Below are 111236 nucleotides of genomic sequence, written 5' to 3'. Positions count from 1 at the left end.
GAACTTTTTCCACCCCCACTCTTGACAAAGAGCCAAAAAAAACTTAAAAAATAATATAAAAACCATATTTATTTAACAAAATTTCACTTATGTAAAACAGTTTTTCATAAATATGGTTTTTATTTTTTATTTCTAGATAGTCTCTTTTTTATTGTAATTTTTTTTTACTAAATCTCAACTAACAAACTTTGGAATCCTTCTAAATTTAACTTTTTCTCATCTTTTCCGATTTTATCAAAATTATTAATTAAAATTTTTCCAAGTATAATTTCTTTTTCTCCAAGAACTTTTGCAATATCATTTAATTCAACTTCCTGTTTCAACTCAGAAAAATTACTGATACAGAGAAGTTTCTGATTTTCATATTTTCTTACATAGGCAATTATTTTTTCATTTTCAAGTGGAACAGGAATAAAGTCTCCATAAATCAGGCAGTCTGAATATTTTCCATTTTGTCTCAAATCAATCATTTTTTTGTAGTGTGAAAAAATTGAATCTTTGTCATTTATTTGGTCTGCTACATTTGTTGTGGCTTGGCTTCCTGTTAATTTTATCCATGATTTTGAGTTTTCATCTTTTAAAAAACCAGCGTTTTTGCTGTTGTCCCATTGCATAGGTGTTCTTGAATTGTCACGGCTTCGTTTATTTACAAAATATAATGCTTCTTCAGATGAAAATCCTTCTCCTAATGCCCGTTGATATTGGTCTTTACTCGCAATATCATCAAATTCAGAAATATCATTTCTCACAAAATTATCCATCCCAATTTCTTGACCTTGATAAATAAATGGTGTTCCTCGCAAGAAGAAAAATACATTTGCTAACAATTTTGCATTTGTTTCATTCGCTTTTTCACCAAAAAATTTATTCAAACTTCTTGGCAAATCGTGATTTTCAAAGAATGGTGCTCCCCATCCATATTTTTGCTGAGTCAGTTGACTTTCAAAAATAGCATCCCTAAGCTCTATTGTTGGAATATCTCTCAATGAATAATAAAATCCGCCTTTTGTCATATCTAAATCCGTATAGCTAAAATCAAAAATCATTGTAAAAAATCCATCATCTCCAATGAAATCATTGTATCTTTCATACTCAAGCATTGGAGTTTCCGCAACAGTCATCGCATTATATTTTTTGAAAGTTTCTTTTGCCAATTCGCTTAAAAACTCTTCAATTCCAGGCTGATTCAAAGTATATTCCACATTGTATGCCCTTCCATCCGCTCCATCAACTGGCAAATCCAAATATCTTGCATCTTTTTTTATCGAATTAATCGCATCAACTCTAAATCCAGCAATTCCCTTTTCAAGCCAATAATTTACCATTTTGTAAAGCTCTTTCCTAACTTCAGGATTTTCCCAATTTAAGTCAGGCTGTTTTTTTGTAAATAAATGCAAATAGTACATTTCATTTCCATTTTCATCAGCTTCCCCTTCAACTTTTTCCCAAGCAGAACCTCCAAAATGTGATCTCCAGTTTGTTGGTGGCAATCCATTTTTACCTCTTTTGAAAATATAGTAATTTCTGTACTTGCTTTCAGGATTTTTCAATGCTTCCAAAAACCACTCGTGCTCATCAGAAGTATGATTAATTACCAAATCTAAAATTACTTTTATCCCTCTTTTTTCGGCCTCTGCAATCAATTTTTCCAAATCTTCCTTTGTCCCGAATTCAGGATTCACATCATAATAATCTGAAATATCATATCCGTTGTCATCCATTGGTGACTTAAATATTGGACAAACCCAGATAAGAGTTATCCCAAGTTCCTTAAGATAATCCAGTTTCGCTGTAATTCCATTTAAATCTCCAATTCCGTCATTGTTGCTGTCATAAAAACTTCTTGGATATATCTGATATCCAACCTCTTTTTGCCACCATTTTTTATCTAATTTTTTTGTATCCATTTTTTCTCCTTAAAAAGTATATTACTAATATTTAAAAGAGATTATCCCTCAAGTCAGTAGTAATTTAAAAATAAATCTTTTTAACTTTTAAGATAATCTCAGAAAATAAATATGTTTTTTAATTTTGATTATTCTAATTTATAAACTATTTCAGCACTGGCCAGAAGTCCTTATTAGCTTCAATTAAATCATCCAATATTGCTTTTGCAACAGATGCACTTGGCACAGTTCTTGACAATGTGATTGCCTGCCATAATTTTTGGTATGACCCTTCAATCCATGCTTCTACTGTTAATTTTTCAACAGAAACTTGTTGTTCCATTAATCCTTTTTGGAATTGAGGAATTTTCCCCTGAACTATTTTTTCAGGTCCATTTGAACCTACTAAACAAGGTACTTCTACCATTGCAGTTGGATCAAAGTTTGACAATGCTCCGTCATTTTCTACGATTAATAGCATTCTTTCCTTTGTATTATAAGCGATTGCTCTTGCTAAATCAACTATATATGATGCATGGTCATCTACGTGAAGTTTGCTGTCTTTTGCAGTTCCTTTTTCTGCAATTGCTTTACATTCACCAAATACAAACTTTTCTCTTCCTTCCATTACTTCATTTGCTCTTGTGTGGTTAGGGTTTGAATGCTCTACCACATAATCAGGGAATAAGTAGTATTTTAAGTATGTGTTCGGTAATGTTGTAGGATCAATTGCAAATACATCTTTTGCTTTTGTAAATGTATCATTCCAGCTTGCTTCTGTATTTTCCCCTTCAATTGGTACATTATATCCAACTTTTGCAACTTTTTCCTTTAATGCAGGCATCAAGTCGTTTCCTTCTTTATCTCTTATATCTGTCCACCATCCAAAGTGATTCAATCCGAAGTATCTTATAACCATGTCTTTTCTTGATTCAAGTCCAAGCATTTCAGCCATTCTCAATTCAATTCCAATTGGCATGTCACAAATATTTAATATTTTAGAATTTGGACGTAATCTTCTAGTTGCTTCCGCCACAATTGCTGCAGGGTTTGAATAGTTTAACATCCACGCATTTGGTGAATATTTTTCCATATAATCAACTAACTCAATAACTCCACCAATTGAACGCATTCCATATGCAATTCCTCCAGGTCCACAAGTTTCCTGTCCTAATACTCCATGTTTTAAAGGTATTTTCTCATCTTTCTCACGCATTGCATATTTCCCAACTCTTATATGTGCCATAACAAAGTCAACATCTGTAAATGCTGTTTCAGGATCAGTAGTATATACGAAATTAATATCCGGTGCCTTCTCCTTTATTATTATATCACATGCTTTTGCAATGATTTCCTGTCTTTCTGCATCATTGTCATAAAATTTAATTTGTCTGATTGGAAATTTGTCCAAGTTATCCAATAACATCAGAACAATCCCCGGAGTAAATGTACTTCCCCCACCAGCTACTACAATTGAAAATTTTTTCATAAATACTCATCTCCCATTCGTTTTTATTATTAAATATGTTTGTTTTTTACTGTATGTCTATTTATATCATATTTTTTTATAAATTGCAATAGGTTTATATAAATCTTTTTTTATTTTTTTATTTTTTATATAATTCTTCTACTATTTATGTTGTTATTTTATATATTTTATAGTATAATATATTATCATTAAATGAAAGGTATATATAAAAATGAATAAATATGAAAAAGTCTATAACGATATAAAAGAAAAAATTATGAATAATACAATAAAAACAGGTGAATTTCTAAAAAAGGAAGATGATCTGGCAAAAGACTATAATTTTTCCAAACTTACTGTGAGGAAGGCTTTAGCCATGCTGGAGGCTGAAGGATACATACAGAAAATAAAAGGTAAGAAATCTATTGTTATGGAAAAAAGAAATCTGGAAAATCTTCCACTGACTACAATTCAGACTAAACAGGAAATAAATAAAATGCAGAATATCAATATTAAGACTAATCTGATAAGCTTGTATATTGTTCAGGGCATAGAAAAACTGATGAAAAAATTTAATGTTTCTGAAGATGCTGATTTTTATAAGGTTGTTCGTATAAATTCTCTAGATGATGAAGTTTTAAGTTATTCCACTTCTTTCTTTGATAGAAAAATTGTGCCTTTTCTAAATGAAGAAATCCCCAAAAACTCTATATATGAATATTTGGAAAATGATTTGAATTTAAAGATTGCCTATTCGCGAAGAGATATAAAATTTAGAAAAATCACTCCCGAAGAACAGGAATATTTCAAATTAAAAGGGATTAATATGGTTGTTGTTATTGAAACTCATGCTTATCTTTCAAACGGTGCATTATTTCAATATGAAAGTATTGTTCACCACCCTGAAAAATTCACTTTTACAGCGATTGCCAAAAGATAATTTTATTTTAAATAATAATAAGAAAAAGGGCTGTCTCAAATTTTAAAATATGAATTCCATATTTCAATTTTTTTGAGACAGCCCTACCATACTTTATTAAAATTATTTTTTATTTATCCCTATAATGAGAGCCACATTGAACAATTTTTATAATTCCATCTTCAATTTTATAAACAATCCTGTTTCCAGCGTCTATTCTTCTGCTCCAATATCCACTTAAATCATGTTTCAGAGCTTCTGGTTTCCCAATTCCTGTATATCCATTTCTATCAATATCTTTTATGAGTTCCAGTATTCAAATTCTTCCCATGCTTCATCAGTCCATGATTTAATCATAATCAACCTCATGAACAGTTCCACCTGTTTTTTCCATTTGTTCAATAGATTTTTTTAATCTTTCAATATTTTTTTGACTATAAAAAGGATCTGAATCTAGTTCAAACGGTATTTTTCTTTCACGAGTAAATTTTTTTGCAAAAATATTAAAGGCTGTCCCTATTGAAATTCCTATATCCTCACAAATTTTTTCCATTTCTTGCTTTGTTTCTTTATCTATTCTAAAATTAACAACAACTTTTCCCATATAACATCAATTCCTTTCATTTGATATAATTATTATATCATTTAAAGCTATTTTGTCAATATTTTTTTAACAATAAAGAATAACTACCTCTTTCACTATCCCTACACATATTATAAATTCTAAATATAAAAAGAAAGAACTTTCATAAGCTCTATATCACTTCTGAAAATTCTTTCTTATTTTTTGTCCTATTTAACTAAGTTTTCAATTCTTTCTCTTACTTGTGGCACTGTCAATCCTATAATTACTTGAACTGCTTTACCTTTTCTAACTACTCCGTGTGCTCCACCTGCTTTAAATGCAGCGTCTTTTGCTAATTTAGATTCATCTTTTACACTTACTCTTAATCTTGTTGCACAGTTATTTAATTCTTCGATATTATCTTTTCCACCTAATGCTTCAAGAATTATTATTGCCTGATCCATATACTGGTCATCTGAAGAACCTGAAGCTGCTGCTCCACCTTCACCATGTTTAGCTTTATAATCAGCTTTTGTGTAAAGTTTCATTTCTTCATCTTCATCTTCCCTACCTGGAGTTTTCAGATTCATTTTTTGAATTAAGAATCTAAATACGAAGAAGTATATTACTGTAAATATTAATCCTATTATTATTTGAGTAATTACTGTTCCAGAGTGATTTTTAAACATTGGTATCCAGTTTAAGAATAGGAAGTCAAGAAGTCCTCCACCCATATTTCCAACTACTCCAAAAGCATACATTGTCGCTGCCATTGTTGCCGCTAAGAAAGCGTGAACTGCAAACAATACTGGAGCTATAAATAAGAATGTAAATTCTAATGGTTCAGTTATTCCTGAAACTACTGCTGTAAATACTATTGGTATTAATAATGCTGCTACTACTTTCTTTTTCTCAGGTTTTGCAGTAGAGTACATAGCAAGTGCTATTCCTGCTGCACCAAATATTTTTGAGTTTCCATGTAATGCGAATCCTCCACCTGGGAATAAAGTTTTTAATGGTTCTGTACTTTGAGCAAATTCTTTTATGTGTTCAACCCAGTAAACTTGAATTCCGTTAGGAACTACTGCCGGACCAAATACAAATGGTGTGTAAACAAAGTGGTGTAATCCTGTAGGTATTAATATTCTTTCCAAGAATGTATAAACCCATACTCCTAATACTCCTGAAGCCTTCATAAATCCTTGCATTGCACCAATTCCCATTTGAACTTTAGGCCAGATTAATACTGTTAAAAATGCACAAGGAATCATAACTATAAATCCTATAATATATACAAATACTGAACCTTGAAATACTCCTAAGAAATCAGGTAATTTCTTGTCAAAGTATTTATTATGTATATATACTACCAATGCTGCGATTAGAATACCACCAAATAAACTTGTATCTATTGTTGGAACTCCGGCTATTGCAGAATAACCTGTTACACCGTCTGCTATTTGTTTAGCTGCATCTATTCCATAGAATACTTTTAATATCGCAGATACAAAATAGTTAAATGTCATATATAATGCAAATGTTTCTAAACATGCTCTTGCATTTGTCTTTGTTGCCAAACTTATTGGTAATCCTATTGCAAATAATAAAGGCATTTGTCTAAATACTGTCCAACCACCTTCTGCAACTACATACCAGAATTTATACCACATTGTCCCTTCTTCAGCAATTTTCCCCACAACTTGTGTATTAGTGAATACTGATGCAAGTCCTACTACTATCCCCGTAAATGCAAATAATAGAACTGGTGCCATCATTGCTCCACCAAAACGTTGGATTTTTTTCATCATTTTTACTACCTCCTAAAATTTTTATATATGATTTTTTCATATTTTAAATATACCACATTTTTTTAATTTGTCAATACATTTACGTAAATCTTTTTTAACTTTTTATTTCATTTTCGTATTTCAATTTAAAATGCCTTATATTCTTACAAATCCAGAATAACTTCCAGCCCATAATGGTCTGACACAACTGGATGATTTTCTCCATTGAATATTACTTTGCTGCTTTTAACTTTTATTTCCTTGTTACTTAAAATATAGTCTATACGTTTTTCTTCCTTGCTTTTACTCCATCCATCAATGTTTCCTCCTACTGTAATTCCACTATCTTTTTCTTCCGCCATAGTATATGTGTCATACAGTCCCTGAGAAAGAATCATTTTGTAATCTTCAGGACTATTTATTGCATCAGTATTGAAATCTCCCATTAGTATCTTTAAATTATCAGTTTGACTTCTTTTCAGTATTGTCTGGATATTATCTGCCATTTTTTCTTCCTGATTTGTAGGAAGATTCATATGGCAAGTGTAAAATTCTACTTTCTGCCCCTTATATTCAATTGTTGCACTGTTAATTCTTCTCGATGTAATTGTATTTACGCTTTGAGCCCTAGTACAATAAAATTCATCTACATCTAAAAGCTTATGTTTTGTTATAATTGCAAGACCTTCATCATATTTACCGTAGCCAATATGCGAATTACTCCAATGATAATAATAGGTTCTGTCAGTATATTTACTGATTTTTTCCAGAAGTACCCAACCATAGTTATCCTGACGGATTGCCCTAAAAACTACAGGACTGTTCATAGACTGATTTACTTCCTGCATAGCTACTACATCATAGTCATTTTCTGCAATTACTTTTGCCAGTATTTCCATCTTTTCATCCTGATTTTCCTCTATCCAGGCATGAACATTGATAGTCAACAGTTTCATATCTTTACCTTTCCTTTCTTTTAAATTTTATAATAACTTTATTTTGTAACCACGTTGTTTTTTTCTCTTATTTTTAGAGAGAAACAGGACTGTTCCGGATAATTCTCCGAAACAGCACTAAATATTATAAATTTTAATTATTTTTTATCTTCTGTTTTCCATATTTCATTTTCATATTGACTTATTGTTCTGTCTGAAGAGAAGAATCCTGCTTTAGCTATGTTATTTATGACCTTTTTATACCAAAGATCCTTATTTTCATAGTCAGACAACATTTTTTCCTTAACTTCATAATATTCATTAAAGTCAATAAGTGTCATGAACCAGTCTTTATTTATAAGTTCATTATGCAGTCTTTCCAGTCTTTCACTGTTTCCTACTTTAACAAGTTCTTCTGAAGTAATAAAATCAACTACTTCTTTAATTCCTTCCTGTTTATAGTAGTCTTTTGAAACGTATCCTTCTTTTTCATATAATTCTATGATTTCATCACTATGTTTTCCAAAAATATAGATATTTTCATTACCTACAAGTTCACAGATTTCAACATTTGCTCCATCCATTGTTCCTAAAGTTAATGCACCATTCAACATAAATTTCATGTTTCCTGTTCCACTCGCTTCCTTTGATGCAAGGGAAATCTGTTCTGAAATATCTGTTGCAGGAATTATTTTTTCAGCCAGTCCTACATTATAGTTTTCAACCAGATATACATTCAGATACTTGTTTACTTCAGGATCATTGTTTATAATTTCTGACAGACAAAGTATCAGATGAATTATATCCTGAGCGATTATATATGCTGGAGCGGCTTTCCCTCCAAAAAGTACAGTTATTTTTCTTTCAGGAAGTTTTCCACTTTTTATATCAAGATATTTTTTTATTACATATAAAGCATTCATCTGCTGACGCTTATATTCGTGGAATCTTTTTATCTGCGTGTCTATTATGCTATTTTCATCTATTACAATACCTTGTGTATGCTGTAGATATTCCTTCAACTTCAGTTTGTTTTCCTTTTTTATATTTTCCAGTTTTCTGTATACTTCCTTATCATCAGAAAATTTTAAAAGCTCTTCCAGTTTTTCAGCATCTGTAAGATAACCTGTTCCTATTAATTCCTTTATATAATCTGCAAGGTCTTCATTACAGCTTTCAAGCCATCTTCTGAAGGTAATTCCGTTTGTCTTGTTGTTAAACTTTTCCGGATAAATTTCATAAAAATCCTTAAGTTCACTGTTTTTCAAAATTTCAGTATGTAGATAAGCTACCCCATTTACACTTGATGAAAAATGTATGTCCATATTTGCCATGTGGACTCTATCTTCTTTGTCTATAATTTGTACGTTATCATTATTATATTTTATTTTTACAATTTTATCAAGTTTTTTTATTATATCAACTATATCAGGTACAACTTCCTCAAGGTATTCTAATGGCCATTTCTCAAGTGCTTCCGCTAATATTGTGTGGTTTGTATATCCTGTCATTGATGTAACAATTTTTACAGATTCCTCAAAAGAAATTTTATATTCTTCTGTCATAATTCTAATTAATTCCGGAATTACCATACTCGGATGAGTATCATTTATCTGAACAAAAGCATAATCAGCAAGGTCATGAATATTACTTCCCTTTTCTAAAGCTTCAGTAATAATAAGTCTTGCAGCATTTGAAACCATAAAATATTGTTGATAAATACGTAAAAGTTCTCCTTTTTTTGTACTGTCATCAGGATATAGGAATAATGTAAGGTTTTTTTCTATAACTTCCTCATCAAAAGTTATTCCTTCTTCTATTAAATTGTAATCAACACTTTCAATATCAAACAAATTCAGATAATTTTTTGTGTCCTTTTCATATCCAAGTATATCAATTCTTTTTAGTTTTGAATTTAAAGTGAAGTTTTTAAATTTTATCTTATATCCTATATTTGTATCCCTTAGCCAGCTTTCATCTTCTATCCAGTAATTTGGCTCAGCTTTCTGCTCATTTTTTTTAAAAACCTGTTTAAAAAGACCGCAATGGTAGTTTAATCCTATACCTTCCCCATTTATTCCCAAAGTAGATATTGAATCTACAAAACATGAAGCCAGTCTCCCAAGTCCACCATTTCCTAGTGATGGTTCTGTCTCCAATTCTTCAATATCACTTAGTTTTTTTCCCGCTTTTTTTAGTTCTTCCCTTATTTCCTTGTATATTCCAAGATTAATAAGATTATTTGACAATAGCTTTCCTATAAGAAATTCTGCTGATATATAATATATCTTTTTCTTTGATTTATTTTCTGATTTTTTTTCAGCTTCTTCTTTTACATATTCTAAAAGCTTGTAATAAATCTCCTGATTTGTCATTTCTTTAAGTTCTTTGCTATCCCCACGTTTTAAAAATTCTATAAAATTACTCTTCATTGTCTTATTTTTAATTCCTTTCATAGTAAATTTTCGTGTCTATTATAATCTTTATTTTTTAATTTGTCAATACATTTACGTAAATGTTCATGTTTTATAACAATTTCTCCGAAAATGTCCACTTTCGTCTGTTGACTTTTTGGGAAAAATGGGCTATATTTAAAATATAAACTAATTTAGGAGGAAATGTATATGTTTGAAAGAAGCTCAGGTATTTTATTCCATCCGACTTCCCTTCCAGGAAAATACGGTATTGGAACTTTAGGAAAAGAAGCTTATGCTTTTATTGATTTCCTAAAAAAATCTAGACAGAAATTATGGCAAATATTCCCTTTAGGACCTACAGGATATGGAGATTCTCCATACCAGTCATTTTCATCTTTTGCTGGGAATCCTTATCTTATTGACTTTGATTTACTTATTGAAGCTCATTTACTTTCAGAAGAAGACCTTAGAGATGTATTTTTTGGAGATAACGAAGAATACATAGATTACGGGGCAATATATAATCAGAAATATCCTTTATTAAGAAGGGTATATGAAAACTTTAAATCTTCTGATAATCACGAAATGAGAGAAAATCTTGAACATTTTAAAAGAGAAAATGCTTCATGGTTAAATGACTACAGCCTTTATATTTCATTGAAAAACCATTTTAACGGACTTCCTTGGAATGAATGGGCACACGATATAAAAAACAGGGAACACGGAGCAATGGAACATTATAGAAATGAACTTGCAGATGATATTGAATATCATAATTTCATACAGTTCCTATTCTTTAAACAATGGGGAGATGTAAAAAGATACGCAAATGAAAATGGTATAAAAATAATAGGAGATATACCGATATTTGTTGCTGCAGATAGTTCTGATGCATGGGCAAATCCGGAAATATTCCTATTTGATGAAGAAAGAAAACCCGTTAAAGTGGCTGGTGTTCCGCCTGATTATTTCAGTGCAACAGGACAATTATGGGGAAATCCTCTTTATAACTGGCAAAAACTTAAAGAAACTAACTACAGCTGGTGGGTAGAAAGGGTAAGAGCAAACCTTTCAACTTGTGATATAATAAGAATAGACCACTTCAGAGGATTTGAAGCATACTGGGCAGTTCCTTACGGTGATGACACTGCTATAAACGGACAATGGGAACCAGGTCCAGGAATCGACTTATTTAATGCTATTAAATCTCAATTAGGTGAATTACCTATTATTGCTGAGGATTTAGGACTTATGACTCAAGGAGTTATTGATTTGAGAGAAGCTACTGGATTCCCAGGAATGAAAATTTTAGGATTTGCATTCGATTCAGGTGAAGAAAATGACTATCTTCCACATACATATACAAAAAACTGTGTTGTCTATACAGGAACTCATGATAACGATACATTGATAGGATGGTTCCAGAAGGCAAAAGAAGAAGATAGACAGTTTGCAAGAGATTATCTGAATTCAAGATCAGATGATAAAATTCACTGGGATGCAATAAGAGGAGCATGGAGCTCAGTTGCCAGCATGGCAATATCTCCAGTTCAAGATTTCCTAGGTCTTGGAAGTGAAGCTAGAATAAATACTCCTGGAGTTGCTGCAGGCAATTGGCAATGGCGTTTAAGACATGGAGTTCTTACAGATGAACTGGCTGAAAGAATTGCAAAATTAACTAGAGTGTACTCAAGATAACTTTTAAGTAAATAAGGAAACAGAAGAATATGAGCAAATACAAAGATGTATACAACGATATAAAAGATAAAATAAAGGACGGTTCCTTAAAACCGGGAGAATTTCTAGCCAGTGAATCTGAACTGGCAAATGAATACTCCTATTCAAAAGACACTATAAGAAAAGCTCTTTCTATTTTGGAACTTGAAGGATATATTCAAAAATTAAAAGGGAAAAATTCCCTCATACTTGAAAGAGGATACCTGAAAAATGTATCCCTTTCTTCAATTCAGACTTCACAGGAACTGAGTAAAGCTGAAAATCTCGATATAAAAACAAATCTAGTCAGTCTTTATATAATTCAGGATAATAAAAAGCTGATGGATATTTTTCACGCAACTAAAGACAATGATTTTTATAAAGTTGTCCGTACACGTTCTCTTGACGGAGAAAAGCTCGAATATGATGTTTCGTATTTTGACAGGAGAATCGTTCCTTTCTTAAGTAAGGAAATTTCTCAGAAATCTATTTATGAGTATCTGGAAAATAAACTTAATCTGAAAATTTCGCATTCGAGAAGGGAAATAAAATTCAGGTATGCAACTCCTGAAGAAAAAAAGTATATGGATTTGAAAAAATATGAAATGGTTGTTGTTATTGAAACATATGCATTTCTATCAAATGGAAGTCTTTTTGAATATGGTACTATTTCCTACCGTCCGGATAAATTTACATTTTCAATAGTTGCAAAAAGATAAAAAATAATGTAAAAAACTATATTTTGTGAATTATTTAAAATTTTACAATGTAAAACTGGAAATAAATTTAGGAAAAGTCATCTGTCTGAGCCTTTAGGCAAGTTTTTGACTTTTCCTTAATAAATGACTGTTTTATATGAGTAAGATTTTAGTAAATGAAAAAATATAGTTTTTTCATATATTATATTTAATTTTTACTATTTTTATCCTATTTTCCACTTAACATTTCATCAATAGCTTTTGCAGCCTTCTTACCTGCACCCATTGCAAGAATCACTGTTGCAGCTCCAGTTACAGCATCTCCTCCTGCATAGATTCCTTCCTTGTTTGTAGCTCCTGTTTCTTCATCAGTTACAATTCCTTTCCATCTGTTTAGTTCCAGTCCTGGAATTGCCTGACTTATCAATGGATTTGGAGATGTCCCGATTGAAATAATTACTGTATCTGATTCTATTTCAAATTCTGAATCAGGAACTTCCACAGGTCTTCTTCTTCCTTTTTCGTCAGGTTCTCCCAGCTCCATTCTTATACATCTTATTTTTTTTACCCATCCATGTTCATCTGGAATAATTTCCACAGGATTTGTCAGGAATGAAAACTTAACTCCTTCTTCCTTGGCATGTTCTATTTCTTCCAGCCTTGCCGGAGCTTCATCCTCAGTTCTTCTATAAACTACTGTAACTTCTGCACCTAATCTTATTGCAGTTCTCGCCGCATCCATAGCAACGTTTCCTGCTCCAACTATAACAGCATTTTTGCCTACTGTTACAGGCGTTTTATATTCATCGCTGTGAGCCTTCATAAGATTATTTCGTGTCAGAAGTTCATTTGCAGAAAATACTCCATTGGATCCTTCACCTTTTATATGCATAAAATTAGGAAGTCCTGCACCTGATGCTATGTAAACCGCTTCGTATCCCTGCTTTTCAACCAGTTCATCCACTGACAATGTTTTTCCAATTATTACATTTGTTTCTATTTTTACTCCTAAATCTTTTATAGCCTGTATTTCAGGTTCAACAACTTCTTTTTTTGGAAGCCTGAATTCAGGTATACCGTATACTAGAACCCCTCCAGCCTCGTGCAATGCTTCAAAAATTGTCACATCATAACCTAATTTTGCCAAATCTCCTGCACATGCTATTCCTGAAGGTCCACTTCCTATGACAGCAACTTTTTTATTTTTCTTCTCAACATTGTGAAGAGCCATTTTAATTCCCTTTTCCCTAGCATAGTCAGCAACAAATCTTTCCAGTCTCCCTATTGCAACAGGCTCATTTTTGAATCCTACTATACAGCTTCCTTCACACTGACTTTCCTGTGGACAGACTCTCCCACAAATTGCAGGAAGTGAGCTCGTTTCCCATATAGTTTCTGCAGCTTGTTTAAATTCCCCATTTTTAACCTGCATTATAAACTGAGGAATATTGATATTTACAGGACATTGCGGCACGCAAAGGGGCTTTTTGCAGTTAAGACATCTCATTGCTTCCACCATTGCCATTTCTTCTGTATATCCTTTACTTACTTCCTCAAAATTATGTATTCTCACTTCAGCAGGCTGTAATCTATCCGGAACTTTTTTCTTCCTGTCAAGGACTATCTCCTGCTTTTCTTCTCCTTCTTTTTCTCCATTACCGCTCTTTCCAAGACAATAAATTTCTGTTCCCAGTTCTACTCTTTTATCCTGCTCACATTCTGTAATATTTAAAAGTTTTTTTCCTTCAACAGTTTTATACAGTTTCTGTCTTTTCAATGCTTCATCAAAATCTATTTCATGTGCTTCAAATTCAGGTCCGTCTACACATGCAAATTTCACACTGTTTCCAACTGTAATTCTACATGCTCCGCACATTCCTGTACCGTCAACCATAATAGGATTTAAACTGACAATTGTTTTAATATTATATTTTTTAGTAAGCTCTGAAACTGATTTCATCATGATAAGAGGCCCTATTGCAATTACTTCATCATACTTTTTTCCTTCATTTTCAATAAGACGTACCATTTCATCTGTTACAAATCCTTTATTTCCATAGCTTCCATCATCTGTCACAACAAAGACATTATTAGCCACTTTTTTCATATCTTCTTCGTATATTATCATTTCTTTTGTTTTTGCCCCCATTATCACATCGGCATCTATTCCCCGTGAATGAAGATACTTAACCTGCGGATAAACAGGTGCAGCCCCCAATCCTCCTGCTACAAATAGGATTTTCTTCCCTTTAAGTTCTTCATCTGTCTGATTAATCAGATCTGACGCCTGTCCAAGAGGACCTACAAAATCATTGAACTTTTCTCCAACATTGTAACTGCAGGCATCTTCAGTTGAATGACCTATTGCTTGTATTACAACTGTAACAAGCCCGTTTTCACTGTCATAATCTGCTATTGTTAATGGAATTCTCTCCCCTTTTTCATCAGTTTTCAGTATAATAAACTGACCAGGATTTGAATTTTCGGCAACCCATGGTGAATACACCCTAAACATATAAATAGCTGGTGCCAGTAATTTTTTTTCTACAATTTCAAATAAATTTCTTCCCATAGCCTTTGACATTTATCTCTCCAATCCCCATTATATAGTAATTTTTTATTTTTTTATAGTATCATTTTTTCGATATTTTGTTAAGCAAAGTATTTTTTTAATTGAAATAATATATTATTTTCTATTTTTAAGTTGTAAATAATTCTATAAAACAGTATAATTAAATATAGGAAATTTTAAAATAAACATATTGATAAAATAATCCAAATTTTAGGAGCGGATTCGCTATGGACTTACAGGGGAGCATTGTAAAAATAAATCAGGTTTCAGAAAAACAGCTTAAGGAAATGTATTCTTTAATGGCTAAATTTTATAATAATATTACTAAAAAGAATTTTACTAAGGATTTTTTAGATAAGGATTTTTGTATAATTCTTAAAGATGAAAAGGACAAAATAAAGGGATTTTCCACTCAAAAAATATTGAAATTAAATTATGAAGGGAAAGATATACATGGGGTATTTTCCGGAGATACAGTCATTCATAAGGAAAATTGGGGAAGTTTTTCCTTGTTCCAGGTCTTTGCAAAATTTTTCTTTACATATGGGGAACAGTATGAGAATTTTTACTGGTTTCTTATTGTAAAGGGACATAAAACTTACAAAATTTTACCTACCTTTCTTAAAAAATTCTATCCAAATTTCAAGGAAGATACACCACCTGAAATGAAATCCCTGATGGATTTTTTTGGCCATACAAAATATCCTGGAGAATATAATCCAATTGAAGGGATTATTGAATATAATAAATTGACTGACTCACTTAAGGAAGGAATTGCTGATATTTCAAATAAGGAACTCAGAGATAATCATGTGAAGTTTTTTCTCAAAAAAAATCCCCACTATGAAAGTGGAAATGACCTTGTCTGCATTGCTTCATTAAAGAAGGAAAATTTGCGGGAAAGGGCTAAAAGACTTTTGTTGTGATATAAAAAAACAGCTTTTATTTAAATTATTCTTCAGTTCTTTTTGTTGTTGAACTGAATTTTTTTAAATAATTATAGCTGTTCTTTTATATATTATATTATCCGATTTTTAAGAACATTGTTGCAAATTTAAAATAAATAATAAGTGTCACAGCATCTGAAATTGTTGTTATTAAAGGAGTTGCCATAACGGCAGGATCCGTTTTCAGAATTTTTGCTCCAAGTGGAAGCAATGCACCCACTATTTTTGAAACTATTACTGTAAATATTAATGTTACTGATACTGTAAGAGCTATCATAATATCTATTTTTTCAAACCACATCAGTCTAAAGAAATTGAGGAGTGATAAAACTAATGCCACCATTAACGAAATCGAAAATTCTTTCTTCAAAACTCTAAAGGCATCCTTTGGAGATATTTCACCTAAAGCAAGTGAACGTATTACAACTGTTGATGATTGTGAGCCAACATTTCCTCCGGTGGACATCAGCATCGGTACAAATGCAGTAAGTATAATTGACTGTGCTAAAACCTTTTCATATCCCTGAATTATATTTCCTGATATTGTATCAGAAATCATAAGTACGGCAAGCCATCCTATTCTCTGTTTGGCTACTGTAAATACATTAGTTTTCAGGTAAGGTTCCTCTACAGTTGCAGTAATTCCCGCCATTTTGTGGAAATCTTCCGTAGCTTCCTGTTCCACTACGTGCATTACATCATCTGCTGTTATTATTCCCAGAATTCTATTTTCATTATCAGTAACAGGAAGAACTATCAGGTCATATTTTTTAAATACTGCTACTACTTCTTCCTGATGGTCATTCGTATTCACACTTGCAAAGCTACTCTCCATAACATCTTCTATCAGAGTATCATCTTTTTTACCAATTAATTCCTTAAGGGAAATAACCCCTTCAAGCTTTCCTTCTTCATTTGTAACATAGCAGGTATATATATTTTCCTTATCCTTACCTGTCTTTCTTATACAATCTATCGCTTCTGCCACCTTCATGCCCTTTTCCAGATCAACATACTCTGTTGTCATTATGCTTCCTGCCGAGTATTCAGGATATTTCAGAAGCTGATTTATAAGATGTCTATCTTTTGCATCAGTATTTTTTAGTATTTTTTTCACCACATCTGCAGGCATCTCTTCAATTATATCTACTATATCATCAAAATAAAGTTCGTCAAATATATTTTTTGTTTCAATATCTGTTGATGCATAAATTATCATTTCCTGATGTTCAGAATCCAAATACGGAAATACGACAGCCGCTTTATCTTTTTTCAGGAGTCTGAATATCATTATTACCACTTCCGGAATCTCAAAATCATTTATTATTTCAGAAATTTCAACTCCGTTCAGTTCATTTAACTGTTTTCTTATTTCAAAATATTTTTTTTCTTTTACCAGAGCTTCAATTATTTCTCTCATTTCTTCCATCAGTTCCCTCCTTTACTTAATCATACCGCTTAAGAATATAGTGGCAAATTTAAAATAAATCGAAAGTGTCAGTGCATCCAGTATTGTTGTTATTAATGGCCCCGCCATAATTGCAGGATCCATTTTGAATGTTTTGGCAACAATTGGCAAAAAAGCCCCTATTACTTTAGAAATAATAACTACCAGTATAAGCGTTCCAGAAACAACCAGTGCGACATCAAGACTTGTTTTCGTTAATGTTATAAGTCTCAGATAGTTAATAGCCGCCAGAACTACTGCCACTATAAAGGAAGTCAAAAATTCTTTCTTTAATATTTTAAATATATCTTTTATTTCCACATCTCCTAATGACAAGGCACGAATTACTGTTGTTGAAGACTGTGCTCCGGCATTTCCCCCTGTATCCATAAGCATTGGAATAAATGAAGCAAGTACTACCACCGACTGAAGTACATCTTCATAACTTTTTATAATTCTTCCGGTAAAGGTTGCAGAAATCATAAGAACTACAAGCCACATTATTCTCTGTCTCGCCATTGTAAACGCACTTGTCTTCAAGTAAGTTTCTTCTACTGGAGATATCCCTGCCATTCTATGAAAATCTTCTGTATCTTCCTGCTCAATTACATCAATAATATCATCTATTGTTATAATCCCAAGAAGCCTGTTTTCAATATCCACCACCGGTAGAATAATCAAGTCATATTTTTTGATTATATCAGCAACTACTTCCTGGTCATCATTGGCATGGGCACTTACAAAGTTACGGTTCATAATACTTTCAATAGTTACGTCATCATCACTTGTAATCAGTTCTTTAAGCGAAACAACTCCTTCAAGCTTTCTGTCTTCACTTATTACATAACATGTGTATATATTTTCTTTTTCTTCAACAGTATCCCTTATTTCTTTAATTGCCTGAGATACCTTCATATTTTTCTTTAAATCCACATACTCAGTTGTCATTATACTTCCTGCTGAATTTTCAGGATAATTTAAAAACTGATTTATTAGATATCTGTCTTCGGAATTTGTATTCTTTAATATTTTCTTTACCAGATTTGAAGGCATTTCTTCTATAATGTCAATCATGTCATCAAAATAAAGATTTCTAAAAAGAACTTCAGTCTCCCGGTCAGTCACGGCATTAATAATAATTTCCTGCTGTTCCGGTTCCAGATATGAAAATACATCTGCACTCTGATCTTTAGACAATAACCTGAAAATTATTATTAATTCCGATTTATCAAATTGGTTCAGCAAATCTGAAATTTCCACATTGTTAAGATTTCTAAATTCTTCTCTGATTTCAGAAAACTTTTTTTCATTTATTAGAGCCTGTATCTTTTCTTTCATTACCTTCTCCTTTCCTTCTTATCTTTTTATTTTAATACGCTTATTTTTCCCAAAGTTATTATACTATATTTGAAAGCATTTATCTATTTTTTTCTTATTTTATTTGAAATAAATATTTATTCTATCTATTTTTTTATTTCTTCAGATTTTTTTCAAGAACAGAATAAAGCTGATCCAGACGCCATTGTTCCTCATAATCCATCTCCGGATTCTCAAAATAATATTTTTCAATAACCGGTAAAAATATTTCTGCAATTTCTTTACTGTTCATCCATAAATTCATCTGTTCATTAAATTCAGAATTGGAAGAAAAGGCATAAGAATAGTAAGTGTAACCTTCAGTATAGGAATACATCATTTCTTCAAAATGCCACAACGCATTTATATCTTCACTTGCTTTTTTCCACATTTCAATATCAAACAGATGCTCTGTTTTCATTCCTCCCAGATTAAACATAGTCATATAAACTGAAAAATTTTCTATTCTTTCTGTTTTAGGCTCAGTTTTAAGCACTTCAAGCATAAACTCCTTCGAAAATCTGTACATGAAATCAAGTTCCTCATTATTCCAGATTTTCTTCTCAAAGTGGCATTTATCAAGAATAAGTGAAGTGTCCAACCTTATTTCTGCATGTTTTACTAGAAACTCAAGTATTTTGGGAAGAAAATGTTTTATCTCAAGTCCTGTTTCATCTAGATTTACAGCATCCAGATACTCCCACATTAACTCCCTTGATAATTCTCTGACCGGTGTCTTTATGAGTTTTTCTACATTTTCTTCACTTACGCAGCAAGGTGTACATACTGTCAGTTTTCCATTTAAATCATGAGTAAAAATTTTATATGCTTCTTCCAGCATTTTTTTCATATTTTCACTTATCAATTTATCATCAAGTTCACCATTTATTGCCATCATAATTTCTTCAGACGGTCTAGTTTTTATCTTAAATTTTTTCATCAGAATTTTTCTCCTGTTAGAAATATATTTATTATAACATATTTTAGGCATTTGTCTTATTATTTTTAAGATTTTTTTCAACATAATTCCTAACATATGTTTATTTTTCTAATTTTTATACATTACATTTTATGCTATTGACAAAATAAAAAGTCGTTATATACTTAGATTGAAAAATATTTTTCTTATCTTTTTCAATAACGCTATGAATAATTATAGGCATTTCAAATTCCGTTTTTAATTTTTTATATAAATAGAAGGTTGAATCATGGAACAAGCAAAAAAGAAAGGCTTCAAAATGCCTTCTTCGTATACAGTTTTGTTTATTCTTATCATTATTCTTGCAATTCTGACTTGGATTATTCCTGCTGGAGAATATGAAAAAAATGAAGCAGGACAGCTAGTGGCAGGAACTTATAAAACTGTACAGTCAAATCCCCAAGGGATATATGACATTTTTATGGCTCCCGTATACGGACTGATTGGTAATAAACTTACTACCGGTTCAATAGGTGTAGCATTTTTTATCCTTATAATAGGAGGTTTTCTAGGCGTAATTACTGAAACAGGAGCTCTAGATATCGGAATTGCTTCTGTCATCAAGAAAAATAAAGGAAAAGAAAAAAGACTTATTCCCCTATTAATGATTCTGTTTGCCATTGGAGGAACTACTTATGGAATGGCAGAAGAAACTATAGCTTTTTATCCTCTTCTTATCCCAATCATGATAGGAGTCGGCTTTGATACAATCACTGCAGTTGCTGTAATTTTAGTAGGTTCACAAATTGGATGTCTTGCGTCTACTGTAAATCCCTTTGCTACAGGAGTCGCATCAGATACTGCCGGTATCAGTATAGCTGATGGTATAGTATGGAGGCTTGTATTTCTGGTGGTAATGGTTGCAATTTCTATTTTCTATGTGTACAGCTATGCCACTAAAATAGAAAAAAATCCTGAAAAGTCATTTGTCTATTCTCAAAGAAAAGAAAATCTTGAACTCTTTAAAATACCAGAAAGCTCTGAGGCAATGACTAAGAAACAGCTTTATATATTATGGATTTTCATTTTAACATTCTTTATAATGATACTCAGCCTAATTCCATGGGGTGATTTCGGTATAAAAATATTTGAACAGTTTAATGATGCTTTACTTGGATTACCGGTTATTGGAGGACTTTTTAGACATGCAGCTCCTTTTGGAACATGGTATTTCTCAGAAATCACAATGCTTTTCTTTGTTTCTTCAGTATTAATAGGTGTTGTTTATGGTATGTCTGAAGATAAGTTCCTGGAAGTATTTTTAAAAGGAGCGGCTGATTTAATAGGCGTTGCCTTAATATGTGCCGTATCACGTGGTATTCAGGTTATTATGAATGACGGACTTATAACTGCAACTATTCTTCACTGGGGTGAAATAGGACTTAAGGGACTTTCTCCTCAACTGTTTATAACTCTTACATATTTATTCTACCTACCTATGTCTTTCTTAATTCCAGGTACATCAAGTCTTGCCGGAGCAACAATGGGACTTTTAGGCCCTATGGCAGAATTTGTTCACGTAAGATCTCATCTTGTTATTACTGCATTTCAGGCTGCTTCTGGAGTATTAAATTTATTTACTCCGACATCTGGTGTAGTAATGGGAGCTCTAGCTATTGCACGTATAGACATTATTGTATGGATTAAATTCCTTGCAAAGCTCATTTTAATTGTTATTTTAATGAGTATTGTAATTCTTGTAATTGCAACTTTCTTTTATTAGATAAATCCTCTAAAATAGAAAAAAACTATATTTATGAGTGAAATTTCCGTTCATAAATATAGTTTTTTCATTAAATTTTATTTTTTTGAGAATATGTTTTAAAATAATTTATAATTAAATAATAAACTGGTAATTACAATACCAAATATTATCACTATATATAATATGTTATTTTTTAAAAAGATGACCATATTTTTCCTATCTTCATTATTTAATTTAAAAGCTAAAAATACATCCTGATAATTTTTCCTTTTCAGCCCAATTATAAAGAAAATTAGACATAATACAAATAATGATATGAAAATTATCCCTAAAAGAGGAAATATTTCCTTTGGCCCCTTTAATACAAATACAATTTTAGACATATTGGCAACTATATTCAACAATATATGCAATAAAATAGAATATTTTATAGAATATTTATATGAAACATACGCTAATACAATACCTATAAAAAATGCTGGAATAATCATGTATATATTGTAATGAGATATTCCAAAAAATAATGAACTTACAATTATTGCTGTTTGAATTCCATATTTTTTCAAATATGTCATCAGAACACCACGAAATACAATTTCTTCCAAAACAGGTGCTATACATATTGCATAAATTATATCTGTATATATAGGTCTCTGCACTATAAATTTCTGTCCCTCAATATTGATTGCCGATGATATAAGATTCAAAAAAATATTTATCCCATAACTTAATGCAAAATATGTAACGATATCTGTTATATTCAATTTTTTATTTACTTTAAAGTATTTCTTTTCTTTATTAGTTTTAATGAAATAATAAAGAATTGGAACACAAAATAATAACTTATCCATTCTGAAAAAATACATTGTTTTTAATATACTGTTATCTGTTCCTGTTATTTCTTTTTGAATAAATATTTTAAATATAAGATAAGAAAAATATATTATACACAAAATTAAAGGAACATCTTTTTTAGTGTTATCTTTTATTAATGATTTCTGCATTTCAAATTTCCCCTTGCCTTATTTTGAAAAATGGAGCATCAACAAAGTAATCTCAGCTCCATTTCATTTCTATTATTTTGCTTCTATTATTATTAATTCCTTGTTACTTTTATTCAGAACTTCTCTTCCATCTTTTTTAACTACTACATCATCTTCAATTCTTACTCCACCCCATCCGTCAAAATAAAGTCCAGGTTCTGAAGTAACAACCATATTTTCCTTCAATTCTATTTGAGTAACTGAAGATAAGTATGGTAATTCATGGATTTCAAGCCCTATTCCATGTCCAAGACCATGTCCAAATTCTTTTCCGTAACCTTTTTCAGTCAGGAAGTTTCTTACAATTTTATCAACTTCATCAGACATTACACCTTCTTTTATTGAATTTACTCCTAAAATCTGAGCTTCAAGTACAAGGTTATATATTTCTTTATGTTTTTCAGTAATGTTGTTTCCATAGTAAACTGTTCTTGTCATATCTGATACATATCCGTTGTAGTATGCTCCAAAATCCATTGTAATAAATTCTTCCTTCTGAATTTTTTTATCAGAAGCAACTCCATGAGGCATTGCAGATCTCACTCCACTTGCCAGAATAGTTTCAAATGATCTGTCTTCAGCTCCTAATTTTCTTTGGATATATTCCATGTATCCAGCTATTTCCTTTTCAGATACACCTTCTTTTATTATTTTCAATGCTTCACTAAATGCAACGTCACTTATTTCAATAGCTTTTTTTATAAATCCAATTTCTTCGTCAGATTTTATCATTCTTACATATGTTATTTTATCTCCTATTGGAACCAGTTCTGCTTTAAATTGTTCCTTCAAAGTCTGATACAGTGAAAATGTTACATTATGATCTTCAAATCCGATTTTTTTCAATCCAAGTTTTTCAGCATGCTCACCTACAAATTTTAATGAACCTCTTGAAACTTCCACAAATTCAAATCCCATTTTAGTAACTTGAGCTTCCCCCTGACTTCTATATCTGAAATCAGAATAGAAAAAGTTTCCTTTTCTTGTAGCAAGTCCTACTCCTGTAGTCCCTGTAAATCCTGCAAAATATCTCAGATTATATAAATCTGTAATAAATATTGCATCCAAATTCAATTCATCTAACAATTTTGTTAATTTTTCAGTTCTTTTTTCCATTTTTCCACCACGTATGATTTCTCATACTCTCCTTTCATCTGTGTTTTTATATTAATATAATAATTGTATCAATTATTTTATATTAAATATCTCTGTTGGATTTATATTTTCTTCTTTTTATTATACTCCTTATTTTAATATTTTACAACGTTGAATTTACTTATTTTTGACAAGAAAAATTCTAATAAGGCTGCTCGTATTTTAAGTTATAATCCCTTATAATACTCCATAACAAATTCTGCACACCTTACACCATCTACTGCTGCAGACATTATCCCACCTGCATATCCTGCCCCTTCACCGCATGGAATAAGTCCTTCAATATTTGAAAAACACTTTTCATTTCTAGGAATTTTTACAGGTGAAGAACTCCTGCTTTCCACTGCAGACAGTACGGCATCATAACTTGCAAATCCCTTTATTTTTCTGTCCATTAGCTGAATCCCTTCCTTCAATGATTCGTTTATATATTCCGGAAAGCATTCATTCAGGTTGGCAAATCTGTATCCTTTTGCATAGCTTGGAGTTACTTTTCCAAGTTTTTCAGATTTTACATTTTTCACAAAATCTCCAAACAGCTGAACCGGAGCCTTATAATCACTTCCACCTAATTCAAAGGCCTTTTCCTCCAGTTTTCTCTGAAACTCAACTCCTGCAAGAACTCCACCTTCTCCAAAGTCCTCCGGATATACATTTACTAAAATAGCGGAATTGGCATTCTCAAGATTTCTCCCTGAATAACTCATTCCATTTACAACAAGTCTTCCTTCTTCACTCGCCGCAGGAACAACAACTCCTCCCGGACACATACAGAATGTATAGACTCCTCTTCCATTTTTTGACTTTGCATTGAGCTTATATTCAGCGGCAGGAAGTCTATCAGCAAATTTCCCATACTGTGAACGGTTTATCATCGACTGTTTATGCTCTATCCTTACACCTACTGAAAAAGTTTTTCTTTCCATTTTTACATTTTTATCATTTAGCATATAAAAAGTATCTCTTGAACTATGACCTATTGCAAGTACAATAACATCCGTATCTATTTCATATGTTTCTTTTTCCCTGTCAGAATCAAAATCAGATACAATTTCCACTATTGCCTTTGAAATCTTATTATTTTCGTATTCCATCGAAACAAGTTTATTCTGGAATCTATATTCTCCACCAAGACTTTCAATTTTTTTTCTTATATTTTTCATTATTCCGATTAACTTATCAGTTCCCACATGAGGCTTTGACATATAGGCTATTCTTTTTTCAGCTCCCGCCAGTATAAGTTCTGAATATATTTTCTGCATACGGAAATTATTTGTATTTGTTGTCAGTTTACCGTCAGAAAAAGTTCCCGCTCCACCTTCTCCAAACTGCACATTGGAATATTTATTAAATTTTCCATCCTTAAAAAAATTATATACATCCTTCTGTCTCTCATCCACATTTTTTCCCTGTTCAAGAATAATAGGCTTCAATCCTGCTTCAGCAAGTACAAGCGCCGCAAACAGTCCTGAAGGCCCACTTCCCACTATTACTGGACGTTTTCTGTTTCCAAGTTCCATTTTTTCAACAGTGTACTCTGCTTTTTCTATTTCCCTTACATTAGGAATATCTCTATATTTTTCTTCATCATCCAGTTGAATATCCACTGCATAAACGTATATTATGTTGTTTTTATTTCTGGCATCTATTGCCTGCCCTGTTATCTCAAAGCTTTTCAACTGTTCTTCATTTATACCCAGCATTTTCATTACTGATTTTTTCAAATCATTCTCATTATGCTTTATTGGCATTTTTATATTATTTATTCTTAACATATTTCCCTCTTGATTCTTAATTTATTTTGCCGCATTTTCTCCGGCAATATACCCTGAAGCCCATGCCCACTGCAAGTTAAATCCTCCACATTCTCCATAAACATCCAGCACTTCACCGGAAAAGTACAGCCCTTTTACGATTTTCGACTCCAGAGTTTCTGTATTTACTTCATCAAGTGAAACTCCACCCGCTGTTACCTGTGCATTTTTAAATCCTGTTGTTTCCAGTATTTTTACCCTATATTTCTTTAACACTGTACAGAGCTTCCTTATATCACTGTCATTCAGATCTTTTACAGGTTTTGAAAGTTTTTCAATTCCTGATACTTTTGAAAGAAACTGACCTAATTTCTTATTTATCATTCCATTGAAATAATTTTCCATTGTCAGATGCGATAATATTCTTTTTCTTTCTTTCAGCATTTCATACAATTCATTATAGTCAAATTTTTCCATAAAATCAATTTCAAATTCAACATTCTTATATAAAGGCATGACAAATGAAATATTAAACACTACATTTCCTGAAATACCATAGTCAGTAAAAAGAAGTTCCCCGTCATATGTACATATTTTTTTATTATCTCCATAAGCTGTAACTGCTGCATCTGTTTTTATTCCCTGAAGCCCCTTCACCTGATGCTTTTCCGTTTTCAGCTGCACAATAGACGGACTGAGTTTTGTCACACTATGTCCCAATTCCTTTGCCAGTTCAAATCCTGAACCATTTGAACCAAGTTCCGGATATGACTGCCCTCCTGCCGCAAGAATAACTCTCCCCGCTTCAATCTTTTTTTTATCTTCTGAATAAATCTTAAATTTAAATCCGTCCTTTTCAATCTTTCTTACATAAAATTCCGTTTCAATTTTTATACCAAGCTTTTCAGCTTCAAATCTTAACGCATCCACCACTGAAGATGCCTGTCCGCTTAATGGATAAACTTTTCCCCTGTTCTCCTCATTACATACAATTCCCAATCCATTAAAAAAATCCATCGTATTCTGCGGAGTAAATTTATTAAGTATATTTTCCACAGAAAAAATATTTTTCCCAAAATAATTGGATATATTAGCATTCACATTTGTTATATTACATCTTCCATTTCCTGTAATCAGGACTTTTTTAAGAATTCTGTCCTTTCTTTCCAGTATTATTACTTCTTTTCCTGATTTTTTTGCAGTAATTGCCGCCATAAGTCCTGATGCTCCTCCGCCTATGACTGCTATTTCAGTTTTCATATATTCTCCTTAAGTTATATCAATTTGTTATCTAAAATTTTTTTAGTTCTTTTTTCACTGTTTTTCCACACCAATTATATAATGAAATTTATTTAAAAGCAAATGTAAATCTATTGTTTAAATGATATTAGTTTAATTTTTCAATTTGATTTAAAATTGTTTTTCCGATTTGGATTTCCTGATTTTTATCATAAAATAAAAAACGAGCCGTGTGCTCGTTTCTTGTATGAAAGAAGTCTAAATGTAGAGATGGGGCGTCTCTCTTAGACAACATAGTTATACCATATTCCTATTTTAATGTCAAGCATTTTTTCAAAAAAAAATGTTTTTTTTAAATTTTTTTTCAAAATTTTCTTTGACTCTCCCCGTGGTTAATATTTCTTTATTTTTACACCTTTTCTTTATATTATTCTATAATATGTATCCAATATAGTTTTGGTATTTTTTTACTTCATTATTCTACTTAATTTCAAACAACCATTTTTTAGAAAGTTCATGTTCTCCAGAAATTATTTTTTCAAATTCTGATTTCAGTAATTTATAATATTTTCCAGGTAATGCCTTCGCTGAATAATCAAGCTGTCCTATTGGTCTTCCATCCAGTGATTCTGCATAAACTATTTTCATTGCAGTTCCTGTTACAAGTAACTCATCAGCTGTAAATACCATTGATCTGTCAATTTTTCCCCTTTGGATATCATATCCGTTATATTCAAGAATTTCCAGCATTGATCTTACAGTAATTCCTTCAAGTGCCGCCGAACCTGTATCAGGTATAATTATTTTATCCCTGTAAATTAAAATCAGATTGGCAACCGAAGCTTCTACTACATTTCCTGCATCATCAAACATAAGGGCTTCATCATATCCATTTCTCTGTGCATCACTTGTTGCAAGGAATGAGTTAATATAAGATCCTCCTGCTTTTGCCTTTGTAGGAATTGCGGCATCGTTATATTTTCTGTAAGTGGAACTCATAAATCTCATTCCACCATTATCTGTACTTACATAATCTGCAAGCGGCAGCATATAAATTGCCAGTTCAAAAGTAAGTCCAGCCTTTTTAGGTGATATTCTTGGCTCACTGCAGAATATAAAAGGTCTCATATAGAAATCTTCCTTAATTTCATTCTTTTTAACAAGTTCCGTTACAATATTTTTAAATTCATCCCAGCTTATGTAAAACTCAAATCCAAGCATTTTAGAAGCATTAATCAATCTGATATAATGATCTTCAAGCCTGAATATAGATACCTTTCCATTTCTGTAATATCCCCTTACTCCTCCAAAACATGTTGTTCCATACTGAAGACTATGTGTCGCTATACTTACTGTAGCTTTTTCAAATTCAGTAATCTCATTTTTAAAATAAGCATATTTCATAAAATCCATTTGCTTTACCTCCATACTTTCCTATATTTTTTGATTTCAACTTTTATATTTTATCACTTTCACGTTTATTAGTAAAATTAAAAATGAATATATTATTTATTTATTTTATATATTTACCAATTTCTTATAATTTTAAATATGAAAATTTATTTTTCTGTTTTTATTTCTCCGCCACCAATTAATTCATCATTCAAGTAAAATACAATATGCTGACCTTCTGAGTTTTCATGTGTCTTCTCATTAAATTTAAAATGTAATGAGTTATCCTTTAAAATTAATTTTCCCTTCAATCCTTTTGATGAAAATCTTGGTCTTGCGACAATTTCCTTATCCAGAAGTTCTTCCGGTTTATAATAGAGCTTGTAATTAATAACTTCAATTTCATCTATTAACAGCTCTTCAAAATCTCCCACAACAATTTCATTTGTTTCCGGTCTGATTTCTGAAATGAAAAAAGGTCTTCCTAAATTAAGTCCCAGCCCACGCCGTTGACCAATTGTGTAAAACTGGTATCCCATGTGCTGACCTATTACACTTCCTTCTCTATCCACAAAATTTCCCCTCTTGACTTCATCTCCAAGAACCCTTTCCAGATAAGGAATATATCCATTTGGAGCAAAACAGATTCCTTGGCTGTCAGGCTTGTTATGAGTGTGAATTCCATGTTTCCGGGCTATTTCCCTGACTTGGGGTTTTTCATATTCTGACAGTGGAAAAATAAATCTCTCCACAATATCCTTATCAAGCCTGTAAAGCATGTATGACTGGTCTTTCCTATTGTCCTTATCCCACATCAGAAGTCCATTCAGACTTTTTTTCGAGTAATGACCTGTTGAAATATACTTTATCCCCATTTTATCTGCAAATTCCACAAGTTTTTTTATTTTCACCTTTTCATCACAGATTACACAAGGGGAAGGTGTCTTTCCCTCATTATACATTTTTACAAAATATTCCATTACTTCTTTTTTAAATTCATCTACAACATTTATGACATAATGGGGAATACCCAAATTATAGCATGTATATCTTGCATCATTTATATCATCCAGCGAACAGCATGTCTTACCTGGATTTTCCGATAGTTCATCCGGAAGATGTTTCAATGTAACTCCTATCACTTCATATCCCTGCTGCTGCAACAGTAACGCCGCTACTGAACTGTCTATTCCACCACTCATTCCGACTACTACTTTTTTATTTTCCATTTTTACCCTTCAAATTCTGTTTTAATTAAAATATTTTATACTATTCTATCATATTTATTGATAAATTTCATTTTTTATTAGTATTTTTCAACTTTATAATTTTAACCTACAAATTTAATTGACTTTTTTGTTACTATATGGTAATATATTTATACTATATAGTAATAAATTTTTAAAAATATACTGTCACATAGCAATAACTTAGTAAAGGAGAGAATCTATGAAATCAAATTCCGGATTTTATATAAGCAGGATAAAGCAAATAAATACGAGACTTTTAAATAAACTTCTGGCACAGAAAAACATAACGGCATTTAATGGGGAACAAGGCCGAATTTTACATGTACTTTGGGAAAATGACGGAATTAGCAACCAGGAGCTGTCAAAAAGGTCTGGACTTGCTATGAGTTCACTTACAACAATGCTTGAAAGAATGGAAGAAAAAAACTTACTAATACGGAAAGGCTGTCCTAAGGATAAACGGAAATGCTTACTTTTTTTAACAGAACATGCAAATTCTTTAAAAAATGAATATGATGAGATTTCTGAAAAAATGACTAAAATTTCTTTTGAAGGTATTTCAGAAGATGAAAGATTGGCTTTTGAAAAAACTTTAGAGAATGTTCTGCACAATCTTGAAAAGACTGAACAGGAATTTAGTAAGAAACAATAAAAAGAATTGAATAAATTGTAAAAGATTATTCAGTATCTAATTGGAGGTAAATAAATGATAGAATTTATTAATGTTGGAATGACTTATCCATGTGGAAATGTAGGATTAAAAAATATAAACTTAGCTATAAATGAATCTGAAATAACAGTTTTCATTGGACCATCCGGTAGTGGAAAAACCACTCTTCTTAAAATGATAAACCGTCTGGAGGACAACACAACCGGCGAAGTAAAAATTAATGGAAAGAATGTGAAGGAGTACAATATTCATAAAATGCGTTGGGATATTGGATATGCTTTGCAGCAGGTTGCTCTGTTCCCGCACATGAATGTTGAAGAAAATATTGCAATTGTACCTGAATTAAAAAAATGGAAAAAAGAAAAAATTAATGCAAGAATTGATGAACTTTTACATATGGTTGGCCTTGAACCTGAAAAATATCGAAAAAGAAAGCCTTCTGAATTATCTGGTGGTGAGGCACAAAGAGTTGGAATTGCAAGGGCTCTGGCAGCTGATCCGAAAATCATCCTTATGGATGAGCCTTTCAGTGCGTTAGACCCCATTACCCGTGCAAGCTTGCAGGAAGATGTGAAAAAACTTCAGAAACAGATTAATAAAACAATCGTTTTTGTAACTCATGATATTGAGGAGGCATTTTTATTAGGAGATAAAATTTGTATTATTCAGGACGGAGAATTAATTCAAACTGGAACAAAACAGGAAATAATATCAAATCCTAAAAATGATTTTGTAAAGAAATTTATAACTATTAGAAATAAAGAGGGTGAAGCCCATGAATAAATTAATTTTAACGTTTTTAGAAAGAAAAAATGAGCTTTTAAGTGGTATTGCAGAGCATATTCAAATTTCCTTTATTGCACTAATAATTGCCTTAATTATCACCATTCCCCTTGGGATTTATTTAAGCTATCATAAAAAGCTTGCAAATATTGTTATTGCAATTAACGGTGTTATTCAGACTATACCATCACTGGCAATTTTAGCCCTTTTAATTCCTTTAGTCGGAATTGGAAGAAAACCTGCAATAATAGCTTTAATACTTTATGCCCTGCTGCCAATTTTACATAACACTTATACCGGTATTACCGGGGTTGATCCAATGTACATGGTAACTTCAAGAGCTTTAGGAATGAATAAATTTCAGCAACTTACAAAAGTACAGCTTCCCCTTGCAATGCCTGTAATAATGACAGGAGTCAGAACAGCTGCGGTTTTAATTATTGGAACTGCCACACTGGCTTCCCTTGTTGGGGCTGGAGGGCTGGGAAAACTGATTTTACTTGGTTTAGATAGAAATAACAACTATTTGATTTTATTGGGGGCAATTCCAGCCGCTTTACTTGCAGTTTTATTTGATTTTCTCTTTAAACAGCTGGAAAAACTGAGCATCAAAAAAATACTGATTTTCCTAGTTTTAATTACATTTGTTTGTCTGTTTGGATCAATAAGCAGTTTTAACACTCCAAAAAAAGATAAACTGATAATTTCAGGAAAACTTGGTTCAGAACCTGAAATCCTGATAAATATGTATAAAATATTAATTGAAGAAAATAGCAATTTAGAAGTTGAACTGAAACCCGGTCTTGGAAAAACTTCATTTGTATTCAATGCTTTAAAAAATGGCGATATTGATATTTATCCTGAATTTTCAGGAACTGCAGTTTTCACCTTCCTGAATGAAACTCCTGTAAATAACAATGCTGATGATGTTTTTGCTCAAGCTCAAAAAGGCATGGAGTCTAAATTTAAGATGATTATGCTAAAACCTATGATCTACAATAATACTTATGCAATTGCAGTAAGTAAAAAATTTGCTGAAGAAAATAACTTGAAGACAATTTCTGATCTTGCAAGAGTAAAGGATAAAATAAAGGCCGGATTTACAAGGGAATTCAATGACAGAGAAGACGGATACCTGGGATTGAAAAAACTGTATAATTTTGAAATTCCAGATATTAAGGAATTTGAGCCAAAACTTCGTTATGTTGCTGTTCAAAGTGGCGATATTAATCTGATTGATGCTTATTCTACTGATGCTGAACTTGCTCAATATAATATGGTTGTATTGAAGGATGACAAGCATCTATTTCCACCGTATCAAGGGTCTCCAATGATGAGGGAAGAAACTCTGAAAAAATATCCTGAATTGAAAAATATTTTGGAAAAACTGAGTGGTAAAATTTCAGATGAGGAAATGTCATCGATGAATTACCGTGTTTCTGTAAAAGGTGAAAAAGCGGAAGATGTTGCAAGAGAATATCTGAAAAATGCGGGAATTATTAAGAAATAGAAAAGGGGCTGTCTCAAAAAAAACTTAAAAATATCGATTTATTAATAAACTTTCATTTAATAAATCGATATTTTTCTTTTACAATTTCATCCTAATCCTTTAGTAACTCTAATGCCGCTTTATAAATATGTTCTGCTGTCAGTTCATATTCATTCATTAAAAATTCCAATGTCCCAACTTGACCAAATCTTTCTTTTATTCCGATTCTTCTTAATTTTGCATTTCCAGTTTCTGCAATTACTTCAGCAACTGCACTTCCCAATCCATTATGAACACTGTGATTTTCACAAGTTACTATTTTTCCTGTTTTTTGTGCATATTTTTCAATCAATTCCTTATCTATCGGATTTAAAGTAAACATATCAATTACAGCAACACTTTTACCTTCTTTTTCTAAAATTTCTGCTGCCTTCAAGGCTTCTGATACCATAATTCCATTAGCAATTAAAGTAATATCTGAACCATCTTTTAATACATTTCCTTTTCCTATTTCAAATGTTGAACCCTTCTCATAAATAGTTACTGCATTTTTTCTAATTGTTCTAATCCAATAGAAACCATCTTTTATAGCTAGCTGTTCAAGAATATTTTCAAACATTACAGCATCTGTCATTTCCATCACAACAGTATCAGCAAGCCCCCTCATGATCCCCATATCTTCAAAGGACATGTGAGTTCCTCCATTATGAACAGCTGTTACTCCTGCATCAGAAGCAATTATTTTAATGTTGTTTTTTTGATATGCTCCTGACATAAACAGCTGATCAAAACATCTTCTACTTGCAAATGCTGTAAAAGTATGTGCAAACGGATATTTCCCGGCAATAGACATTCCTGCCGCAACACCTACCATATTGGCTTCCATTATACCGCAGTTTATAACTCTTTCAGGATATTTATCCTGCACCTTGTTAGTTGTTATCGCATTCATCAGATCAGCTTCCAGTGCTATAATTTCAATATGTTTTTCCATTAATTCAGCAAGTTTGGAAGAATAAACTTTTCTCATTTCCATTTCATCTTTTTTTTGAGCTCCATTATAAAGATTTAACATTTATTCCACCTCGCTTTCCAAATCTTTTATCGCCTTTTCAATTTCCTGTTTCAACTCATCAGTCAATCTTAAATGATGGGAATTTTCCATTTTTTCAATATATTCAACGCCTTGTCCTTTTAATGTATCAAGTACTACAAATAATGGTTTTTCATCATTTTTACGTGGCTCTTTTAAAATTTCATACATTTTCTGTATGTCATCTCCTTTTACAGTAACCACATCAAAACCAAATGATTTCATTTTTTCTTCAAAAGAAAATGGTTTTATTATTTCTTCTAAAGTTCCATCTAATTGCTGTTTATTGTAGTCTAAAAATACAGTTAAATTATTTAAGTTATGATGAGCAATAAACTGGAATGCTTCCCAGCACTGTCCTTCATTTATTTCTCCATCACCTATAATACAGAACACTCTATTACTTTTCTTATCTATCTGCAATGCTTTTGCAATTCCTCCAGCAATTGAAATTCCTTGTCCTAGAGATCCTGTTGTGGCGTCAACTCCTTTTGTTCTGAGTCTATCCGGATGACTTGGTAAATTTGTTCCATTTTTATTTAATGTATAAATTTCTTCAAGTGGAAAGAATTCCTTTAATGCTAAAGTTGCATATAATGCAGGCCCTGCATGTCCTTTTGACAGGACAAAATAATCTCTGCCTTCCCAATGTGGATTTTTAGAATCTATATTCATAATTCCACCATACAGTACTGCCAATACTTCAACAATTGATAAACTTCCGCCATAATGTCCAAATCCCAGATTAGTAAGAGATTTCAATGTATTTATTCTAATGTTGGCGGCTAATTTTTTGATTTCTTTCACTTTTTCATTATAATCACTATTCACTTTTGGCTCCTTCCAAATGATAGTTAACTTTTATTCAATTTTAACAATGATTTATTCTGATTTTTTTGAAGGTACAAATCCAAATGCTACTAAAACAGCAGTTATTCCAATAATTATTCCAGAAACTACCATTGGAGATACGTGTTTTGCCATATTTCCTAATACAATTCCAACTGTTACGAAATCTGCATCAGAGAATGTAGTATTTGCAAATCCTAAATTTCCTAATACCGGTAATAGGATTACAGGTAGGAATGTTAATAATAACCCATTTGCAAAAGCTCCAATTGAAGCTCCTCTTCTTCCACCAGTAGCGTTTCCAAATACACCTGCTGTCGCTCCACAGAAGAAGTGAGGTACTACTCCCGGTAAAATAAGTGTCCATTTTAACATACCAAGCATAAATAATCCAACAATTCCTCCTAAGAAGCTGCATAAGAATCCTATTAATACAGCATTTGGCGCATAAGGGAATACGATTGGGCAATCTAATGCAGGTTTTGCATTTGGTACAAGTTTTTCAGAGAATCCTACAAAGGCTGGAACTATTTCTGCAAGAACAAGTCTAACTCCTGATAAGATAATATAAACTCCTGCCGCAAATGTTATAGCCTGAATAATTGCAAATACTAAGTAGTTATCTCCACCACTTAATTCAGTTTCAACATATTCTTTTCCTGCAACTAATGCCAATATTAAGTAAATTATCATCATTGTCAATGAAATTGAAATTGAGCTGTCTCTTAAAAAACTTAAGTTTTTAGGTAATTTCATTTCTTCAGTTGATTTTGAACCTTTTCCAACTAAAGACCCAACAAATCCTGATAAAACATATCCTATTGTACTGAAATGACCAAATCCAACATCGTCACTTCCAGTAATTTTTCTAACATAAGGTTGTGCCAAAGCAGGGAATATTGCCATTACAAGTCCTAATGTCAATGAACCGATGATTATTAATAAAGGTCCTTCAAATCCCCCAACTTTTAATATTATTCCAATCATACATGCCATATATAGAGTATGGTGTCCTGTCAGGAAAATATATTTTAACTTTGTAAATCTTGCTATAAAAATATTCCAGAACATTCCAAGTGCCATTATCAGTGCTGTTACTGTTCCATATTCTTTTAATGCCAGTGAAACAATTGCTTCATTATTAGGCACTATTCCTTGAACATGAAATCCCTGTTCAAACATACCACCCATAGGTGCCAACGAACTTACAACAAGTCCTGCTCCTCCACCTAGTACTAAAAATCCTAAAATTGTTTTAATTGTACCTTTTACTATATCTGTACCAGGTTTTTTCTGAACTAATAACCCAATCATAGCTATTAATCCAACTAAAATTGATGGAACTTTTAAAATATCCACTATAAGAGTTAATAAACTTTTCATTTTGACCTCCTGAATTTTATTTAAATTTTATTTTTATTTTTTGAAATATTCTGTTAATTTTTCTTCCAGTTCAGGCATACTTATAATGCTGTCTAAAACAATTAATTTATCAGCTGGAACTGTTGCACTTTCTGCAATATCTTTTCCCATTACGAATACATCTGCCGCTCCAGGAAGTGCTGATGCCAGGTCAGAATGTTCAACTTCAGCTTCCACACCAATTTTCTTAAGAACCTTCTTAATGTTCATTTCCACCATAAAGCTGCTCCCTAATCCTGATCCACAAACTGCCATAATTTTCATAACTGTCTCCTCCTAATTTTTATAATTTATTTTTATTTTTTAAAATTAATATTTTTTTATAATTTCCAATATTTCATCATAATCTTTTGAATTTATAAGTTTTTCAATACTTTCATCATCCTGAAACAATTCCATTAACTGCATAAGAGTTTCCAAATGACTATTTGCATCTTTAGTTGCCAGAACAAATATCAGCTGAACTTTAGAATCCCCATAATACACAGGTTCATTGAGTTTCAAAAGGCTGACTCCTGTTCCCAATGTCCCGTCTTCAGGTCTTGCATGCGGCATTGCCAAATTTTCTCTTAAAATAACGTAGAAGCCTATTTTTTCAATACTTTCTATCATAGCTTTAATATAATTTTCAGTTATTATATTTTTTTCCAGTAAAGGCTTTCCTGTAATTCTGATACTTTCTTTCCAGTCTGACACTGAATCCATTATTTGTATATTACCCTCAAGTATTTTTTCTAACATACGAGTTCCTTTCTGAAGTATTCTTCCAATTCTTCATAATCTGTTATTTTTGATATTTTTTCAATAAAATTATATTTTGTAATTAATTCAAACAAGTCATTTAAAATACCTAAATGTTCTATATTATTAGTAGTTGCAAAACTTAAGAATATATTTGCTCCTTTTCCATTTGGAAATAACACTTTTTCTTTTACAACTAGTAATGAAATTCCTGCTTTTAGGACGTTTTCTGAAATAGGTGCATGTGGAATTGCCATTCCTTCCTCAATAACGATATATGCTCCATGTTTTTCAATTAATTTTATCATTTCCTCTACATAATCATGCTTAATAACTTTATTTTTCTCCAGTATATCCCCAGCTTTAGCTATTGCTTCCTTCCAGTCTTTAACCTTATCTACAAATTGGACATTGTTCCTATTAAGCATTTCCTTTAAAACAACTCCTACTTCCGATAAATCATCAATTATTTTATTTTCCAGCTTATTTTTCAGTTCACTTACAAGTTTATCCTTATCCTTTATAGTTACATTATTTTCTATTATATCCATTATTTGCTTCAAAGAAACTTTTGCTATATTTTTTCGTATCCCATATTTTGATAAAAGAATAAAGTCTTCCTCTTTAGGCAACGGATTTATTTTTACAACGGGAATGTCATAATTTTCTTCCAAATCAATAGTAGATAAAATTAAATCAATATTTGCATAATTAGGCATTGAAGTTTTTATTAGATAGTATGGTAACACATCTACAATATCCAAGTCATAGTTTTCCTTCAAGCTGTGCTCAAGTACTTTTGAACTTCCATATCCTAAGCCACAAATTAATATTACCTTTTTAGTTTTTTCAGAAGTGTTTCTCTCAATGGAAGCCTTTATATGAAACCCCATAAGAGCAATCTCATCTTCAGGAAACTTCACTTCAAAAAGCTCTTCAACTTCCTGTACAGCTTTATTTACCACATCTAAAATAGGATCTTTTTCTATAATCAGTTCCTGAAAAACTGAATTTGTAATTTGAATATTATTTTTTATCCTGTACATTGCAGGCTTTATATGATATAAAAGTCCATTATAAAGTATTTCATCGCGTGTTAAGTCTGTTTTTACAATTTTACTCACTCTAGAAATCATCTTTTTTATAATCAGTTCCTCATTTATCCAACCTTCAAATGAATTATTTTTTAAACTGTTTATATTTATTCCCATTATCAAGTCAGTAATTTCAAGTAACATTTCAGATTTTATTTCATTTTTATTCAGAATTTTTTGTAAAATCTTTTCAATTTTTTGATACTCTTCCGTATGAATTAAAAATTTTTTTGCAGTTAAATCCTTTTCATTTCCATGAAATTTTTCAGAATTTAATAGAAGTAAAACATAAGAAAATATTTTATTGTAACTTTCTTCATTTATATTTAAAAACATTACTTTTTCGATTTCTACAATAAATTTTTTTGCATTTTCTATATTTTTTTGTTTAATATATTTGAAGAAATAACGAAGAACCTGTGTTTTAACTATTTTTGAAGTTTTTTTATTATTAAGGAAATCAAATATCTTCTCTAAAAGTTCAATTTTCTTTATGAGAATTTCCCGAAAGTTACCATTAATATGATATCCCTTACTATTTTTATAAATTACTTCGATTCCCTGGGTTTTGTATTTTTCCGACATCTGCTTCAAATCTTTTTTTATAGTTGTTCTTGAGATTTCAAGTTCATCACATATTTTTGTAATATTAAGCCCTTCTGTATCAAAAAATAATATTAACTTTAAAATTGTTATTCGATCTTCTATTGATAATTTATGAATGTTTTCCAAAATGTCAAACAGATTTTTGAAATCCTGATTAGTGTCAAGAGAAATACTATTTTTATCCTTTTCGGTAATTTTGTAATCAAGTAATCGTAAAATGCTGTCAATATTATTAATATAATATCTGGCGGCCCGATCTGAAACACTATATTTCTCAGATATTAATTTGAAAGTATATTTTTTCCCTTTAATAAGATTATTTAATATCTCAGTTTCCCTATAATTCAACATATTCTTCACCTTTCTATAATAATGATACCTTAATAAATTAAAATAATCAATTTAAATAACATTTCAAAGATATTTGAAAAAATGTTACCCCCCTTTTTCTTTTTCTATTTTCCTAATAAATAGAAAAAGCCAGCCTTAAGGCTGACCTTTTATTATTTAATTTCTTTTCCAAATTCTTGTTTTAGTTTATTTTTCCAAATACTCCACCAGTGAAGTAGCTTTTCGTCCCAGAACCTTTTCGATATCATTGGAAATACCTGACTGTTCATTTTCTGCAATTGCTATATAAGTTGAAACCCACGAATTATATTCCCATTGCTCTGCTTTCCAGATTTTACGTGATTTATAAGCTTCCTCTACTGTTTCTTCAATATATTTAATTTCTTTTCCAAAATATTCACTTACAGCTTTTACAATTTCAGTCATTGATAATTCTTCAGGTCCTGTCATATTTAAAGTCTGATTTTCCCATTTTCCTGGATTTTCCAAAATTTTAGCTACAACTTCTGAAACATCTGATCGTACCACGGCAGATACTTTTCCATTTCCTGCAGGTCCTTTTATTTCACCATATTCCCTGCACAAATCTACAAAGAAATCTGCATAAAAATTATCCCTTAAAAATGTATATTTAAATCCATTTTCTTTTATATACTCTTCAGTTGCATAGTGATCTCTTCCCAATGTAAATATGGAATTTTTTGAAGCATTATAAAATGAAAGATAAATAATGTGGGAAACTCCTGCTATCTTAGCTGCATCAATAAAATCTTTATGCTGCTGAACACGATTAGGATTTTCAGAGCCGGAAACCATAAAAAGTACTTCTATTCCCTTTAATGATTTCACAGTATCTTCCGATTTATCATAACTGGATTTAAAAACATTAGAAAATCCAAGTTTTTCTGCTTTTTCCACATTTCTAGCCAGATTTCTCACTTCAATTCCATTTTTTTTACATAATCCTGAAACTATTCCACCTAAATTTCCCGTTACTCCTGTTACTGCAATTTTAGGCATTTTAATCACCTCTTGCTTGATTTTTCAAAAGATCTTTTTTATTTTTTCTATCCTTTTACTACAATATTTACCAATTTATTTGGTACAACAATTACTTTTACAATTTCTTTTCCTTCGATAGCTTTTTTTATCTTTTCTGAATCAAAAGCCAGTTTTTCATATTCTTCTTTTGGAAGTCCTATTTTTGCCGGTATTGTTTCACGGATTTTTCCATTTATCTGGACAACAAGGTTCATTTTATGTTCCTTTGTCAGTTCTTCTTCAAAAGTAGGCCATTCCTCCTCAAAAGTAAATGTTGTATTTCCTATAATTTCCCACAGTTCATCAGCAATATGAGGAGCGAAAGGTGTAATTAGAAGTATAACCTTGTCCAGTACTTCCTTCCATATTTTTCTTGATTCTGTAGAAACATCATTTTTATCAATTACTTCCTGCTTGTAAGTAGTCATGTCATTCAGCAGTTCCATAACAGCAGCAATGGCAGTATTAAAGTGGAAGTCATCCTCTATGCTTTCAGTAACCTTCTTAACTGTCTGATGTAATTTTTTCTGTATTTCTTCATCTTTTTCACTTCTTTTACTTAAATCAATTCCATAATTATTTTCTTTTCCGGCATTCTTATCAGCAAATTCAAATGAATCTGATATAATCAGGAATAATCTGTTTATAAATCTGTAAGCTCCTGCCAGCCCGTTTACATTCCATTCAAGTTCTTTTTCAGGCGGTGCAGCAAATAATGTAAAGACTCTTGCAGGATCTGCTCCATATTCTTTTACAATTTCTTCAGGATCTACTCCATTATTTTTAGACTTACTCATTTTTTCAATTTTTACAGTAAGTTCTTCTCCTGTTGCTTTTGAGAATGCTTTTGTGTCCTTTATCTCAACGTCTTTAGGAAAATAGAACTTTCTTTCATTCTGTGAATAATATGAAGGCCCTAGAACCATTCCCTGTGTAAGCAGTCTCTTAAACGGCTCATTTGTTTCCACAAGTCCCATATCTCTCAATGCTTTATGGAAGAATCTCGCATAAAGAAGGTGCATTACCGCATGTTCTATTCCACCAATATATTGATCCACAGGAGTCCAGCTGTCTGCATTTTCCTTTTCAAAAGGTTTTTCAGTATTATGTGAATCCAGATATCTCAGATAGTACCATGAAGAATCAACGAAAGTATCCATTGTATCAGTTTCTCTTCTACCTTTTTTACCGTTTGGCAGAGTAACATTTTTAAATTCCTCAGAAGTTTCAAGCGGATTCCCTTTTCCGTTAAATTCAATATCAGTTGGTAATTTTACAGGTAAGTTTTCCTTTTCTTCCAAGTGAATATTTCCATCTTCATCGTAAATTACAGGAATAGGAGTTCCCCAGTATCTCTGTCTGCTTATTAGCCAGTCGTGAAGTCTGTAATTTACAGTTTTCTTTCCTTTTCCTTCTTTTTCAAGTTTTTCAGTTATTTTTATTTTTGCTTCTGTATTTTTTGTCCCATCAAATTCATCTGAATTAACTAGAATTCCGTTTAAAGTGTATGCCCCTTCCATTTCTTCAACAACTATTTTTTCAGGATTTCCGTCCTTATCGACAGGATTTATAACTATTCTTACAGGAAGGTTATATTTCTTCGCAAAGAAAAAGTCTCTTTCATCATGTGCAGGAACTGCCATAACTGCCCCTGTTCCATAATCCATTAGTACATAGTTTCCTATCCATAAAGGTACTTTTTCATTATTTACAGGGTTTATAACATAAAGTCCTGTAAACATTCCTTCTTTTTCCTTGTCTTCTGCTGTACGGTTTATTTTATCCTCGTTTATCATTTTATCAACAGCTTCTTTTAATGAAGGATTTTCTTTTAAGACAATCTCTTCAACAAGCGGATGTTCAGGTGCAATTACCGCATAAGTTACACCAAACAGGGTATCTGCCCTTGTTGTAAACACAGGAATTATAATTTCTCCATTATTCCCTATGTTCAGATTGCTTTCTTTATCCTGGCTGTTACTGTCAAATTTGTAATCAAGTACAAAATTTATTTCGCTTCCTGTAGACTTTCCAATCCAGTTTTTCTGCATTGCAAGAACTTTATCCGGCCAGTGCCCCTTCAGTTCTTCATGTCCCTGAAGCAGTTCTTCTGCATAGTCAGTTATTTTCAAATACCACTGTGAAAGTTCTTTCTGTATTACATCTGTTTTACTGTGTCTCCAGCATTTTCCATCTTCAACCTGCTCATTTGCTAAAACTGTATTACAGTCAGGACACCAGTTTACATAAGATCTCTTTTTGTAAACAAGTCCTTTTTTATACATTTCTATGAAGAACAGCTGATTCCATTTATAGTATTCAGGAGTGTATGTACTTATTTCCCTGTCCCAGTCATATGAAAGCCCCATTAGTTTAAGCTGTCTTCTCATATTGTCAATATTAGCTTTTGTCCACTGACCAGGATGCGCCCCATTATCAATTGCCGCATTTTCAGCGGGAAGTCCAAAACTGTCCCATCCGAATGGGTGCAATACATTAAAACCTTTCATTTTCTTATATCTTGCAATGGCATCTCCTATGGCGTAGTTTCTTAAATGCCCCACATGCAGCTTTCCAGAAGGATAAGCAAACATTTCAAGAGTATAGTAGTTCTGTTTTCCCTCTACTTTATTTTCACTTTTAAAAACATTCTTTTCCTGCCATTTTTCCTGCCACTTTTTTTCAATCTGTTCCGGTTTATATTCTTTTACCATTTGTATTCACGACTATAAAAGTCTTTTCTCCTTTCATCTCATATATACTTACAGTTTTAATTTAACACATCTTAATAACTCTTTATTTGTTATACAGTATAACATTTCAAGGTTAATTTTTCAATGATTGTTATATTATATTATTTTTTCCTTCTTTAACTTTCAAAAAATCTAATTTTAGATAACATTGCTCCTATATTCTTAGCTTTACTACACATTTCCTTCAATCGGATAATCCCTTTTTTCTCTTGTGCTAAAATTATTGAATCTACTGATTTACATATTTCACCATTAAAATAAGGAAAAATATTAACCCTATTTTCTATTTTTTTAAGTTATTTACATCAAAAGTTATTTGAAGTACGTTGTAATTATCTGTATCAAAATATACTTTAACTTCTTTTAATTTTATTTCTTTAAATTTTTTTATTTTTACATTATTATATTCAGGCACAACAAAAAAATCTTTATTAATGTATTCCTACAATAATTAAAAAAGTCCTTATCTTCCAAAATCATTCCCCTCCGTCTAAACCAATAAAGTCTGATAAAGATTATCTGTTTCCTCAAGTACACTATTAAACGTTTCTATTTCAAATTCTCCATCTTTTTCTGAAATTAACTTTGAATATCCTTCCATTATTTTTCTTTTTTTCTTAAAAACTACTTCGCCATTTCAGCCAATATTATTCCACCAGCAACTGATACATTCAGAGAATTTATATGACCTTTAAGGTGTATCTTTACTATTTTGTCACAGTGTTCCTTAACTTTCTTCCTCATTCCGTTTCCTTCACTTCCAAGAACAAGGCAGACTTTATCAGGATAATCTTCCTCATAATAGAAGTTTTCCCCGTCAGCTTCCGCTCCATAAACTTTGTATCCATATTTCTTAAATCTGTCAATTGTATCTGAAATATTTGTAACCTTTACAATATCAACATGTTCTATTGCTCCAGTTGATGATTTTACAACTGTTTCAGTAACCTTTACATTGTTTCTGTCCTGAATTACAATTCCGTCAGCCCCGAAACATTCAGCACTTCTTATTATTGCTCCAAAATTTCTTGGATCCTGTATCTGATCTAAAATTACTACTATTGACTTGTCCTTTGAAAGTATTTTCCCAAGAAAATCAGCTAAATCCACATAATAGTCAAACTCTGAAACTAATGCAACTACTCCTTGAGAGTTTTCAGTTCTTCTGTCTGTATAAAATATTTTTATGTTTCTTTTACTTGCTAAATTTAAAATTTCTTTTATTGTGTCTTTTTTTATCCCTTTATACACTTCTATCTTTTCTACTGTCTTATCTGATCTTAATATCTCCAGAACTGGATTTATCCCTATAATTTTTTCCATTTTTCTTTCCAAATTATATCGTATAAATAATTTACGATATATTTGCTCCTTTCTTTGTTTTTTATCCTCTAACTTTCCATCCGTCATTTGATTTTACTACTCTCAGCTTTCCATTTAAAATATGGTAGCTAACTTTTTTATTTCTTATACTATTTTTTATTACTTCTTTTGCAACAGAATCTAGTCTATCCATTACTTTTTTCTGTTCTGCTTTTGAAGATTTTTTTACTTTTGAACTCTCTGGCATTTCTCCATACTTTTTTATATACTCTTCATCAACTCTTTTTCCTATATTTTTTTCAAAAAAACCACTTTCTTCATCTAACACTTCCGGTGTTTTTATTTCAATTTCCACATCTGCTTCTTTATTTGATAAAAAAGTTATTTTTGTAACTGTTGTTTCCCTATTTTCAATTATTATTCCCATTATATCCCTTATCATTTCCAGAACACGACTTTGAAGGTAGTTTTCTCCTTCTCCCATTTTTCTTTTCATATCCTCTTTTACTTCTCTTATTGTAGACTGCTTAACTTCATCCATATCTAAAAATTTTAAAAGTTCCACTATTTCAGCTGCATTTTTATCCATTTCCTGTTGTGACATTTTTACATTTTTCCCTTTTGTTGTACTGTATTGTGCTGTAAATCCCAGTGAAAACACCAGTAAAAACAAAATTGCAATTCTTTTTTTAAGCATTCCTGCCTCCTTTAATATTTTTATTTTATTATAATCTATTTACTACTTTTTTTCTACTTTATTTCTAAAAAATTAATTTTTTTCAGTTTATTTTCATTTTTCCATGTTATTATACAAATAACAAAAAATCAGGAGGTTATTATGAAAAAATATATTTACTTATTATTATTTGCTTTATGCTTTTCAATGTTCGGTGCGAATGCAAAAGAAGGACTTAACAACGAAATTACATCAAAAGTAAGTTTCTTCATGACTAAAAAACAGCTGGAAGATTCAATTAAAAGAACACCAGTAGACAGTGTAGATAACAAAGACACTCAAATATACGTTTATACAGATGTAAACGATATGCTAAACAAAGAGAATAAATTTTCAAGTTTCATGTTTGCTGATGATATGCTAATTTCTTCTGTATTTATGACTCCTTCTACAGAAGCAGAACATAAAAGTATTTTAAATTCTTATATGAATTTTTTCAAAACTACACCGGAAAGTAAACTGAAAAAAGTAGAAAACAAAAAGGTAAATGCAGTTCTTTACTACAACAATGCAATGCTTCTTTTTGTATATTATGATAAAAGTACTAATTCAACTGTTGCTGTAAATCAATTGGCAAATGATGAACTTATAAATATGAGAATTGACGAAATCAAGAATGCAGAGTAACAAAGTCTTTTTACTATTCTAAATTTTTATAAAAGACTATATTTCTGAAAATCCAGTAATTTCAGAACAAAGTCAATAAATGGGAAATAATAGATATGAAGCTATTAAATAAATAATATTAAAACAGGACTACCTTAAAAATAAAAAATGATGTAAAAAAGCTGTATCAAAAAGAAAACTTAAAAAATCATCTGAAAACTATATTTTTGAATTATTTAAAATTTTACAATGTAAAATAGTAAATGAATAAAATATAGTTTTTTTATGTATCATATTTACATTTTTTCTATGTTAAGACAGTCCCTTTTACTTTTTTAATTTTTAGATAGTCCTTTTATATTATATTTTCTTTAGTTCTTTCGCATACAATTTCCCATTTTCCACATAATGCTGTCCATTTTTCTTTATATGTTCTTTTTCTTCTTCAGTCAGTTTTCTTACAACTTTAGCTGGACTTCCTAAAATAAGAACTCCCTCCTCATAAGGAATTTTATGTGTTACAAGAGCTCCCGCTCCTATCATGCAGTTAGGTGCTATTTTTGCTCCATTTAAGATTGTACTTCCCATTCCAACAATGACATTATCTCCTATTTCACAGCTATGGAGTATGGCATTATGACCTACCGTCACATTTTCTCCAACTATACATGGAAGTCCAAAATCTGTATGTACAGTAGCATTATCCTGTACATTGCTGTTTTTACCTATTGTTATTTTCTCCACATCTCCTCTTATAACTGCACCAAACCATACATTTACACCGTCATGAAGTTCTACATCACCTATTATATCTGCACTTTCTGCAATAAAAACTTCACCTGTAATTTCAGGCTTTCTATCTCCAAGCTGATAAATCATTTTTATTCCTCCTGTTAATCTTTCTGTAATTTTCCTAGAAAAGTTTCACTACTTAATATCATTGTATTATTTATTCTTTTTCTTCATTAATTTAATATACATTTTTTTAAATTCTTCATCTTCAGAAAGTTTTTTCTCCATTAAATCCGGTCTATTTTCAGTAGTCTTCTCAATGGATTTCAATAGTCTATACTCATCTATTTTTGCGTGGTTCCCACTTCTTAATACCTCAGGAACTTCATATCCCTCAATTTCAGACGGACGCGTATACTGAGGAAATCCTAAAAGTCCATTATAGAATGAGTCTGTTTCAAAGGACTCCTTTTTTATAACTCCTTCTTTTATCCTTGTTACCGAATCCATAAGTACAAGGGAAGGCAAATCACCACTGCTGAGAACATAATCTCCTATTGATATTTCTTCATCGACAAACTTGTCAATAACCCGCTGATCAAGACCTTCATATCTTCCCGAAATCAGTACTATTTCTTTTTTTTCAGCAAGTTCTGTTACCTTCTGGTGATCAAGCCTTTTTCCCTGTGGAGAAACAAATACTGTATATGGCTTTTCCCCGTCACTGTATTTTTCCTTAAAAAAATTCCAGTAGGCTTCAGGTTTTAAAACCATTCCTGCTCCTCCACCAAACGGAATGTCATCCATCTGGCTATGCTTATTTCCGCTATAATCTCTTATATTTACAATATTGTAATCTGTTATTTCCGCATCAACTGCCCTCTGGATAATTGTCTGTGACAAATATAGCTCAAACAGTTCTGGAAATAAAGTTAAAACAGTAAATTTCATTTATTCTCTCATTCCTTCTATTAATTCTACTTCTATCCTGTTATTTTTAAAATCAATCTTTTTCACAAATTCATCTACTAAAGGCACCATTATTTCCTTTTTGCTCACAATATCTTCGATTATAAGTATATCATGGGCTGCAGTTTCCATTACATCAGTAATTTCACCTATTTTTTCATTATCAGAAAAAACTTCAACTCCAAGAAGATCCTTTATGTAAAACTCGTCCTCATTTTTTTCAGGCAGCAAATCTCTTCTTATTTTCATTTGAAATCCGTTCAATTCCTTTGCCTGATCAATATTCCCAATTTCTTCAAAGTCTACAATCAGTTTCTTGTCATTCAGCCTTTTAATATTTTTTATTGTAAGAAGTTTCCTTTTATCTTCTTTTTCAAGCAGAACTCTTTCACCTATAATTAACTCAGTTTCTGCAAAAATTGAATTCATTTTTACACTTCCAAGTAAGTGGTGAGTTCCTATAATTGTTCCTATATTTATTAAATTTTCCATTCCTATTCCTTTTCTATTTTTTTATTTTTTTGAAATTTCTGCTTCCTTCAGCTATTTCTTTTAGCTCAGAAAGAGACATTTCATCAAAGTTGGCGGCAACAGCAGATATAATTCCTTCAACTAAAGGTGCATCTGCAATTTCAACTTTAACTTCCTCTTTAATATCTTCTACTGCCTTTGCCGCATTAAATATAGAGCTTCCCATATCTACAAATACTAAAACTCCTTGACCTTCATCTGCTCTTCTTATAGCATCTTTTATTGTGTCCACAGTTGCTCCATAGACTTTCTGATTTATATTTCCTCCATTTTCAATTTTAAAATCCTCCTGCTGCAGCAATTTTGCAAAATTGATAACTTCCTCTGCCAATTTATTGCTATGACTCACTACAACAAGCCCTACTAATCCATTTCCTTTAATTTCCATTATTTTTAAAATTCTCCCTTCTGCTGTCATAATTTTTCTGATTAGTTTTTAAATAACAGTTCTTTATTTAATATTTTCCACTAAGTTTTCCTTCTAATTTTCTCCTAAAAGTCTATCAAGTATTATTGACACAGCACTTCTTACAGATAGGTGGTTATATTTTGTTTTTCCTCTCACCGGTTCCAGAATTTTATACGACATATCCATTATGTCATTTGTCAGTCCCCAACCTGTACCAAACAGTATAAGATAAGGAGTTTCATCCTCTACCATTTCTTTTCCAAGAGCATCATATGACACTGTATTTGGAAATATTTTAGCTGACGTTGTTATTACTTTAGGAGTTTTTCCTTCAATTTCAGCTATTGCAGCTACTGCTGATTCCACTGAATCTGATAAATCTGTATTTTCAAAGGCTTCCTTCCTGTTTTTATTAAATTCTATCCCGTCCCCTTCAGTCCAATAGTTAATTATTCTGTTTGTAAGTTCCTGCTGGGCATCCACAGGAGTTATTATAAAATATTTTTTTATATCATATGTTCTGCATGTTCTTGATATATCATGAATATCAAAGTTTGTGACAGATGTCGCCACAACATCACTATTTCTGTTATAAACAGGATAGTGTACAAGTCCAACGTAAATGTTATCTCTCATTAGTCTTCAGAATTTTCCTTTCCTTTAGCTTTTTTATTTTCCTTATCCTTAATATATATTTCTTTTGCTGTTTTAAGTTCCACACAGGCTATAATTCCATTTTTATATGATCCTGTATCAATACAGTGTACATCATTTACATAATGTCTTATCTTACCGTCCTTGCTGGGAGTATGACCGAAATATATCGCCTTTCCTGTCTTGTTATTCGTCCAGAAGTCATTTCTGTCCCATATAAGAAATCTATGTTCCTGCTCATCTTCACTTTTAGTAGTGTCAAATGCCGCATGGACAAATAAGTTTTTCTTGCCTGAAATCATTATGGGAATTCTGTCAAGCCATTCTACAAACCATTTTACACTTTTTATCCCTTCATGTTCCAGCCATTCTTCAAAAGTTAATGTATCTTTACTTTCTGAATTATTGTAAAAGGATTTCTGAGTTTTCTCCCCACCATTACGGTACCAGTGTTCATTATCTCCTGATTCCATTGCCTTTATAAGCATATCCTCATGATTTCCCCTCAGATGCTTTATATTATACCCTTCTTTTTCTAAATCATAGTATTTTTTATACAGTTCATATGTCTTGAATCCCCTGTCACACGAATCCCCCAATATAATAAGCAAATCCTTCTTTGTAAGCTTTATTTTATCCAGCAGATCCTTAAACATTAAATAATGACCATGTATATCACTTGTTAGAAATATTCTCTCATAGTCATTTTCATTTATCTTTTCTATCTTCAAATTTATTCACCTTTTCATTTTATTGCTTAAATTCTACCTTTTTTGACTTCCATTGTCAATCAAATTTATACAGTTTTTTCAAAAATTTTCTTTACTATCCCTGGATTTTTATATATAATACTAAACAAGAGGTGATTGTATTGAAAGTGTCAATAAAGGAATATATGAAGAGTCATAATGTATCAAGACAGACTATTTACAACCGTATAGAAAAGGGACTTCTAAAAACTGTAAAGGAAGGAAATAAAATTTACATTGTAAAAGAATTTTCAAATAGTCAGAAAGCTTCTAAATCAAAATCTGAAAAATTTGATTTCAGTGAAATAGCGGAATATCTGGAATTAATAAAAAGTTCCAATGAAATACTGAAAAATTTTGATTACGGTTTTCTACGTAAACGTCTTTCCTCAATAGAAAAGGCTCTTATTGACTTCAGAATGGATATAAATAAATCTAATGAAATTTTATCTCAGAAATTTCAACACTTTTCAGAAGATATTTCTGAAAGAATTCAAAATATTGAAACTAAAATTGACAATCTTGAAAATAGACTGGAAAAATATTTTTCTTCTGATGATGAATATTATGAAAATATAAAAAATCATTTTGATGAAAAACTTCTATCTGTATCTGAAAACAAATCAAAACTTGAAACTATAGAAGACAGAGTATCACAATTGGATGAAAAACTTGAAGAAATTTTAAAAAGAACCGATAATAACAAGAAATCATTGAATATTTTTAAAAGATAGAAAATAAAGTTTCAAATTTTTTTAAAATTTTTATTCTATCTATTGCATTTATGATATTTTAAGTGTAAAATATATAATATAAATTCTAAATTAAGGAGGAATATTTATGAATTTTATGATACTAATCGGTATCGTCATTATCGTTGTTGGTTTCTCTCTGAAACTGGACGTTCTTGCTGTTGTTCTTACCGCCGGGATTGCTACAGGACTTGCAGCAAAAATGGATATTTTAAGTATCCTTGAAATTATTGGTAAAGCTTTTGTGGACAACAGACTTATGTCTATTTTCCTAATCAGCCTTCCAGTTATTGCAGTGCTTGAAAGATACGGGTTAAGGGAAAGAAGTGCAACATTAATCGGGAATCTTAAAAATGCCACTGCAGGTAAAATTTTAGGACTTTACATGATTATCCGTTCTGTTGCCAGTGCCTTGTCAATCAGAATAGGTGGACACATACAGTTTATCAGACCTCTTATTTTCCCAATGGCTGAAGCTGCTGCAAAATCTCACAAGCAGAATGAGTTAACTGAAAAAGAAACTGAAGATCTGAAAAGTCTAAGTGCCGCTATTGAAAACTACGGTAACTTCTTTGCTCAGAATATTTTTATAGGAGCATCTGGACTGCTTCTAATTCAGGGAACTCTACAGGAAAGTGGATATAATGTTTCGCTTAAGGATCTTTCGTTATTTTCAATTCCAATGGGAATTGTTGCCATAATACTTACTATTGCTCAGGCATATATCTACGACAAAAAAATCATGTCAAATAAAGGAGGTAATAAATAATGGACTTAAAAGCTTTTTTTACAAATTTAACAGAAATTATTTATATCCTTTGTGGACTTGTCAGCATTAGCGTGGCAATAAGGGGACTAAAAAATGAAAAAGCAAAAATCGGAACATTTTTATTCTGGTTTATTTTAGGGGTTATATTTATTCTTGGAAAAACTATCCCATATGCGGTTACAGGTGGACTACTTGTAGTTTTAGGATTAATTACCGTAACAAATCAGTTACAGGTAGGTACATTTAAGGAAGTTGCACACGAATTTAAAGTAGCTCAAAGTGAAAAATTTAAAAATAAAATATTTATTCCTGCTGCATTAATTGGAATTTCAGCTTTCCTTATATTACAATTTAAAATTGGAAAAGTTACTATTCCATCAGCAGTTGGTATAGGTGGAGGAGCATTAATAGCACTTCTTGTGGCTTCACTTATTATAAAACCTAAGTTCAGCGAAACATCTGAAGATACTTCAAGATTATTAATGCAAATTGGAGCAACTGCTCTTTTACCTCAGCTTCTTGCGGCTCTAGGGGCTGTCTTTACAAAAGCCGGAGTTGGAAAGGTAATCGCTCAAAGCATTTCATCAGTAGTGCCTTCAGGTAACATTGTTGTAGGAATTATTATTTATGCAATTGGTATGGCATTATTTACTATGATTATGGGAAATGCATTTGCGGCATTCTCAGTAATAACTGTTGGTATTGGAGTTCCGTTCATATTAAAACATGGAGGAAATCCTGCCGCTATCGGTGCATTAGGAATGACTGCAGGTTACTGTGGAACTCTTATGACTCCTATGGCTGCAAACTTCAATATTGTTCCTGCTTCCATCCTTGAAATTAAGGATAAAAACAGAATTATTAAAACCCAGTTACCTATGGGACTTACAATGCTGGTTATACACATTATACTTATGATACTGTTATTTAAAGCATAACTGTAGCCAAGAAAGGAAATATTATGAAAATACTTGTTACAGGTTTTGATCCTTTTGGAGGGGAACCTATAAATCCTGCTATTGAATCAGTAAAAAGACTTCCTGATAATATTGCAGGGGCAGAAATTATCAAACTGGAAATACCTACAGTTAGAAAAAAATCTCTGGAAAAAATAGAAGAAGCTATAAATGAACATAATCCTGATGTTATTCTTTCAATTGGTCAGGCAGGAGGAAGATTTGATATTTCAATCGAACGTGTCGGAATCAATCTTGATGACTTCCGTATTCCTGACAATGAAGGAAATCAGACTATAGATGAACCTATTTTTCCTGATGGAGAAAATGCTTATTTAGTTAAACTGCCTGTAAAGGCTATGGTTCAAAATGTACAGAAAAACAATATTCCTGCTTCTGTTTCCTACACTGCCGGAACTTTTGTATGTAACCATGTTTTATATGGTGTTCTGTATCTTATTGAAAAAAAATATAAAGGTAAAAAATCAGGATTTATTCACATTCCATTCTTACCTGAACAGGTTGTGGATAAAAGAAACACACCTTCAATGGAATTAAGCACAATAGTGAAAGGACTTACTGCCGCTATTGAAGCAATTGTTAAAAATGATGAAGATATTAAGGAAGTTGGAGGAACAGTATGTTAGTTTCTAACATACTGACTTTACATTATAAACTGGGAGAATAAAATGACAAAATTGTTTGTATACGGTTCTTTAAGAAAGGGATGTTTTAATCATCATTATCTTGAAGGAATTGCTGAATATAAGGGATTATTTTATGTAAAAGGAAATAATTTTACTCTTACAAATCAAAAATATCCTGCCTTAATTTTATCTGATCAGAATTTAGAAGGAAAACCTGAAGATTTTACAATAGGAGAGCTATATGAACTTTCTGACAAGTCTTCAGATTTAGATAAAGTATTTAAGGATATGGATGAAATGGAAGGATATTATGGAGAAAATGTTGAAAAAAATCATTATGACAGACTTCTTCTTGATATATATGACAGTGATTATAAAAAAGCTGACAAAGCTTATGTCTATGTATATAATCTTAATAATCCTGAACTTAAAGATACTTTAGGTGAAAAAATTAAAGATAATGATTTTCTTAATTTTTATACTCCTCAAAAATAAATGAGTTAACTTGATTATAAACAAAAAGCCCAAAATATACTAAACCATAAGGCCAGTATAATTAGGGCTTTTTCTTATTGTATAAACTATTACTTTTTCACTAAATATCCAACTTAACTCTTCTTATGTCAGCACCTACACCATTAAGTTTTTCTTCAAGCTTATCGTATCCACGGTCTATGTGATATACTCTATTAAGAGTTGTTTCTCCATCAGCTGCAAGTCCTGCCAATACCAGTGCTGCTCCTGCCCTCAAGTCTGAAGACATAACTTCTGCACCTGTTAACGGTAATCCACCATTTATCATGGCAACTCCATGTCTTATTATTATGTCTGCTCCCATTCTGTTAAATTCAGGTACATGCATAAATCTATTTTCAAATACAGTTTCCTCCATTGAACTTGAACCATTTACAAGTGTCTGAAGAAGCATCATCTGAGGCTGCATATCTGTTGGGAAACCTGGATGAGGCATTGTTCTTATTTTTGAAGGTTTCAATTCTTTAAGGTTTCCTATTACTGATAGAATATTTCCTTCCTGTTCAAATTTTACTCCCATTGATTCCAGCTCTGATTTGAATACTCCTAAATCATCTAAATTTGCATTTTCTATTTTTAAATCCCCTTCAGTAATCAACGAAGCTATTACATAAGTTCCCGCTTCAATTCTATCAGGCATTATTGAATACTCTACTCCATGTAATTCTTCAACACCTTCTATTTCAATATTAGGTGTTCCAAGTCCTGTTATTTTTGCACCCATTTTATTCAGGAAATTTCCTAAATCTACAATTTCAGGTTCTCTTGCCGCATTTGAAATAACAGTTTTTCCAGGAATTTTAACTGCCGCCATCATTAGGTTCTGTGTAGCTCCTACACTTGGGAATCCTAAAGGTATCTCAGCACCTTTAAGTTTATCAGATTTTGCATGGATATATCCGTGAACTCTTGTTATTTCAGCTCCTAAAGCTTCAAATCCCTTTATATGTAAATCTACCGGTCTTGAACCTATTGCACATCCTCCAGGAAGTGAAACAACTGATTCTTCAAGATTTGCAATCATAGGACCCATTACAAGAAAAGAAGCCCTCATTTGTTTAACTATTTCATAACTTGCTTCATTTCTTTTAAATCCATTATTTACTATTTTATACGTAGAGTCATCCAGTTTCTGAGTTTCCATTCCTAAATCTTCAAGAAGTTTCATTAATATTCTTATATCTCTAAGGTTGGGCACATTTTTTAATGTATATTCCCCTTTTGAAACTAATGTTGCTATTATTATTGGAAGAGCCGCATTTTTAGCTCCACTTACTCTTATTACTCCATTCAAAGGTGTTTTTCCTTTAATTTTAAATCCATCAACCACGTTTTTTTCCTCCTAATTTTTGACATATAGGACATTTTGTTCCGAAGAGACTGTCCATAAATTCTATTTTTCCATAATAATTTATATATTCGGGTATTTCCTTCTCTATTATATCTGAATGGAATTTGCATATTTTATTTCCCATTGCCTTATAATATATATCCGGTAAATTTTTCTCCCTTATTTTTTCAAGTTTTGATTCTACAATCGGATTTTCTACCGGGTGGCTCAATGCATCATCTGAAGCCACTACTAGACATACTTCACCTGTATTTAAAAGATTATCTATCATTTTACATGATACATGTTTACTTTTTGCCATATCAAGATATTTTTTTATACACTTAAAATCTGCTTCCCTAGATACTATCATTTTTTTTGCCTCTTTATCTTCAAGTGCTTTTTCTATCTCGTTATATGTTCCTTTTTCTTCTATTTCATCAAAGGTAAGTGCCGCAAGTACTCTTTCTTTATATTCCCCTAAAAAACTGTTTCTTTCAATTGTAGTTGCCAACGCCCTATCTTTTATTTTTTCTATGTTTTTCATTACATCTACATTTACTTTTTTATTATCTTTATTATCCATTTTTGTCTCCATTCACAAAAGAGATTTTATCATAAATTTGAATATTTTTAAATAGGTAATTTTAAAAAACTATCCATGTTAATACAAAAATCACTTTTATTAATGTATATAGCCCTACAAACTGGTATATTTTCTTAAGTTCAACTTTTCCTTCATCTATTGTTATTAAATATGTTAAAATCCCCAATCCAACAAAATATACAAAAATATTTTTTAAGGTAAAAGCCATCATGAAAAAATGCATTATTTCAAGTACCATAAATATATATATTTTAAAAGTCGTTCTTTTACTCGTAAAAAATATATTAGTTATATTAAAATCCAGATACATATATAGGAAAATTAATACAATCGCTCCTATATATGAATTAATGACATCTGCTTTTTTTAATGTAAAAACAGCAAAATATCCTATGATTGTACTTATAAGTAAAACGAGCCTATCTTTACCTTCACTTGCATTTTCGGTTTTTTTAAAGTACATTTTTCCTCCTGATTTATTTTTCTATAATTATTAACTTTGATTTATTTAGTAAGATTTTTATTATGTGTTTATTCATCTCCCAATTTTATATTATTATAAATATTTTTCAGCTTTGATTTTTCCACATGAGTATATATTTCTGTAGTACTTATATTAGAATGACCAAGTATTTCCTGCACTATTCTTATATCTGCCCCGTTACTTAAAAGTACCGTTGCTAACGAATGCCTGAATATATGTGGATAAATATTTTTTTCAATTCCTGCATTTTTTGCAATAACCTTCAATCTTTTCCAAAAATTCTCACGTCTTGTTCCAGGAAATAAATTAAATGTTTCAGATGCCCCTTTCAGTTCAGGCCTGTAATCATTTATAAACTCCTTTATTTCCTTTTCCAGACTGTCATAAATTGGTATAACCCGGTATTTCGAACCTTTCCCAAGAACTTTTATAAATTCATAGTTCTGGTTTTCCACATCACTGATTTTTAAGTTTAAAATTTCAGAAATTCTTGCTCCTGTTGCTATTAAAAATTTAATAATAAGCCTGTCCCTCATTCCACCAGGTGTATGCTTACAGTTATCTATTATTTTCTTAACTTCTTCAAGCGAAAGAACCTCCGGTAGACGTTTTTCCCTTTTCATGGATTTTATCATACCTGTGGGATCTTCCTTAACAATTTTATTAAGATAACAGAATTTATAAAAATTTCTAATTGTTGCAACTTTCCTCAATACAGAATTTTTCTTCAATTTATCGTTTATTTCCCTGATGTATTCGTAAATATCCTCTTCTGTAACTTCTGTCAGATTTTTATTTACATATTCGGAAAATATTCTCAAATCTCTTTCATATCCTGCAATGGTATTACTGGAATTTCCCTTTTCAAAAGCAAGATAAGAAAGGAATTCCTTAATATACAGGTTATTTTCCCTATCAATTCCCGTTTCTTTTATTTTTACATTTTTTAAAGTTATTTTCTCTTCATCCCTATTCATTTATTTTCAATAACTCCTGTTTTTATAATTTCATAATTTCCTTCACATGTTCTATTGATGTTTCAGTTATGTTATCTCCTGAAATTATTCTTGCTATTTCCCTTATTCTTTCATCTGTATTCAGTTCTCTTACCTTTGTTTCAGTTACATTGTTTTCAATTTCCTTTTTTATGAAAAACTGCTGATTTGATTTTCCTGCAATTTGAGGAGAATGTGTAACACATATAACTTGAACTGTTCCAGAAAGTTCCTTCAGCTTTTCTGCAACTTTTCTTACTGTTTCCCCTGAAATTCCAGTATCTATTTCATCAAATATAAGTACAGAAATATTGTCAACAGATGAAAATACTGTTTTCAATGCAAGCATAATTCTTGAAATTTCCCCACCGGATGCAATTTTTGCAAGTGGTTTATAATTTTCACCAAGATTGGTAACCATCATAAATTCCACATCATCCATACCTTTTGAAGAAATTACAGTTTTTTCTGAGAAGGCAACTTTAAACTTGGAATTTGCCATATTCAAGTCCTTCAACTGAACATTGATTGTCTTTTCAAGATTTTCTGCAACTTTTTTTCTTATTTCACGTAGTTTCCGGCTATTTTCAAAATAAATTTTTGCCTTTTCTTCCTTTTCCTTTTTTAAATCTACCAGTTCATTATTTTCAAACTTTATGAGGGAGAGCTTTTTTTCATTTTCTTCCCTGAATGCAAGTATTTCCTCTATCGTCGAGCCATACTTCAGCTTCAGCTTGTTTATTTCATCTATTCTGCTTATTACCTTTTCAAGCCTGACATCATCACTTTCCACATTTTCAACCATATCTTCAAGAGAATATCCTATGTCATCCACTTCATAAATAATATTTTCAATTTTTTCCTTCAGCTCTGAATATGTTTCTGATATATCTGAAAGTTGTTCAAGATTTTTCTTTATTTTTCCAAGTGAATTTATAACTGAATATTCCCCTTCTTTTAATCTCTGAATTGAATTTTCAAGTTTTTCACTAATTTTTCCTGCGTTAAAAAGAATTTTATATTCTTCTTCAAGTTCGTTATCTTCGTTCTCCTTAAGGCCTAAACTTGCTATCTCATTAGACTGAAACTCCAGAATATCCTTTTTTTCCATTATTCTGAACTTTTCAGTTTCTATTTCCTCTATTTTTTTATTTATCATTTTTAAGGATGAAACGTTGTTTCTTATTTCCTTTGCAAGTTCCTGTCCATTTTTATCCAGAAACCTATCCAGCAGCCCTAAATGATAGTTTTTATTTAAAAGGTACTGATGTTCATGCTGACCTACAAGATCCAGTACATTTCTCATAAGCTCCTTTAACTTTGATACTGTCATTCTCATTCCATTAACTGTTATTTTTGATTTTGAATTTCTATAAAAATATCTTGAAATAATCAGTTCGTCATCTTCTATTTCAAAACCAAGTTTATTGAGCTTTTCCTTCTGAACTTCACTTAAATCAAAAACTCCTTCTGCAAAAAGGCTTTCCTCACCTGTTCTTATCATTTCAAGATTAGACCTTTCCCCGATAAGGAGTGAAATTCCATCCAGTATAATGGACTTTCCTGCTCCCGTTTCTCCTGTCAGTGAAATCAGTCCTTCATTAAATTCCAAATCCAAATTTTTTATTATTGCCAAATTATTTAATCTTAATTCTCTCAGCATTTTATTTTCCTCTCACCTTTTCTGTTTATTTCCCCTTATTTTTTATTTTACCGACGATTCTCCCCATCTGAGTTTTTCCCTTAATATACCGTAATAGTCACTTTTCCCGCTTCTTATTATTTTTACTTTTCTATTTGACATTACTGCTGAAATTTCATCCTCCTGTTTTATCCGGAAATTTATCCTTCCGTCAATATTCAAGTGGGTGTCATTATCCCTTGAAAAAACTTTAAAACTCAGCACTTCATTACCATCTATTATAATAGGCCTCGCTGTAAGACTCTGAGGCGATAACGGAGTTATACTTAAAGCCCTTAAGTTAGGATGAACTATTGAACCACCTGCCGAAAGTGAATATGCAGTAGATCCGGTAGGAGTGGCTATAATTATTCCGTCAGCCCTGTACTTATTTACAAATGTCCCATCAGCATAAACTTCCACACTAATCATCTGGGAAGCTATCCCTCCCTTGCTTATAACAAGGTCATTTAAGGCGTGGTACTCTTTCTCATTGTATTTTACCTTAAGGAATGTTCTTTTATCTACAATACATTCATTTCTTCTGTACTTCTCCAGCATCTCAACAACATCCTTAGGAGAAATATCTGCTAAATATCCTAATGTTCCCATATTTACAGCCATTACAGGAATATCCTTCTTTAAAGTTTCCTTTGCTGCAACAAGTAATGTCCCGTCTCCTCCAAATGAAATAATTAAATCTGCCTTTTCAGTATCTTCTGTTTCTTCTATTTTATTTAATTTCATATAATCATAAAAATGAATAAGCTTATCTTCTTCCAAATATTCCTTTTTTATAATTTTTACCCTATTTATTTGATTTACTATTTCTTCCTGGCTACTATTTTTTAAAACTTCCATTTTATTTTCCATATTCGCCTCTTAATTCAGTTTATTTATTATAATTGTAACATTTTTAAATATTTTTTTCTACTAAATATTTTTTTAATATTAAAAGAAGAGTGCTAAAAAACACTCTTTCTATAAATAAATACTTTATTTTTTCTATAAGTTCTTTACATTTTTTTACAGTTTTTTAAAAGGTCTCGGCATAAGCCGGATTCTGTATTTGCCAATCATTTATCTAAACAGGCAGTTACCTGCCGGTTTTAGCGAATTACCCATTAAGTGAAGACGGGCAGCCTCTTAACCACTTTCTACTTATTCTTGCTTCGGGAGGGGTTTACCCGGCTGACTTAATTTCTTAAATCACCGGTAGTCTCTTACACTACCATTTCACCCTTACCTGAATTTCAGGCGGTATATTTTCTGTGGCACTTTCCTTAGAATTTCTTCCAACAGCCATTAGCTGTCTCCCTTGCCCTGCGAAGTCCGGACTTTCCTCCTGAAATATTCAGGCGATTGACTCCGAAACCTTTTGTTCTTTATTATAACATATTTTTATTTTCCTGTACATCTCGATGTTGTACCGCAGTAATATCCAACTCCGGCCCCTACTCCTGCCGCCGCTACTGCTACACATGAATTTACAGTTAAAACTATAACTCCCAATAAAATTAAAATCTTTTTCTTTGTCATAACCTTACCTCTTTTTTGTAGTTTATTATGTATATTATATCTTTAGAATTTTTTTTTTCAATTAGTTATCTCTTTATTTTATATTGTCTGTAATCAGACCCCTATTATTTCCAGTCTTATAATTCTACCCTAGCTTAAAGACAGGTTCTCCAAAATGTTTTATTATTTTACCTTTGAAAAATTGTGAAACTTGAAGTTCCATTAATTCAGCAAACAGATACTCGCTTTCATAATGTCCTATATCTATTAATATTCCACCTTCTTCCAACGTGTCAAGAGATTCATGATATCTTAAGTCTCCCGTTAAAAAAACATCTATCTTTTCTTTTACACTATGCATAAAAGAACTTCCACCACCTGTAACAAGTCCTATTTTACGGATTTTTCTATTTTCTCCAACATATCTTACAAATTCAAGGCCAAGCTTTTCTTTTATTACCCTAATCAAATCTGATAATTCCATTTCATGATTAAGGGTTTTTATTCTGACACTTCCACCTTTTATATTCTCATTTTTATGTTTTATGTAATTATATCCTTCACATTCAAATTCGTTATATATTTCCAATTTTCCATTTAAATCAAGCTTATAAAATATATAATCATTTAAACCATTTATTCCAAAGTCTACATTTGTATGCCCTGAATATACTGCTATTTTATTTTCAATAATCTTCAGAATTTTTCTGCCATGTACAGTTTCACTCGTAATTCTTTTTAATCCGCTAAATATGAAAGGATGGTGTGAAATTATTAAATCTACATTTTCTTTTACTGCCCTGTCTACAACTTCTTCAGTGATATCAAGGCACAAAAGTACTGTATTCACTTCTGAATTTTCATTTCCTACAAGAAGTCCTACGTTATCCCAGTCTTCTGCCAGTTTTGGATTATAAATTGTATGTAATTCTCCTACTATATCTTTTACCTGCATTTTTCCTGTAAGATAAATATTTCTGTATATTTATCTATAAACCTTCCTTCCTTTTTTATTATTTTCATTAATTCACTGTATAATCTGTTTCTTCACTGTTCTTCATAAATTCATTTTTCAAAAGGTCTATTGACAGTTTATTCAGTGCCTTTTCCTTCAGTATATTTACATTATGCTTTGCTATGTTAAGTGACTTCGCAATTTCATTTTCTGAATAAATTTTATCATCAAGACCATAAGACATGACTAAAATTCTTTCATCAATATAGCTCAGTTTTTTAGGAATATTTTCCAGTATGTACATCTGTGTTATTTTATTTGCTTTTTCAAGTATCTGACTGCTTTCCAGCATCTCATCCAGTTCCACATTATCAAATAATTTTTCCAGCTTTTCAATATATTCCTTAGTTACATTCATACGTTTACTTATTTCATCCACTGTATGACCTAATTCCTTGTCTACCTTAACTTTAAGATATAAAATATAGGAAAGCTCTGAAGCCTTTATATCCTTTAAAAGATCCTTCTGAAATTCAAGTATGTACTTTACTGCAAAATTTTTAATGAAAAATTCCATTTCTTCAGTCATCAATAATATTTTTTCATAATAATTTAAAGCTGTTATTACTCCCAAAGTTGCTTCCTGCACCATATCTAAGAATGAAAAACCATATTTAGAATAAAGCAGACTTTCCCTCACTGCAATTTTCAAATATTTCTCTACCATTTCAGTCCTATTTTCATCTGTAATTACAGTTTTTTCATTGATTTCTGCCATTTCTTCATTTTTTTCCTTCACATTTTCAAGATAGGCTTTTATTGTTTCCTTTTCTTCAACATAGTAATTTTCATCTTCCAGAACAATAAAATCTTTACCATCAACAGATGTTCTGACTTCTGGAATATTATCCTGATAAACAAACTTTAAGAATTCGAAAAACTCATCATCAGAAAGATTATTATTCTCAATTATCTTTTCAAAACTGAAACTTCCATTTTTTCTTACGTCTTCCACTATTCTTTCAATCATTTTTTTCCCCTTATTTTTTTATCTATTTATTATTAAAGGAGCCAGTTATTACTTAGCTCCTGTAGTCTTCCAATTTTTTTCTTCTGCTTGGATGTCTTAATTTTCTCAACGCTTTAACTTCTATCTGTCTGATACGTTCCCTTGTTACATTGAAAATTTTTCCAACTTCTTCAAGTGTTTTTTGTGAACCGTCATCAAGACCATATCTATACCTCAGAACCATTTCTTCTCTTTCATTAAGAGTCTTCAACACTTCATCAAGCTGTTCCTTCAGCAGTACTCTTGTTGTAGCATCATAAGGATTTGCAAACTTGTCATCTTCAACAAAATCTCCAAGTTCACTATCTTCTTCACTTCCAACAGGAGTTTCCAGTGAAATGGGATCCTGGTTCATTTCCAGTATATTTTTCACTTTATCCACTGGTATTTCAAGTTTTTTTGCCAACTCTTCGGCAGTAGGTTCCTTACCTGTTTCCTGAAGTATGATTCTGCTTTCTTTCTTTATCTTATTTATAGTTTCTATCATGTGTACCGGTATTCTTATAGTTCTTCCCTGATCGGCTATTGCACGTGTTATAGCCTGTCTTATCCACCATGTGGCATACGTAGAAAATTTAAATCCTTTTTCATATTCAAATTTTTCCACAGCTTTCATTAATCCCATATTACCTTCCTGAATTAAATCCAGCATTTTCAACCCTCTATTTGTATGTTTCTTGGCTATACTTACTACCAGCCTTAAATTTGACTCTATCAGTTTCTGTTTTGCTTCCTCGTCACCTTTAAGAACCCTCTGTGCATACTCTATTTCTTCATCATAACTAAGCAGAGGTATCTGACCTATTTCCCTCAAATACATTTTAATAGGTTCATCTACATCCATGCTTTCTGCCATTTTTAACAAATCTGTCTGAAGAAGTTTATCTACTTCTGATTCATCTATTTCACTTTCAACAAATTCATCATCAATATCCATTTCAGAGACATCGATTTCTCCATTTTCCATTTCTTCAAGCAGTTCTGCACTTTCTATTAAATCCTGCTTATCTTTTAATGTATCTACTATTTGAACTCCGACATCTATCAATTTTTTTATTAATTTTTCTGTTTTTTCAACAGAAAAATCATCTGATAGAATTGAATTAATTTCTTCGTAGCTGACAATTTTATCTTCTTTAGCTTTTTTTATAAAATTAGCAAGATTGCTTCTTAGGTTTTCATTTTTCTCAGACATAATCTGATCTCCTTATCAACTTAAATTCTTTATACATTTTTTCTATTTCTTCAATGTTATGAATTATTTTCAATTCGGATTCCAACCGTCTCAAAACTACATACATCTCATTTTTTCTGTCAATAACTTCACGCATATGATCAATTTCTCTTAAAAACCATCCTACAAAAATATCTTTATAATGTCTTCCTTCATTTTCGATATCTGCTTCTGCTCTTAACTTCATAGTCGTTATTAATTCCCTCTCTTCTTCCTCCAGTGCCAGAGTATCCAGTTTGTCCATTTCGAAGTTGACTGTCTTCAGTTTTTCCATTATATCCCTGTAAATGACATTTTCGAACACCTTGTCATAAAACTTTTCGCAATGCTCCTGTTTTTCTGAAGAAAGGTTATTTTTATATTTTAACAGAAACTTCAGAGTTTCTATTTCAAGGGAATTATAAAATTCATCTTTTTTTGCTTTACTTACAACTTTTTCTTCTTTTCTGAAATTCTTTCTATACTTTCCTTTAATATTGGAAAAGCTGCCAAACTCTCCTACAAGAACTTCCTTATCTATCCCCAGTTCCACAGAAAGTTTACTTATATACAGATTTTTTTCTGTATTGTTTGTTACATTGGCAAAAAAACTTCTGAACTTTTCAATCATTTTCCTTTTTCCGGTTATTTCATTCAAATTCAGTTCTTTAGAATATTCATCAAAGAGATAATCAAAAATTCCCTTTGAAGTTTTCAATATTTCTAAAAATTTTTTTCTGCCATATTTTCTTAAATATTCATCAGGATCCTTTACTTCTCCTTCAATTGACAGACATCGTATATTGAAATCATCTTTTTTCAGTATATCTGCAGCTTTTAATACTGCCTCCTTACCGGCACTGTCATTATCATAGGCTATTATTATGTTATTCGTATACTTTTTCAGAAGTTTTGCCTGTCCTTCAGTAAAAGCCGTTCCCAAACTGGCCACTGCATTGGGAAAGTTATTTTTATGGGCAGAAAGCACATCCAAATATCCTTCCATCAATATGGCTAGTCCTTTTTTCTTTATATTTTCCCCTCTGTTGTATAAACCGAATAGTTCGTTTCCTTTTTTAAAGATTTTAGAATCAGGCGAATTCAAATATTTTGGAGAATTATCATTGTTTATAATAATCCTTCCTCCAAATCCGACAGGCTTCATTGTTTCATTATATATTGGAAACATAATTCTGTTTCTAAAATAATCAAAAACATTTCCCCTGTCATTTTTTCTAACAAGTCCTAATTCCAGCATATCCTCTTCTGAATATCCCTTTTCCTTGAGCGCATTCAGTAAACTGTCCCATGTGTCAAATGAAAATCCTATTCCGTACTTTTTTATTTCTTCCAGAGAAAAACCTCGATTCTCCATATATTTCAATGCCTGCTCCGATTTCAGAATATTTTCACTGAAAATTCTTTGGGCCTCCCTCATTATTTCGTAGTATTTTTCATTCTGGAGTAAATTTTTCTTACTTATATTCAATTTTTTTATGGGTACGTTATATTTTTCAGACAATTCCTCTACAGCCTCATAAAAAGTGATATTATTTATCTTCATGTAAAATGATATAGCATTTCCGCCTATTCCTGTACTAAAGTCCTTAAATATATTTTTTGTGGGACTTACAACAAAAGACGGCGTTCTTTCTTCTTTAAATGGTGAAAATCCTTTATAATTAGCACCTGTCTTCTTTAATGTTACATATTCCCCTATGACCTGTACTATATCCAGATTTTCAAGAAACTTTTCTATTTCTTCATCTTTATACATAAATCACCTCAATTTTTTCATCCCACTATAAGTATATTTTATATTTCTAAATAGTCAATATCATTAAGTAAAATTTATTTATTCTTTAATTTCAATTTCATCATTCATAATGTCCTCAAACACATTATCCATGATCTTAAATTTTTCATTACCCTTCATAAACTCTTTTTTTGCTACTTTTCCTGCAACTATTGCCAACTCATATTTATTAGGTATTTTTGATAATAAATCATCAATAGTTATTTTTTCTTTTTTCATTTTTCCTCCATTCAGGGAATAATTCAAAGCTTATCCTTCTATTATATCTATTAATTCCTGTATTGAATCATCCAAATTTTCATTTATAATCGTATAATTATATTTATCTTCATACTTCAGCTCAGTTTCAGCATTCTTCAGTCTTGTCTGTATTACTTCTTCTGAATCTGTTTTTCTGTCACGCAGTCTTTTTTCAAGGATGTCCATATCTTTTGTTCTGAAGAATACTAAAATAGCATCCTTCTTTTTTTCCTTGGCTATAAGTGCCCCCTGAACATCAATTTCCAGTATTACATTAAGACCTTTATCAAGATTTTCCTCTACTGTTTTTTTCAGTGTACCGTAATAATTTCCATGAACTTCTGCATATTCATAAAATTCATCATTGGCAATTTTATTCTTAAATTCCTCTTTAGATAGGAAAAAATAATCTTTTCCGTCAATTTCCCCGTCTCTTGGATTTCTTGTAGTTGCAGAAATTGAAAGAGGAATATTAAGCTTGTCTTTTACAATTTTAGTTACTGTTGATTTACCTGAACCACTGGGTCCTGATACTATAATTAGTTTTCCTCTCATGTCAACCTCTTTTTAGAGAATGAAAGGCTGGAAAAATTTACATTCTCAATTATTTCAGCCTTCATCTCCTATCTTAATATTCTATTCTTTAACTACTATAATTTCTTCTGCTGTTTCTTCTGCAAGAACTTCATCTTCCAGCACTTCATTTTTCAATGTTACTTTTATGTGCTTGTAATCCTTGAATCCTGTTCCACTTGGTATTTTCTTACCTATAATTACATTTTCCTTCAATCCTTCAAGCTTATCTATTTTTCCTTCAACAGCGGCATTTGCAAGAACTTTTGTTGTTTCCTGGAATGACGATGCTGAGATAAAGCTTTCTGTATTTACTGCGGCTTTAGTTATACCTTGTATTACAGGTTCATATGTTGCAGGAGTTTTACCTTTTTCGATTAATTTAGCATTTTCTCTTTCCACTATTTTCTTGTCGATTAATTCGTCTTCAAGGAATAATGTATCTCCTGCTTCTCTTATTTTAACCTTCTGGAACATCTGTTTAACGATTATTTCAATGTGTTTATCATTTATTGGAACGCCTTGTTCCCTATACACTTGCTGTACTGATTCCAGTATAAACTGCTGGGCAGCTACAAGTCCTTTTATTTTCAGTATATCGTGTGGTGATACAGGTCCGTCAGTAATTTTTGCACCTTTTTCAATAAGCATTTCATTTGTTACTACAAGGTGTTCTCCTACTGGAACTGTATATTCCTTGATAATTTTTCCTGATTCAGGATCTTCAATCGTTATAAGTCTCATACCTTTTCTTTTCTTATCTGAGAATACAACACGTCCTGCTACTTCTGTCAGAGTTGCCTTTCCTTTTGGATTACGTGCTTCAAATAATTCCTGTACTCTTGGAAGACCTCCCGTAATATCCTTGTTTCCTTCTCCTGTTTTCAGGATTTTTGTTATAATCTGACCTTTTTTAACTGTATCCCCTTCTTTTACCATTAGATATGCTCCATATGGAATACTGTATTCAGCAACTTTCTTGTTTTTGCTGTAAATTATAATTCTAGGGTTTACATCACTGCTTTCTACAGGTTTTATGGCTATTCTTTCTGTAACTCCATATTTAACATCAATATTTTCCCTTACATAGATGTCTCTAAATTCTACTTTTCCTGCTTCAGAAGTAATTATAGGTATCTGATAAGGATCAAATTCAACTAAAAGCTGATCTCTTTCTACACTTTCCCCATCCTTTACCTTAAGGATTGATCCTGAAGGCACTTCATATCTATGTTTTCCTATAATTATTCTTCCTGTCTGGGAAACTACTACTTCTACTCCCTTATCATTTTCAAGAGTTTTAATATCTTTAAGTTTTACTTTTCCTGCTACTTCAGCCTTATAATTGGATTGAACTTCTGCAGCTGTCGCAACTCCTCCTGTATGGAATGTACGCATTGTAAGCTGTGTACCAGGTTCTCCGATTGACTGTGCAGCAACAACTCCTACCGCTTCTCCCTTAAGTATTTCTTTATGGTTGGACAGATCCACTCCATAACATTTTTTACATACTCCTTTTTCAAGCTTACATGTTAACGGAGTTCTTATTTTTACTTCCCTGATTTCAAGTTCTTCGATTTTCTTTACTAAATCTTCTGTTATCATTGTATTTCTAGTAGCAATCACTTCTCCATTATGTACAAGATCTTCAGCAAGGTTTCTTCCGTATATTCTTTCTCCAAGCTTTTCTATTACTTTTCCTGCATCAACAAGATCAGAAACTACTATTCCACCGTCACAGCCGCAATCATCGTGGTTAACTATAACTTCATGGGAAATATCAACTAGTCTACGAGTAAGGTATCCTGAATCCGCCGTTCTTAGTGCCGTATCCGCAAGACCTTTTCTCGCTCCATGTGATGACATGAAGAATTCCAGTATGTTAAGACCTTCCCTGAAGTTCGCCTTTATAGGTACCTCTATAATACGTCCCTGTGTATCTGACATCAGACCACGCATTCCTCCAAGCTGTCTCATCTGTTTAATAGATCCTCTGGCTCCTGAATTCGCCATCATGTATACCGGGTTAAATTCATCAAGATTATCCATCATTTCAGTTGTAATTTCCTCTACTGCTTCTGACCATATAGCAACTGTTCTTCTATATCTTTCAATATCTATTATTTCTCCTGATTTATACTGCTGTTCAATTTCAGCAACATCAGCTTCGGCTTTTTCAAGTATAGCCTTCTTAGTTTCAGGAATTTCCAGATCTTCTATTCCTACTGTAATTCCGGCCATTGTTCCGTAATGGAATCCAAAATCCTTTATTTTATCTATTAATTCTGAAGTTTTTGCAAATCCAAATTTCTTGTAAAGGTCGGCAATAAGTTTTCCAAGTTCCCCTTTACCAAAAGTTTTTGAATAATCTCTTACTTCTTTAGGAAGCATCGTATTAAACATTAATCTTCCCGGTGTTGTTTCTATTAATTCTCCATCAATTCTAACTTTTACAAGTGAGTGTGTATCAACCTGTTTAGACTGATGTGCAGTGATTAACTGATTTTTATTCGAGAAGATTTTTCCTTCACCTTTTACTCCTCTTTTTTCCTTAGTCATATAGTAACATCCCATAACCATATCCTGTGAAGGTACTGCAATTGGTTTCCCACTTGAAGGGGCAAGAATGTTATTTGTTGCCAGCATTAAAAGTTTAGCTTCCATCTGTGCTTCATTTGAAAGTACAAGATGGACTGCCATCTGGTCACCATCAAAATCGGCGTTGAAGGCAGAACATACTAACGGATGCAGTCTTATTGCTTTACCTTCTATCAGAATTGGCTCAAATGCCTGTATTGAAAGTCTATGTAATGTTGGGGCACGGTTTAACAGTACCGGATGATTTTTTATAATTTCTTCAATTAGTTCCCATACATTTTCATCTTCTTCTTCTACCATTTTCTTTGCAATTTTAATATTTGAAGCTAACTCCCTCTTTACAAGTTCTCTCATAAGGAAAGGTTTATATAGTTCAAGTGCCATTTTCTTAGGAAGTCCGCACTGGTTCATTTTTAAGCTAGGTCCAACTACGATAACCGATCTTCCTGAATAGTCTACCCTTTTTCCCAATAGGTTCTGTCTAAATCTTCCCTGTTTTCCTTTAAGCATATCAGACAGCGACTTAAGTTCCCTGTTATTCTGAGTTACTACCGGTTTTCCTCTTCTACCGTTATCAATTAATGCATCTACCGCTTCCTGAAGCATTCTTTTTTCATTTTTTATTACTATTTCAGGAGCTTTTATTGACATAAGTTTCTGTAATCTTATATTTCTGTTAATAACTCTTCTATATAAATCATTTAAATCTGAAGTTGCAAATCTTCCTCCATCCAGCTGAACCATAGGTCTTAAATCTGCCGGAATAACAGGTAATACTGTCAGAATCATCCATTCAGGTCTGTTTCCTGCCAGTATTAAATCTCTTACTATTTTTAATCTCTTAATAATTTTCTTTCTTTTCTGTGAAGAACTTACTGTATCCATTTCATTTTCAAGTTCTTTTTCAAGAACATTCAAATCAATTTCTTCCAATAGTTTTAGAATTCCTTCTGCTCCCATTTTAGCAGTAAATCCATTTTTATGCTGACTTTCATGTAACTTGTATTCCCTATCTGTTAAAATTTGTCCTTTTTCAAGTTCTGTTTCCCCTGGATCAGTTACTATATATCTTGAAAAATATAATACAGACTCAAGTTCTTTAGTACTTATTCCTAATAATAAACTCATTTTATTAGGTGTACCTTTTGAATACCATATATGTGCAATTGGAGTTGCAAGTTTAATATGACCCATTCTTTCTCTTCTTACTTTGGAAGTTGTTACTTCAACTCCACATTTTTCACAGGTCATTCCTTTGTATCTCATTCTTTTATATTTTCCACATGAACATTCGTAATCCTTTGATGGTCCGAATATTTTTTCGCAGAATAATCCGTCCATTTCAGGTTTTAATGTTCTGTAGTTTATTGTTTCGGCCTTTGTAATTTCACCATAAGACCATTCTAGTATCTTCTCAGGTGAAGCTAATTTAATTTGAATACTGTCAAAATCTCTTATACTCATTAAGAAAGAGCCTCCTTAATATATATTTCAGCTTTTTAAAAGCTGACAAACTCAATATTTCCATATTTCATAACTTTATATTTTATTGTTTATTTATTATCTTTACTATTTCATTCCAGATTCTATTTCCATAATTTTCAGTGAAATGACTGCAGATAATTTCTTCCTTGTCTTTGTCCTTCATATCAGCTTTTTCCAGAACAAACTTCCTATACTGTTCCTTTTCAAGCTCAAAATGAACTGCTGAAAGAAGATAATTACCTTTTCCAGCTTTTCCCTTAATTACTGCAGGGGTGTTATCTTCATACTTTGCTATTACCCTGTATCTGTGATTTATTATTGAATCAGGAATAAATACAGGACCTCCATGATAGTAAAAACATTCCTCGGATAATTTTTCCTTGAATTTCAGTGAAATCATTGCCTTAGATTCTGCTTCGTCATCACTGAAATAATTTCCATCTGTCAGAAATGGCAGTGAACCTTCTGCTGTCCCTTCAAAAAGTCCAAGTTCTCTGTCTCCACTGACTTCATAATCTTTTCCTTTAAAATTTATTCTTCTGCAGGCATAATAAGCTCCAGCACATATTCCTATGTAAAAACCTCCATCTTCAATAAATTTTCTTATTTTTCTATTTCCGAGGCCATTCAGCTTTTTACAATAGGGTAAATCTGCACCTCCAGGCATTACAAATATATTTTTTCCTTGTAATACTCCGTCTAAAATATCTTCAGACTTTATATACCTGTAAGGAAGCTTCAATCTTTTCCTGCAATTTTCTTCGATTGAAGCTATCCCTGCCTTATCTGTTCCTTCATCAGAATAAATAAACACACATTTACTCATTTTACCTCTGTATTATAAATCTATATTTTTATCAAGTTCTATAGGATTTTCATCCTTGTCATAAAGTGTAACATCTAATCCTAAAGACTGGAATTCCTTAATCAATACTCTGAATGATTCAGGTGCATCTGCTTCAGGCATTGGCTGTCCTTTTACTATTGCTTCATATGTTTTTGTTCTTCCGCCTATATCATCTGATTTTACTGTAAGCATTTCCTGTAGTATATTTGATGCTCCGTATGCTTCAAGAGCCCATACTTCCATTTCTCCCAATCTTTGTCCACCAAACTGCGCTTTACCTCCAAGAGGCTGCTGTGTAACAAGTGAATATGGTCCGATTGCTCTGGCGTGCATTTTATCCTCAACCAGATGGTGAAGTTTAAGCATGTACATTCTTCCTACAGTTACAGGATTGTCAAATGGTTCCCCTGTTCTTCCGTCTATAAGCTTAACTTTTCCTGTTCTGCTGTATCCGGCATCTTCAAGGAAATCTTTTACATCTTCTTCGCTGGCTCCATCAAATACAGGTGTTGCAATATATTTATCCATATCTCCAATTGCAAGTCCCAAATGCACTTCCAATACCTGTCCGATATTCATACGTGATGGAACCCCTAGCGGATTAAGACATATATCAATTGGAGTACCATTTTCCAAATGTGGCATATCTTCAATAGGAAGCACTCTCGAAATAACTCCTTTATTTCCGTGTCTTCCTGACATTTTATCTCCAACCATTATTTTTCTTTTTTCTGCAATATATATTCTTACAAGCTGATTTACTCCTGCTTTCAGGTCATCCCCATTTTCTTTGGATAACACAAGTACATCAACTACTGTTCCTTTTACCCCGTGAGGTAATCTTAATGAAGTATCCCTTACATCTTTAGCCTTTTCTCCGAAAATTGCCCTCAACAGTTTTTCTTCTGCAGGTGGTTCACTTTCCCCTTTAGGTGTTACTTTTCCTACAAGTATATCATCCGGAGTAACGTGTGCCCCTATTCTTATAATTCCATTTTCATCAAGATTTTTAAGTGCTTCTTCAGAAACATTAGGTATTTCCCTAGTTATTTCTTCATCTCCAAGTTTTGTTGTTCTTGATTCAATATCAAACTCTTCAATGTGTAACGATGTAAATACATCATCTTTTCTAAGTCTTTCTGATATTAAAATTCCATCCTCGAAATTGTATCCTTCCCAAGGCATGAATGCCAGCAGGATATTTTTTCCAAGTGCTAGATCTCCACCGGCTGTTGAAGGTCCGTCAGCTATAATATCACCTTTTTTAACTTTTTCATCTAAATCTACTATTGGTTTCTGATGCAGACACATTGACTGGTTCGACTTTTCAAAGTTAAGCAGTCTATGATTATGTTCTACACCATTTTTATCTGTTACAGTTATTCTGTTTGCATCAACATAAGTTACTTTTCCTGTTGCTTTTGAAGTTATAACTGCTCCTGAATCTATTGCAACTTTTCTTTCAAGTCCTGTTCCTACATAAGGAGCCTGCGTCTTCAATAATGGTACTGCCTGACGCTGCATGTTTGATCCCATAAGTGCACGGTTGGCATCATCATGTTCAAGGAACGGTATTAATCCTGCTGAAACAGATACAAGCTGTTTTGGAGATACATCCAGTAAATCAACTTTTGATTTATCTATATTTACTATTTCTTCCCCATAACGGCATACTACTTCATCTGTAAGGAAGTTCCCGTCTTCATCTATTAATGTGTCTGCCTGGGCGATGAACTTTCCTTCTTCTTCGTCTGCACCAAGATATTCTATATCCTCAAAATCTGCTTTACCTTCTTTTATTTTAACAAATGGAGTTTCTATAAACCCATATTTGTTAACTTTTCCATAAGTAGATAATGATCCTATCAATCCTATATTCGGTCCTTCCGGAGTTTCTATAGGACATATTCTTCCATAATGTGAGTTATGAACGTCACGCACTTCGAATCCCGCTCTTTCTCTTGAAAGTCCTCCAGGTCCTAATGCAGATATTCTTCTCTTATGTGTCAATTCAGCAAGCGGGTTTGACTGATCCATAAACTGTGACAACTGTCCACTTCCAAAGAATTCAAGTATCAGTGCATTTAACGGTTTAGTGTTAAGTAAGCTTTGCGGTGTTAAAGTTGTAATATCCTGAACTGTCATTTTTTCCCTTACCATTTTTGACATTTTCAGCATTCCACCTTTAACCTGAATAGAAAGTAATTCTCCAACTCCTCTTACCCTTCTGTTTGACAGATTATCTATATCATCTGTAAATCCTTCACCATTAACAAGTTTTTTAACATAATCGATAGTCTGTAACACATCTTCCTTTGTTAACACGATTATATCTTCAGGTACATCCTGTTTTAACCTTTTATTGATTTTATATCTTCCAACATCTGCCAGGTCATATCTCTGAGGATTGAAGAACATTTGTTTTACAAGTGATCTTGCACTTTCCACAGTTACTAAATCTCCTGGTCTTAATTTCTTGAATACTTCAATAACAGCTTCATCATTTGTCTTTGTATTATCATGTATTAATGAATTTGCTATTATTCTGTCTTCAGGTTTTACTTCCCAGATTTTTATAGCAGGAATAGTATTTTCCCTAATTTTTTCTATTACTATATTATCAATTAATTCCTGAGATTCTGCTACAAATTCTCCTGTTTCTTCATCAAGTATATCTTCATGAATGAAGCTTCCTTCAAGTTTAGTTCTTAATACTTCATCAAGTTCATCACCTTTGTATTTTTCATAAAGTGAAGCCAGTTCAACTTCCTTCACTTCAAAGAATTCATTCATAATTTCTTCATTAGTCATGAAAAAGTCAACTGCTTTTAAAAATACCGTTGACAAAACTTTCTTTCTTCTATCAATTTTTACATTTAAAATATCATTTTTATCAGTTTCAAATTCGAGCCATGTCCCTTTATAAGGAATTATTTTTCCAATAAACACATCTTTACCAGTTTGAATATTCAATTCTTTATTAAATGTAATACCCGGTGATCTGTGCAATTGTGAAACAACAACCCTCTCAGCACCGTTTATAACGAATGTTGCTTTATCCGTCATCAATGGAATATCACCAAAATGAACTAATGTTTCCTGTATTTCCTGAGTTTTTTTATTAGTCAGTTTCAATCTTACTTTTAATTGTCCTGAATACGTTTTCCCTCTCTTTTTACATTCCAGTTCATCATTTAAAGGGACATCATTGTCATGTATTTCATACCATAAATACTCAAGTTTTAATAACCCGTTACTGGATTCAATCGGAAAAATTTCATTGAAAATCGCTTCAAATCCTTTATTTTCTCTTTTTTGAGGTGCTACTTTAGCTTGTAGAAAATCTTCATAAGAATTTATCTGAAATTCAAGAAAATGTGGCATTGTTCCTCTGTCTACTATTTTTCCGAAACTGTATCTTTCAATAAGTTTGCTCATTTAAAAAATTCCTCCCTATATTAAAGAACATATCTTTAATCATATATAAATTTGTGCAATTTTTATGTTACAATTTCTTAATTACATTCCATAATTTCCAATTTGCACTTTTATATTTTTTACAAGTCAGTTAAGTGTATATAAAAATTAATACAATAAAGAATGTTCAAAAAATCAAAAACACAATAAAATCAAGCTTTCCAGCCTTTTTTTCTTCTTTCATAAACTTTATAGTGGAAAAAGACACTCTCCAACCTAAGAGTGTCTTCACTATCAATGCTGTATATTATTATTTTAATTCTACAGTTGCTCCTGCACCTTCTAATTGTGCCTTTAAAGCTTCAGCTTCATCTTTAGAAACACCTTCTTTTACAGCTTTTCCTCCTGCTTCAACTAATTCTTTAGCTTCTTTCAGTCCTAATCCAGTGATTCCTCTTACTTCTTTAATAACTGCTAATTTTGCAGCTCCTGCAGAAACAAGAATTACATCAAATTCAGTTTTTTCTTCAGCTGCTGCTCCACCTGCTGCTGCTCCACCTGCAACTGCTACTGGCTGTGCAGATACTCCAAAAGTTTCTTCAATTGCTTCTACTACTTCTTTTAATTCTAATACGCTCATAGCTTTTAAATCTTCTATAAATTGTTCTTTATTAAATGCCATTATTTTTTTCCTCCTATTTTTTCTTTTAATTTTTTATTTTTATTTTCTATTATTCTGCTGATACACCTTCAGCTTGTTTATCAGCTAAGTTTGATAATCCTACTGCTAACATTCTTACTGGTGACAGTAATCCGTATGCTATTTGTCCTAACAGTTCGTCTCTTGAAGGTAATTTAGCTAATGCTTCTACAGTAGCTGCATCAACTCTATCTCCACCAAGCATTCCACCTTTGATAACTAATTTATCTTTTGTTTTCTTTCCAAAATCAAAAATTAATTTTGAAGGGGCAACACCATCTTCATATCCTACTGCGAAAGATGTAGTACCTTCTAATAAATCATCAAAGTTTGTTTCAACACCAACTGATTTTAGAGCTATCTTCATTAATCTGTTTTTAGCTACAAAATATTCAACTCCTGCTTCTCTTGCAGTCTTTCTTAATTCTGTATCTTCGTTAACGCTGATTCCTTTGTAATCAACAAACACCATTGCTTTAGCTTCTTTCAATTTGGCAGTTAAATTTTCTACTGCTTCTATTTTTGATTGTGCTGGCAATTTGTTCACCTCCTCATATTAAAAACCTCTGAAACAAAAACAATAAGCCCAGAGGTATGTATTAACGAATTCTTTATATTATATAGATTATTCATTTACTATTACCTCGGTAGGGTTTATGGAATTTCCACCTACTGTCTTTGGTTATCATTTTGAAATGTATTATTCATTTCGAAAATTATTATACACTATTTTTTTATTAAAATCAAGAATTATTTTCCAACAAAAGCTGCTACTAATATCGGATCAACTTTAATTCCAGGTCCCATTGTTAATGAGATAGCTACTGATCTTAAATATTGACCTTTTGAAGCTGCTGGTTTTAATTTAATAATTTGTTCCATAGCAACTTTAAAGTTTTCAGTTACTGCTTCTTTAGTGAAGTTAACTTTACCTAATGGTAAGTGTAAAGAACCTAACTTGTCAACTTTAAATGCAACTTTACCTTTTTTGAATTCTTCTACAGTTTGTTCAGCATTTGTAGTTACTGTTCCTGATTTAGGATTAGGCATTAATCCTTTTGTTCCTAAGATTTTTCCTAATTTTCCTAATTTAGGCATCATGTCTGGAGTAGCTATAACTAAATCAAAATCCATCCATCCACCTTGTATTTTTGTTATGTATTCATCATCACCAGCATAATCCGATCCTGCATCTAATGCTTTCTGGATATTTTCTCCTGATGTTATTGTTAATATTTTTACATTTTTCCCTGTACCATTTGGTAATACTACAGTTCCTCTTACTTGCTGATCAGCATGTCTTGGGTCTACTCCAAGTCTTATTGCTAATTCTACAGTTTCCACAAATTTAGCACTTTTAGTTTCAAATACTAATTCCAAAGCTTCCTCTGGAGTGTAAACTTTTGTTTTATCTACTTTCTGAGAAATTTCATTATATCTTTTTCCTCTTTTTGCCATTTATTATTTCCTCCTCTGTGGTCATTGGTTTTTTATAACCTTCCACTTAATCTGATAATTATTCTGCGATTTCCGTTTTTTCTACTTGAAATTTAGACTTCTAATTCATTAATTTTTATTATTAATCTGTTATTTTGATTCCCATGCTTCTTGCAGTTCCTGCTATTGTATTCATAGCCGCTTCTACACTTCCAGCATTTAAATCAGGTAATTTTGTTTCAGCTATTTCTTTTAATTGAGCTTTTGTTATTGTTCCTGCAGTTTCTTTTATAGAATTTCCTGCTCCTTTTTGAACTTTAGCCGCTTTTTTCAATAAATCTGATGCAGGTGGTGTTTTCAGAATGAAAGTGAAACTTCTATCTGCATATACTGATATTTCTACCGGTATAACGAATCCTGCTTTATCTTGAGTTTGTGCGTTGAACGCTTTACAGAATTCAGGTATGTTTACTCCGTGCTGCCCTAACGCCGGTCCTACTGGTGGAGCCGGATTAGCTTTCCCTGCTTCTAATTGTAATTTAATCTTCCCGATTACTTCTTTAGCCATTTTTCCTCCTCTGTGGTAACTGAATTTTTTAAATCTCCCACTTTTTCTTAAATTAAAATTTCGCTAACGTTATTCTTCTAATACTTAATCTTTGTTTTTTAATTTCTAATATTCACTTTTTTCCACTTCATTATATTCAAGCTCAACCGGAGTTAATCTTCCGAAAACTTCAAGCATGACAGTTACTCTACCATGTTCATAATCAATATCAGATATTTCACCTGTCTGGTCATAGAAAGAATCTTTCTTCACCACAACACGTTCTCCTATCTTAAAATCAATATTGAATCTGTTTTCGTTTTCGTTTGCTTCTACTCCTATTTTAGCTAATAAATCTGAAGCTTCTTCATCGGATAACGGTATTGGGTCACTTCCCACACCTACAAATCCTGTTACTCCGTTGGTATTTCTAATTACGTACCACGCATCACTATCTACACGGTATCCTAATCCCAACTCATTTTCTTCTCTGACAGATAACATCTCAATCATTACATAACTAGGAAACAGCTTTCTTGGAACCTTCACCATTTTTCCTCTTTTTTCTTCAAGTACTTCTTCTTCAGGAACAAGAATTCTGAAAACTCTGTCTGTAAGATTTAAAGATTCTATTCTTTTTTCAAGATCTGTCGCAACTTTTTTTTCGTATCCGGAATATGTATGAATTATATACCATTTTTTTTCGTAAACAATTCCATCTTCCGTTACTTCTTCTACATTAAAATCTTCCGTCACTTTACGCTCCTCCTAAAAAGCTTTTTAAAGTATTAGTTAATTTCAACAATATAAAGTTAAATCCTGTATCAAATATAACAGTATAAATCGCTATAAATAGAGTTATTAACAATACTATTACAGTAACATGAAAAACTTCTGCTTTTCCTGCCCAGTATATCTTTCTATATTCTTCACGTAAATTTCCGAAAGCTTTCCCTAAATTAAATTTACTCATAAAACATCTCCATAAAAATAAAATGGCAGGCCAGACAGGAATCGAACCCGTAACCCTCGGTTTTGGAGACCGATGCTCTACCAATTGAGCTACTGACCTATTTATATAATGTACTATTTAACTTCTCTATAAAGAGAATGTCTTTTAAGCACCGGATTATATTTTCTCATTTCTAATCTTTCAGGATGAGTTTTTTTGTTTTTAGTTGTAACATAATGTCTCAACTTAGTTTCAGTGCATTCTAAAATCACTTGTACTCTCATATCTTCTATCCCTCCCAATAAATATTGGTATTACCAGAATAAACTAGCTCAATTATAATAACATACTTTTTTAATAAAGTCAACCTTCTTTTGAAAATATTTCTAATTTTTTAAATTCTTATATGAAAATTGACTGTCTTTTCCAGTATTTTCCATACTTTAAACTGTTTTCTGATTTATATAATTATCTATTATTTCTATACTTTTAATATAATTTTCTGTCAGGCTTGTATTATTTTCATGTGTCAGTTTTATATATTTTTTATTATTTTTTTCAAGTAACTTTTGAAGTATTTCATTAAAAGTTCCCTTCTGATCTGTTTTTTCAATATATATTAACACATCAAAATTACTGTTTCTTATAAAATCTTCTATTACAGGATGTTCACTTTCATTGTTTTTTATATAATATGCCTGCAGTGAAGTAAACTCTGTGTCAATAATAACAAGTCTGTCGGCATTTTTTACACTTTCTGATATTTTCTGATTTTGACCATATGCTATCTGGCTATAATCTTCATATTGCAAGTTATCTTCATTATTCTGAAGCACTTCTTTTATGTATTCTTTTCTGTATTCCCTTACATATGTAGTATTATAATGGTTTGCCAGCTTATGAGTCAAATTAGTTTTCCCGGAATGTTCTGACCCTATAATTCCCACCTTCAATATAAAAAACTCTCTTACATATTTTGGTATAAAGTGCCAGTTTTTATAAGGATCCTTACGAATTTCTGTCGCACTTATGTTAAAGTTATTTCTTGATGTGTCTATTGTAATTATTTCAAGCTCATCACTAAAAACATCTGCTGTATATCCCTTATCAATAAAATTACTTTTGTAGTTTTCCACATCCTGTGGTTCATTTGTAAAAATCACATCTATCTTTATTTCATTTTTGGCAAGAACTTCCTTTACCCTGTCAGCCCATCCTGTCCAGCCATTAGGATAAGCCGGTATTCCGTCTTCCGCAAGATGAATCACCTTTATATTTTCCTGATATTTAAAAGTCTGTGTAACAAATCTGATTCTATCTTTTGTAGTTGGCATTTTTTTCATTTTTGATTCATTAAATAGCTTCATATCCCTTTCATCATCAGTACATACGAAAACATATAGTGTCTCCACATATCCGCTTGCCCTTTGTATAAAATCCACATGACCTATATGTAATGGGTAAAATTTACCAAAGATTATTCCATTTTTTCCTGTTTTATTCATCATCAGATTGCTCCTTTATATCTATTATTTCATTTTTTCTGTTTTCTATCTGTTCAGACATATTTACATTCGATATTGCAATAAATCTTTTGCTTATTTTATTTGACGTTGTTGTGATATCCTTAACATCCCTTGTTATTTTGTCTATATCCTTCTCAAGTGCCTTCCATCTCTTTTCATATCTTCCAAATTCTTCATGAAGTTTTGCAAGTTCTTCCTGAATTACATCAGCATACTTTTCCCTTTCAATGTTTGTAAGTACCATCTGTATTGTCGTCAGCACTGAAACCAACGTTGTCGGGGAAGCTATTCTTACATTTCTTTTGTAGGCATAGTCAATAATATCTGTATAGTAGGCATTAATTTCTGCAAAAATTGCTTCGGCAGGTAAAAACATTATTGCCTGGTCACTTGTTTCATTTCTGATTATGTATTTTGTTGAAATATCATCAATGTGTTTTTTCAGATTGTTCCCAAATTCTTTTCTTGCATTCATTCTTTCCTCATTTGTCAATTCCGAATCGTACATTCTACGATAATTTTCCAGCGGAAATTTCGAATCAATTGCAATATTTCCAATTGGTTCAGGTGTAAAAAGAATTGCATCCACAAGGGTATTATTTGAGAGTTTATACTGTTTTGCATATACCCTGTCATTTTTTTCTCCAAAAATCGATGCCAATATTTGATAAAGCTGTACTTCTCCAAATATTCCCCTAGTTTTCTTATCTGTAAGAATATCCTGAAGTGAAACAACATTACTTGAAAGGGATTCTATCTTTTTCTGTGCTTCATCAATTTTTCCCAATCTTTCAAGAACACTTCCAAAAGTTTTTGTTGTTTCTTCAAATCCCTTTGCAAGCCTTTCTTCAACTTTGGCATTCATAAGATCAAGTCTGCCTTCTATTTTTCTGTTCAATGCTTCAAAATCTTCATTTACACTCTTTTTAAATTCATCCTTGAATCTGTTTATGTTTGATGTCAGCCCCTGATTATTTTCATTCATTACAACTCCAATTTTCTGAATAAAATCATTGAACTTCATTAACAGTTTTTCGTTATTTCCTGATAACGCATTGTTAACTTCGCCTATCCCCTGCAATAAATTATTTTTCATACTCAGTGTAGTTGTTTTTTCAATTTCACCAAGCCTTCTTGCATTTTCACTTACACTTTTTTCTGTACTTGATATAAATTCCTTTATCAGCATCTGTTCTATTTCATCTTTCAGATAGAGTATTTCCAATTGCTGCTGTTTTCTTATCTTAAAAAGCTGGTACAGTGTAAGTACTGTTATTATAAGTATTACAGCTATCATTACTACAATTAATATTTCCATTTTTCTCCCTGCCCTATATATTTTTTAATAAAGTGTCATTTTTAAGTAAAAGATTTTTTCTTATTTTTTCCAGAAGCTCCTTGTCTTCATTTATAAGATTATCAAAAATATCTTCATATCTGTCTTCGTTTTTCCCTTCAAACCTGTCTATAAAGTTTTTTACAGTAAATACTTCCGGATCATAGGCAATCTGATATCCACTTTCTCCATTTTTATCCGCCATAATTTCATTAATAAATCCTATTTTTTCAAGTTCTGAAAGAATATCCTTCACAAACAGGCTTTCCATGTCGAGTCTTTTTGACAGTTCTATATGTGTGTAAGGATTTTCATTTTCCTTAAACCTTCTTATTATCAGTACAAGAATTAGTATCCCTGCTTCTTTTCTAAGTTTTATAGGCATTTCCACTCTTTCATTGTATAAAAATTCATCAGATGTCTGAATTGAAAAGGCTATCTGTGCCCCCAGCAATATAGTCACCCATATATACTGTACCCACACAAGGAAAATCGGAATAAACGCCAAACTTCCATATATTGCATTATATTTTGTTATAAATGACTGCAGGAATACAAACGCTTCCTTTAAGATGAAACATAGCAGAGCCGTTATTATTCCTGAAATAAATGCAGGTTTTAATTTTACATTCGTATTTGGAATAAGATAAAAAAGTAATGTAAACAGCAGAATGTAAAATGACGGTCCTACCATTTTTATAAACAATCCTATTACAAGTGTTTTTCCTAAGAAAAGTTCCCCTGCTTTTTCTATTACATATGAATTTGTAGCTATAATCACTATAAAGAATATAGGCCCTATAAATATAATGGCAATATAGTCTATTATCCTTCTTGTAAAGGATCTGCTTTTATTTACATTCCATATTTTGTTAAAAGAATCTTCCAGAACCATCAGAACTTTTATAGCCGAATTAATCAGAATAACCACACCGACTCCTGTCAGTATACTTCCTTCAGTGGAAACTAGAAGCTTGTTTGCAACATCCAGAACAGTTCTTACCATTCCTTCATTCTGGGGGACTATTTCAAAAATTTTTCTGATAAAGAGCCTGTCAAATCCAAATCCTTTTGATATACCTAATATTAAAGCTATGACTGGAAAAATGGCAAGCATTGAAAAATAAGTCAGGGAAGTTGACAGCATCTGGGTTTCTCCGTCACTGTAATTACGATATATTAGATTTATCATCTGTGCCGCTTCCTTGAATCTTTTCTTCAAATTTTCCTTATTTATTTTTGATAATATGTCTGAAATACTGAGTTTTATTTTCATACTTTGTAGTCATTCCTTTCAACGATTACTGATTAAATACATACTCCAGATTATCAGTATATTTTATATTTCTATATTCATTATCCCATATTGAAAAATTCTTTTTCTTCAAATATTTCTGCCATAAGTTCATCATAATTTTCAATTTTTGCCTCTTCTGCCAGAACATCTTCAAGCTTAGGATTTGTAACCGGATGTTTCGGTGCAAATATTACACATGAATCTTCAAATGGTTCTATTGATTTTTCATACGTTCCTATTTCCTTTGCAATATCTATTATTTCAGTTTTGTCCATTCCTATAAGAGGTCTAAATACCGGGATTCTTTCCATTGAGGCATTTGTACAAGTAAGGCCTCCCATTGTCTGGGACGCAACCTGCCCTAAGCTTTCACCTGTTATAAGTGCATGATAATTCATTGTTTCACTTAATCTTTCAGCAAGCCTCATCATTACCCTTCTTGTAAGTATTGTAGCCAGTTCCTTTTTAGTCTTTGAATTTATTGCTTCCTGCATTTTCAGTATATTCATTGAGTAAAGTCTTGTTTTTCCTGTATAAATTGACAATATATCTGTCAGTTCCTTTATTTTTTCAAGAGCCTGCTTACTTGTAAATGGAAAACTGTGGAATGTTACAAAATTTATACGCATTCCTCTTTTCGCCATCATAAACGAAGCAACCGGACTGTCAATTCCTCCTGAAAGCAGTACCAGACCTTTTCCTGTTGAACCGATTGGTAATCCTCCATATGTTTTAATTCTTTCGGTATACACATATACATCTTTTCTTATATCAACATTTATCTGAACATCAGGATCCTTCATCTGAACCTTTTCAAATGGACTGTTTATAAGGACATGGGCTCCCAGCTCCCTTGCATAATCCATAGATTTTTTCTCAAATCCTTTGTTACTTCTATTTACTCCTATTTTAAAAGTTCTCGCTCCCTGTTCATAAGCATAATTTGCAAATTCCAGCACCTTTGCCTTGATTTCTTCATCTTCCCTGTTTACTCTTGCTGAAGGGTTTAATCCTACAACTCCAAATATTTTTTTCAATTTTTCAACAACTTCATCCATGTCGTTATTATCCACTATTACATACAGCTTTGACAAATCATCAACAAGTTCATGGTTGAATCCATTTAAAGATTTATGTATTCTGTTTCTTAGCATTCTTTCAAACTGACCTCTATTTTTTCCCTTTAAGGATAGTTCACCGTATGATAGTCCTACTGAATTCAGCAGGGATTTATCCGTATAATTCATACTCATATTCCTTTCTATATCTAATCTATTTTTTATTAATATTTTATCTCATTTTTCTTATCTGTTCCACACTTTTTTTCAGAACTTCTACAGTTTTATCAATTTCCTCCGAAGTATTTCCTGAATAAAAACTGAATCTTATTGCTCCATCAAGCTCATCCTGTTTTAATCCCATTACTGTAAGAATTCTGCTGTTCCCTTTTTTAGACGAACATGCTGATCCTGTTGAAACATAAATTCCATTCATTCCTAAAAAATGTGTAAGAACTTCCCCTTTAGTCCCTTTAAATGATACATTAAGAACTTTAGGACTTGATTTTTCAATATCAAATATAGAATTAATTTTTACATTTTCTATATTTTCCTCTATTTTTTTTGCAAATTCAATTTTAAGATTCTGGAGATATTCCATATCTTTCTTATAATTTTTATCCAGTATTTCCACAGCCTTTGCAAATCCCAGTATCAATTCTGTCGGCATAGTTCTCTTTACAATTCCATTTTCAGAATTTGATCCATGAATAACATTTGCAATTTTTACATTTTCAGCAACATACACTGCTCCAATTCCTTTTGGTGCACATATTTTATGTCCGCTCACAGTGATTGCATCCACAGGAATTTTATCAAATTTTATCTCTGTACATCCAAGTCCCTGTACAAAATCAGTGTGAAAATAAATTTCCTTACTTTTTCCCTTTATAATTTTAGCAATTTCCTTTAAATTCTGGATAGAGCCTACTTCACTGTTTACAGCTCCTATTGAAACAAGAGACGTGTCATCTCTTAGAAGACTTTTCAGCTGTTCCAGGTTAATGAAACCCTCCTTGTCCACATCAAGAAAATCAACTTCAAATCCCTTTGTTTCATAATACTTGAATGTATCATAAACAGACGGATGCTCTATTTTTGTAGTAATCAGATGTTTCTTTGTTCTTGAATTTGCTTCAACAATTCCCTGAATAACAAGATTATTTCCGTCTGAACCTCCCGCTGTAAAATATACCCTTGCAGGATTTACTCCTAAAAAATTCCCTACTGTTTTTCTTGCATTTTTTATTTTTAAAAATATTTCATGAGAAAAATCATGGATTGCATCAGGATTCCCATAACTTTCCCTCATTGTATCAGTCATTACTTTTATGACTTCCTCACTTGGTTTTGTACTTGCCGCATTATCTAGATATATCATTTTTATCCCTCTTTGTTTTGATTTTATATTTTTTAGGCTCAATTTTTTGATTTTTTGAGCCTATAAATTTTTTTAGACTCAATTTTTTACTTTTTTGAGCCTATAAATTTTTTTAGACTTAATTTTTTCATTTTTTAAGCCTATAAATTTTTTTAGGCTCTATTTCCTATTTCTTATTTTTTCAAAAAACATTCTATAGCTGTTATTCTTTCTTCTGTTATATCCTATTATTCTTGAGTAGTTTCTTTTATTCTTCATATGTGACAGTTCATCATCGCCATTTTTCCTTATGTATTTCTCAATCATTTTCAAAATTTTAAAATTCTCTAAAAATACAGGAAGAAGCAAAATAATAAAAATCAGCAGGTAAGATTTTGAAAAATATGAAAGCACAACACTTATTGTATCATAACCTTTTTTCAAGTTTTTATCAAAAAGCAGATTGAGGATGTAGCTTCTTAACAGATATGTCTGCACCAATGCTATCGGAAACATCAGAAGCTTTACTGCCTGCAATATTGAAAAAACTGATTTTTTTATTGCTTTCTTTTTTCTTTCATTCAGCATCAGCCTGTCAATTATTTTCTGACTGTCTTCATTTGGAAATTTATAGTATTCATATTCTATCAGAATAAATATAACGAGCACTATAAATAGCAAATTATTTATTATTTCCTTTATTTTCAGGTTAATTCCTATTACTCCAAAATCGCTTATTTTCTTATTTTCATCCCTCAGTTCAAAATTATTGTTCAATATGAGGGTCTCTCCATTGTCAAGTTTAATTATCTTTCCGTAAACTTCCCCTTCGATTCTTTTTTTATTCTTCAGCCTTATTTTCACTGTATCCCAGTTAAAGTAAATTATCTTACCTTTCAGCCATTGAGACTCTTTCTTTTCATTTGTAAAATACAATGTCACTTTATTATTATCATCAATCACTGTATTTTCAATATTTATGTTTCCTTTTTTAGAATCTTCGTTAGTAATAATCTTAAGATTTTCATCTATTCTCCATTTTATCCTGCTGTCTTTGTTGACTATTTCAATACTGCTATTTTTCAGTTCATCTATTGAATTTATTTCAGCTTCCTTTATCAGGACGGATTTCTTATTTAAGTTCTCAAGCTCCTGCCTGTAGGAATTTAGGAAATATCCTGTTCCAAGACTTATCATAATTATAAGGAATATCCTTTTTATATTGTAATTATAATAATAGGCACTGAAAATTTTCTTTTTTATAACTACAGTAATCAATATTGAAAGCAACGAAAGCAGAATGATTATAACTGCCGAAACGTATATAAAATAATTGTATCCCTTCAGATTCAGTGAAATATTCAGAAAAGATATGCATAACAGAATTATCAGTAAAAATCTGATAATATAACGGTTTACATTTACAATTCCTACTTTTCCGTTCTTTATATCCTGAATTTTTTCCAGCTTTCTGTAAATCTCATCCTTTTCATTACTTGCAATCTTTAGCCTGCTATTAAGCATTTTCGATTTTCTGTCCAGTTCTTTTAATAATTCTGTTGAGTTTTCAACTTCTTTTTTTCTTATTTCTGTAAAATATTTTTTAAATAATTGGACAATTTCCAATTTTCCTTTAAATAATTCTTTCATAAATATATCCTCTTCAGATTAAAACAAAAACTCAGCCATTAAACTGAGTTTTTTTTTATTATATTGATTTTACCTCAGCTATAATTTTTTATATTATAGCACGATTTTCAAATAATAATATTATTTTTTGTTACATACATATTGTAATTTATAATATAAAAAAATTATCTTTATATTGCGTTTCAACAAAATTATATATTGATTTTTTAAATATATTTTTTATAATTTTATTTCTATAATCCTTATAACTTTTGTAATATTTATTTATTTTCTAATTTTGATATTCTTTTTTCATAATCTAATCTTTTTTCTATTTCATTATTTTTATTAATTAATTCTTGTATTTGTTCTTCTAACTTGGAAATATTTTCATTTTTTTCTGGAAAATAGCCAAAGCTAACTCCACCTATTACAATAAGAACCATTCCCATAGTTATTGGAAAAAGTATTTTAATCACTTTATTTTTAATTCTTTCATCAAAATTTATTAAATAAAATAATCCACTCATTGTTATCAAAATTACTCCACATATCATAGACCATATTGAAAAATGATTATTTTTTATATTTAATATACTCGATATCCCTAATCCAATCACTGAAAATATTGACAAAAATATTCCCATTGTATTTAATATATTTTTTCCATAAGATTTTTGTTGTTCTATTTCTTTTACAAAAATCTTTAAAAAATTATATAAATAATATTGATTAGCAATTATACTATTTCTCATACTTCTTTCATAATTTGAATTTTTCAACTTTATTTCTCTTATTTTATTATCCAATAAATTAATCTCATTTAAATTTTTTTCTGAAATAATATCAAAAAACTCTTTAATAATTACATCTAACGTCTTCATATCTTCTTTTAAATTTTCGATATCTTCTGATACTTTTAATTTATTTTCATCTATAAAATCAAGTGTTTCTTTTACTTTCTTACAATGTTCTTCCCAGATGATTATATTTTCAAAATTACCAATATTATAATCTAATATTTGAAAATAAATGGTGTCAATATTGGACTGTATAGCAAATGAATTAGAGCCATATGGCCATCTTGGATTATTTACCATAGTGTATTTATTTCTCTCATAATGTGAATTAAAATTTAAAAATGCAATATAAAGTCCAATAAAATAATTCGAAATATCATCTGCATTAAAAGATTGATAACTTTGATTATCTATATTATCATCTATTAATTTTGAAAAATCTTCAAATGTTTTTAAATTAGATGGATTTTTTTTCTTATACATTTCATAAAATTTTTTTTTATTATAATCATTATTGTATTTTTTATCATACTGTTGATTTATAAATTTATTTACCATTTTATTTCATCCTTTTTCATATTTATTTTAATTATTTCATAGTTGGTTTCTATTTATTAATGTATTATAAAAAGTACATAGTAAAATTTATTTAAAAAGCTCTAATTCTATTTGATTTTTCAAAAGAACAATTTAATATTAAATAATATTAAAGATAAAATTTAACTTAAAACAATCTATATCCTTAATTTTTTGAATAATAAATTAAGGATATAGATTTAATTCTACTTATATCTTTTTGGGTAATTTTCTTTTTAATAATTGACTATAACCAGCTAGTTCTGTACATTCTGTAGTCTATTTCAGGGAATATGTTGTCTCTTGACTCTATCTCAGCAACCCATGATTCATCAAGGGTACCATTTTTAAAGTCTTCATACAGCTTAAATAATCTATGCACATGGTCACTTACCTTTTTGTGAGCATATCCAACCATTGTTCCTGTATACATTATAAATTCCCAGCATGAAGTCTGTGCCATCATAAGTTCCCTAGCCATTTGATTCAATGCTCTATATTCCAGTTCATTGTATGGTTCTCTTCCATTTGCCACTTCTATCATTTTTTGGGCAGCCTTATGCAGATGTCTGTAAGCATAGTCATTTGACCCGTCTATCCATACATCATAATATCCATTTGCTCCCCAGCTTGACATACTTACATCCACTATCTGGTTAGTTGGATATCTTTCAAGATACTGATAAGGAGTTATTGTAGAGAAATTAGATTCTGCAGTTGCTCTAAATACCCACTCAAGGAAAATAGGCCCTTCATACCACCAGTGACCATAAAGTTCCGCATCATAAGGAGATACTACAATCGGCTTTCTATATTTCATTTTTGAAGCCAGAAATTCTATCTGCTTTGATCTGTTATAAACAAAGTTATAAGCATGTTCCTTTGCTCTTCCATATGCGGCATCAGGATCATAAACAGCTTTGAAAGTTCCTTTTTTATCAGTTATTGCGTGATATTTTATTCCCATGTTTCTTCTTACTCCGTCACTGTGGAGATATGGTTTTACATATTCATAATCCAGTTCATATCCTGCATCCTTATGGAATTCCCTGTAAACTCCGTCACCAGGATAACCTATTTCTGAACTCCATACCTGCTCAGAAGACTCAAGATCCCTTGCAAATGCCGCTACTCCATTTTTAGTATACACTGGAGAATAAATTCCATATACAGGTCTTGGATCACTGTGCATTATTCCATGGGCATCCACAAGGAAATATCTTATCCCATGTTTTTCAAGGAACTTATCCTGTCCAGGATAATAAGCACATTCTGCAAGCCATATCCCTTTAGGTTCTCTATTGAAGTTTTTAATGTAATCTTTTTTAGCCATATAAACCTGAGCATTTACAGCTTCCGGATAATCCTTCATTACCGGAAGGAATCCATGCGTTGCAGTAACAGGTATTATTTCAAGGTTCCCCTGATCCTGAAACTTTCTAAATGCTCCAACTAAATCTCTTGCATATTTATCTTCATATACAGATTTTGCTCTTTTATGGAACCATAAGTTGTGATTAGCTACTTTGAGCATATCTGGATATTCTTTCAATCTTTCTACTTCTAATTCACAGAATTCTATTAATTTATTTAAATGTTTAACATATCTGCTTCTAAGCAGGTCATCATTTAACATATTAACCAATGTTCCTGACATTGTTATTGTTAAATTCCATGGGATGTTATCTCTCGTAAGATTTTCAAACATTTCAAGAAGGGGTATATATGTTTCAGTAATCGCTTCATACAGCCAGTCTTCTTCCAAAAATTCCTCATACTCAGGGTGTCTTACATACGGCAGATGCGCATGCAGTACAAAACTCAAATATCCATTCATAACTTCTTCCTCCATCTTTAAGTATATTCTTCCACACTTCAAATTATACACTATATTTATACCACATTTTTTCAATTTTTAAAACTTATTTATTAAAATTATTTTTCATTTTTGTATTCCCTTATACATATTTCAAAGGTGAAAGTCCTTTAAACCTCTTTATTTTAGCTACTTTATCCTAATTTTCCCTTTACTTGTAAATTACTGTCTAAAAATTTTAAGCCTGTTACTTATAAATCTTATTTCAGCTTTTTTATTTTTACCTTCTTCTCCGTCAATGCTCACACCTACTTCATCATCTATTTTTTCAATTACACAGCTTTTAGCAGTGACAGTTCTCACATAATCATTATTTTCAAGATTGCTGTTAATAAGGTCTAAAAGAACTGCAGGTAAATCAAAAGGATTTTCTATATTCTTCACAATCAGTATATTCATAAGACCGTCATTCATATCAGCATTATCAATAACACTGTCAAATCCTCCTACACTCTTTCCATTTAAAATCATGTATAATATTGCCTTCTCATTTATTTTTTCACCGCTGTCAAGAGTTATATTCAAATCAAATTTTCTAATATTTGTCAGTTCAGCCAGTCCCGCAATATGATATGCAGTTTTTCCTATTACTTTTTTCAGGTTTTTATCAGTATTATAGGAAACCTTTGTGAAAAGGCCTCCCGCATAAGAAGATAAAAATACAGTTTTGTTATTTATAAGTCCAAAATCTAATGGTTTTGCCTTTCCATTTACAATATTGTCAACCCATTTTTTAACATCATCTCCCAGATTCAACGACTTTGCCAAATCATTTGAAGTCCCTGTTGGAAATATTGCAACATCAGGAAATTCAATTTCTTCATTATACAGCTGGCTTAAACTTTTACTTAATGTACCATCTCCACCTGATAGAATTAATATATCGTATTTCTCATTTTTAAGGATGTTTGCCAGCTCATTGTATTCCCTGCTTATACTGTAAAGTGTAAGAGTAATTCCATTCTTTAAAAGACTGCTTGCTATCAGGTCGAAATTATTCAATATTAAGTCTGAATTACCTGATTTCGGGTTATACACAAGAAGAGCTTTTTTTAATTTTCTTTTTTCCTTCATGTTCACTTCTATGAGGCTGTCTCAAAAATTAAAGAATAATAATATTTTTCATATTTTATAAATTTTGATATAGCCTCATAATCTCCTTTCATTCTGTTATTTTTGTATCTAATTTTCATTAAATGATTTTGGATCATATCCAAAATTCAGGAAATATCTCACATCTTCTCCCGGACTTTTGGCAACTCCCACATATCCAGGGCCTAAAGGTGTTCTTACTCCTAATCCCAATCCATAACTTTCCTTTTTTTCTTTCCCAAAACTGTAACTTTTATCAGAAACAGTTGCAAATGATGCATTTGCTCCCACAAATATAATTCTTGAAAATTTATACTGCATATTTATTTTACCGACAAAAATACTATTTCCTCTTATTTTGTCTGCAGGAACTCCATCAAATGCTAATGAATAGTATCCCTCCTGAAATCCTCCCATTTTTGGCCTGTATGTTTCAGGAATTTTTTCACCGTCACTTGTAATGTATGCCACTCCAGGTGTAAGTGTTAAATTTTTTCCTAATGGGATATTTACTTCGGCTTTAGCATACAGGGCATTAAATTCTGCATTTTTAGAATTTGCTACTGTATATTCTGCCTTCAGATATGTCCCTTTCGTAGGAAAAGCTATGGAATCCCTGCTATCCTGTGTAAGTGATGCTTCAAGATAAGGGAATCTTATTTTTGCACTTTCCTTTTCATCCATATGCCCCTTAACATGAGACATTTCGTATCCTCCACCTAAAAGCAAGAGTGTGTTTTTACTAATTTCCATACCTAGTCCTATTCCGGCTTTAAATCTTCTGTTATTAAATTCATATTTATTTCCTGCATAATACTGGTTTTTTATAATATCCTTCCTGAAGTCAAAATTTCCTATAAACAGAACTCTGTTATCCTTTCCAATTGCCATTATTCCTGATCCGTTTACTCCATATTCATTTGCAATTATTCCATTCAGCCTATATCTTGTATCTGCGTTATTTATGGTCTTATTTCCCTGTATACCCACAGTTACAGTTGCCATATCCTCATTATTTACATTTCCGGAAAGTGTCAGGTAGTCTCCTGCCTTTTCCTGGACATTTATTACTAAAGTGTCGTTATTTTTCACTTCATAGTAGACAGTGGAAAAATCTCCATTTCCATACAGTTCATCAACAATTTTTTCCATGTCACTTTTTTTCATCATTCCTAAATTTTTTGGAAGATATTTATTAAAATATTTTTTCTCATACTTCTTATTTCCTCTGATTTCAACATGCTTTATATCATATTCATCTTTCCATGTTTTTCTGAATTCACGTCTTTTTTCTTCCAGTTCTGCAAATTTTTCAGGATTACTTAACTTTCTTATGCTTTCTATATTATCCCTGGCCACCTTTTCTCCGGCAGCTATTATTTCCTTCACCTTCCCAAAATCATATGATTCTATTTTTTCAAGGTTTGGTGTCATGTATAAATCAAGCATTCTTATCTGTCTTTCAACTTCCTGCCTACCTGCTATTGTCATTGAGTCAGATATTACTCCGGCTATATTAAGTTTTTCAGGATCCCTTTTAGAAAAACCTTCTCCTACGTTTACTCCTATTGTATAGTCTGCCCCCAGCACCTTCACATCCTGAACAGGCAGATTTCTTACAACTCCTCCGTCCACATAAAGTCTTTCTCCATCCTGAACCGGATTAAAAACTGACGGTATGGAAAGGCTTGATCTTACAGCAGTTGCAATTGAACCCCTGTCTATCATGACTCTTTCTCCTGTATTCAGATCTGTTGCCACAAGTGCAAATTTTTTAGGAAATTTTTTAAAATCATTTACTTCCAGAACACCAAAAAACAGATTATTCAGCTGTTCACTGGCACTTTTCCCTCCAACTGCTCCTGAAGGAATTTTCGGTATGAATTTTTCCATAGGAAGTACCATAGTATTCCTGTCTTCTATCAGATTTCTTGATATTCCCTTGTCCTTTCTTTCTATACTGTCATTGAAAAGACTTATCCAGTCCATTTCTAATGCAATTTTTTCTATTTCATCAGGAGTATACCCTATGCTGTAAAGCCCTCCAATAATACTTCCCATACTTGTTCCCGTTACATATTCCACAGGAACCTTCTCTTCCTCCAGCACCTTCAGTACTCCTATATGTGCCAGTCCTCTTGCTGTCCCTCCACTGAGGACAAGGCCTACACGCTTATCTTCCTGTGCAAATACACTGTTTCCAATTAAAACAAATAAAAATATCGCATATATTATTTTTCTAATTTTTCCCATATTTTACCTGCCTTTTATAAAATATTGCATATTTCTTCTAATTTTGTAACAACATATTTTGGCTTTATTTTATCGTTTGGAGCATCCTTTTTCAGATTTACCCAGCATGTATCTATTCCAAAATTAATTCCTCCCTGAATATCTGCCGACAGGGAATCCCCCACCATTATAGCCTCTTTTTTATCCTCAGTTCCAAGTTCCTTCAGGGCATATTCAAAAATTCCTGGATTTGGCTTACTTATCCCTACTTCTTCCGAAATTATTATTTTATCTATATATTTTCCTATTGGAGATTTTCCAATCCTTGAATACTGGACTTCCTTCATTCCATTAGTAACTATTCCAAGCTTGTATTTCCCATATAAGTACTTGCACACCTCTTCAGCTCCGTCAAGAAGAAACGCTCCTTCTCCGAGACGTTTCAGATATTGTTTACTAAACTCTTCAGGATTGTAACTCAAATTTGCTTTTTCAAATAACATTCTAAATCTCTCAATCTTCAGTTCTGTACTTGTAATTTCCCCTTTTTCCAGTTTTTCCCATAGCAAATCATTTATAGCTTTATATTCCTTTTTTATTTCTTCAAATTCACTTTCACTTCCATTACTGAAAAAATCAAAATCTTCAAATGTTGCCTTTATTGCATATTTTTCAGCTTTTGGATAGTCAAATAGTGTATTATCAATATCAAGTAATATTGTTTTATACATTTTTCACCTCTCATCTTTTCATAATTCCTAATAAGTGACTTCTTAGTCATTTTAATATATAATATTATTTTTTCTTCCTTTTGTCAATACATAAATTGTAATAAAGGAGCCGTTCCAAAAGTATCGATTTAAAAATCCTTTTACCTTTAAAACAGCCCCTCTCTAATAAAAGTGAACCTTATTCTTTATTTACTTCTTTTTACTTCTTCCAGATGATTTATCTGACTTTTTTGATTTATCTTTTGATTTTTTTTCCTTAGATTTTGAAGAAGTCTTTTTATCATCTGATTTTTTAGATCTTCTTGAAGATTTTTCCTTTTCACCTGATTTTTTCTTTTTAGAATCTTTTTCCGATCTTCTTCCTCTTTTTTTACCTTCTGAAGATCCACCTCCTGATACTCCTCCAGTTGCCTTTTCAACTAATGGTTTTGAATCCTTTTTAGAGTTCAGTGCTCTCATTATGAATTCAGCTTCCTGTAAAGGTACAGTTATAAATGAATATTTATCCATTATCTTAATATCCTTAACTTTTCTTCCAGGAGTTTTTGCCTTTTTATTTAACAGGTCAAGCAGTCTTCCAGGATTGTATCCGTCCTTGCTTCCAAGAGCAATGAAAAGTCTTGTCTTGTCTTCAATTTTTACCTTGACATCCTGTATTTCTCCATAACTTTCAGGCAGGAATTCATCCTCATAGAAGTGTCTTAAAATCGAAGAAACAACCTGTCTTGCATCTCTTTCTTCAAGCAGTTTGTCTGCAAAACTTTCATAGCTTGTGTAGTCTTCTTCTTTTATTATTTCATCAATATAAGCAATTAAAGCTTCTTTCTTTGCTTCTATTATTTCACTTACGTTTGGTATTGATTCCCTTTTAATGTCAGTCTTTGTAACTCTCTTTATCTGAGCCAGAGTTCTTGCTTCCCTAGGCGTTACAAATGTTATTGCTATCCCTTTATGCCCCGCTCTTCCAGTTCTTCCTATTCTATGAACGTAAGATTCTGCTTCCTGAGGTATAGCATAGTTTATAACATGCGTAAGGTTACTTACATCTATTCCTCTTGCTGCAACATCTGTCGCTACAAGTATTGTAAGTACTTTTTTCTTGAAAAGGTCAAGAGCTTTCTGTCTTAATCCCTGAGTTATATCCCCATGAATACATTCAGCATCGTAGTTTCTTGCCTTAAGTCTATTTGTAACATCATCTACTTCAGATTTTGTACGGCAGAAAACAATTCCATAAAAATCCTGAGTATAGTCTAAAACTCTGCAAAGTGCTTCAAACTTGTCTTCCTGTTTAACTTCATAATAAATCTGTTCTGTCAGATCTGTTGTAAGTTCCTGTTTTTTAACCTTTAAAAGCTTGTAGTCATCCATAAACTTTTTAGCAATGTCCATTATTGCTTTAGGCATTGTAGCTGAGAAAAATAACATTTTCTTTTCATCATTTGTTTCTTCAAGTATAAGTTCAATATCTTCCAGGAATCCCATGTTAAGCATTTCATCAGCTTCATCAAGGACAAAATAGTCAAGATTATTTACCTTTAATACTTTCTTTCTCATCAGATCCATTACTCTTCCAGGAGTTCCAACTACAATGTCCACTCCAGATTTAAGTTTCTTTATCTGATTTTCTATGGAAGCTCCTCCATATACAGCCAGAACCCTGATGTCCTTTTTACCCTTTAAAGAGTAGATTTCATCTGCAACCTGGTTTGCCAGTTCCCTTGTAGGTGCCAGTATCAGAGCTTTTACCGTTTTGTCAGCTTCAACTGTTTCCAGTATTGGTATTCCAAAAGCGGCAGTTTTTCCTGTTCCTGTTTGTGCCTGTCCTATAAGGTGTGTTCTTTCCTTTAATAATTCGGGTATAACTAATTTCTGTATATCACTTGGTTCTTCAAATCCTTTTTTTTCTAACGCATCAAGTACTTCAATACTTAATCCGAAATCTTCAAATTTTTGCATTTCTTTTTTTACCTTCCTTTACATCTTGCATTTTGCGTATCTGATATTCTGTGTAAATATCTTTATTATATATTATAATTTTGATATATCATAGCTATTAATAAATTTAATACATCCTATTATATCATATTTTTTAAAATTCTGCTCATTTATTTTTTGAATATTGTTTTTTTTATTTTCCCATACCTGTATTTTCATCGAATTTTCCACTATTAATTAAGCATATATTTCTGTAATTTTCTGCTCGACAGGGATAAAATAATAGTTCCTATTATTAATATAGTCGATAATGCATTTATTACAGGGGAAACTCCAAATTTAATCATTGAATATATCTGAACTGGCAATGTATTTGAATTTGTTCCTGTAACAAAGCTTGTAATTACAAAGTCATCCAGCGACAAAGTCATCGCCATCAGGAACGCAGATATTATTCCCGGCATCATGGAAGGCAGTATAACCTTAATCAAAGTCTGAAATTCATTTGCTCCCAGATCTCTTGCAGCCTCAACTATTGAATAGTCAAATTCATCCAGTCTCGCCATTATTATAAACAATGAAAACGGAATATTAAATGTAGTGTGAGCTATAAATATAGTCTTCATTCCAAGTTCCATACCTTGATATGCACCTATCTGCATGTTAAAGAATATAAGCAGTGCCACCCCTATTATAAGGTCAGGCAGTATAAGCGGTATATAATTCAGGAACTTTACATAATTTTTCAATCTGGAATTGTACCATTTTATTCCTATTGCTCCAAATGTTGCTATAAATACTGAAAATACTGACGATGTTAAACCTATAAGAATACTTCTTCCAAAAGCCTGCCACAAATCAGGAGAGCTTGTAAACAGTTCTATATACCATTTCAGTGAAAAACCTGTCCATAAAAAGTTTTTTGAATTATTAAACGATAATGTTACAAGCATCACTATAGGCAAATAGAAAAATATCATTACAAGTACGAAAAACAACAGTGAAATTCTTCTTTTTTCATTCATTATTCTTCCTCCTTTTCCATTTTCATTGACAGCCATACTCCAAAAGTTGTTATTACTATGAAAACTGTTGAAATTGCTGAAGCTGTAGGCCAGTCCCTAAGCTGAAACATTCTGTTTGCAATAATATTTCCAAGCATTACTCCGTCTGTTCCTCCTACAAGGTCAGGAACAGCATATGAACCTATTGCCGGAACAAGAGTAAATATTGTTGCAGTAACCATTCCTGATTTTATTCCGGGAAGAAAAACTCTAACTAAAGCCTGAAACTTGTTTGCTCCTAAATCACTTGCCGCATCAAGCAGTGAAAAATCAAATTTTTCAATTGCTGAATACAGAGGCAGTATCGCATAAGGTAAAAATACATATACACTTATTATTATTACTGCATTTCTATTATACAGAAGTGCCAGCGGTTCTTTCATTCCAAATATTTTCATAAGAAAATGGTTTACAATCCCTTTATTTCCTAGTATTGCTATGAAGGAAAAAATTCTTACAAGAAAATTAGTCCAGAAAGGGATTACTATAAGCAGTAACCACAAATTCTTGTACTTTGATCTTGAAATATAATAGGCAACAGGTAACGCCAGAAATAAAGTTATAGCAGTTATCCAGAATGATATATTTATTGTTTTAATAGATATTTTTAAAATATCGCTTGAAGTAAACAGCAGTTTGTAGGCAGCCAATGTCTGTTTTATTGGCATTGCAATTCCACCATAGGCACCTTTTTTCAAAAAACTGAAAATTATTATTATAAGTGTCGGTATACCGAAAAACAGTGTCATCCATAAACTGATCGGCAGATAATATATCCATTTTAAAGGGCCATTTTCATTTATTTTTTTTATTTTTTTCTTTGCCAATATCAGTTCACCTCCACTAAGTAAGCATCTTCATAATGCCAGTAAAAATAAACTTTTTCTTTCCATTCGAAAAGCTCTTCCTCAGTCAGGAAGTTTCTATGCTGATCATAAACTTTTATCAGTTTATTCATTCCATCAACTTTTATAAACAATTTACTCTGGAATCCAGTATAAATAACTTCATCTACAGTTCCTTTTATTACTTTATAGTTGTCGTTATCTGTATATCTTGGCTCAGTGTCTACCTTTATTTTTTCCGGTCTAAGTGTAAGCTTTACGTTATCCCCCACTTTTACAGGTTTATCAAGTTCTATTTTAAATCTTCCAATTTCATCATTTTCAGCATATCCATATTTGTCATGCACTTCAATAACTTTTCCTTCAATGAAATTTGTTTCTCCTATAAAGTCTGCCACAAATCCATTTGCAGGCATTTCATATATTTCATTTGGAGTTCCTATCTGAAGAACTTCCCCTTTACTCATAACTGCTATTCTGTCAGAAACACTCAGTGCCTCCTCCTGGTCATGAGTTACAAATACGAATGTTATTCCAACTTCGTCATGTATAGTATCCAGTTCAATTAATAATTTCTGTCTTAATTTTGCATCAAGGGCTGAAAGTGGTTCGTCCAGCAGTAATACATCCGGTTTGCTGATTAGCGCCCTGGCTATAGAAACTCTCTGTTTCTGTCCTCCCGATAAGCTGGAAGGCATTTTATCCTTATGTTCCTGTAATCCCACCAATTCAAGATATTTCAATACTTCCTTTTCTATCTCTTCCTTTGCAGTTTTCTTTATTTTCAAAGGAAATGCCACATTTTCAAATACTGTCATATTTGGAAACAGTGCATAGTTCTGGAAAACAGTATTTACGTTCCTTTCATTAGGATTCAGATGATCTATAACTTCTCCGTTTATGGAAATAGACCCTTTATCCGGCCTTATAAACCCGGCAATCATTCTCAGCAATGTCGTCTTACCGCAACCTGATGGTCCCAGCAATGAAAAAAACTCTCCTTTTTTTATTTCAATGTTGATATTTTTTAGAATTTCGTCTTTTCCGAAGGTTTTCCCTACGTTTTTGATTTCAAGATTTTTTTTCAATGTCTTCTCCTTTCAACTCCCAACTATATTAATTTTTTAACTTAAAAATAAGTTTGTAAAATACAAACTTATCTGATTATATCACATTATTTTGAAATTTTATATAAAAATATGAAAAATATTTTTTATATTTTTACATTTCTTCTGCAAATTGGATTTCATATATACTAGATACACATAAAATAAAGAAACTGTCTCAAAAAATAATATAGAAGAGCTGTCTCAAAAAGAAAAATTTAAAAAACATGTGGAAAACTATATTTTTGGATTATCTAGAATTTTACAATGTAAAACAGGAAATGAATTTAGGAAAAGTCATCTGTCTGAGCCTTCAGGCAAGTTTTTGACTTTTCCTTAATAAATGACTGTTTTGTATGAGTAAAATTTTAGTAAATGAAAAAAATACAGTTTTCCATATATTATATTTAATTCTTACTATTTTGAGACAGTTCTTTCATATTTTTAATTTTTGAGACAGCTCCATTATTTTAAATTGTATTTTAATATATAAGTATTCCAATTATTGCAGCTCCTATTGTCAGCCATATGGCATTTACCTTCCATTTCAGAAACAGCAGCAATGCGGCTCCAAATATTATAAAACTTTTATAATCTATAAAATTATCCTTATCCATAAGCAGTATCGTTGCTGAAAGAATAAGCCCTACAACAACTATTCTCAATCCTGCAAATGCATTGCTTATATATTTGTTATCCTTAAATTTCAGGAAAAACATACTGAAAAGGGTCATTACTATGACAGATGGCAGTATTAATCCCACCGTTGCCACTGTTGCCCCTACAACATTTCCAGTTACAAGGTATCCAACATAAGTGGAAGAATTTATTGCTATAGGTCCCGGTGTCACCTGCGAAACAGCCACTATATCTGTAAACTGGGTTACACTTATCCATTTATGTGACTCTACAACTTCCTTCTGTATAAGAGGAAGAATTGCGTATCCCCCACCAAAGCTGAAAAGTCCTATTTTAAAGAACACCATAAATAAAGCCCATAATTCTGCCATTATTCAGCCCCCTTTCTGTTCATCATCCAAATATTTCCTGCTATTGCTCCCACTATTATAACCAGTATGGGTGGAAATTTAAACTGTGAAACGAGAACTGCTATTGCCAGAACAATAATCAATGTAAATTTATTTATCTTTGCCTGTTTTCCTATTGTGTAGACACTTCCTCCAATAAGTGCAACAACCATTGGTCTTATTGCCTTGAAGGCCTTAATGACATAAGGATTATTCTGAAAATTCTGAAACAGTGCCGCCAGCAGCCATATAATAAGAAATGCCGGTAATGCCGCTCCAAGTACTGTTGCAAGCATTCCTAAATACTTCTTAATCTTAAAGCCTACAAACACTGCCATATTTATTGCCAACGCCCCGGGAGAAGATTGAGCTAATGCCAGCAGATTTATAAACTCCTCCTTTTCTATCCATTTCTTTTTTTCAACAATTTCATTCTGAATAAGCGGAACCATTGCATACCCTCCTCCAAGGGTAAAGCTGCCTATCTTAAAAAATATCCAGAACAGTTCAAAATATATTTTCATTCTATTCCTCTTTCATTTTTAATATCTTCCTAAATTAGGATCTGAACCTGTATATCCTGCCGGTCCCATATTTGTTATTTTATCCATATCTTCTTCAGAAAGTTCAAAATTAAATACTTCAAAATTACTTTTTATTCTTTCAGGTGTTACTGATTTTGGCAGTGCCACCACTTCCTGCTGAATAATCCATCTGAGACATATCTGAGCTATTGTTTTATTGTATTTTTGTGCTATTCCTGCCAGAAATTCATTTTCAAGAATCACACCACGGCCTAAAGGGCTCCATGCTTCCACTACTATTCCATGTTTTTTACAAAATTCAACAGTTTCCTTCTGATTGTGACCAGGATGAAACTCTATCTGATCCACCATTGGCTTTATTTCACAGTCAGACATTAGTTCCTCCAGATGATGTACAAGAAAATTACTCACTCCTATGGCTTTTATTTTCCCTTCCTTATAAAGTTTTTCCATGGCTTTCCATGTTTCCCTTATCCTGCTTTGCCACTCATCTGCATAATCTTTCGTAACAGGCCAGTGAATCAGATATAAATCCAAATAGTCAATATTCAACCTTTTCAGTGAATTATCAAAGGCACGGAGGGTATTTTCATACCCCTGCTCTGTATTCCACACCTTTGTTGTTACAAATATATCTTCTCTGTTAAGTTCTGTCAGTTTCAGTCCTTCCCTTATTCCAGTTCCCACATTTTCTTCATTTTTGTAAAAGGATGCCGTATCTATGTGCCTATATCCGGTTTTTATAGCTTCCCTGACTGAATTTACAGCTATTTCATCATCTTCAATCTTATATGTTCCAAATCCTAAAACAGGAATTTTTACCCCATTTGAAAGTATAAGTTTTTTATCCGGATTTTTCATAGGTTACCCTCCATTTCCGTATTATTTTTCCAACTTCATAACCTTAAGAAAATATCTATTATTTTCTAGTTTTTATTAAAAAATTCTTTTGCCAGTTCTTTCAGATAGAACACATCATATATTCCACAAAGTTCCCTTACTGAGTGCATGGCAAGCATAGGCACTCCCAGATCTACTGCATCTATATCCAGATGAGTTGAAGAAATAGGCCCTATTGTGCTTCCTCCTCTTTCATTTGACTGATTTACAAACGGCTGTATTTTTATATCAGTTCCTTCTATAATCTGTTTAACTACTGCTATTGAAAATCCGTCTGAAGTATAACTCTGGTTGGCACTTATTTTTATTGATATTCCTTCATTTATTCTTCCTCTGCTTGTAGGGTCTGTCTTGTTCATGTGTGCCGGATGTGCTGCGTGTGCACCGTCTGCCGACAGAAGGAATGAACAGTTCAGCATTTGCAGGAATTCCCCTCTTCCGTATCCAAGCCCGCATACTATTCTTTCCAATGTATTTAATAAATAGTTTGAATCTGCTCCCTGTTTTGTTGCACTTCCAATTTCCTCATTATCAAATCCTACAAATACATTTATCTGGTCGTGTACATCTTCAGCTTCCACAAGTCCTAAAAGTCCCGCATAGACAGAAGCAAGGTTATCTATTTTAGGTGCTGATATAAATTCCTCATTTGCCCCCGCAAGACATCCTTTTTCAATTGAATACACATACAAATCAAAATCAAGTATATCTTCCTTCTTTAACTTCATTTTTTCAGCTATCAGTTTCAATAAATAGTCATCCTTTTCAAGCTTATCATTTATAAGACCTAACACAGGTAATGTATCTGCCTGTCTGTCTATCTTCACTCCATTATTTACTTCCCTGTTCTGATGAATGGCAAGGTTAGGAATAACCATTAGAGGTTCTTCGCTTTTCACCCTTATAGTTTTAGGCAGGAATATATTATCGCTTTTCACCACAACTCTTCCAGCTATTGAAAGCGGTCTGTCAAACCATGTACTTAAAATAGGCCCTCCATATACTTCTGTATTTAATCTCAATATATTTTCCGTTACCATTTCAGGATTTGGCTTTATTCTGAATCCAGGCGAATCAGTGTGTGAACCGAATATTTTAAATCCCTTTTTTAAATTTATATCTGTTCCAAGCGTAAATGCCACCACTGTGGAATTTGATTTTTTCACGTAGTATTTTCCACCTTTTTTTAAGTTCCATTTTTCCTGAGGTATAAGTCTTTCAAACCCATTTTCCTCTAAAATTTCCGAACAGTTTTTAGCTACATGGTATGTACTTGGGCATTCATCAATAAATTCAATAACCTCCCTTGCAAAACTTTTTACTTCCATATCTTCAAATTTTTCCTGCATTAATTTCATTTCATCCTGAATTTCTATCATTAATATTATGTGTTTCCCAAATAAAATTCTGTACTTTTATATTGATGAAATCATAATTTCTGAGAAACCCATTCCTCCTTTCATAGTCTTTTCATATTGAATTTTGTTTATTTCTACCAGTTTCTATTAATATATACAGTCTTACATCCATACTTTTATTTATCAAGACCGTAAATTTCAGAGAACTTACCTTCCAGATAGTCTATATAATATTGTGAATCAAAGTCTTTTCCTGTCATATCTTTTATTATTTCTTTAGGAGTTTTCATTTTTCCATATTTATGGATATTTTCCTTCAGTGTTTCATTTATCTGGCTGAAATCACCTTTTTTCATTTCTTCTTTTATATTCACTTTTTTATTTATAGCGTCATATATCTGAGCTGCATAGGCAGTTCCCAATGCATATGAAGGGAAATAACCAAACAGCCCCTCCGCCCAGTGTACATCCTGCAATATTCCTTCTGTATAAGTTGCAGGTCTTATTCCAAGATATTCTTCGTATTTATCTGCCCATTTTACAGCAAGTGCATCTACATCTATTTCTTCATCGAGGTTGCTGAAAATTTCCTTTTCAAGTTCATATCTTATCAATATATGTATAGGGTAAGTCAGTTCATCAGACTCTGTTCTTATAAACTGTCTTTCAACTTCATTTGCCAGTTTGTAAAGTTCTTCCTTACCGATACCATTTTCTGAAAGATTAAACAGTTCATCCATTTTTGGATAAATAAATCCAATAAACTCCCTACTTCTTCCAAACATGTTTTCAAAAATTCTTGACTGGGATTCATGTATACCCATTGAAACTCCTCCACCAAGTACAGTATCAGTAATTTCATCACTTATATGCTGTTCATAAAGGGCATGTCCTCCTTCATGAATTGTTGAGTATATTGAGCTCAAAAGATTGTCTTCATAGTAGTGGGTAGTAATTCTTACATCCTTATTACTGAATTCTGTTGTGAAAGGATGTTCACTCTCCTTAAGCACTCCCTTATCAAAACTGAATTTTATAATATCCAGTACATATTTTGAAAATTCCTCCTGTTTTTGAATATCAAAATTCATCTTTTTAAATTTTTCAAACAATTCCAGTTCTTCTGAGCTTTTTCCCTTTTCAGTAACTTTTTTTATAAAAGGTGATAACTCATTTTTTATTTTATCAAAAAATTGATTCAGTTCCTCCACTGCCACTTCAGGCTCATAATCGTCAAGCAATGTGTTATAAGGATTTTCTGTATATCCTCTATATTTTATAAATTTTTTGTTAAACTCTATCATCTGTTTCAGATAATCCTTGAATATGCTGTAATCATTTGTTTTCTTTGCTTCCTCCCATTTTCTTACAGACAGTACTCTCAGTTCAGAATATTTCTGGAATTCATCTTTAGGAATTTTTTCCATTTTTTCAAATGATTCCTTTTTCACTTCTTCTATGATTTTTCTATCTATTTCTGACAGTTCTTCGGTATTTATTCCATATATCAACTTCTTAAATTCATCATTTATAATCATTGAATAGCTTTCCCCTATCAAATAACCCAATGTCTTTGATATTTTTTCAGCTGCAAGGAAAGGTGCTTCTGTTTCAAGATCCCAGCTCAGTAATGTTATCGCATGTTCTAATGATCCCCTGTTTTCAAGAATTTCCCTTATTTTTTTCATATCTTCATTTGTCTTATTTTGCATAAACTTCACTTCCCTTTCAATTATTTTTCATAGTTAATACTATAATTATACTCCTTTTTTCATTTTTTGCCATTAATTTTTTTATTTTTATTATCTTTTCTTTCTAAATTTTCTAAATTTTAAAGTTATTTAGCCTATGTTATCTTTTATGTTAATAATATTAATACTTTAAACGGGAACTTTTCTTATTTTTAATGTTTTTCAAAAACCTCTTGAAAATTTACTCTGTCTATTATATACTTAATTAAATCACTAGGAGGTATTCAAATGGATTATCAAACGATAATTGTAGGAATTGCAGGAGGAACAGGTTCAGGAAAGACAAGCGTTACAAAGGCTATAATAGAAGACCTTAAAAAATCGAACATTCATTCCATTCTGCTGGAACAGGATTTTTATTACAGAAGAAATGATCATTTAACTTATGAAGAAAGAACTTTATTAAATTATGACCATCCCGATTCAATAGATTTTGATTTACTGGAAAAACACATACTTTCCCTGAAGGCAGGGCATGCTATCGAAAAACCAATATATGATTTCCAGACTCATAACAGAATTGATGAAACGGTACATATTGAACCGGCTAATTTAATAATAGTTGAAGGAATTTTAATTCTTGCTATACCAAAAATAAGAAATCTTTTTGATGCAAAAATCTTTATTGACACTGATGATGATGAAAGACTCTTACGTAGAATGGAACGTGACATGAAGGAACGTGCAAGAAGCTTTGAAAGTGTAAAGAATCAGTATATTAACACTGTAAAACCTATGCACCTGGAATTTGTGGAACCTTCTAAAAGATATGCCGATGTAATTATTCCAAGAGGAAGGGATAATAAAGTCGGGATAAAAATGGTTGCAAGCAGATTGAGATATCTGTTTAATACCCTTACAAAACAGAAATAAATTTAATGAAAGCAGGTAATAAATGAAAGTAGCAGTAATAGGTGGCGGAGCAGCAGGAATGATGTTCTCCACTCAATATAAAAAAGCAAACCCTGATGACGAGGTGTTTGTATTTGAAAAATCTCAATATGTGGCATGGGCAGGTTGTCCTACACCATACTATATAGCAGATGAACTGTCATTTAACGATGTTGTTCTAGGAACTCCTGAAGATTTTATAAAAAGAGGAGTTAACGTTAAAATACTGCATAAAGTTACAAATATTGACTTTAAAAATAAAACTTTAACTGTGGAAGGTAACGAGATAAACAGAGCATTTGAATACGACAGACTTATCATTGCGGTAGGTGCAAAGTCTTTTGTTCCAAATATTAAAGGATATTCTGAAAATCTTGGAAATGTTTTTACCCTTTCACATGCAGAACATGCAGTGAAAATAAAAGAATACATTAATGAAAATAAGGATAAAATAAAAAAAGCTGTCGTTGTAGGAGCAGGATTTATTGGACTTGAAACTGCCGAAGCATTTAACAGAAAAAATATGGAAGTTACAATTGTTGAAAAATCTGACAAAATATTCCCTACTGTTTCTGAAAACTTAAAATCTGAAATTTATGAAAGCATTGAAAAACATGGAATTGCATTAAAACTTAATTCCGGAGTAAATGAAATTGTTTCTGAAAATAATATTGCAAAGTCTGTACAGCTTGATAACGGTGAAAATATTGATTTTGATATTGCACTATTCAGTATTGGAATTACTCCTAATATAGATTTTATTTCTTCTGAATTAAAGACAGAAAATGGAAAAATAGTTGTTAATGACAAGTTTGAAACAAATCTTCCTGATGTTTATGCTGTGGGAGACTGTATTTTCAACAAATTCTATCATACAGACAGAAATCTTTATGCACCTTTCGGTGATGTGGCAAACAAGCATGGAATGCTGCTTGCAAAATATCTTTCAGGACAGAATATAAGCTGGAAGGGACTGCTCAGATCCTTTGCAACTTCTTTCTATGATATTAAACTGGCACAGACAGGACTTTCACTTGAAGAAGCGCAGTCATTAGGATATAATGCTGAAAAGATTGAAATGAGGGCAATGTATAAAAACTCAGGATTTAAGGATTCTTTCCCTATAAAAACTGAAATTATTTATGACAAGGACAAAAAAGTTCTTCTTGGAGGAGCAATGGTCGGTAAAGAAGCAGTTGCCCAGTTTATAGACCAGATAGCAATTGTCATTACTCTTGAAACACCAATTGAAAAATTCATTGAAATAGACTTTGCTTACTCTCCAACAAATGCAAGCGTTTGGAATCCGTTGCTTGTAACTTATAGAAAAGTAATCAAATAATAGCTGAAATAAACAATTTTCAATAAAAAATACGTACCTGTAAACTTTTTAATTTCATTATCCAGTTTTACTGTACGTATTTTTTTATTTTTCCTGTTCTATTTCAAATTAAAGATTTAATACATAATCTGAATATTTTTTTGCACTTTCACTTATTTTTTCATCTCCTGTTTCAGGAACAGCATCATAAAAAATAAAGCTTGGAAGTTCAATTCCGCCTATATATTTTATTGTTGCTTTAAAAGGAATCAGCACTTCATCCATTGAAAAACCCACACTTCCATTTTTCATATAATTTTCTTCAGGTGCACCTACAGTAACCGCCAATCCTATTTTTTTACCCTTCATCTTATAATCAGCTGTTTCATCATCACCGTAAGCCCATCCATATGAAAGAACGTCATCAAGCCATTTTTTCAATATTGGAGGACTGCTGTACCAGTACAACGGAAACTGTAAAATAATATTTTCAACATTTTCCAGAAGATTATGCTCCCTGTCAATATCGAAAATACAGTCAGGATATTCCTTATGAAGATCATGTATAATGATTTTATCATTGTGTTTTTGAAGCTCTTCTATCCATTTTTTATTCACTACCGACTTTTCCATATCAGGATGTGCCAACACAACCATAGTCCTTTTCATTTTCATCATCTCCTGCCACATTTTATTTTACTGTTCTTCTATAAATCAGGAAGTATGAAATACCTCCGAAAAGAAGTGCAAAAATTGCATACTGCTGCCAGAATTCCTTACAGTATCCCCTTTTAGTATCTACAAAAAATCTTGTCCATGCACATGCAAAACTTGTTATAAATGTATTTCCAATGACAGAACCTATGTGTATAGGAACTCCTATAAATGAAAGCATAAAAGGAAACAGTGTCACTGCGAAAGTTGCTCCTACAAGAACAACAGCCATTGATTTCCAGTTGAAAAATGGTTTTTCTTCTTCTTTTTTTTCTTCCTGTGCCTTTTTCTTTTCTTCCTTTTCCAGCAATTTCTTTTCCTTATTCTTATTCTGGTGATTTATTTTTCTTACCATACTATTCCTCCTCAAAATTTTCCAGTATTTCAAGTACTTCTGACTTTGTCTGTGCTTGCGACAGTTTTTCCAGAACTTCTTCCGAGTAAGAAAGCTCCGAAATCATTGCAAGGAGATCCAGATGTTCCTCTTTTGTCCCTTTTGGTGCCGCTATCATAAATATATATTTTGAAGGCTGTCCGTCCATACTTTCAAAGTTTACCCCTTCTTTTGAAATTCCCAATGCCAATGCAATTTTATGAACACTTGGAGATTTTGCATGAGGAACCGCTATACCATCCTGCATCCCCGTTGCAGTAAGTTTTTCCCTTTCCTTCAACCCTTCAATAAATTCATCCAGCTCATCAGCATCTATTACATTATCAGCTACAAAAAGAGGTGCCATTTCTTCAAAAACTTCTTCCTTTTCCCTAGACTTCAAATCAATTATTATTCTGTCTTCAGACATATATTCCAATAATCTTTTCATCTTTCATCTCCTATTTCTATATTTTCTAAAATTTATTCCATCTCTCAATTATATCTTTCATAACTTCATTTTCACTTTGTTCAGACAAATTATAAATGATATAGTTCTTTTCCTTTCTGAACCATGTCATCTGCCTTTTGGCATATCTCCTGCTTTCCCTTTTTATTTCCTCAATTGTTTCATCTAAAGAATTTTCCCCGTCAAAATATTTAAAAAATTCCTTATATCCTATTGAAGCTATTTTATAACGTAAATTTTCATATTTTTCATATATTTTTCTTGCTTCAGCTTCCAGTCCCTGAGAAATCATAATGTCCACTCTTCTGTTTATCCTGTCATAAATTTCTTCCCTGTTTCTTGTGAGGAATACCTTCATAAAACTGTAATTGTTATTCTTCACATTCTCAGTTTTCAGCTCACTGAATTTCCCGCCTGTAAGAATACACACTTCAATTGCCCTTACAAGCCTTAATTTATTGCAGATATCTATCTCTCTGTATGCCTTTTCATCAAGCTTTCTCAACATTTCCCTAAGTTCTTCCAACGATTTTACTTCAAGTTCATTTCTTAGCTTTTCATCCTTTGAAGGAAGATTTGAAAACCCGTCAGTTATTGCCTTTATATAAAGACCTGTACCTCCAACGAGAAGAATATTTTCCTGATTTTTTTCCTTATCTTTAAGAATACTGTTTACCTGTATTTCAAAATCTCCCACAGAATAGTCTTCTCCAGGATCTGCAATATCAATCAGGTAATGCCTTATCCCCTGCATTTCCTCATTTGTAATTTTTGCAGTACCTATATCCATGTATCTATAAATTTGCGAAGAATCTGCTGAAATAATCTCACTATTAAGTAATTTTGCCAGCTTTATCGACATATCCGTTTTTCCGACACCGGTAGGCCCGCTTATTACAAGGCCTTTTAAATTAGATGACATATTCAAATTCATATCCTGCTATTATTATTAAGTCTCCCTCTTCCACTCCGGCATTTTCCAGTTCCACTTCCATTCCCAGATTTCTCATCATCTGCAGGAAGTTTATAATACCATCATCTCCAGTAAAGACATATTTTTTAAGGACATCATCGACTATTCTTCCATCCACTTCAAATACATGATCTTCCAGTTTCTTTATAATCCAAGGTTCTTTTTTACTGTTTTCCCTCAGCAGTTCTTCAACTGAATATTCTTCTTCCAGTTCTTCACGAGGAATTTCCTGGATAAGTTCCCATGCCTTTTTCAGAACAGGTTTTATACCTTCATTTGCAATTACTGAAATAGGATATACGTATTCTATTCCCTGTTCCTTTATAAACTTTTCAAATTTATCATATTTTTCTTCATCATAAAGCATATCTATCTTATTTGCAACCACTATCTGTATTTTATTTGACAGTTTTTCGCTGTAATTTCTGAGCTCCTTGTTAATCTTCAGAAAATCTTCTTCAGGCTCCCTTCCGTCTATTCCAGATATATCAACAATGTGAATTATCAGTTTACATCTTTCTATATGCTTTAAAAATCTATCTCCCAGACCTACACCTTCATGTGCTCCTTCTATCAGTCCCGGAACATCTGCTATTACAAAGCTTTCTTCATCTCCCATTCTGACTACACCCAGTTTAGGCTTAAGAGTTGTAAAGTGATAGCTTGCAACCTTTGAATTTGCCGCCGACACTTTATTAATAAAACTGGATTTCCCAACACTTGGGTAACCTACAAGAGCCACATCCGCAAGCAGTTTCAGCTCCAGTTTTATTTTCAGTTCTGCACCTTCCCTACCACTTTCGGCAATTCTCGGTGCTTTTCTTACAGAAGATTTAAAGTGTATATTTCCTCTTCCTCCATCTCCACCTTTTAAAAATACAACTCTTTCATTTGGATTATCCAAATCAAGTAAAAGTTTTTTTGTCTCAAAATCTCTTATCATGGTACCTACAGGAACTCTTATTATTAAATCTTCTCCTGATTTTCCCTTACAACGTGCAGCACTTCCCTTTTCTCCATTTCCTGCCTGAAACTTCTTGCTGCTTTTAAAATCTACAAGTGTATTTATATTCGGATCTGCAATAAAAACTACATCTCCACCTTTTCCACCGTCTCCTCCGTCAGGTCCGCCAAACTGGACAAATTTTTCCCTTCTGAAGGTTGCCGCTCCGTCACCGCCATTTCCTGAAATGACAGTAATTACGCTTTCATCTATAAACATTTTTTCTCCTTAAAATATATCATTTTCATATTATTTTATCACGTTTGACTGAATAATAAAAGACATTTTTAAATACCTTCATTCTATTGCTTTTAGCACCTTTGTTTTACAACTTTTAATATCTTTATTTTTTATTACTTTTCATTTTTCTAAATTCCCATGGAGTAATATACCCTTTTTTTGCAAAAAGACCAAGCTTATTTTTCTGGGCATTTTCCTGAAGCTGTTTAAGTTTTGTATTTTTCTTATCATATTTTTCATACCACCATGCATTTCCCGTAGCAACCATTTTTTCATTTATATTTTCATTACTATAATAAACTGTTCCCAGCAGTCTTCCATATCTGTCATTTTTATTTCCTTCTATTCTAACTGTTTTTCCACGTATAAGCTTCATTAGGAATTCCTTGCTTGCATATCCGTAATCCTGCTTCAGTTCAGGGGCATCAATTCCATATAATCTGACTTTTATAAGATTTCCCGTTTCTTTATTATTTTCAATCTTTTTCACAGCAACTGTATCTCCGTCACTTACATAAAGAACTTTATACATATTGGCAGAAAATATGTTCACACTGAACATCATTATCATCAGAAAAATTATTTTCAATATTGAAATATTTAGTATTTTTGTCTTTTTTTTCAATGTTTCACCTCTTTTTCTAGTTTTTATACAGCTTTTCTATTACAAGAAAATCCCCTTTTGAAAGTTTTTTCATAAATATTCCAATCACTATACCTATAATTAAAATAAATCCTGTTCCTACATATACCTGATCATTTATAATCAAAGTTCCATCTGAATGTTTTAAATAGTAACCTCCAAATGCACATATCATTGACGTAATAATTGGAAATATCACTCCAAACCAGCTTGTCTTTTTTGCCAGTATGCTGTACAGTACCTGGCTCAGAATGATTGTCAGCAATCCTACCAGTGAAAATACCATAAAATAATTTGTAAGCCCTCCTATGACAGAACCTGCAAGTGCTCCTAAAATCCCTAGAAATATATTTTCCTTAGTATTCAGCATTTCTTCCCTACGCTCATCAAGTCTACGTTTTTCTTTATTAAAACAGTTTTCGCATATATGTACCCTTTGATCAACTATTTTAGCTATTTCAATATTTTCAGCATCTTCCAGTCCACAATATCCGCATCCGCTCTTATAATTTTTTTCTTTAAAGAAAGTTATTATCTTTTCTATTATTTCCTTCAGTTCCTTAAAGTGATTAAATCCCGATCTTTTTTGGGAAACTTCAACTATAATATAATTCTTCTCATATTTCACATTCCATATTGAGCTATTTTTATCTTCCAGTTCCTTCAGAAATTTCTCAAATTCTTTCTTATCAGCAATTCCGCTCACATTAAATGTCAGATAATATTTTTTCACAACGTTGTCATCTGTTATATTGACATAATATCCGTCTATTTTCCCTTCAACCGTTTTAACTTCCGGTCTTTTCAAGTTATATTTTTCAGCTAATTTTTCAAGTGCCATATTTCTTCCTCCATTTTATATTTTTTAAACTTCTTTCTTTTCCAATATTTTTTCAAATGTTACTCTTTTTGCATTTAAATCAGGTTCCCTGTCCAAATAAATAACTCCACAAAATTCAAAACCATTCTTTTTCAAAAATCCCTTCATTGGCTCATTATCTTCATGAGTATCTATTTTTATGCTGTATATTCCCTTTTCCATGCATATTTTTTCCAGTTCCTTTAAAATTCCTCCTGAAACCCCTTTATTTTTCCCACTATCTGACACTGCAATTCTATGAATGACAGCATATTCACCATCTGATAGCCATTGGCCTTCCTTCATATTTTCGTATACATCTTCCTTCTCAAATGTAAGAACTGACGTGCCCAATATTTGCCCATTTTCTTCCATTACATAGCTTATCCCTTTGTCTATATCTTCCCTGATGCTATGCTCATTTGGATAACCTTTCTGCCACTGATCCAACCCCATGTTTTTCATTCTTTCCTTTGCAGACTCTATTATTTCCAGTACTCCTGCAACATCTTTCTTTTCTGTCTTTCTGAATATCATCCTCAGCTCCTTCCTTTACTTTTTCAAGCTTTAGGATTATATTCTACCACTTTTACAAAATTTTTCAAATATAAATCCAATTAAAATACAAAAACTATATTTCTTCATTTATTAGAATTCTACTCATTGTAAAATTCTAAACAATTCAAAAATATAGTTTTCACATTAATTTTTATAATTTTCTTTTGAGATATTCTCTTTTAAATTTTATT

Annotated in this window: 100 protein-coding genes, 1 tRNA gene, 1 other RNA gene, 1 pseudogene and 1 other annotated feature (1 of these 104 only partly in view); of the genes and pseudogenes, 16 read left to right on the top strand and 87 right to left on the bottom strand. The window is 31.7% G+C overall.

Translation table 11 applies throughout. The annotated features are described in order from the left end of the window. Window positions 1–167: 167 nt before the first annotated feature. Both HMPREF1984_RS00995 and HMPREF1984_RS00990 read right to left on the bottom strand, forming a co-directional pair. A complete protein-coding gene (locus HMPREF1984_RS00995) occupies window positions 168–1907 on the bottom strand; it encodes an alpha-glucosidase (protein ID WP_021765998.1) in 1740 nt (579 codons plus the stop codon). A 145-nt stretch (window positions 1908–2052) separates the two neighbouring features. Beyond that, window positions 2053–3375: a 6-phospho-alpha-glucosidase gene (locus tag HMPREF1984_RS00990; protein WP_021765997.1), complete on the bottom strand. Its 1323-nt coding sequence runs from the start codon at window positions 3373–3375 to the stop codon at window positions 2053–2055. A 211-nt stretch (window positions 3376–3586) separates the two neighbouring features. On the opposite strand from HMPREF1984_RS00990, the gene HMPREF1984_RS00985 reads away from it, so the two are divergent. Beyond that, the gene (locus HMPREF1984_RS00985) at window positions 3587–4294 is read left to right on the top strand and encodes a GntR family transcriptional regulator (RefSeq protein WP_021765996.1); all 708 of its coding nucleotides are present in this window, start codon (window positions 3587–3589) and stop codon (window positions 4292–4294) included. Window positions 4295–4403: 109 nt separating this feature from the next. On the opposite strand, the pseudogene HMPREF1984_RS11060 reads toward HMPREF1984_RS00985, so the two are convergent. The 5 genes and pseudogenes from HMPREF1984_RS11060 to glgP form a co-directional block, all read right to left on the bottom strand. Next, a pseudogene (locus HMPREF1984_RS11060) lies at window positions 4404–4630 on the bottom strand (Txe/YoeB family addiction module toxin). After that, window positions 4623–4877 (bottom strand): type II toxin-antitoxin system RelB/DinJ family antitoxin, encoded by a 255-nt coding sequence (locus tag HMPREF1984_RS00980; RefSeq protein WP_021765995.1) that lies wholly within the window; start codon window positions 4875–4877, stop codon window positions 4623–4625. Before HMPREF1984_RS00980 ends, HMPREF1984_RS11060 begins: the two are co-directional and overlap by 8 nt. 188 nt (window positions 4878–5065) lie before the next feature. Then, a complete protein-coding gene (locus HMPREF1984_RS00975) occupies window positions 5066–6646 on the bottom strand; it encodes an alpha-glucoside-specific PTS transporter subunit IIBC (RefSeq protein WP_021765994.1) in 1581 nt (526 codons plus the stop codon). A gap of 143 nt (window positions 6647–6789) precedes the next feature. Next, on the bottom strand, window positions 6790–7581 hold the full coding sequence (locus HMPREF1984_RS00970; RefSeq protein WP_021765993.1) for an endonuclease/exonuclease/phosphatase family protein: 792 nt from the start codon (window positions 7579–7581) through the stop codon (window positions 6790–6792). Between the two features lie 137 nt (window positions 7582–7718). Further along, window positions 7719–10016: a glycogen/starch/alpha-glucan family phosphorylase gene (glgP, locus tag HMPREF1984_RS00965; RefSeq protein ID WP_021765992.1), complete on the bottom strand. Its 2298-nt coding sequence runs from the start codon at window positions 10014–10016 to the stop codon at window positions 7719–7721. Between the two features lie 168 nt (window positions 10017–10184). Between glgP and malQ the strand changes: the two genes are divergently transcribed. Then, window positions 10185–11675 (top strand): 4-alpha-glucanotransferase, encoded by a 1491-nt coding sequence (gene malQ / locus HMPREF1984_RS00960; protein ID WP_036099255.1) that lies wholly within the window; start codon window positions 10185–10187, stop codon window positions 11673–11675. 29 nt (window positions 11676–11704) lie between these two features. Then, window positions 11705–12412, top strand: a complete 708-nt coding sequence (locus HMPREF1984_RS00955; RefSeq protein WP_021765990.1) for a GntR family transcriptional regulator — start codon at window positions 11705–11707, stop codon at window positions 12410–12412. A 208-nt stretch (window positions 12413–12620) separates the two neighbouring features. Here HMPREF1984_RS00955 and HMPREF1984_RS00950 read toward each other — a convergent pair whose 3' ends face one another. Then, window positions 12621–14975 (bottom strand): bifunctional dihydroorotate dehydrogenase B NAD binding subunit/NADPH-dependent glutamate synthase, encoded by a 2355-nt coding sequence (locus HMPREF1984_RS00950; protein WP_021765989.1) that lies wholly within the window; start codon window positions 14973–14975, stop codon window positions 12621–12623. A gap of 215 nt (window positions 14976–15190) precedes the next feature. Here HMPREF1984_RS00950 and HMPREF1984_RS00945 point away from each other — a divergent pair, with 215 nt between their 5' ends. Further along, window positions 15191–15889 carry a hypothetical protein gene (locus tag HMPREF1984_RS00945; RefSeq protein ID WP_021765988.1) on the top strand — a complete coding sequence of 233 codons (699 nt, stop codon included), beginning with the start codon at window positions 15191–15193 and terminating at the stop codon, window positions 15887–15889. A 97-nt stretch (window positions 15890–15986) separates the two neighbouring features. Here the strand turns inward: HMPREF1984_RS00945 and mgtE (HMPREF1984_RS00940) are convergent, their stop codons facing one another. From mgtE (HMPREF1984_RS00940) to HMPREF1984_RS00930, 3 genes are all read right to left on the bottom strand, one after another. Next, a complete protein-coding gene (gene mgtE, locus HMPREF1984_RS00940; RefSeq protein WP_198011739.1) occupies window positions 15987–17330 on the bottom strand; it encodes a magnesium transporter in 1344 nt (447 codons plus the stop codon). 21 nt (window positions 17331–17351) lie between these two features. Continuing rightward, window positions 17352–18695 (bottom strand): magnesium transporter, encoded by a 1344-nt coding sequence (mgtE, locus tag HMPREF1984_RS00935; protein ID WP_021765986.1) that lies wholly within the window; start codon window positions 18693–18695, stop codon window positions 17352–17354. 133 nt (window positions 18696–18828) lie between these two features. Further along, a complete protein-coding gene (locus tag HMPREF1984_RS00930; protein ID WP_036099253.1) occupies window positions 18829–19653 on the bottom strand; it encodes a hypothetical protein in 825 nt (274 codons plus the stop codon). 268 nt (window positions 19654–19921) lie between these two features. On the opposite strand from HMPREF1984_RS00930, the gene HMPREF1984_RS00925 reads away from it, so the two are divergent. Beyond that, the gene (locus tag HMPREF1984_RS00925) at window positions 19922–21415 is read left to right on the top strand and encodes a YfcC family protein (RefSeq protein WP_021765984.1); all 1494 of its coding nucleotides are present in this window, start codon (window positions 19922–19924) and stop codon (window positions 21413–21415) included. Between the two features lie 98 nt (window positions 21416–21513). Here the strand turns inward: HMPREF1984_RS00925 and HMPREF1984_RS00920 are convergent, their stop codons facing one another. The 6 genes from HMPREF1984_RS00920 to mnmA all read right to left on the bottom strand — a co-directional run bounded on the left by HMPREF1984_RS00920 (window position 21514) and on the right by mnmA (window position 29209). Beyond that, complete coding sequence (locus HMPREF1984_RS00920) at window positions 21514–22401, bottom strand: CPBP family intramembrane glutamic endopeptidase (RefSeq protein ID WP_021765983.1); 888 nt, start codon at window positions 22399–22401, stop codon at window positions 21514–21516. A gap of 72 nt (window positions 22402–22473) precedes the next feature. After that, on the bottom strand, window positions 22474–23556 hold the full coding sequence (locus tag HMPREF1984_RS00915) for a Xaa-Pro peptidase family protein (protein ID WP_021765982.1): 1083 nt from the start codon (window positions 23554–23556) through the stop codon (window positions 22474–22476). A 206-nt stretch (window positions 23557–23762) separates the two neighbouring features. Continuing rightward, window positions 23763–25370 carry an NAD(P)/FAD-dependent oxidoreductase gene (locus HMPREF1984_RS00910; RefSeq protein ID WP_021765981.1) on the bottom strand — a complete coding sequence of 536 codons (1608 nt, stop codon included), beginning with the start codon at window positions 25368–25370 and terminating at the stop codon, window positions 23763–23765. Window positions 25371–25391: 21 nt separating this feature from the next. Then, a complete protein-coding gene (locus tag HMPREF1984_RS00905) occupies window positions 25392–26609 on the bottom strand; it encodes an NAD(P)/FAD-dependent oxidoreductase (protein WP_021765980.1) in 1218 nt (405 codons plus the stop codon). A gap of 459 nt (window positions 26610–27068) precedes the next feature. Continuing rightward, window positions 27069–28001: an aminotransferase class IV gene (locus HMPREF1984_RS00900; RefSeq protein WP_156894223.1), complete on the bottom strand. Its 933-nt coding sequence runs from the start codon at window positions 27999–28001 to the stop codon at window positions 27069–27071. 146 nt (window positions 28002–28147) lie between these two features. Continuing rightward, entirely contained in the window at window positions 28148–29209 is a 1062-nt protein-coding gene (mnmA, locus tag HMPREF1984_RS00895) for a tRNA 2-thiouridine(34) synthase MnmA (protein ID WP_021765978.1), read from the bottom strand. A gap of 220 nt (window positions 29210–29429) precedes the next feature. Between mnmA and HMPREF1984_RS00890 the strand changes: the two genes are divergently transcribed. The 3 genes from HMPREF1984_RS00890 to HMPREF1984_RS00880 are packed head-to-tail and all read left to right on the top strand — an operon-like array spanning window position 29430 to window position 32193. After that, the gene (locus tag HMPREF1984_RS00890; protein ID WP_021765977.1) at window positions 29430–29882 is read left to right on the top strand and encodes a MarR family transcriptional regulator; all 453 of its coding nucleotides are present in this window, start codon (window positions 29430–29432) and stop codon (window positions 29880–29882) included. 54 nt (window positions 29883–29936) lie between these two features. After that, window positions 29937–30683 (top strand): ABC transporter ATP-binding protein, encoded by a 747-nt coding sequence (locus tag HMPREF1984_RS00885; RefSeq protein ID WP_021765976.1) that lies wholly within the window; start codon window positions 29937–29939, stop codon window positions 30681–30683. Beyond that, window positions 30676–32193, top strand: a complete 1518-nt coding sequence (locus tag HMPREF1984_RS00880; RefSeq protein WP_021765975.1) for an ABC transporter permease/substrate-binding protein — start codon at window positions 30676–30678, stop codon at window positions 32191–32193. The genes HMPREF1984_RS00885 and HMPREF1984_RS00880 overlap by 8 nt, the downstream gene beginning before the upstream one ends. Before the next feature lie 91 nt (window positions 32194–32284). Here HMPREF1984_RS00880 and HMPREF1984_RS00875 read toward each other — a convergent pair whose 3' ends face one another. The 10 genes from HMPREF1984_RS00875 to HMPREF1984_RS00830 all read right to left on the bottom strand — a co-directional run bounded on the left by HMPREF1984_RS00875 (window position 32285) and on the right by HMPREF1984_RS00830 (window position 44142). Then, entirely contained in the window at window positions 32285–33247 is a 963-nt protein-coding gene (locus HMPREF1984_RS00875) for a transketolase family protein (RefSeq protein ID WP_021765974.1), read from the bottom strand. Next, the gene (locus HMPREF1984_RS00870) at window positions 33248–34096 is read right to left on the bottom strand and encodes a transketolase (protein WP_021765973.1); all 849 of its coding nucleotides are present in this window, start codon (window positions 34094–34096) and stop codon (window positions 33248–33250) included. Between the two features lie 51 nt (window positions 34097–34147). Next, entirely contained in the window at window positions 34148–35497 is a 1350-nt protein-coding gene (locus HMPREF1984_RS00865) for a PTS ascorbate transporter subunit IIC (protein WP_021765972.1), read from the bottom strand. 33 nt (window positions 35498–35530) lie between these two features. Beyond that, on the bottom strand, window positions 35531–35800 hold the full coding sequence (locus HMPREF1984_RS00860; protein WP_021765971.1) for a PTS sugar transporter subunit IIB: 270 nt from the start codon (window positions 35798–35800) through the stop codon (window positions 35531–35533). Window positions 35801–35845: 45 nt separating this feature from the next. Continuing rightward, window positions 35846–36277, bottom strand: a complete 432-nt coding sequence (locus HMPREF1984_RS00855) for a PTS sugar transporter subunit IIA (RefSeq protein ID WP_021765970.1) — start codon at window positions 36275–36277, stop codon at window positions 35846–35848. Then, window positions 36271–38328 carry a PTS sugar transporter subunit IIA gene (locus HMPREF1984_RS00850; protein ID WP_021765969.1) on the bottom strand — a complete coding sequence of 686 codons (2058 nt, stop codon included), beginning with the start codon at window positions 38326–38328 and terminating at the stop codon, window positions 36271–36273. Before HMPREF1984_RS00850 ends, HMPREF1984_RS00855 begins: the two co-directional genes overlap by 7 nt. Before the next feature lie 186 nt (window positions 38329–38514). Further along, window positions 38515–39348 (bottom strand): SDR family oxidoreductase, encoded by an 834-nt coding sequence (locus HMPREF1984_RS00845; protein ID WP_021765968.1) that lies wholly within the window; start codon window positions 39346–39348, stop codon window positions 38515–38517. A gap of 47 nt (window positions 39349–39395) precedes the next feature. Continuing rightward, window positions 39396–42083, bottom strand: a complete 2688-nt coding sequence (gene leuS / locus HMPREF1984_RS00840; RefSeq protein ID WP_021765967.1) for a leucine--tRNA ligase — start codon at window positions 42081–42083, stop codon at window positions 39396–39398. Window positions 42084–42746: 663 nt separating this feature from the next. Then, the gene (rlmB, locus tag HMPREF1984_RS00835; protein ID WP_036099250.1) at window positions 42747–43445 is read right to left on the bottom strand and encodes a 23S rRNA (guanosine(2251)-2'-O)-methyltransferase RlmB; all 699 of its coding nucleotides are present in this window, start codon (window positions 43443–43445) and stop codon (window positions 42747–42749) included. Between the two features lie 61 nt (window positions 43446–43506). Beyond that, window positions 43507–44142, bottom strand: a complete 636-nt coding sequence (locus HMPREF1984_RS00830) for a hypothetical protein (protein ID WP_021765964.1) — start codon at window positions 44140–44142, stop codon at window positions 43507–43509. A gap of 141 nt (window positions 44143–44283) precedes the next feature. Between HMPREF1984_RS00830 and HMPREF1984_RS00825 the strand changes: the two genes are divergently transcribed. Then, the gene (locus HMPREF1984_RS00825; protein ID WP_036099248.1) at window positions 44284–44808 is read left to right on the top strand and encodes a hypothetical protein; all 525 of its coding nucleotides are present in this window, start codon (window positions 44284–44286) and stop codon (window positions 44806–44808) included. Between the two features lie 339 nt (window positions 44809–45147). Here the strand turns inward: HMPREF1984_RS00825 and HMPREF1984_RS00820 are convergent, their stop codons facing one another. The 6 genes from HMPREF1984_RS00820 to HMPREF1984_RS00795 all read right to left on the bottom strand — a co-directional run bounded on the left by HMPREF1984_RS00820 (window position 45148) and on the right by HMPREF1984_RS00795 (window position 48813). After that, a complete protein-coding gene (locus tag HMPREF1984_RS00820; protein WP_021765962.1) occupies window positions 45148–45666 on the bottom strand; it encodes a gamma carbonic anhydrase family protein in 519 nt (172 codons plus the stop codon). Between the two features lie 66 nt (window positions 45667–45732). After that, window positions 45733–46470, bottom strand: a complete 738-nt coding sequence (gene trmD / locus HMPREF1984_RS00815; protein WP_021765961.1) for a tRNA (guanosine(37)-N1)-methyltransferase TrmD — start codon at window positions 46468–46470, stop codon at window positions 45733–45735. Then, window positions 46471–46980, bottom strand: coding sequence for a ribosome maturation factor RimM (gene rimM, locus HMPREF1984_RS00810; protein WP_021765960.1), 510 nt, complete (start codon window positions 46978–46980; stop codon window positions 46471–46473). A 13-nt stretch (window positions 46981–46993) separates the two neighbouring features. Continuing rightward, the gene (locus tag HMPREF1984_RS00805; protein WP_036099307.1) at window positions 46994–47407 is read right to left on the bottom strand and encodes a PTS-dependent dihydroxyacetone kinase phosphotransferase subunit DhaM; all 414 of its coding nucleotides are present in this window, start codon (window positions 47405–47407) and stop codon (window positions 46994–46996) included. 93 nt (window positions 47408–47500) lie between these two features. After that, window positions 47501–48064, bottom strand: coding sequence for an RNA methyltransferase (locus HMPREF1984_RS00800; protein ID WP_021765958.1), 564 nt, complete (start codon window positions 48062–48064; stop codon window positions 47501–47503). Then, the gene (locus tag HMPREF1984_RS00795) at window positions 48064–48813 is read right to left on the bottom strand and encodes a metallophosphoesterase (RefSeq protein WP_021765957.1); all 750 of its coding nucleotides are present in this window, start codon (window positions 48811–48813) and stop codon (window positions 48064–48066) included. The genes HMPREF1984_RS00800 and HMPREF1984_RS00795 overlap by 1 nt, the downstream gene beginning before the upstream one ends. A 140-nt stretch (window positions 48814–48953) precedes the next feature. On the opposite strand from HMPREF1984_RS00795, the gene HMPREF1984_RS00790 reads away from it, so the two are divergent. From HMPREF1984_RS00790 to HMPREF1984_RS00770, 5 genes are all read left to right on the top strand, one after another. Further along, window positions 48954–49565: a hypothetical protein gene (locus tag HMPREF1984_RS00790; RefSeq protein WP_036099247.1), complete on the top strand. Its 612-nt coding sequence runs from the start codon at window positions 48954–48956 to the stop codon at window positions 49563–49565. Window positions 49566–49671: 106 nt separating this feature from the next. Next, entirely contained in the window at window positions 49672–50352 is a 681-nt protein-coding gene (locus HMPREF1984_RS00785; protein WP_021765955.1) for a DUF969 domain-containing protein, read from the top strand. Beyond that, window positions 50352–51290 carry a DUF979 domain-containing protein gene (locus HMPREF1984_RS00780; protein WP_021765954.1) on the top strand — a complete coding sequence of 313 codons (939 nt, stop codon included), beginning with the start codon at window positions 50352–50354 and terminating at the stop codon, window positions 51288–51290. Before HMPREF1984_RS00785 ends, HMPREF1984_RS00780 begins: the two co-directional genes overlap by 1 nt. Before the next feature lie 23 nt (window positions 51291–51313). Further along, window positions 51314–51955, top strand: a complete 642-nt coding sequence (gene pcp / locus HMPREF1984_RS00775; RefSeq protein ID WP_021765953.1) for a pyroglutamyl-peptidase I — start codon at window positions 51314–51316, stop codon at window positions 51953–51955. 42 nt (window positions 51956–51997) lie between these two features. Next, window positions 51998–52450 carry a gamma-glutamylcyclotransferase gene (locus HMPREF1984_RS00770; RefSeq protein WP_021765952.1) on the top strand — a complete coding sequence of 151 codons (453 nt, stop codon included), beginning with the start codon at window positions 51998–52000 and terminating at the stop codon, window positions 52448–52450. Window positions 52451–52550: 100 nt separating this feature from the next. On the opposite strand, the gene murA is transcribed toward HMPREF1984_RS00770, so the two are convergent. The 45 genes from murA to HMPREF1984_RS00555 form a co-directional block, all read right to left on the bottom strand. After that, window positions 52551–53819: a UDP-N-acetylglucosamine 1-carboxyvinyltransferase gene (gene murA / locus HMPREF1984_RS00765; RefSeq protein WP_021765951.1), complete on the bottom strand. Its 1269-nt coding sequence runs from the start codon at window positions 53817–53819 to the stop codon at window positions 52551–52553. Beyond that, the gene (locus tag HMPREF1984_RS00760; protein WP_036099243.1) at window positions 53812–54405 is read right to left on the bottom strand and encodes a DUF1694 domain-containing protein; all 594 of its coding nucleotides are present in this window, start codon (window positions 54403–54405) and stop codon (window positions 53812–53814) included. The genes murA and HMPREF1984_RS00760 overlap by 8 nt, the downstream gene beginning before the upstream one ends. A gap of 61 nt (window positions 54406–54466) precedes the next feature. After that, window positions 54467–54889: a hypothetical protein gene (locus HMPREF1984_RS00755; protein WP_021765949.1), complete on the bottom strand. Its 423-nt coding sequence runs from the start codon at window positions 54887–54889 to the stop codon at window positions 54467–54469. Window positions 54890–54957: 68 nt separating this feature from the next. After that, window positions 54958–55887: a site-specific tyrosine recombinase/integron integrase gene (xerA, locus tag HMPREF1984_RS00750; RefSeq protein ID WP_021765948.1), complete on the bottom strand. Its 930-nt coding sequence runs from the start codon at window positions 55885–55887 to the stop codon at window positions 54958–54960. Between the two features lie 22 nt (window positions 55888–55909). Beyond that, entirely contained in the window at window positions 55910–57568 is a 1659-nt protein-coding gene (gene recN / locus HMPREF1984_RS00745; RefSeq protein WP_021765947.1) for a DNA repair protein RecN, read from the bottom strand. Window positions 57569–57610: 42 nt separating this feature from the next. Next, entirely contained in the window at window positions 57611–58459 is an 849-nt protein-coding gene (locus HMPREF1984_RS00740; protein WP_021765946.1) for an NAD(+)/NADH kinase, read from the bottom strand. A 163-nt stretch (window positions 58460–58622) separates the two neighbouring features. Then, an RNA gene (rnpB, locus tag HMPREF1984_RS10840) (RNase P RNA component class A) lies at window positions 58623–58964 on the bottom strand. 23 nt (window positions 58965–58987) lie between these two features. Next, the gene (locus HMPREF1984_RS11250) at window positions 58988–59125 is read right to left on the bottom strand and encodes a hypothetical protein (RefSeq protein WP_021765945.1); all 138 of its coding nucleotides are present in this window, start codon (window positions 59123–59125) and stop codon (window positions 58988–58990) included. A gap of 124 nt (window positions 59126–59249) precedes the next feature. After that, a complete protein-coding gene (locus HMPREF1984_RS00735) occupies window positions 59250–60059 on the bottom strand; it encodes a Nif3-like dinuclear metal center hexameric protein (RefSeq protein WP_021765944.1) in 810 nt (269 codons plus the stop codon). 67 nt (window positions 60060–60126) lie between these two features. Beyond that, entirely contained in the window at window positions 60127–61089 is a 963-nt protein-coding gene (locus HMPREF1984_RS00730; protein ID WP_021765943.1) for a hypothetical protein, read from the bottom strand. Window positions 61090–61141: 52 nt separating this feature from the next. Next, entirely contained in the window at window positions 61142–62323 is a 1182-nt protein-coding gene (rpoD, locus tag HMPREF1984_RS00725; RefSeq protein ID WP_021765942.1) for an RNA polymerase sigma factor RpoD, read from the bottom strand. After that, window positions 62316–64118 (bottom strand): DNA primase, encoded by a 1803-nt coding sequence (dnaG, locus tag HMPREF1984_RS00720; protein ID WP_021765941.1) that lies wholly within the window; start codon window positions 64116–64118, stop codon window positions 62316–62318. The genes rpoD and dnaG overlap by 8 nt, the downstream gene beginning before the upstream one ends. 78 nt (window positions 64119–64196) lie before the next feature. Further along, a complete protein-coding gene (gene rpoZ, locus HMPREF1984_RS00715) occupies window positions 64197–64376 on the bottom strand; it encodes a DNA-directed RNA polymerase subunit omega (protein ID WP_021765940.1) in 180 nt (59 codons plus the stop codon). Between the two features lie 30 nt (window positions 64377–64406). Beyond that, window positions 64407–64952 carry a guanylate kinase gene (gmk, locus tag HMPREF1984_RS00710; protein ID WP_021765939.1) on the bottom strand — a complete coding sequence of 182 codons (546 nt, stop codon included), beginning with the start codon at window positions 64950–64952 and terminating at the stop codon, window positions 64407–64409. An 81-nt stretch (window positions 64953–65033) separates the two neighbouring features. Next, on the bottom strand, window positions 65034–69032 hold the full coding sequence (gene rpoC / locus HMPREF1984_RS00705) for a DNA-directed RNA polymerase subunit beta' (protein ID WP_021765938.1): 3999 nt from the start codon (window positions 69030–69032) through the stop codon (window positions 65034–65036). An 82-nt stretch (window positions 69033–69114) separates the two neighbouring features. Next, complete coding sequence (locus tag HMPREF1984_RS00700) at window positions 69115–69879, bottom strand: BPL-N domain-containing protein (RefSeq protein ID WP_021765937.1); 765 nt, start codon at window positions 69877–69879, stop codon at window positions 69115–69117. A 12-nt stretch (window positions 69880–69891) separates the two neighbouring features. After that, window positions 69892–73338, bottom strand: a complete 3447-nt coding sequence (gene rpoB, locus HMPREF1984_RS00695; protein ID WP_021765936.1) for a DNA-directed RNA polymerase subunit beta — start codon at window positions 73336–73338, stop codon at window positions 69892–69894. Window positions 73339–73627: 289 nt separating this feature from the next. Further along, window positions 73628–73999, bottom strand: a complete 372-nt coding sequence (gene rplL / locus HMPREF1984_RS00690; protein WP_021765935.1) for a 50S ribosomal protein L7/L12 — start codon at window positions 73997–73999, stop codon at window positions 73628–73630. Between the two features lie 49 nt (window positions 74000–74048). Further along, the gene (gene rplJ, locus HMPREF1984_RS00685) at window positions 74049–74555 is read right to left on the bottom strand and encodes a 50S ribosomal protein L10 (RefSeq protein ID WP_036099241.1); all 507 of its coding nucleotides are present in this window, start codon (window positions 74553–74555) and stop codon (window positions 74049–74051) included. A gap of 10 nt (window positions 74556–74565) precedes the next feature. Next, window positions 74566–74717 (bottom strand) — a sequence feature (ribosomal protein L10 leader region). A 50-nt stretch (window positions 74718–74767) separates the two neighbouring features. Continuing rightward, window positions 74768–75475, bottom strand: a complete 708-nt coding sequence (gene rplA, locus HMPREF1984_RS00680) for a 50S ribosomal protein L1 (protein WP_021765933.1) — start codon at window positions 75473–75475, stop codon at window positions 74768–74770. 121 nt (window positions 75476–75596) lie between these two features. Continuing rightward, window positions 75597–76022 (bottom strand): 50S ribosomal protein L11, encoded by a 426-nt coding sequence (rplK, locus tag HMPREF1984_RS00675; RefSeq protein WP_021765932.1) that lies wholly within the window; start codon window positions 76020–76022, stop codon window positions 75597–75599. A 105-nt stretch (window positions 76023–76127) separates the two neighbouring features. Continuing rightward, window positions 76128–76757, bottom strand: a complete 630-nt coding sequence (gene nusG / locus HMPREF1984_RS00670; RefSeq protein ID WP_021765931.1) for a transcription termination/antitermination protein NusG — start codon at window positions 76755–76757, stop codon at window positions 76128–76130. A 1-nt stretch (window position 76758) separates the two neighbouring features. Further along, window positions 76759–76974 carry a preprotein translocase subunit SecE gene (gene secE / locus HMPREF1984_RS00665; RefSeq protein WP_021765930.1) on the bottom strand — a complete coding sequence of 72 codons (216 nt, stop codon included), beginning with the start codon at window positions 76972–76974 and terminating at the stop codon, window positions 76759–76761. Between the two features lie 23 nt (window positions 76975–76997). After that, window positions 76998–77073 (bottom strand) — tRNA-Trp (locus HMPREF1984_RS00660). Between the two features lie 14 nt (window positions 77074–77087). After that, entirely contained in the window at window positions 77088–77237 is a 150-nt protein-coding gene (rpmG, locus tag HMPREF1984_RS00655; RefSeq protein ID WP_006807173.1) for a 50S ribosomal protein L33, read from the bottom strand. Window positions 77238–77396: 159 nt separating this feature from the next. Continuing rightward, the gene (nadR, locus tag HMPREF1984_RS00650; RefSeq protein ID WP_021765928.1) at window positions 77397–78461 is read right to left on the bottom strand and encodes a multifunctional transcriptional regulator/nicotinamide-nucleotide adenylyltransferase/ribosylnicotinamide kinase NadR; all 1065 of its coding nucleotides are present in this window, start codon (window positions 78459–78461) and stop codon (window positions 77397–77399) included. Further along, window positions 78451–79797 carry a DNA recombination protein RmuC gene (locus HMPREF1984_RS00645; protein ID WP_021765927.1) on the bottom strand — a complete coding sequence of 449 codons (1347 nt, stop codon included), beginning with the start codon at window positions 79795–79797 and terminating at the stop codon, window positions 78451–78453. The genes nadR and HMPREF1984_RS00645 overlap by 11 nt, the downstream gene beginning before the upstream one ends. A 13-nt stretch (window positions 79798–79810) precedes the next feature. After that, window positions 79811–81091 carry a YihY/virulence factor BrkB family protein gene (locus tag HMPREF1984_RS00640; protein WP_021765926.1) on the bottom strand — a complete coding sequence of 427 codons (1281 nt, stop codon included), beginning with the start codon at window positions 81089–81091 and terminating at the stop codon, window positions 79811–79813. A gap of 80 nt (window positions 81092–81171) precedes the next feature. Then, window positions 81172–82359: a tRNA uracil 4-sulfurtransferase ThiI gene (thiI, locus tag HMPREF1984_RS00635; protein ID WP_036099238.1), complete on the bottom strand. Its 1188-nt coding sequence runs from the start codon at window positions 82357–82359 to the stop codon at window positions 81172–81174. A gap of 43 nt (window positions 82360–82402) precedes the next feature. Beyond that, on the bottom strand, window positions 82403–83551 hold the full coding sequence (locus HMPREF1984_RS00630) for a cysteine desulfurase family protein (RefSeq protein WP_021765924.1): 1149 nt from the start codon (window positions 83549–83551) through the stop codon (window positions 82403–82405). Window positions 83552–83710: 159 nt separating this feature from the next. Then, window positions 83711–85180, bottom strand: a complete 1470-nt coding sequence (locus HMPREF1984_RS00625) for a hypothetical protein (RefSeq protein ID WP_021765923.1) — start codon at window positions 85178–85180, stop codon at window positions 83711–83713. Window positions 85181–85440: 260 nt separating this feature from the next. Next, window positions 85441–86517 (bottom strand): hypothetical protein, encoded by a 1077-nt coding sequence (locus HMPREF1984_RS00620; protein ID WP_021765922.1) that lies wholly within the window; start codon window positions 86515–86517, stop codon window positions 85441–85443. A gap of 265 nt (window positions 86518–86782) precedes the next feature. Next, complete coding sequence (locus HMPREF1984_RS00615; protein WP_036099295.1) at window positions 86783–88372, bottom strand: glycoside hydrolase family 57 protein; 1590 nt, start codon at window positions 88370–88372, stop codon at window positions 86783–86785. A 201-nt stretch (window positions 88373–88573) separates the two neighbouring features. After that, a complete protein-coding gene (locus HMPREF1984_RS00610; RefSeq protein WP_021765920.1) occupies window positions 88574–89485 on the bottom strand; it encodes a diacylglycerol kinase family protein in 912 nt (303 codons plus the stop codon). 108 nt (window positions 89486–89593) lie between these two features. Further along, on the bottom strand, window positions 89594–91756 hold the full coding sequence (locus HMPREF1984_RS00605; protein WP_021765919.1) for a patatin-like phospholipase family protein: 2163 nt from the start codon (window positions 91754–91756) through the stop codon (window positions 89594–89596). Between the two features lie 14 nt (window positions 91757–91770). Continuing rightward, entirely contained in the window at window positions 91771–92466 is a 696-nt protein-coding gene (locus tag HMPREF1984_RS00600) for a YjjG family noncanonical pyrimidine nucleotidase (protein ID WP_021765918.1), read from the bottom strand. Window positions 92467–92655: 189 nt separating this feature from the next. Continuing rightward, on the bottom strand, window positions 92656–94425 hold the full coding sequence (locus HMPREF1984_RS00595) for a DEAD/DEAH box helicase (protein ID WP_021765917.1): 1770 nt from the start codon (window positions 94423–94425) through the stop codon (window positions 92656–92658). Window positions 94426–94637: 212 nt separating this feature from the next. Beyond that, window positions 94638–95429, bottom strand: coding sequence for an ABC transporter permease (locus HMPREF1984_RS00590; protein ID WP_036099235.1), 792 nt, complete (start codon window positions 95427–95429; stop codon window positions 94638–94640). After that, a complete protein-coding gene (locus HMPREF1984_RS00585; protein ID WP_036099291.1) occupies window positions 95429–96271 on the bottom strand; it encodes an ABC transporter permease in 843 nt (280 codons plus the stop codon). Before HMPREF1984_RS00585 ends, HMPREF1984_RS00590 begins: the two co-directional genes overlap by 1 nt. Window positions 96272–96297: 26 nt before the next feature. Continuing rightward, a complete protein-coding gene (locus HMPREF1984_RS00580) occupies window positions 96298–97401 on the bottom strand; it encodes an ABC transporter ATP-binding protein (RefSeq protein ID WP_021765913.1) in 1104 nt (367 codons plus the stop codon). A gap of 500 nt (window positions 97402–97901) precedes the next feature. Further along, window positions 97902–98429, bottom strand: a complete 528-nt coding sequence (locus HMPREF1984_RS00575) for a chromate transporter (protein WP_021765912.1) — start codon at window positions 98427–98429, stop codon at window positions 97902–97904. Then, window positions 98429–98971 carry a chromate transporter gene (locus HMPREF1984_RS00570; RefSeq protein ID WP_021765911.1) on the bottom strand — a complete coding sequence of 181 codons (543 nt, stop codon included), beginning with the start codon at window positions 98969–98971 and terminating at the stop codon, window positions 98429–98431. The genes HMPREF1984_RS00575 and HMPREF1984_RS00570 overlap by 1 nt, the downstream gene beginning before the upstream one ends. 18 nt (window positions 98972–98989) lie before the next feature. After that, window positions 98990–99853, bottom strand: a complete 864-nt coding sequence (locus HMPREF1984_RS00565; protein WP_021765910.1) for an aldo/keto reductase — start codon at window positions 99851–99853, stop codon at window positions 98990–98992. A gap of 65 nt (window positions 99854–99918) precedes the next feature. Then, window positions 99919–101271: a M18 family aminopeptidase gene (locus tag HMPREF1984_RS00560; RefSeq protein ID WP_021765909.1), complete on the bottom strand. Its 1353-nt coding sequence runs from the start codon at window positions 101269–101271 to the stop codon at window positions 99919–99921. Between the two features lie 155 nt (window positions 101272–101426). Further along, complete coding sequence (locus HMPREF1984_RS00555) at window positions 101427–102962, bottom strand: carboxypeptidase M32 (protein WP_021765908.1); 1536 nt, start codon at window positions 102960–102962, stop codon at window positions 101427–101429. 267 nt (window positions 102963–103229) lie between these two features. Here HMPREF1984_RS00555 and udk point away from each other — a divergent pair, with 267 nt between their 5' ends. Together udk and HMPREF1984_RS00545 are read left to right on the top strand one after the other, a co-directional pair. Next, entirely contained in the window at window positions 103230–103874 is a 645-nt protein-coding gene (gene udk / locus HMPREF1984_RS00550; RefSeq protein WP_021765907.1) for a uridine kinase, read from the top strand. Between the two features lie 22 nt (window positions 103875–103896). Then, complete coding sequence (locus tag HMPREF1984_RS00545) at window positions 103897–105234, top strand: FAD-dependent oxidoreductase (protein ID WP_021765906.1); 1338 nt, start codon at window positions 103897–103899, stop codon at window positions 105232–105234. A 108-nt stretch (window positions 105235–105342) separates the two neighbouring features. On the opposite strand, the gene HMPREF1984_RS00540 is transcribed toward HMPREF1984_RS00545, so the two are convergent. From HMPREF1984_RS00540 to HMPREF1984_RS00500, 9 genes are all read right to left on the bottom strand, one after another. Next, complete coding sequence (locus HMPREF1984_RS00540; protein WP_036099232.1) at window positions 105343–105882, bottom strand: NAD(P)H-dependent oxidoreductase; 540 nt, start codon at window positions 105880–105882, stop codon at window positions 105343–105345. A 22-nt stretch (window positions 105883–105904) separates the two neighbouring features. Continuing rightward, window positions 105905–106282, bottom strand: a complete 378-nt coding sequence (locus HMPREF1984_RS00535; protein WP_021765904.1) for a hypothetical protein — start codon at window positions 106280–106282, stop codon at window positions 105905–105907. 1 nt (window position 106283) lies between these two features. After that, on the bottom strand, window positions 106284–106751 hold the full coding sequence (locus tag HMPREF1984_RS00530; RefSeq protein WP_021765903.1) for a PTS sugar transporter subunit IIA: 468 nt from the start codon (window positions 106749–106751) through the stop codon (window positions 106284–106286). Window positions 106752–106776: 25 nt separating this feature from the next. Continuing rightward, window positions 106777–107703, bottom strand: a complete 927-nt coding sequence (gene miaA / locus HMPREF1984_RS00525; protein WP_021765902.1) for a tRNA (adenosine(37)-N6)-dimethylallyltransferase MiaA — start codon at window positions 107701–107703, stop codon at window positions 106777–106779. Further along, window positions 107681–108964, bottom strand: a complete 1284-nt coding sequence (obgE, locus tag HMPREF1984_RS00520) for a GTPase ObgE (RefSeq protein ID WP_021765901.1) — start codon at window positions 108962–108964, stop codon at window positions 107681–107683. The genes miaA and obgE overlap by 23 nt, the downstream gene beginning before the upstream one ends. 124 nt (window positions 108965–109088) lie before the next feature. Then, complete coding sequence (locus HMPREF1984_RS00515; RefSeq protein ID WP_232219660.1) at window positions 109089–109610, bottom strand: thermonuclease family protein; 522 nt, start codon at window positions 109608–109610, stop codon at window positions 109089–109091. Between the two features lie 16 nt (window positions 109611–109626). Further along, window positions 109627–110469, bottom strand: a complete 843-nt coding sequence (locus HMPREF1984_RS00510; protein WP_021765899.1) for an FUSC family protein — start codon at window positions 110467–110469, stop codon at window positions 109627–109629. Between the two features lie 24 nt (window positions 110470–110493). After that, on the bottom strand, window positions 110494–111024 hold the full coding sequence (locus tag HMPREF1984_RS00505) for a GNAT family N-acetyltransferase (protein WP_021765898.1): 531 nt from the start codon (window positions 111022–111024) through the stop codon (window positions 110494–110496). A 207-nt stretch (window positions 111025–111231) separates the two neighbouring features. Then, window positions 111232–111236, bottom strand: partial view of an ABC transporter substrate-binding protein gene (locus HMPREF1984_RS00500; RefSeq protein WP_021765897.1) — the final stretch only. The gene runs 1261 nt beyond the window's last position; 5 of the gene's 1266 nt are visible here — the last part of the coding sequence; the start codon falls outside the window, past its right edge; the stop codon is at window positions 111232–111234.

Source organism: Leptotrichia sp. oral taxon 215 str. W9775 (assembly GCF_000469505.1).
Lineage (GTDB): Bacteria > Fusobacteriota > Fusobacteriia > Fusobacteriales > Leptotrichiaceae > Leptotrichia_A.
This window is presented reverse-complemented; position numbering and strand designations above follow the sequence as displayed.

Coding starts and splice junctions, on each gene's coding strand:
- HMPREF1984_RS00630 (WP_021765924.1), bottom strand. CDS start 83,551: ATGATATATCTAGATAATGCGGCAAGTACAAAACCAAGTGAGGAAGTC.
- HMPREF1984_RS00600 (WP_021765918.1), bottom strand. CDS start 92,466: ATGTATAAAACAATATTACTTGATATTGATAATACACTATTTGACTAT.
- recN (WP_021765947.1), bottom strand. CDS start 57,568: ATGCTGAGAGAATTAAGATTAAATAATTTGGCAATAATAAAAAATTTG.
- HMPREF1984_RS00575 (WP_021765912.1), bottom strand. CDS start 98,429: ATGGCAGAATTATGGGCTTTATTTATGGTGTTCTTTAAAATAGGACTT.
- HMPREF1984_RS00530 (WP_021765903.1), bottom strand. CDS start 106,751: ATGAAAAGATTATTGGAATATATGTCTGAAGACAGAATAATAATTGAT.
- rlmB (WP_036099250.1), bottom strand. CDS start 43,445: ATGGAAAAAATTATAGGGATAAATCCAGTTCTGGAGATATTAAGATCA.
- dnaG (WP_021765941.1), bottom strand. CDS start 64,118: ATGTATAAAGATGAAGAAATAGAAAAGTTTCTTGAAAATCTGGATATA.
- trmD (WP_021765961.1), bottom strand. CDS start 46,470: ATGAAATTTACTGTTTTAACTTTATTTCCAGAACTGTTTGAGCTATAT.
- secE (WP_021765930.1), bottom strand. CDS start 76,974: ATGAGTAAATTTAATTTAGGGAAAGCTTTCGGAAATTTACGTGAAGAA.
- HMPREF1984_RS00555 (WP_021765908.1), bottom strand. CDS start 102,962: ATGCAAAATAAGACAAATGAAGATATGAAAAAAATAAGGGAAATTCTT.
- HMPREF1984_RS00730 (WP_021765943.1), bottom strand. CDS start 61,089: ATGATTGAAAGAATAGTGGAAGACGTAAGAAAAAATGGAAGTTTCAGT.
- HMPREF1984_RS00755 (WP_021765949.1), bottom strand. CDS start 54,889: ATGTACTTTAAAAAAACCGAAAATGCAAGTGAAGGTAAAGATAGGCTC.
- HMPREF1984_RS00845 (WP_021765968.1), bottom strand. CDS start 39,348: ATGCCTAAAATTGCAGTAACAGGAGTAACGGGAAATTTAGGTGGAATA.
- rpoZ (WP_021765940.1), bottom strand. CDS start 64,376: ATGAAAAAAGAAAAAATAACTATTGATGATTTATTATCAAAAATACCT.
- HMPREF1984_RS00735 (WP_021765944.1), bottom strand. CDS start 60,059: ATGCAGGTAAAAGATATAGTAGGAGAATTACATACAATTTATAATCCA.
- xerA (WP_021765948.1), bottom strand. CDS start 55,887: ATGAATAGGGATGAAGAGAAAATAACTTTAAAAAATGTAAAAATAAAA.
- HMPREF1984_RS00975 (WP_021765994.1), bottom strand. CDS start 6,646: ATGATGAAAAAAATCCAACGTTTTGGTGGAGCAATGATGGCACCAGTT.
- HMPREF1984_RS00595 (WP_021765917.1), bottom strand. CDS start 94,425: ATGCAAAAATTTGAAGATTTCGGATTAAGTATTGAAGTACTTGATGCG.
- rimM (WP_021765960.1), bottom strand. CDS start 46,980: ATGGAAAATTTAATAAATATAGGAACAATTATAGGAACTCACCACTTA.
- HMPREF1984_RS00985 (WP_021765996.1), top strand. CDS start 3,587: ATGAATAAATATGAAAAAGTCTATAACGATATAAAAGAAAAAATTATG.
- rplL (WP_021765935.1), bottom strand. CDS start 73,999: ATGGCATTTAATAAAGAACAATTTATAGAAGATTTAAAAGCTATGAGC.
- HMPREF1984_RS00545 (WP_021765906.1), top strand. CDS start 103,897: ATGAAAGTAGCAGTAATAGGTGGCGGAGCAGCAGGAATGATGTTCTCC.
- HMPREF1984_RS00865 (WP_021765972.1), bottom strand. CDS start 35,497: ATGAAAAGTTTATTAACTCTTATAGTGGATATTTTAAAAGTTCCATCA.
- rpmG (WP_006807173.1), bottom strand. CDS start 77,237: ATGAGAGTACAAGTGATTTTAGAATGCACTGAAACTAAGTTGAGACAT.
- miaA (WP_021765902.1), bottom strand. CDS start 107,703: ATGAATTTGAATATGTCATCTAATTTAAAAGGCCTTGTAATAAGCGGG.
- HMPREF1984_RS00510 (WP_021765899.1), bottom strand. CDS start 110,469: ATGGCACTTGAAAAATTAGCTGAAAAATATAACTTGAAAAGACCGGAA.
- HMPREF1984_RS00770 (WP_021765952.1), top strand. CDS start 51,998: ATGACAAAATTGTTTGTATACGGTTCTTTAAGAAAGGGATGTTTTAAT.
- rpoC (WP_021765938.1), bottom strand. CDS start 69,032: ATGAGTATAAGAGATTTTGACAGTATTCAAATTAAATTAGCTTCACCT.
- HMPREF1984_RS00930 (WP_036099253.1), bottom strand. CDS start 19,653: ATGAAAAAATTTAAGATAAAAACTAGACCGTCTGAAGAAATTATGATG.
- HMPREF1984_RS00860 (WP_021765971.1), bottom strand. CDS start 35,800: ATGAAAATTATGGCAGTTTGTGGATCAGGATTAGGGAGCAGCTTTATG.
- gmk (WP_021765939.1), bottom strand. CDS start 64,952: ATGAGAGGAAAACTAATTATAGTATCAGGACCCAGTGGTTCAGGTAAA.
- HMPREF1984_RS00625 (WP_021765923.1), bottom strand. CDS start 85,180: ATGAAAGAATTATTTAAAGGAAAATTGGAAATTGTCCAATTATTTAAA.
- HMPREF1984_RS00970 (WP_021765993.1), bottom strand. CDS start 7,581: ATGAAACTGTTGACTATCAATGTTCATGCCTGGATAGAGGAAAATCAG.
- malQ (WP_036099255.1), top strand. CDS start 10,185: ATGTTTGAAAGAAGCTCAGGTATTTTATTCCATCCGACTTCCCTTCCA.
- HMPREF1984_RS00645 (WP_021765927.1), bottom strand. CDS start 79,797: ATGGAAATATTAATTGTAGTAATGATAGCTGTAATACTTATAATAACA.
- mgtE (WP_021765986.1), bottom strand. CDS start 18,695: ATGAAAGAAAAGATACAGGCTCTAATAAATGAAAAAAAGTTTTCTGAA.
- HMPREF1984_RS00925 (WP_021765984.1), top strand. CDS start 19,922: ATGGAACAAGCAAAAAAGAAAGGCTTCAAAATGCCTTCTTCGTATACA.
- HMPREF1984_RS00920 (WP_021765983.1), bottom strand. CDS start 22,401: ATGCAGAAATCATTAATAAAAGATAACACTAAAAAAGATGTTCCTTTA.
- HMPREF1984_RS00885 (WP_021765976.1), top strand. CDS start 29,937: ATGATAGAATTTATTAATGTTGGAATGACTTATCCATGTGGAAATGTA.
- HMPREF1984_RS00900 (WP_156894223.1), bottom strand. CDS start 28,001: ATGGATTTTATGAAATATGCTTATTTTAAAAATGAGATTACTGAATTT.
- obgE (WP_021765901.1), bottom strand. CDS start 108,964: ATGTTTATAGATGAAAGCGTAATTACTGTCATTTCAGGAAATGGCGGT.
- pcp (WP_021765953.1), top strand. CDS start 51,314: ATGAAAATACTTGTTACAGGTTTTGATCCTTTTGGAGGGGAACCTATA.
- rpoB (WP_021765936.1), bottom strand. CDS start 73,338: ATGAGCAAACTTATTGAAAGATACAGTTTCGGAAAAATAGTAGACAGA.
- leuS (WP_021765967.1), bottom strand. CDS start 42,083: ATGGTAAAAGAATATAAACCGGAACAGATTGAAAAAAAGTGGCAGGAA.
- HMPREF1984_RS00640 (WP_021765926.1), bottom strand. CDS start 81,091: ATGAAAATAAAACTCAGTATTTCAGACATATTATCAAAAATAAATAAG.
- rplA (WP_021765933.1), bottom strand. CDS start 75,475: ATGGCAAAAAGAGGAAAAAGATATAATGAAATTTCTCAGAAAGTAGAT.
- mgtE (WP_198011739.1), bottom strand. CDS start 17,330: ATGAGAGAAATAATTGAAGCTCTGGTAAAAGAAAAAAAATATTTTGAA.
- HMPREF1984_RS00610 (WP_021765920.1), bottom strand. CDS start 89,485: ATGAAGGAAAAAAGAAAATTAAAAAAAGCTCTTCTTGTGTATAACCCG.
- HMPREF1984_RS00990 (WP_021765997.1), bottom strand. CDS start 3,375: ATGAAAAAATTTTCAATTGTAGTAGCTGGTGGGGGAAGTACATTTACT.
- HMPREF1984_RS00560 (WP_021765909.1), bottom strand. CDS start 101,271: ATGATAGAAATTCAGGATGAAATGAAATTAATGCAGGAAAAATTTGAA.
- HMPREF1984_RS00950 (WP_021765989.1), bottom strand. CDS start 14,975: ATGTCAAAGGCTATGGGAAGAAATTTATTTGAAATTGTAGAAAAAAAA.
- HMPREF1984_RS00605 (WP_021765919.1), bottom strand. CDS start 91,756: ATGGGAAAAATTAGAAAAATAATATATGCGATATTTTTATTTGTTTTA.
- rplK (WP_021765932.1), bottom strand. CDS start 76,022: ATGGCTAAAGAAGTAATCGGGAAGATTAAATTACAATTAGAAGCAGGG.
- HMPREF1984_RS00535 (WP_021765904.1), bottom strand. CDS start 106,282: ATGGTAAGAAAAATAAATCACCAGAATAAGAATAAGGAAAAGAAATTG.
- HMPREF1984_RS00820 (WP_021765962.1), bottom strand. CDS start 45,666: ATGATTTATCAGCTTGGAGATAGAAAGCCTGAAATTACAGGTGAAGTT.
- glgP (WP_021765992.1), bottom strand. CDS start 10,016: ATGAAAGGAATTAAAAATAAGACAATGAAGAGTAATTTTATAGAATTT.
- nadR (WP_021765928.1), bottom strand. CDS start 78,461: ATGATGAATAAAACAGGAAAAAATGGAATAATCTTTGGTAAATTTTAC.
- HMPREF1984_RS00830 (WP_021765964.1), bottom strand. CDS start 44,142: ATGCTTAAAAAAAGAATTGCAATTTTGTTTTTACTGGTGTTTTCACTG.
- HMPREF1984_RS00570 (WP_021765911.1), bottom strand. CDS start 98,971: ATGAAAATATATTTTGAACTGTTCTGGATATTTTTTAAGATAGGCAGC.
- HMPREF1984_RS00805 (WP_036099307.1), bottom strand. CDS start 47,407: ATGGAAATTAAAGGAAATGGATTAGTAGGGCTTGTTGTAGTGAGTCAT.
- HMPREF1984_RS00590 (WP_036099235.1), bottom strand. CDS start 95,429: ATGAATGAAAAAAGAAGAATTTCACTGTTGTTTTTCGTACTTGTAATG.
- thiI (WP_036099238.1), bottom strand. CDS start 82,359: ATGAATTATACGGATAAATCCCTGCTGAATTCAGTAGGACTATCATAC.
- HMPREF1984_RS00700 (WP_021765937.1), bottom strand. CDS start 69,879: ATGAGTAAATGTGTGTTTATTTATTCTGATGAAGGAACAGATAAGGCA.
- HMPREF1984_RS11250 (WP_021765945.1), bottom strand. CDS start 59,125: ATGACAAAGAAAAAGATTTTAATTTTATTGGGAGTTATAGTTTTAACT.
- HMPREF1984_RS00995 (WP_021765998.1), bottom strand. CDS start 1,907: ATGGATACAAAAAAATTAGATAAAAAATGGTGGCAAAAAGAGGTTGGA.
- HMPREF1984_RS00905 (WP_021765980.1), bottom strand. CDS start 26,609: ATGAAAACTGAAATAGCAGTCATAGGCGGAGGAGCATCAGGACTTATG.
- HMPREF1984_RS00855 (WP_021765970.1), bottom strand. CDS start 36,277: ATGTTAGAAAAAATACTTGAGGGTAATATACAAATAATGGATTCAGTG.
- HMPREF1984_RS00825 (WP_036099248.1), top strand. CDS start 44,284: ATGAAAAAATATATTTACTTATTATTATTTGCTTTATGCTTTTCAATG.
- HMPREF1984_RS00880 (WP_021765975.1), top strand. CDS start 30,676: ATGAATAAATTAATTTTAACGTTTTTAGAAAGAAAAAATGAGCTTTTA.
- udk (WP_021765907.1), top strand. CDS start 103,230: ATGGATTATCAAACGATAATTGTAGGAATTGCAGGAGGAACAGGTTCA.
- HMPREF1984_RS00945 (WP_021765988.1), top strand. CDS start 15,191: ATGGACTTACAGGGGAGCATTGTAAAAATAAATCAGGTTTCAGAAAAA.
- HMPREF1984_RS00615 (WP_036099295.1), bottom strand. CDS start 88,372: ATGAATGGATATTTGAGTTTTGTACTGCATGCGCATCTGCCGTATGTA.
- HMPREF1984_RS00565 (WP_021765910.1), bottom strand. CDS start 99,853: ATGAAAAATCCGGATAAAAAACTTATACTTTCAAATGGGGTAAAAATT.
- HMPREF1984_RS00890 (WP_021765977.1), top strand. CDS start 29,430: ATGAAATCAAATTCCGGATTTTATATAAGCAGGATAAAGCAAATAAAT.
- HMPREF1984_RS00910 (WP_021765981.1), bottom strand. CDS start 25,370: ATGTTAAGAATAAATAATATAAAAATGCCAATAAAGCATAATGAGAAT.
- HMPREF1984_RS00850 (WP_021765969.1), bottom strand. CDS start 38,328: ATGTTGAATTATAGGGAAACTGAGATATTAAATAATCTTATTAAAGGG.
- HMPREF1984_RS00915 (WP_021765982.1), bottom strand. CDS start 23,556: ATGGAAAAAAGAACTGAAAAATTAACAAAATTGTTAGATGAATTGAAT.
- HMPREF1984_RS00875 (WP_021765974.1), bottom strand. CDS start 33,247: ATGTTAAATCTTTATAATGGAGCTCAAAAAAAAGATGAAATGGAAATG.
- HMPREF1984_RS00980 (WP_021765995.1), bottom strand. CDS start 4,877: ATGGGAAAAGTTGTTGTTAATTTTAGAATAGATAAAGAAACAAAGCAA.
- mnmA (WP_021765978.1), bottom strand. CDS start 29,209: ATGGAAAATAAAAAAGTAGTAGTCGGAATGAGTGGTGGAATAGACAGT.
- HMPREF1984_RS00505 (WP_021765898.1), bottom strand. CDS start 111,024: ATGATATTCAGAAAGACAGAAAAGAAAGATGTTGCAGGAGTACTGGAA.
- rpoD (WP_021765942.1), bottom strand. CDS start 62,323: ATGTCTGAGAAAAATGAAAACCTAAGAAGCAATCTTGCTAATTTTATA.
- HMPREF1984_RS00780 (WP_021765954.1), top strand. CDS start 50,352: ATGGACTTAAAAGCTTTTTTTACAAATTTAACAGAAATTATTTATATC.
- HMPREF1984_RS00620 (WP_021765922.1), bottom strand. CDS start 86,517: ATGGTAAATAAATTTATAAATCAACAGTATGATAAAAAATACAATAAT.
- HMPREF1984_RS00540 (WP_036099232.1), bottom strand. CDS start 105,882: ATGAAAAGGACTATGGTTGTGTTGGCACATCCTGATATGGAAAAGTCG.
- HMPREF1984_RS00955 (WP_021765990.1), top strand. CDS start 11,705: ATGAGCAAATACAAAGATGTATACAACGATATAAAAGATAAAATAAAG.
- HMPREF1984_RS00760 (WP_036099243.1), bottom strand. CDS start 54,405: ATGGATAATAAAGATAATAAAAAAGTAAATGTAGATGTAATGAAAAAC.
- HMPREF1984_RS00785 (WP_021765955.1), top strand. CDS start 49,672: ATGAATTTTATGATACTAATCGGTATCGTCATTATCGTTGTTGGTTTC.
- HMPREF1984_RS00740 (WP_021765946.1), bottom strand. CDS start 58,459: ATGGAAAATAAAATGGAAGTTTTAAAAAATAGTAGCCAGGAAGAAATA.
- HMPREF1984_RS00800 (WP_021765958.1), bottom strand. CDS start 48,064: ATGAGAGATAACATTTACGTTGGACTTGTACACTATCCTGTTTATAAC.